The organism is Pedobacter frigidisoli (genome assembly GCF_004331675.1).
Lineage (GTDB): Bacteria > Bacteroidota > Bacteroidia > Sphingobacteriales > Sphingobacteriaceae > Pedobacter > Pedobacter frigidisoli.
Window position 1 is genome coordinate 1 of sequence record NZ_SJSN01000013.1, and the last position, 115,343, is coordinate 115,343.

Here is a 115,343-nt window from a genome sequence, read left to right on the forward strand (position 1 = left end):
TGTCTAATCTTATTCATGCTGAGCAGTTTGTTCGCCATATTTATAGGGGTAAGCTTGATGCTTACCAAACCTATATAATTGGCGGGTTAAACTATGCCCAATTGCGTGATATGGTAAATATAGTGGTGCAGTATGTGTCGGAATGGCAGAGTGAAATAATCCTGCAATAAACCAAAAGTGGTGCACTTTGCCTCGGAATATTTAATTACCTCAAACAAAAACTGGTGTACTTTGGCTCGGAATGACTGGTGTACTATGCCTCGGAATGGGTGGTGTAGTATAGGTCGGAATATCCAGTTGAGCTACACAGAAGATTTTTTACTATATAAGAAATGTAAGAGTTTTGATCTTTTATTAGCAATTTTAGAAAACCAAATAATTAGTTGATTATCAGATAAGATTTTTTACCATATAAGAAATGTAGGAACATTTAAGTTGGATGGAGGAAATGATGAGGTTCTGTTTTTACCACCTTAGAAACCTAAGAACATTCTAATAAGCTGAGCGGGAATGAAGAGTTTTTATCTAAGGATAAATCTCAGAACAGTAAAGTTGGATTTGTGGAAATAAGAATTTATGCACATTAAATTTTTGAGATACTGATCTTAATATCCCTAAATCCTAAAAATCCTGATCAAAAAAAGGCGCAGGGGAGAACCCTGCGCCTTAAACCTTTTAGCTTATGCCTTATCTTATTTCATGAATAATAACTCTCTGAATTTTGGTAATGGCCAAACGCTATCATCAACGATTTGTTCTAATTTATCTGCATGGTAACGGATAACCTCGAAATACGTTTTAACTTTCTCATCGTAAGCAATTGCTTTCTCACGTGTATCTTCGATCTTGTTAGTCACTTTACGTTCCTCTAACATCGCATCGATATTGGTTTTAACGATTTCTAAGTGCTCAGATAATTTTTTAACGATATCCAAAGAAACCTTACTATCTACACCGATTTCTTTTAAGCCTTTTACGTTTGCGATTAAAGAGTTTTGGTAAGCAATTGCAGCGGGTATAATTGCAGTGTTTGCAACCTCGCCCATTACACGAGCCTCGATTTGTAGTTTTTTGTAGAAGTTTTCTAACATGATTTCATGACGGGCATGAATTTCACGTTTGCTATAAATATTGGTGGCAGCGAATAATTCTGCTGATTTTTCTGTTAAATAAGCATCTAAAGCCTTAGGTGTAGTTTTAATGTTTGATAAACCACGTGCTGCAGCTTCATCTTCCCACTCTTGACTATAACCATTACCTTCGAAACGGATTGATTTCGATTCTTTGATGTATTTCTTGATTACCGTTAATAAAGCGATGTCTTTTTTATCACCTTTCTTAATTAATTTATCAACCTCAACCTTGAATTTAGTTAATTGCTCAGCCATGATCGCGTTTAAGATCGTCATTGGTGCTGATGAGTTAGCTGAAGAACCAACGGCTCTTAATTCAAATTTGTTACCAGTAAATGCGAAAGGAGAAGTACGGTTACGATCTGTATTATCCAACAAGATTTGTGGAATTTTAGGAATACCTAACCAAAGTGCATTATCCTCTTTAATTTTTTTGCTGATACGTGAATGCTCAATCTCATCCAACACATCGTTCAATTGAGAACCTAGGAAAATGGAGATAATTGCTGGTGGCGCCTCATTAGCACCTAAACGGTGATCATTACTTACCGATGCAATACTTGCACGTAATAAATCTGCATGCTCACTTACTGCTTTAACTGTATTCACAAAGAAAGCAAGGAACATTAAGTTATTTTTAGGCGTTTTACCTGGAGCCAATAAGTTTTTACCAGTATCTGTAATTAGCGACCAGTTGTTGTGCTTACCTGATCCATTAATACCTGCATAAGGTTTTTCGTGCAATAAAACACGGAAATGGTGGCGACGAGCAACTTTTTCCATCAAATCCATCAATAATTGATTGTGATCGATTGCTAAGTTGATTTCCTCATAAATTGGCGCACACTCAAATTGAGATGGAGCAACCTCATTGTGGCGGGTTTTTAAAGGAATGCCTAATTTTAAAGCTTCGTTTTCGAAATCTACCATGTAAGTGAATACACGCTCAGGAATCGATCCGAAATAATGGTCTTCTAATTGTTGGCCTTTAGCAGACATGTGTCCGAATAAGGTACGGCCAGTTAATAATAAATCAGGACGAGCATTGAATAAAGACTCATCAACCAAGAAATATTCTTGCTCGATACCTAGTGAAGCATTTACTTTAGTAATGCTTTTATCGAAATATTGGCAAACATCAACAGCAGCTTTATCAAGTGCAGCTAATGCTTTTAACAAAGGTGCTTTATAATCCAAGGCTTCTCCGGTATATGATACGAAAACTGTAGGGATACAAAGTGTTTTACCTGCTTTACTTTCCATAATGAAAGCTGGAGATGATGGATCCCAAGCGGTATAACCACGAGCTTCGAATGTGTTACGGATACCACCGTTAGGGAAGCTAGATGCATCTGGTTCTTGTTGAACTAAGGCACTACCAGCAAATTTCTCGATAGCTCCATCGCCACTCGGCTCAAAAAATGAATCGTGTTTTTCTGCTGTTGTACCAGTTAATGGCTGGAACCAGTGAGTGTAATGTGTTGCGCCAGCGCTCATTGCCCAAGCTTTCATAGCTGTTGCAATTTGGTTTGCGTCATCAGAATTAATTAATTCACCTTGGTTAATAGATGAGATTAATTTTTCATACACGTCCTTAGATAAGAAATCTCTCATTTTTCTCTTATCAAATACATTAGCGCCAAAAAAGTCAGAAATTTTTGATGATGGTGATTTAACTTCTGGTGAAATTCTGTTTTGAGCCTCTTTTAATGCGATGGTTCTTAAGCTTTTCATTAATTTGTTATGTTTTTTGTCAAAAATAGTATATTTTATTAATTTTTGTAAAACATTCGTAATAAATATATCAATTTTATTGAAAGTGAAATAAAAAAATGTTTTTCAGATGAATTTTTTCATTTTTCGTAAAGAAAATAGATTTTTTAAATGTTTTATGGAATTGATGATTTGACTGCATCATGGTATAAAACTTAAAAGCTATGTTCAACTCATCATTTAATGTGTACAAAACCGAGTGGCTCGATCTTGTATTTGCAGACCGCAACAAAAATTATGGCGCTTATGAATTAAGGTCTAAATCATCTTCAATCTTAACGAGATCACTTTTAATATCGGGTAGTTTAGTTATAGTACTCTGCTTTAGTCCGTTAGTTTATGCTAAGCTATTTCCAAAAGAAATTGTTGTAGATGCACCCGCAACATTAGTTGTGCTGGACGATGTAATTCACGATATGAAGAAGCCAGAGCCAGAGAAGAAAATCGAACCTGCAAAAGCTGATCCCGTAAAAGTTAAAACGGTTGCGTTATCGCAAAACATTGTTGTAGTTAATAAAGTAGATCTTCCTGATCCTCCAACAATTGATGAGATTAAGGATGCCGTAATTAGTGATAAAACACAAGCCGGTATTGTTACTCCAAATGCTGTTGTAACGGAAAATAAAGGTGATGGAAATGGCACTGGAACTGCAAAAGAAGGTGAGGGCGGTGGAGATCCAAATGCTGTTGTTGGGATAGAAGGTGTAGATGAGTACCCAGAATTTACTGGTGGCGCAAAAGCTTGGTCTAAATATATGGAACGTAATTTAAGGTACCCATCTCAAGCTCAAGAAGAAGGTAAAGCTGGAAAGGTTTTTGTGAGTTTTGTTGTAGAGAAAGACGGTTCCATTACCGATGTAAAGGTGTTAAGGGGAATTGGTTTTGGATGTGATGAGGAGGCGATTAAGGTTATTAAAAAATCTCCACTTTGGAAACCGGGTAAAAATAAAGGTACTCCAGTTAGGGTGAGGTATAATATGGCGATTAACTTTCAGATCACGCAATAGCGCTAATGATATGTAAAATAAATTGATTAAGTGAGGTTGGTTTAAAAAAGGCTTGAGTGGAAACTCAAGCCTTTTCTCATATTTTATTAAAATTATTTGGTCGTTTATTGATATGTTTCTATTTTTTTGGTATCAATGAGCTCAGCAAAGCTTCGGTTTAACACGCTATCCTCTGTATCCCCAAAGAAAAACTGGGGGATGCCGCTTCTATCGTTAACGCAAAGTACATGTGATTTAATTTGCTTAGAAAGGGAGCCTAAACCCTAAACCTTCTACCTTAAACCTTTTCCTCAATCCATTTCCTAGCATTCACAAAAGCTTCCATCCAAGGAGAAACTTCGTCTTTACGCCCTGCAGGATAATTTGCCCAATGCCACTGAAATAAAGAACGTTCAATATGCGGCATCATGACCAAGTGACGGCCAGTTTCATCACACATCATTGCTGTACTGTAATCAGATCCATTCGGATTGGCCGGATAAGTTGCATAAGCGTATTTAGCTACGATTTTGTATTTGTCTTCAGCATACGGTAAAGAGAATCTTCCTTCTCCATGCGATACCCAAACGCCTAATGTACTTCCTGCTAGTGTAGAAAGCATTACCGAATTGTTTTCTTGCAAGGTTAACGAAGTGAAAATACTTTCGTGCTTTCCACTTTTATTATGCAACATTTTAGGTTTTTCTTCGTGGTCTTTATTAATCAAGCCAAGCTCTACAAATAATTGGCAACCGTTACAAACGCCAACAGATAAAGTATCAGGGCGAGCAAAGAATTTTTCTAAAGCTACTTTTGCTTTTTCGTTGTACATAAATGCACCAGCCCAACCCTTTGCCGAGCCTAAAACATCAGAGTTAGAGAAACCACCAACAGCACCGATAAACTGAATATCTTCAAGCGTTTCTCTGCCGGTAATTAAATCCGTCATGTGTACATCTTTCACATCAAAACCAGCCAAATACATTGCGTTGGCCAATTCTCGTTCAGAGTTACTTCCTTTTTCACGAATAATCGCCGCTTTCGGACGAGGTTTAGATGAATCAATTATTGGTTTCTTTCCATCGAATTGCAATGGGAAAGTATAGTTTAAAATGTGATTTTTATAATTATCGTAACGTTCTTTTGCTAAACCATTACCCGTTTGTTTGCTATCTAATAAGTATGAAGTTTTGAACCAAACATCACGTAAATGATCAATATCGAAACTAAAATGATCTGCAGCATTTTTAATTTCCAGCGTAGCTGATGAACTTACTTTTCCAATTTTATGGAAAGTTACACCAGCATCTGCCAATGTTTTTTCTACTGAAATATCAGCCTGAAAAACCAAAGCGATATTCTCTGCAAACAATAATTTGATGATATCTTGTTCTGCCAATGTAGATAAATCGATCGATGCGCCCAAATCGCAATCGGCAAAACACATTTCCAGTAAAGTAGTAATTAATCCACCGCTACCGATATCGTGTCCAGCTTGAATTTTTTCTTCTTTTATTAATTGTTGAATGGTGTTAAATGCCTTTGAGAATTGATCAGCATTTTTAACATCGGGCGTTTCCGTTCCGATTTTATTTAGAATTTGTGCGAAAGAAGAACCACCTAATTTATAGGTGTCATTAGAAAGGTTGATGTAATAAATAGCGCCACCATCTTTTTGCAAAACAGGTTCCACTACTTTAGTAATGTCATCGCAGTTACCACCAGCAGAAATAATCACCGTTCCGGGTGCAATTACATCGCCATTCTTATATTTCTGTTTCATCGATAACGAATCTTTTCCCGTTGGGATGTTGATTCCTAAATCGATCGCAAAATCTGAACAAGCTTTAACGGCGGCGTATAAACGAGCATCTTCACCTTCGTTTTTACAAGCCCACATCCAGTTGGCCGAAAGTGAAACACTTTTCAAGCCATCTTTTAATGGCGCCCAAACAATGTTCGATAAAGATTCTGCTATCGCATTGCGACTACCGGCAGCAGGATCTATCAAAGCCGAAAGTGGAGCGTGACCAACTGAAGTCGCGATTCCTTCTTTTCCTTGAAAATCTAAAGCCATAACACCGCAGTTATTTAAAGGCAACTGCAATGGACCAGCGGTTTGTTGTTTTGCAACGCGACCACCCACGCAACGATCTACTTTATTGGTTAACCAATCTTTGGATGCAACTGCCTCCAATTGTAAAACCTGCTCTAAATAAGTATTTAGCTCTGCTTTATTATAAGTTATTGCCTCGTAATTGCGATCGATGGTTTTATCATCCATTACAATTTTCGGCGAGCTGCCGAACATATCTTTCAATTCGAAATCCATTGGTTTAACACCAGTAGTTTCAGATTTGAAAGTAAAACGATGATCGCCAGTTACCTTGCCCACCGTGTACATGGGTGAACGTTCGCGATCGGCAATTTTTTGTAAAGTATCGATATGTTCATTGCTGATCACCAATCCCATTCTTTCTTGAGATTCGTTTCCGATAATTTCTTTTGCCGATAGGGTAGGATCGCCAACAGGAAGTTTATCCAAGTTAATCAATCCACCGGTTTCTTCAACCAATTCTGATAAACAGTTTAAGTGGCCACCAGCGCCATGATCGTGAATGGAAACGATAAAGTTTTCTTCGCTTTCTACCATTCCACGTACCGCATTTGCCGCACGTTTTTGCATTTCAGGGTTGGAGCGTTGAATCGCATTTAACTCAATTCCCGATCCATGCTGGCCAGTATCAGCAGATGAAACTGCTGCACCACCCATTCCAATTCTATAATTTTCACCGCCAAGAATTACAATATTATCGCCTTCTTGTGGTTTTAACTTTTGTGCCTGACTTGCCTTGCCATAACCCACACCGCCAGCAAGCATAATTACTTTATCAAAACCTAACTTGCGGTTGTTCTCTTCGTGCTCAAACGTTAAAACAGATCCTGTAATTAGTGGTTGTCCGAATTTATTACCAAAATCTGTGGCACCGTTTGATGCTTTGATCAGGATGTCCATTGGCGTTTGGTATAGCCATTCTCTTTCTTCAACACCGTTTTCCCAAGGTCTGTTGTCTTCTAAACGAGAAAGTGCAGTCATGTAAACAGCAGTTCCTGCCAAAGGTAAAGAACCTTGTCCGCCAGCTAAACGATCTCTAATTTCGCCACCAGAACCAGTTGCAGCACCATTGAAAGGCTCCACTGTAGTTGGGAAATTATGTGTTTCTGCTTTTAAGGAAATTACCGATTCAAAATCGCTGGTTGCGTAATAATCAGGAACATCAGCACGTTTCGGTGCAAATTGTTGTACTCTTGGGCCTTTAATAAAAGCGACATTATCTTTATATGCCGAAACAATATCGTTCGGGTTTTCTTCTGATGTTTTGCGAATCAATTTGAAAAGTGAACTCGGTTGCTCTACACCATCGATTACAAATTTACCATTGAAAATTTTATGGCGACAGTGTTCAGAATTTACTTGCGAGAAACCAAAAACTTCAGAATCTGTTAATGGTCTTTCTAAACGAGTAGCTAAAAAGTTCAAATATTCAACTTCTTCATCACTTAAAGATAAGCCCTCTTGTTTATTGTAAGCAGCAATATCTGTGATTTCTAAAATTGGTTCTGGTTTAATATCTATTGTAAAAGTGTCTTGGTCAAGCTTACCGTATTTTTGAGAAAGCATTGGGTCATAATCTGAAAAATCTTCAGCAACTGCTTTAAATTCCTCAATTCTGATGATGCCCTGCATGTCCATATTCTGGGTAATCTCAACAGCGTTGGTACTCCAAGGTGTAATCATTGCCGCTCTTGGTCCAACAAAAAAGCCACTTAGTGCTTTTTCTTGCGAAATTTTGGCACCGCCAAATAACCATTCGAGTTTAGTAATATCATTTTGGGAAAGCGTTTCGTTCGATTGTAAAACAAAAATCGCCTGCGATTGACTAAGGAAGAAATGAATCATGCTTTTTTTTTGAAGTTGCAAAAATAGGTTTTTTAAATTTAATGAGGGAAGGAATGAATGATTGAATGAGAGAATTTTGAGTGAGTGAATGTAAAATTAAATGAGTTGGGAATGATTGAATTTTCTATGGCGATTTTAAATTCAATCATTTTATGCAACTTTGTCACATTCACTCATTCCATCATCCAAAACTCAATCATTAATTATGTTCAATCGCATTCATCATATCGCCATTATTTGTTCAGACTATGAGAAATCAAAAGATTTTTACGTAAATAAATTAGGCCTGACTGTTTTGTCTGAAGTTTATCGCGAAGCCAGAAAATCTTATAAATTGGATTTAGCTGTAAATGGATTGTATCAAATCGAATTGTTTTCTTTTGAAAACCCTCCTGCAAGGCCATCCCGACCAGAGGCACAAGGTTTACGACATTTAGCTTTTGAGGTTGATGATATTGCAGTTGAAATTGCAAGAATAAATGCTGTTGGAATAACAACTGAGCCAATTCGGGTTGATGAATTTACAGATAAGCGTTTTACTTTTTTCTCTGATCCTGATGGATTGCCATTAGAGTTGTATGAGAAAGAAGTTGGTTAAAAGTTTTGTCAACTTTAACCTGCAAGCGGTTATAAAAGTTGAAAAAGCTGAATAAGATAAATCAGTTTACATGAGTATTTTTAAATTCAAACAGTTCGAGGTAAACCAATCTGGCTGCGCCATGAAGATTAACACCGATGGGGTATTGATTGGGGCGGCTGCAAATCACCCCTCGCCAAAAAACATTCTAGATATTGGTACCGGAACTGGTGTAATTGCAATGATGATGGCTCAACGGTTTCCAAATGCTATAATTGATGCAGTTGAAATTGATGAGCAAGCGGCTGAAACTGCAAAGAGAAATTTTCAGTTATCAGTTTTCAGTGATCGATTAGCAATCAAAAATATAGCCATTCAACAATATCACAATACTCAAAAATTCGACCTTATTGTTTCTAATCCTCCGTTTTTCGTAAACGATTTAAAGAGCGAGGAGCTTAAAAAAGGAATTGCACGACATGCTGATGAAGATTTTTTTCAGTTGTTAGTGAAAAAATCAAGTGAATTTTTAAGTGATGGAGGGAAAATATGGTTAATTCTTCCGGTTAAGCAAGCAAACAAGGTTATCGAAATTGCAAGCCTTTATGGATTGTCCCTTTTTGAAAGAATTCATATTCATTCTGATGAAACAAAGCCGACTTTTAGGCAAATGATTTGTTTAGGTAGGGAAGAGGTAATTCCAGTTGAAAGGGATTTTTATATTTACGAATCCTTTAAAAAACACAGCGCAATTTATAAAGAACTTTTAAAGGATTTTTTTCTGGCTTTTTAAGGTTTAGGTTTTTTGCTATGGTAATATGCTACATAGCTTTTAATTTATCAAATAGATAAACTGGCCCATTATTTAAAAAATTTATCAAACTGTGTATTATTAGGATTAAGGCTTTAAAACCATTTCAAAGCTAAAAATTTCTGTAAATTTCGATCACAATTTACTTTACAAAATGAAAAAAATAGGTTTAATTTCCGATACACATGGTTACTTAGATGATGCTGTTTTCAAACACTTCGATTCAGTAGATGAGGTGTGGCATGCAGGTGATTTCGGTCCAAATGTGGCTGCACCTTTAGCGGCATTTAAGCCTTTGCGTGGCGTGTTTGGAAATATAGATGATGCAGAAATTAGATCAGAATTTCCAGAGAAAAATCGTTTTAGCTGCGAACAGGTGGATGTTTTGATGATTCATATAGGTGGTTACCCTGGGAAATACTCCTCGTATGTGAAGCCAGAAATATACACTAACCCTCCGAAATTATTTATCACAGGTCATTCGCATATTTTAAAGGTAATGTTTGATGAAAAACTAAAATGTTTACATATAAACCCTGGTGCAGCTGGTAAACATGGTTGGCACAAAGTGAGAACCCTAGTTAGGTTTTGCATAACTGACGAAAATATTCATACCTTAGAAGTTATAGAGTTATCGGGTAGGTAATGTAAAATGTACACTAAGTATGATTTGTGGCGTAAAAACACTAGGACAATTTATTATAGAAAAACAGGCAGATTTCCCTTATGCCAAAGGAGAGCTATCTAGATTACTTCGAGATATAGCAATTGCCGCTAAAATTGTAAATAGGGAAATAAATAAAGCGGGTTTGGTTGATATGCTTGGCCACGTTGGTACAACCAATATACAGGGCGAAAAACAAAAAAAGCTCGATGTATATGCTGATCAACAATTTATAGCTGCGCTAACTAGCGGTGGGGAATGTTGCATCATTGCAAGTGAGGAAGAGGAAGAAATTATTCATATCGAATCACCTGTTTCTCAAAATGCCAAATACATTGTTTGTATCGACCCTATGGATGGCTCATCAAATACAGATGTAAACGTTGCGGTTGGGACGGTTTTTTCAATTTATCGCCGTAAGTCTTTAGAAGGAAAAGCAGGTATTGCAGATGTTTTACAAAAAGGTTCCGAACAAGTTGCTGCTGGGTATATTATTTATGGTTCATCTACAATGTTGGTTTACACCACCGGGAAAGGTGTAAATGGATTTACCTTAGATCCATCAATAGGAGAATTTTGTTTGTCGCATCCCGAAATGAAAATTCCTGAAACTGGTATTACCTATTCCATAAATGAGGGCAATTACGTTCATTTTCCTGAAGGTGTAAAAAAATATATTAAGTATTGTCAAGTAGAGGATGAAGCTTCTGAGAGGCCATATACCTCTCGTTATATTGGCTCAATGGTAGGCGACATTCACAGAAGTTTAATTAACGGAGGGATTTATATTTACCCTACAACAGCTCGCTCTCCGGAGGGTAAATTGCGTTTGCTCTACGAATGTAATCCAATGGCTTATATTATCGAACAGGCAGGCGGTAAAGCCACTACAGGTTTTGAGCGAATTTTAGAAATTCAACCCACAGAAGTTCATCAAAGAGTTCCAATTTTTATTGGCTCAAAAAAAATGGTAGAAAAGGCTGAGGAAATGATGTTGCTGCATACGGCAAAGTCAATCTCTATCGAGGAAAAATTGGAATCTAAACTTGAGGGTTTAGGCGTTATCGGTGGTATTGATTAAAGTAAAGTCGCTTTATTTCTTTCAGCTTCGAAAAAAGAATCAATAGCTAGGTTTTGTTTGTCTTGCGAGGCAAAAACCGCTAACCTGTCACAGCGCTCATTCTCAGGATGATCGTTGTGGCCTTTTATCCAAATGAATTTTATTTTGTGAAGTTTGTTCAGTTCGAGAAATCGAAGCCAGAGATCCTTGTTCTTTTTATCCTTAAAATTTTTAGTTACCCAGCCAAATACCCATTTTTTTTCAACGGCATCAACAACATATTTCGAATCAGAATAAACTGTAACTTGTTGATTTAAGCTTTTCAATGCCTCTAAGCCCTTAATTACTGCCAGTAATTCCATTCGGTTATTTGTCGTCATTCTAAAGCCGCCACTCAATTCCTTGTAATGTTGGCCAGCCCTTAAAATTGTTCCATAACCACCAGGGCCTGGGTTTCCGCTAGCTGCTCCGTCTGTGTAAATCTCGATCATAAACGCCATAAAGTTATGTTTTTAGGTTTGAAATAACTTGCTAAATCCATTTTTGAGGTTTTATTTTCATTTCAAATAATTGAATAATAACCAATTAAAAATTAACCATTAAATCTTTGATAAAAATATTTGCAAAAAATATTAAAAGTTGTACTTTTGTAGCACGAAAAAATACGGTGGTTGTAGCTCAGTTGGTTAGAGCACTGGTTTGTGGTGCCGGGGGTCGTGGGTTCGAGCCCCATCATCCACCCCGAATTTTTAAAGCAGTTCTGAAAAGAGCTGCTTTTTTTGTTTAAAATATTTATTTTCAGTTAGTTATAATATATTTAATATCTTGAAAAGTGGTTCGATGTTTCAATGTTAAAAACGAATATTTTTTCAAAAATGCCTTTTGGGTCTATAGGTATTGATTTTTTGATTCGAGCCCCGTCATCGTGTAAGCCCATTACCAATTTTCTTGACGCAAATTTTACCGCTTTTAGAACGACAAGTTACTACATTACGAGATATCGTTAAGGAAGCCCTTTAAAGTATCTTAAAGGGGTTTTTTGTTTTTAGGCGGTTTTATCTTTGACATCTATTCTATAGGTTTTTTTTACTGATATAATTTTGCAGCAGGGAGCGATATCCATCACCAATTGGAATCTCTTTTCTCTGGATAACCAGTTGCGCTTTTTGTACGGAATCGATCTTATCGAGAGCGATCATAAAAGATTTATGTACCCGCATGAACTTGCTGCTATCAAGTCGCTCTTCTATTGCCTTTAGACCCAGCCTTGTTACGATGGTATTGCCATAAGTTAGGTTAATGCGGACATAATCCTTAAGGCCTTCAATATAGGTAACATCACGAAGCATAACCTTAACCAGCGAATAATTGGCATTGACAAAAACATATGCATCCTCTTGGATTGCCTCTATGGGTAGGTTTTTTGATACCTTTAACCTGTTCTTCGCTTTTTGAACAGCCTTTAGAAAACGGGCAAAAGGAACAGGCTTGATGAGATAATCAACAACATCTAGTTCAAAACCATCAAGGGCGTGCTGCTGGAAAGCGGTAACAAGGATCACCATCGGTGGATTAACCACATTCCTTAAAAATTCAAGGCCTGTTAGTCCGGGCATCTGGATATCAAGAAAGATGAGGTCAATCTGGTGCTGACTGAGCAGTTCTATCGCTTCGGTTGCACTCTTGGCCGATGCCACCAGGCTCAAGAAAGGAACTTGTGCAATATTGTCTGCCATTAATTCTCTGGCGGGAAGTTCATCGTCTATAATTATGCAATTCATATTTATAGATTTAAATCAAGTTTCGCTATAAAAACATCCCCTTGCTGATGCACTTTTAGCGAGTGCCTATCTGGATAAAGCAATTCCAACCGTCTGGTAACATTAACCAATCCAATTCCAGAGCCCTCGTTTTGGGGCACTTTTCTATCTGCCAAACTGTTAATTACCACAAGACTAAGCAGTTGGTTAGTGGTGTCCATCGAGAGGGAAACGTCGATTAGGGGCGGCTTTACTGTACCAATGCCATGCTTAAAGGCATTTTCCACAAAAGGCATCATCAGCATAGGTTCGATTTTATAACCTTCAAAATGCCCCGAAAGAAACAAGTTGAATTGTAACTCATCGCTGAACCTGATGAGTTGCAGATTGATATAATTCTTAAGGTATTCTACCTCTTTGTCTAGGCCGATGCGGCTGCCTTCACTGTTATACAGCGTATACCGCATTAGCTGTGAAAGACTGATAAGGGAAGGTTCCATCAGTTCAGATTTTTTTCTCGCCATAGATACTAGTGAATTCATAATATTGAACATAAAGCGTGGGTTAATCTGTGAACGGAGAAAATCGAGTTCGGTCTTTAACTGGATACTTTCTAGTTCACTGATCAGGGCTGCTTGTTTTACTTTATCAAGGTAAAACCGGTAGCAATAGCTACCCAAAATAGCCAGGCCAAAAGAAAAAATGGCCGCTGTGGATACTGGAGGCTTCGCTCTGCGGTAGTTTTCGGTTTCGACAGAAGAAACCCTAGTTCCAAAAGGTATCAGGTAGCGCATTACCAGACAAAAAACAATCAAACAACACCCAATAACGGCAAAATACTTCCACTTTCCGTATGGCTTGTCCCTCAACGGGTAGATCAAATAGGTGTGCAGATAAAATAGGCCGATGAGGAGAACGCTGGAGAAGAAAAGGTTCTGGATAATTTTATTGTGCAGTTCCCCCGGAAGCATGATAATCCGATATAGGAAAGGCAGCAGCAGGAAAAGGACCCAAATGAGCAGGGGTATCCAGCCAGTAGTGTTACTTAGAAATCTTTTTAGTTTGCTCATCGTATCAAAGGTATAGTGGAAAATCCACATTTTTTCATAATTAAGACCAACGCCTTAGTTGGAAAGACCAAAACTGGAATCTTGTAGAAGTTTTCATCAAAACTTCGCAGAAATTTCTACCGTGATGGAAAAAAAATGCCCGTATGTCGCTTTTAACATTCCTTAACATGAATCTTTTGAACCTTTGCTATTGTAAATAAAGCAAACACATTAATTACAACATGAAATATATAATTTTAATCCCTGTGCTGCTAATCGTTTTTTCCAGTGCCTTTGCGCAGAAGAAATTCACTATCAGCGGCACCATCTCCGACAAATCAACGGGCGAAACACTTATTGGTGCAACAGTACGAATCAAAGAGCTGCCCCAAAGCGGCGTCGCAACGAACAGTTATGGTTTCTATTCCATATCGGCGCCACAGGGGCTTTATACACTGTTGGTCACTTATGTGGGTTATGAAACAGTTGTGCGTCCCGATTCCCTCTCACAAAACCACACGGTAAACTTCGCCATCAGCCAACAAAACGCCCTTAATGAAGTGGTGATCAGTTCTAACCGGCCCAATAACAATCAGATTGTTTCCCCCCAGATGGGCTTGGAAAAGCTGAATATGTCGCAAATAAATAACGTCCCAGTACTGATGGGGGAGAAGGATATCCTGAAGACAATTTCCCTGCTCCCCGGCATCAAGTCAGCAACAGAAGGTAATACCGGGTTTTATGTTCGGGGCGGGGCCTCAGATCAGAATTTAATATTGCTGGATGAAGCGACTGTTTACAATGCTTCCCACCTACTGGGCTTTTTCTCTACCTTTAATTCGGATGCGATTAAGGACGTGAGCATTTATAAGGGCGGCATGCCTGCCGAATATGGTGGAAGGCTTTCTTCGGTACTGGATATAAAGATGAACAATGGTAACAGTAAAGATTTTACCGTTCAAGGCGGCTTGGGGCTGATCTCTTCGCGTATCAAATTTGAAGGCCCAATGGGCGACAAAGGATCGTTTATGGTTAGCGGGCGACGAACCTATCTCGATCTATTGTTAAAAGGTTCCAAAGATACTACGCTGTCTAATAGCACCCTAAATTTTTACGATCTGAATGCCAAGTTCAATTACCGCTTCAATGATAAGAACGCGATCTATATTTCTGGCTATTTTGGTAACGATAACCTTGGTATACAGGACAGGTTTGGAAGCAATTGGGGCAATACAACTACCACGTTGCGCTACAACCATATTTTTAGCAATAGGCTTTTTTCAAATACCTCGGTAATCTACAGTAATTATGGCTATACGATGGAGAACTTCTCTACCCAGAACAATTTTAAGTCAACCTCACAGATTACGGACCTGAACCTGAAACAGGATTTTCAATATTCGCTCAGCGATAGCCATTCCCTTAAGTTCGGGATTAATGTACTACACCACACTATAGCACCTGGCAACATCACTGCAAATGGGACATCGAACACTAACAACAAGGACGTTGAAAAGCGTTATGGCTTCGAAAATGCCACCTATTTTAGCGATACCTGGAAAGCCTCTCCCAAATTGACGGTTGAATATGGTCTTCGTTTGAGCAATATGATTCTACTAGGGCCGGGTACATTTAACACTTATGATACCAATGGGAATACCATAAGCTCCAATAGTTATGGTTCGGGATCGCTGGTGAAAAATTACCTGAATCTGGAGCCACGTTTTTCGGCAAGTTACCAGTTATCCGAGGCCAGTTCGGTAAAGGCTTCCTTCAACAGGAACACCCAGAATATTCACCTGCTCAATAACTCGACCACGAGTACACCAACCGCATTATACGTAATGAGCGATAATAATATTAAACCAGAAATTGCTGATCAGATGTCTGTAGGCTGGTTTAAAAACTTTAAAGACAATGCTTTCGAGTTCTCAGCAGAACTGTACTATAAGAACCTGCAGAACCAGATCGACTACAGGGATGGCGCACAGCTGAACGCAAATCAAGATGTCGCCTCTCAATTAACCTATGGATCGGGCCGTGCCTATGGACTGGAACTGTTCCTGAAGAAAAAGTATGGTCGTTTTAATGGCTGGATAGGTTACACCTTATCAAAGACTGAGCGGCAGTTTGACTCCATAAATAATGGCGACTATTTTCCTGCCAGCCAAGACAGAACTCATGATCTTTCGGTGGTGGGGATCTATAAGATCAATAAACGTTGGAGTTTTTCGAGCACCTTTATCTATGCCACCGGAAATGCGGTAAGCTATCCAACTGGCAAGTATGCAGTTAATGGCATTACCACGTTTTCTTATTCAGAGCGCAATGGCTATCGCTTACCTGCTAACAATAGGCTAGATATTGCTTTTACGCTCGAAGGAAAGGAACACAAAAAATATCATTCGAGTTGGAACTTTGGCCTCTACAACGTTTATGGTCACAAGAACCCCTATACTATTACCTTTCAAGAAAGCGAGACCAAGATGGGCACAACAGAGGCCTTGCAGACCAGCATCTTTCCGACCCCTATCCCATCAATTACCTGGAACTTCAAATTTTAATTAAACGACCATGAAAAACTATAACAACAGCATTCTATTTGTATTGACAATTGGGCTGCTCTGCCTTACGGCCTGCGAAGAGGTCATTGACCTGAAGCTCGATGATGCTTCCGGGCAACTCGTGATTGAAGGTAGCTTGACAAATGCCAGTGGGCCTCAGATGGTTAAGCTCACCAAAAACATCCCTTTTACTAGCACCAACATTTATCCGCCGGTTATCGGCGCTGTAGTAACCGTCCAGGCATCATCCGGTGTTAGTTTTCCTCTTATAGAGGGGCCGGCAGGTACCTATACCGTTAATGGCCTGGCTGGTGCTCCGGGGAGTACGTACACACTGATCGTCAAATCTGGCGGACATACCTATAGCGCAGCCTCAACCATGCCCAATGCCGTTGCACTTGATTCCCTGACGAGCAAGGATGGCAGGAGTGGAAATACTGGCGGTGGAAACATCAGTGTAAGAAAAGTGGTTACGGCCCACTATCAGGACCCACCTGGTGTAAAGAACCAATACCTTTTCTTGGTGTACGTAAACGGCGTACAGGTTAAGAATGTGTTCGCATACGATGATAACCTGACCGATGGCAGCCATGTTGGTGCTGACCTTAGGCAAAGTGATATCGATGTGTATGTTGGTGATACTGTCAAGGTAGAAATGCTATGCATTGATAAGCAGATCTACACTTATTGGTTCGCCCTGCAACAGCAAGATGCACATGGTCCTTCGGGTTCCACAGCTCCGGCTAATCCTCCGACTAATATCAGTCCGGCTGCCCTAGGCTATTTCAGTGCCCACACGATACAGACAAAGACCATAGTTGTTAAATAATTGATTAATGAAGATCCTAAAAACGATTAATTTCCAATTGTCTAATTTCTTGCTCAAGTATTTTTGAAAAACTGCCTATTTCAATCAATTCGCCCACAAAATGGTTCGAGTTAAGCCCCATCATCCACCCCGAATTTTTAAAGCAGTTCTGAAAAGAGCTGCTTTTTTTGTTTAAAATCCTCGTCATTTCGATCATATGGAGATCTAGGATCCAGCTGTTTAAGTTTAAAGTGGCTTAATTTTTTGATGTAATAAATGTAGATATATTCAAAAATGCCCTTTGGGGTCTATAGCGCTTAATTTTTTGATTTCAAAATCTTCAATTGCTTTCGCAGAATTAAATGAATTAGATTATATATGCTACCCAATCTTATTCCGAACCAGTCTGGTAAACGTCAATATCCTAACCATTTGGATTGATGGATATAAGAAAAAATAGAGAATGGAGTGTTAACTTTAGCGTTCATGAAAGCCAAAGACTGTTGGACGAATTTCAGAATAAAGCCGATCTTTAACAAAAAATGGAGCAATTTATAACATTCATAAAATCGATCATTTTGATCGATGATTTCGATTTGGAACTTGTACTTTCAAGATGTAAGAAAAAGAAAGTACCTAAAGGGAAAATAATTCTTAAGAAAGGGCAAATTGCCAATCAATATTTTTTTATTGTATCTGGTGGTGTACGTTTTTTTTATGAATTGAATGATCAGGAAAACACAACTTGGGTAACATTTAAAAATGAGTTTTTTACGGAGATTTCCAGTCTAAATCCACAGAAACCAACCAGGTTTACTATAGAAGCCATTGAAGACACTGAACTGGTAGTAATTGATAAAAAGGACATGGATTTTTTATATGGACATATTGCAAGTTGGGAAGAATTTGGGAGAAAAATATGGGAAGCAATGTCTGTAAGAATGATCGATCAGATTTTAAATTTTCAAACGCTATCTGCCGAAAAGCGATATCTAGAATTTATGAATACGCCTGAGATTTTGCAAAAAGTTCCTATTAAGCAATTAGCTGCAGTTCTTGGTATTACACCCAATGCCTTAAGCCGGATTAGGAAGAATATTAAGTGAAGTGATTTTCTACCAATTGGTAGTTTTGTGTAAGCAGTGACTTAATACCTTTGAGTCATTAAAAAAAAAGATAATGACGCAAACAACTGATCACAAAGCACTACCTCAAAATCAGTATACTGATGATGAACTAATTAAAAATTTCCCTGGCTTTACCAATCATTATGCAAGAATTAATGGGCTAAACTTGCACTATATAGAAGGTGGTAGTGGCGAACCGCTAATTTGTTTGCCCGGTTGGCCACAAACTTATTATTCATATCATCCTATCGCCGCCGAACTTGCAAAAGCATATCGTGTAATTATAGTTGATATAAGAGGGATGGGCAGTTCGGGGAAGCCATCTACAGGCTACGACAAGAAAACAATGGCTACCGATATCTTAGCGCTAATACAAGGACTTGGATTATCCAAAGTTCATCTCATGGGGCACGATATAGGTGGTATGGTAGCAATGAGTTTCGCCTTTAATTATCCACAATTCACAGATAAGCTAATTGTTGCAGATGGTGCACACCCAAGCGAGGGTATGATGCAAATGCCATTGATGCCTGTTGCAGGCACCTTTACAAAAAAAATGGACGCCAATATGCCTTATGCCTGGTGGATGGGCTTTAATCAAGTAAAAGAATTACCGGAAAAGATATTGGAGGGTCGCTTTCAATACCTGTTGGACTGGCTTTTTCAGTATGTAATGATCGATGAAAGTAAAATGACTTCATTCGATAGATCAGTGTATGCTTCCGTTTATAATGAACCAGAGAATATTAGAGCTTCAAATGCTTGGTATCAAAGTTTTGCAAAGGATATTGAAGATGCTAAAACGTATCAACCACTTGCCATGCCTGTATTAGGAATTGGCAGTTATGTGAGTTACAATTACATGAAAGCGGGATTGCCTTATGTTGCAAAAGACGTGAATGTAATCGGTATTTTAGATAGTGGCCATTATATGTTTGAAGAACAACCTAAACAAGTATTGGATGCTGTTTTAAACTTTTTAGCATCATCATAAAACAAAAATCAATAACTATATTTTAGCCATGAAAAAAACAATCTTAGTAGCTGGTGCTACTGGTAGCTTAGGAAATAAAATTTGTAGCGAATTAATAAAAAGAGGTGCAGATGTAAGGGCCATTGTTCGAATGGCTACCGATTTTGAAAAAATAGAAACCCTTAAAAATTTAGGCATAGAGGTAATTGAAATAGATTTAACCGACCATGATGAAATCGTAAATGTTTGTGCAAATATAGATTGTGTAGTTTCTGCACTGGCAGGCCTAGGTGATGTGATTATCGACTTGCAGAAAAGGTTATTAGACGGTGCGTTGCAAGCAGGAGTGCCCAGATTCATCCCTTCGGATTTTTGCACGGACTACAATGACCTTCTACCTGGCGAAAACAGGAATTTTGATTTAAGAAGGCAATTCAAAATGTATTTGGATAGTTCTTCTATCCAGGCATCCTCCATTTTTAATGGTGCTTTTGCAGACATACTGAAGTATAATACGCCCATCTTAAATTTAAAAGACAAGAGTATCGGTTATTGGGGTGAAAAAGCAGACTGGAAACTGGATTTCACCACTATGGATAATACTGCCGCTTTTACTGCCGAAGTAGCATTAGACGATAATGCACCTAGAAATTTACAGATTGCAAGTTTCCAGGTCAGTCCCAATATGATATGGGCAGACGTGAAAGTAGCTACAGATCAAGAATTCAGAATGCAAGAACTATCAAGTCTTGAAGATTTTGCACAGATTATAAAAAAGCAAAGAGCCGATAATCCTGCTGGAGAAGCTGAATTGTATGCAAAATGGCAACAAGCTCAATATATGTATTCCATGTTTTCAACTCATCACTATCAACTTTTTAATCAACGTTATAAAAACATTGATTGGACAACAGGTTTGGATTACATAAGTTCTTTTGTCAAATAAAAATGCAAATTAAAAAACAGTGAAAGAACGAGCTTCTCATTGCGGACTAAAGCGTATAAAATCGCCAATTTCAATCAATTCGTCCATAAAATGGTTCGAATTATGCACCACCAGAGACCCGTTAATAAAAAGCAGTCTTTTCAGACTGCTTTTTATTTTTAATTGATATTTCGATTACTTAACAAGGAGATAGAAGATTGTATTGATTGAGCCGTTAATGTCTCTAATTAAAATAAACTCATTTGTCCACCAATTTTGTAGATTTATATAAATTAATTGATCAGGCTCGGTATCCAAATTTGTGTGGGCTTTGAAACAATGCCTTGAGTGAAATTTCGCAACAATTATTTTCGCTTCGAAATGAAGTTGATAGCTTTAAAGTTTCGATAAGATACTAACCATAAACCTGATCAATAAACTGCTTCATAGTTGTTGGTTTATTTCCTAAAAAAGATTGTAAGGTGTTATCCTCCACATCCATTGTACCCTGTGCTTGTGCCAGTCCCCACATCGTAAACATACCAATATATAATTCCGGAACGCCAAAATTTTTCAATATTGAATTAAATTCATCAATACTTGGAGAATCGTATTTGATTTCCTTTTTCAATGCAAATGATATTGCATTTGCTATCTCATTAAATGAGACTGACTCCGTATTGGTCAATTGATAAATCTTATTCTCATGCCCCTCGGTTGCCAATACATGAGCTGCACCCTCAGCAAGTTCTTCGCGAAGCACAAAGCTGGCCTTACCCATCTCTGCAGGAAACAATATGTGGCCAGTTTCAGACACTTTCTCTCCTGCAAAAATTGGAATCATTTCTAAATAGATACCATTTTGAAGAATGGTATAATTGATACCACTGTTTTTTAAAGCTAATTCTGTTTGTACATGCGAGTTTTGGAATGCCGCTATCGCAGAATCTTCAAAATGGGTTTTCCTTACAAAAGAAGTGTAGATAATGTGCTCAACCTGAGCTTCCTTAGCAGCACTTATTACATTAATATGCTGAGCAGTCCTGTTTTCAACAGCTTGTTTATCATTGCTCGAAACTAACAACATCTTCTTTATGCCCCGAAAAGCATTTACCAGTGAAGCATGATCTGTATAATCTGCAACTCTGAGCTCAATTCCTTTTTCCCTGAGGTTTTCTGCCTTTGCCATATCTCTTACTAATGCTGAAATTTCAGCAGGCTTAAAACCTTTTTTTAATAAATGGTCAATGGCTTTAGAACCAAATTGACCAGTTGCTCCTGTAACTAAAATCATTTCTTTATTTTTTAATGAAGCACAAAAATAGTGTAGTTACTATATAAAATATACTTTGTTCTTAAAGAAAAGTACTATACTTTTGTATACTAAGAAACATATGAAATGGATACTTTTCAGGAATTAATAGATCGCGATAAAGTGCAGCAATGCCCTAGGCATTACGTATTGGCTTTAACTGATACGCTAAATGTTGTAAATGGTAAATGGAAACTACCCATTATAGCCTCGTTATTGCATGGTAAAATTCGGTTTAAGGATTTGCAGGAAAATATTGAAAAGATTACCCCTCGAATGTTATCAAAAGAGTTGAAAGAATTGGAGATTAATGGAATGGTGGAGCGTAAGGTATATCCGCAAACACCTATATTGATAGAATATGTTTTAACTGATTCGGGCAAAAACATTACTAAAGTTATAGATTCTATGATTGATTGGGGTATGATGCACAGAACTGAAGCAATAAAAAGTAGGTGGTGATTATACTGAACTAAAGGTTGTGAAATTGTACCAATATTGAAGGTTATTCCTAAATAACATCTCGAAAAATATACGGTTCGATTCCGGCACTGAGTACATTAGCTAATTTAAAAATATTTATCCTTTCGCTATTAATCCAATGGTCAAGTCAAAATCATCGATCATACTCGCCAATTTTTTTCCTTAAATTTACTGGGTACAATTGGATTGGATAAATATTTTTTTGTCAGTATGGATCATTTTCAATCGTTTCCAACACTTAACGAAAAGGATATCACTTAAATCACCAAAAAATAAATTTATGCTAAAGCTTAATATTTCATCAATAATATTAATTGCCGCTTTATTGATCAATCATTCGGCAGCTGTAGCGCAAGCTAAATCGGATACTAAGGCACAACAGCCTAACATCATTATTATCCTAACCGATGACATGGGTTTTAGCGATATTGGTGCATTTGGGGGCAAGTTTGTACCCACGCCCAATCTCGATCGTCTTGCCGAAGGTGGGTTAAAGTTAAGCCAGTATTATAGTGCGGCTCCAATATGCTCGCCTTCCAGGGTAAGCTTACTTACAGGAATGTATCCCGCTCGCTGGAATTTTAGTACCTACCTCGACAATAGAAAACACAATAGGGAAGCGGAACAAGCGGATTTTTTAGATACCAGTGCACCAACAATAGCCAAATTCTTTAAGGCAGCGGGTTATGCAACTGGGCATTTTGGTAAATGGCATATGGGCGGTGGAAGAGATGTTAAAAATGCACCGGGGTTTGAGGAATATGGATTTGATGCCCATTCAAGTACTTATGAGAGCCCAGATCCAGATAAGGCACTTACTTCCACAGACTGGATATGGTCAGAAAAGGATAGCGTTAAAAGATGGGATCGAACCAAGTATTTCGTGGATAAGACCTTAGAGTTTATGGCAAAGAGTCAAGGTAAACCTTGTTTTATAAATCTTTGGCCAGATGATGTACACACACCGTGGGTACCTCGAACCGAAAAGGAATACACTGGGAAATTCCCAATGAATCCTCAGGAAGAGGCAGCCTTTAAGGGCGTTCTTAAGGAGTATGATGTCCAAATTGGAAGGTTGTTAGATGGACTGAAAAAAATGGGGGCCGACAAGAATACGATCATTATCTTTACCAGTGATAATGGTCCACTGCCTAGTTTTAGAGGTACAAGAGCCTTAGGATTAAGGGGAACAAAACTATCACTGTATGAGGGTGGCACAAGAATCCCGTTCATCATCAGTTGGGCAGGTCATACCCCAGTGAATAAAATAGATGAAAAATCTGAAGTTAATTCAACTGATCTGCTTCCCTCTTTAGCAAAGATGGCTGGAATAACGTTGCCAAGTTCTTTTAAAGGAGATGGAATGGATAGAAGTGCGATATTCTACGGCAAACCTGGTCCCAGAGAAAAAGAAATGTTCTGGGAATATGGAAGAAATAATATTGCATTTAAATACCCTAAGGAACCAGATAAGAGCCCGAACCTTGCAGTTCGCGATGGAGATTGGAAACTTCTGATGAATAACGATGGTACTGACGTTCAGCTGTATAATATCTCGAAAGATAAAAAAGAATCTGTTAACGTGGCAAATGCCAATCCCAAACTAACAAACGAACTGAAAGATAAATTAATGGTTTGGTGGAATTCATTACCAAAACTTGGTTCAAAATAAATTCATAAACATAATCGTTAGCATGAAAACTACATCAACATTCATTCCGTTGCTACTGGGTATTTCGGTTTTAAGCTTTCCAAATTTTAAGAATTCTTCAAAAGCTGGAGAATCTAAAATTTTAACTGTTATTGCCGATACCAGACCAAACATTGTTATATTCATGGCAGACGACCTAGATAGCAGGCAACTGAGTTGTTACGGAGGACAAAATCTCCAAACAAAAAATATAGATGCACTTGCGGCAGAAGGGATGAAGTTTGACCAAATGATCTGCTCAGAAACCATGTGCGTACCTACGCGTGCATCATTATTTACAGGTTTATACCCCATGCATCACGGGTCTTTTCAAAACCATAAGCCAGTTTACAATACTGGCATAAAGAGTGTTTGCCAATATTTAAACCAACAGAATTACTCGGTAGCCCTTACGGGGAAAAACCACAGTACCAAGCCTCAATCGGTATTTCCCTTTGAAATTATAAAAGGTTTCGAACCGAATTGTGTATCTGTAACAGATGATTATGAGTTGGATGATATTAAGAAATTCGTTACCAGAAAAGCTGCAAATCCTTTTTGCTTATTTGTTATGAGCATCAATCCTCATGCACCGTGGACAGTTGGAGATGCATCAGAGTTTGATCCTGACAAAGTTGTCTTGCCGCCTCACATGGTAGATACTAAGGCCATTAGGGTAATTTATTGTAAATACCTCGCCGAAATTAGAAGACTTGATGATCAGGTTGGTGATGTTCGTAAAATGTTAAAGGAAACTGGTCAGGAACAGAACACCATATTTATCTTTCTAGGGGAGCAGGGTCCACAATTCCCCGGGGGTAAATGGACCTTATGGGATAATGGGCAAAAAAGCTCGATGATTGTTAAATGGCCAGGAAAGGTTCGAGCGAATTCGAAATCGAGTGCATTGGTACAATATGAAGATATTACACCAACTTTAATAAACATAGCAGGAGGGAAGCCTATTCAAGGTTTGGACGGAAAGAGCTTTTTACCTGTTTTAAACGGACAAACCCCAACCCATAGAGCTACTGCTTTTGGAATTCATAACAACATACCAGAAGGTACGCCTTACCCAATGCGATCAATTCGCGATAACCATTTCAAACTAATTATGAACCTAAGGCCAAATCTTCCATATTATATCAAATATATGATGAATCCTGCAAACAAAGCCAGTTATTGGAATGATTGGGTACTGAAAGCAAAAACATCTCCGGAGACTAAGCTATTAATTGATCGGATCACTACTCATCCCGCTTTGGAATTTTATGATCTCCAAAAAGATCCCTATGAAATGCATAACCTCTTGGAAGATAAAAACTATCAAAAACTGATAGGTGAATATCAGATAAAATTAAAAAATTGGATGAGAGATCAAGGAGATGAAGGTGCAACGGTAGATCGAGTTTACGGAAAGTAAACAGACTGAGAAAAGTAATAGGGAGCTAAAGAGCAAATTTTTGAAAACCATCTTGAAGTTATTTACGATAAAGTGGACATCTCTTTAATAAGTATTCTAATGGTCCACTGTATGAACCATCTGTATTGCTTAAAAATGCCTTATGGCTTTCGTTGTAAATACTTGCATTATTATCCATATAAATCTGGAGGCTAACGCCTACGTCAAAACGCTGTACAGCATTGCTATTGGCTATTGTATAGCCAGAAGCTGCCTTAATCTTATCTGAATCATCTCGTTTTATGGTGGTGTTGTCGCTCGAACTGCTAGAGCTGGTCATGTAACCTTTAGCCTGCGTTACCGTACCGTCTATTATATACTCTACCCCCAGGATATCACAAATGTTTTTCATGGTAAAGCCCATCATTTTATCGGGAGTTGCGCCAGCTTGAATTAAAGTAGCGTTTGTAGTTCGTGGATCTAAAATAGTATAACCTGCTGAATGTTGGGAAAGTAAACCAAATGCATCTTGCTGCGCTTTAAGTCCTATAGTTGCGGCACCAGGTTGATTATCCATTAAAAAGGTGAAAGGTAAAATGGCAATTTTATTGTGGTGATCAGCAGGTGTTGCAGTCATGGTAACCGGGTCTTTTTGACGCTCTTGGGCCGGTTGGGTTTGTTGGGAAATATTTTCGACCCTTCCGCTTGAATGGGTAATTTTTGTAATGTCAGATTTCTTGATCACGTATTCTGCAGTTTCTCCAGAATACACGAATGATACATCAGAATCTGTTATGCGAATGATTTTTCCCTTAAGTTCTTCTCCGTTTGTTTTTTGAAGAACATCAAGTTTTCCGGCCTGGGTTCCTTGGGCAAAGCTTCCGAGAGCAATAATTGTACTTAGGATAAGTAGGTAGATTTTTTTCATTTTGAGGGGGATGTTTATCAAAAATAATAATTTACTGCTTTTTATTAAAATCTTTTTTCAAAAAAATAAATAGTGGTATTTTATTAATATTCAGGATGATATAAAGATTAATCACCTCATTTCATTATAAAGTGTTGATTTCAAATTACCTTTTTCGTATTATTGAATCAAGTCCTCATACTATGAATTCTTCAGCCTTTACCAGGGTCGTTATGCTCCTCATCACTAGCATGATATCGATATGTGCCTTTGCACAAAAGCGTGATACAAGTAAAGTGACGGTACCAATAGATAGCGTTAGCAAAAGCTTTGTAGAAAAAATGCAGGATTTTGCAAAAGAGTCTGCATCAAAGAGCAAGGTAGATTTCGAATCCGATAAAGCGTTATCCGTTCAGGTAAGAATTTTTGAAGAACTTCGGCTTACGATTCAGAATGCAAAGAGTTATATGAAATCTGGCTTGGATACCTTAGCACTTAAGCAAACTTTAAACGAAATTAAAGGAAACTATAAAATAGCCTCTGATGGCGTTTTCGTAAATAAAGGAACTGCACAAACCTATCGAAACCTAACGGCAACAAAGAAAATAATTATTGAGTTAATTGCAGAGGCTAGTGAACGAAAAATTAGGTTAGATAACAGGCAAAAGTCGCTTAATGGATACCGCTTCCGCTTAGATTCCCTTTCTACCACCAAAGAATTGTTCAGTTTCCCAACAGATTCCCTCGAACTGATGGACTATCTGCATAGTTTGGTAACAGTTGCTAAAGAAATTGGCCCTGTAGATTCGGTACTAAAAATTGCAAGTCGTAATGTTCAAATCTTATTAAATGCTTACAACGCAGAGATCAATTCGCTTCGGCTGAGTGTAGATGAAATTGAACATATTGAGCAAAAGTTGGCATTGGCAACCCTCGGACGCGAGTTTTCAAACATTACGGATTCTCCAAGCTCATACCGGCCATTCCAAGAAATCCTGAACTTCTCGAAGATAAAGGGGCTTCTTACCCTCAAGTTTTATGCGATCAATAATGTGGGTAAACTATTGGCTCTAGTCGCATTAACACTATTATCATTTATCTATCTCCGCTCTTTAAAGATGATTTATTTGGCGAAAAAACTTTTGAATAATGATTACGAAGGGCAACTGGTGATCAGGTATCCGTTAATATCTGCACTCCTCCTCGTTATCTCTATATTCCAATTTATATTTATCTCACCACCATTTATTCTGAATGTAATTTTCTGGCTGATATCGTGTATTTGTCTTACGCTGATATTCAGGGACTATATTTCCAAGTATTGGATGTCAGTTTGGTTACTGATGGTTTGCTTTTTCATTATGGCAGCAGCAGGCAATATGATACTTCAAGCATCGAGAATAGAGCGTTGGTTTATGTTTATTGTAGCAATATTCGGGGTTTTCTCGGGTACCGTTATTCTTTTTCAGAAACATCATCATGAGTTAAAGGAAAAATGGATGGCCTATACCATCGCATTAATGGTATTCTTCGAATTATGCTCTGCTTTATTTAACATTTTTGGGCGCTACAATGTATCGAAAACGCTTTTTATTGGTGGGTTTCTTAACGTAGTTATTGCAATTTTATTCCTTTGGGTAGTTAGGTTTATCAATGAAGGGCTTGTACTGGCTTTTGATGTATATACCGTTCAGGATAGAAAGCTATTCTACCTTAACTTTGGTAGAGTTGGCGCTAAAGCTCCTTTTTTGCTTTACGTTCTTTTGGTTTGGGATGGATAATTTTGATGGGCCACAACTTCCCTTTGTTTGAATATTTGTCTCAACCACTAATAAGCTTTTTAAGTAGGGATAGAACCATTGGAAACTATACATTTAGTATCAACTCGCTCTTTCTTTTCTTCGCAATAATGTCCATTTCTGTTATTGTTTCAAAAGTGGTCTCTTTTTTCGCCTCCGATGATCATTTAATGTCGAATAAGGACAAGGAAGCAAAAAAACAGAGATTGGGTAGTTGGGTGCTTTTGGTGCGAATATTTATTCTTTCAACAGGCCTATTTTTAGCAATTGCTGCAGCTGGTATTCCGATGGATCGAATTACGATTATTATTGGTGCGCTTGGAGTGGGTATTGGTTTTGGGCTCCAAACTTTAGTGAATAACCTGGTCAGCGGTTTGATTATTGCATTTGAAAAACCTGTAAATGTGGGTGATATTGTTGATGTTGATGGTCAAGGAGGAAGAATGAAATCTATTGGATTTCGAAGTAGTGTAATTACCACTTGGGATGGAGCAGATCTTGTAATGCCTAACGGAGACTTGCTAAATTCTCACCTTATGAACTGGACATTAGCTGGTAACAAAAAACGGGCATCAATCGTGGTAGGGGTAGCCTATAATACAGATTTGGAGAAATGTAGACAGGTTTTAAAAGATATTCTTGATGCAGAAGAACGGATACTAAAATCACCACCTCCAATTGTACAGTTTGAGCAGTTTGGCACAAGCTCAATAGACCTTAAGATTTATTTTTGGACGAAACATATGTCTGAGAATAATGCTACAAAAAGTGATTTGGTAATATCCATTACAAATGCATTTAAAGAAAAAAATATCATAATTCCATTTCCTCAGCAAGACATTCATATTTTATCTCCCGAAGAAAATAAAAAGTGAGATTGAGATTAATGGAATTAACAAACAGCCTTCTGCCATAAAAGTCATTACTTGTAACAATAATTTTAATCGTCATTTATGTTTTTATTTAGACTAATTCTTGTTAATTTCGCAGAATCATTCTAAATTAGAATTTAAAGATGAAAAAAATATTATTAGTCGTTACGTTATTCTGGTCTATATCGCTACATGCGCAAAAGAATAGTTTGCTCGATCAAGCATTTTGGCAAGCCAAACCAGATGTGAGCGCTGTTAAAGCCGAAGTGGCAAAAGGTGCAAATCCAAGTCAACTGAATGGAATGAGCTTTGATCCTGTAGTAATGGCGATTAACGCAGATGCTTCTACCGAAACAATAAAATACCTATTAGCTCAACCTGGTAATGAAATTACAAAGTTAACTCACGATGGACGTATTTATTTACATTGGGCAGCAAGTAAAGGGAACGATGAAATTGTAAACTATTTAGTTTCAAAAGGATCTAACTTAAGCTTAAAAGATAGTCACGGTGTTACCGCCATGACCTTTGCGGCGGGAGCTGGTCAACAAAATACTAAAATTTACGATCTATTTATTGCTAAAGGTGCTAACCTGAAAACTGATGTAAATGGCAATGGTGCAAATGTGTTGCTTTTGGCCATTGGAAGTGATAAGGATTTTAAGCTAACAGATTATTTTATATCTAAAGGGCTTGATTTAAAGAGTGTTGATGCCGATGGAACAAATGCTTTTGGATATGCAGCAAGAGCTGGGAATTTAAATATATTAAAAGCACTGATTGTTAAAGGTATTCCTGTAGATCAAAATGCAATAATTCTTGCGAGTGAGGGAAGCCGTAGAGGCAGTGCTCCAATTGAAGTATTCGAATATTTGGAAAGTTTGAAGATAAAACCTACTGCTACCAATAAAGATGGCAGAAATGTACTTCATGCCTTGGTAAGAAGACCTAAGCAAAATGAACTAATTCAGCATTTTCTTACTGCAGGGGCTGATGTAAACCAAGCTGATATAGATGGAAACAACGTTTTAATGAATGCTGCAATGTCTAATCGCGATACAGCGGTATTTGCGCTATTACTTCCAAAGGTAAAAAATATTAATACTGCCAATAATAAAGGCTTAACTGCACTCGCTATGGCGGTTAATGGTAATTCTCCAGCAGTTGTTGCCTATCTCATTTCAAAAGGAGCAGATGTAAATTCAATTGATAAAGATGGAAACAACCTCGCTTATTATCTTCTTCAATCATACAGTCCAGCTCCAGAAGCTGGTCGTGCTTTTAACGGACCATCCAAAGCAGAAGAGTTTCAAGGCAAAATGGTCTTGCTTAAGGAAAAGGGATTTAATCTTGGCGCACCACAAAAAAATGGCAATACATTATATCATTTAGCCGTTATTAAGGGCGATCTTTCCTTGTTTAAAAGTTTACAACCATTAAATATCAATGTAAATGCTCAAAACAAAGAAGGTTTAACAGCATTACATAGAGCAGCAATGGTATCAAAAGACGATGCTATTCTTCAATATCTACTATCTATAGGCGCTAAAAAAGATATAAAAACAAATTTCGACGAAAGTGCATTTGACTTAGCGACTGAAAACGAGTCATTTACTAAAGGAAATGTATCACTTAGCTTTTTAAAATAATATGAATAACTTAATTAAAATCAGCTTACTTTTTTGTGCCTTAGTATTTTTAAAGCCTACAAATTCATCAGCTCAAAATGCCAAGTATAAATGTATGATCCAAATGACGAATTACATGGGCGAAGGAGCTTATATCGTTGTTTCGCTTATCGATGCGAAAAGCCAATATGTTAAAACGCTTTATGTTTTAGGATCAGACAAGAAATGGTATAATAGTTTAAAGGAATGGCATAAATATTATGCTAAAAAGCCATCAAACATCAGCGCCATTACTGGTGCCTCACTTACTGGTGGCGATAGAAGTGTTTCAAACATCGATATCGAAAAATCGAAAATTAATGCAGGCTTTAAGCTGAGGTTTGAAAGCGCCGTTGAAGACAAAGAATATTTCGTAAAGGATTTAGAAATTCCACTTACCACAGAAACACTTTCTGCTAAAAGCGAAGGAACTGGTTTTATTAGATACGTGCGTTTTAGCCCTAACTAAATTTAATTAGGATAATGACCAAAACCTTATGGAGGTACAGCCACCTTACCTTGGCTATATCTTCTTTTCTTTTTCTATTGCTTGCCGCTTTAACAGGAATTATCCTTTCTGTTGAACCAATTACTCAAAAAGCGAAAATTTACGGTGTACACAACCTCGATGAAGTAACCGTAGCTGATCTTTTGCCCAAGCTTAAGGCAAAGTATGATGAGGTGACTACGATTTCTGTAGAATCAAACCGATTTGTACAAATCCAGGCCATAGATAAATCTGGTGATGATGTTAAAGCTTATATTGATCCTCGCACAGGAAATGTTTTAGGTGTGGTAGGGAAGAAGAATGAATTTTTTCAGTGGATAACAACATTTCATCGGTCGCTATTTTTACATGAAACAGGAAGGTTCTTTATTGGGCTAACGGCCTTTTTGCTGATGCTGATTGCCATTTCAGGGATTATGCTCACCATACAACGTCAACGAGGTTTCAGACGTTTTTTCTCCAAAATCCATAAAGACGGCTTTTCACAATATTATCACGTTGTGTTGGGTAGGATTTTATTAATTCCCATATTTATAATTGCGATTAGTGGTACTTATCTGTCTTTAAATACCTTAGGAATATTAAAAACGGTAAAAGAAAGTGTAGATGTAAATCTCGATCTAATTAAATCCGCACCAGAGAAAAAGATTCAAGATTTTGCCGCATTTAAAAATATTAAACTGGTAGAGGTAGAGTCGATCGAATTTCCATTTTCAGAAGATGTTGAAGATTACTTCATTTTAAAACTTAAGGATAGGGAGCTTGCTGTAAACCAAATTACTGGCGATGTTTTAGCTGAAAGTAAATACCCATTCAATATTTTGCTTACCAATCTAAGTCTGGATCTTCATACAGGGAGAACCAACATCCTTTGGGCGATTGTTTTGGGGATTTCTTGTATTGGAATTTTGTTCTTTATTTACTCAGGCTTTGCCATTACCTTAAAACGTATTTCAATACGAACCAAAAACAAATATCGTTCTGCCGAATGTAAATATATTATTCTTGTAGGTTCTGAAAATGGTTCTACTTATGCCTACGCTAGCGCAATTCATAAATTATTGCTTAAATCGGGTGAAAAATCTTATTTAACTGCTTTAAATAACTATGGCATTTTTGAGCAAGCAGAACAGCTTATCATTCTAACTTCAACCTATGGTTTGGGAGAAGCTCCAGTAAATGCATCGCGATTTATAAAACTGGTTGCCGAGTATCCTCAAAAACAAAATATACTATACTCAGTTTTGGGATTTGGATCAAGAGCATATCCCGATTTTTGTAAGTTTGCTTTCGATATTCATAATTCTCTTTCAAAACAAAGTTGGATTAAACCCCTAATCGATATTCATACCGTAAACGATAAATCGCCACAAGATTTGCAATTATGGGCCGAATCTTGGGCGCAACAAAGTGAAATTAAACTTACTGGTTTCCCAGAGCTAAAAATAATTAAGCCAACATTATTAAAAAGGTTTATTGTTCAATCAAATAGTGGAACAAACACCGAGGGAACATTTCAATTAAAAATAAACTCGTCAGGAAAACTCAAGGCAAAATCTGGTGATCTTTTGGCAATTTACCCTGCAAATGACCACAGGGAAAGACTTTATTCCATTGGTATTGTAGATAATGCTATTCAGCTAAGTGTTCGCTTGCATCACGATGGATTAGGTTCAGGATACTTAAATAACCTTAAGGCCAAGGATTTGCTTCAAGCTAAAGTGCTTAAAAATCCACATTTCTATTTCCCAAATAAGGCCAGTAAGGTGATCATGATTTCTAATGGTACCGGTATAGCACCGTTTTTAGGGATGATTGACCAAAATGTTGAACACACTCCCTGTTTTCTGTTCTGCGGTTTTAGAAATAAATTATCTTATGATTTGTACAATGATTTTTTAAATGATCAGCTTTCAAAATCAAAGGTTAGCCAAGTTAATGTAGCATATTCTAGAGTGGTAAATAAACAATACGTAAGCGACTTAATTAGTTTGGAAGCAGAATTTATTTCGAAAAGCTTAATGGACGCTGCCGTAATTATGATCTGTGGCTCGTTATCCATGCAAAAGGATATTGTTAAAATACTCGAAGAGGTTTGTTTAACAAAAACTGGTCATCCGCTTTCATTTTATCAATCGAGAAATCAGGTATTAACAGACTGTTATTAAACTGATAATCAATTGGTTTATTTAAATTTTTTTCTTTAGGTGAATATCTTTAGATGATAAGATTTTGCCATCATCACTTATCATAATGAAACTATAATCTGGATATTTTTTGATGAATTCTTGTCCTGCGATTTTTCCAAGTACCATAATTGATGTGCTCAAACCATTCGCGAATTCAGTACTTGGACCAAGCACGGTTACGCTAATTAAACCAGTTGCTGGATAACCAGTTGTAGGGTTTATAATGTGAGAATACCTTTTACCATTAAGTTCTACGAATTTTCTATAACTACCAGATGTTACAACTGCACTTTTTGATAAGGGAATTACAGTAAGCAGTTTATCCTCTTTTAATGGATTAGTAATGCCAACGGTCCACAGTTTGCCATTTGGTTGCTTTCCCCAAGTACTCATATCGCCCGAGGCATTTACAATGCCGGACTTAATGCCCTTTTTTAACATCATTTCACGGCATTGATCTGCAGCGTATCCCTCGCCTAAAGCTCCAAAGCCAATTTTCATTCCTAGTAGTTTCAAGAAAATTGTAGATTGGGTTTTATCGAGAATAATATTTTTATAGCCCACTTTTTCTACAGATTTTTTAATGGCTGCTGCTGATGGCATTTCTGTCATTGATCCATCGAACTTCCAAATCCTATCCATAGCGGCGAAACTAACATCAAAAGCACCATTTGTGGCTTTGGATAATGAAACGGCTCTTTCCGTTAGTGCAAAAACCTCTTCAGATACTTTTACTGGTTTAACTCCTGCATTTCTGTTTATTTCAGAAACCTGAGAATTCGCTTTCCAATCGGAAATAAGTTCTTCAATTCTAGAAATTTCAGCAATTACAGTATCAATGTTGTTTTCTGAAGTAATGGAATCTGTTGCTACAATGCTGATGTCGAATCTACCACCCATTAACAAGGTAGTTCTTTTTCGTAAAATCTGGGCATTTAACAAGATAGGGAAAAGGATAAAACAAAGAAATAGGATTTTTTTCATTGTTTCAAAAATACCAATAATATCCTAAAATGAGGGCATTAAGCAAATTCTGTAGCGATTTTGCCTATATACTTTGGACAATCTATCAACGCAGAATAGAGTTAATTAAAGCGACTACGTAGCTTTTGGATAGACATTCTAACCTTAGTTTTAACAGTGCCAATTGGCATGTTTAATAACTTTGCCACTTCTTCGTGAGTAAATCCACGATAGTAAACTAGATCGATAATTTCTTGTTGGCTGCCACTTAGATCGCTCAGAAGCTGCTTAATCCCAATTCTATCAGGATTAAATGAACAAGTGTGCGATTTATCAAGCTCATATTCCGAATCTTCTAACGGTTGACTCAATCTAGAACCTTTGATGTTTTTAAGCCTAATGTGATCAATTGCAGTGTTTCGGGCTACTCTGCTAATCCAGGTAAATAACCTAGACTTTGAGGAATCATATCCTGAAATATGCTTCTTTATTTTCATAAAGGTATCTTGAAGCAAATCTTCAGCAGTTTCTTGTTGGCTAACAATTTTATTGATGATGCCATAAAGCGAGCCGGCGTACAATTTATAAAGTTTAGCAAAAGCCTGTAAATCTCCCGAGATTAATTCGGCAACCAATACAGATTCATCTGGTAATTTATCTGTAGTTTGGTTAGATATTAATACTGGAGATGTAAGTACAAATGCGATCATAAGCTTTAGAATTGATCTAGCAACAGCCTAACTTAGTGCAATGTTTTGATTATTCTTTAACGCTCTGTCTTTTTGTTAATCAGGTTATTATAAAAACTGAAACACCTAATAAATTGTGAATTGAGTAATCTTTTAAGCCATATTTGTGTGGTTTTCAATTGCCATTATCAAGTCCTTTACCACAAATGGTTTTTTAATAAAACCATTGGCTTGGCAGGCGCTAATAAGTTCTAAAATGTTTTCATCACCAGAAAGAATTAATACGGAAAAATGGTTGGTCTGCGGATTTTCTTTTATTGCCTTGCAAAGTTTTGTTCCATCTTCGCTACCAAGGTTTTGATCAATTAGAATGAGATCTGGATTAATTTCTTCGAGCTTAGATACAATTTCGCCATCAACGGATAATAAAGTAGTGTAACCAGCTTCTTCTATCAGAAATGAAACTGCTTCTAACAGATCTGCATCATCATCAATGATTAAAATTTTCTTCGGCATATTTTTATATTAGATAACGGAAAGATAGAAAATTTTAATTGAAAGGTATGTAGGAAAGTCGTTAAATGTATTTGTTTAAATCTGGTTTTGTAGGGTGTTCTTTACATGAACTACATTAATATATGGATATTATAGTTTTCTTAACATCATTTTTAATTCCCGATGGAGAAATCTTTTCTTATCCTGTTAACATTTGCGCTATAGTGCCGTAGCCCATCCAAATCATTGTAATTACAACGGTTGCTCCAGCAATTGTAAGCCACAATGGTTGGCGATAGTTAGCGATAATTTTGGTTTTATAAGCGGCAACGAGCATTATACCAAGGGCGATGGGCAAGATAAGGCCATTTAATGCGCCAACTGTAAGCAATACTTTTACTGGCCTACCAATAATCAAGAATATTAGGCATGAGGTTGATATAAATGTGATGATTATTGCCTTTTGAAATTTGAAAATCATAGGATGAAAGCTTTTGATAAAAGAGATAGAAGTATAAGCCGAACCAACAACCGATGATATACCAGCAGCCCAAATCACAACTCCGAAAACCTTATAACCAAACTGCCCGCTTGCCAATTGAAAAACAGAGGCGGCAGGATTTGCAGGATCTAACTTTGCACCAGTGCTTACTACGCCAAGTGCCGCAATAAATAAGAGTAGCCTCATGATCGATGCTAGGCCGATGGCACTTAATGCTCCTTTATTTACGGCTGAAAGATTTTCGATACCCGTTTGGCGAGCATCTAAAAGTCGGTGTGCACCCGAAAATGTGATATATCCGCCAACGGTACCGCCAACTACTGTTAACACTGCCGTAAAACTAAACTGTGTTGGATTAACAGCTCTTAATGCAGCTTCTGCCAAAGGCGGTTCGCTAATGTAAGCAATAAACAAGGCGAGTGCGATTTTGAGCAAGCCCATCGTTTTTGCAAATGTATCCATCGCTTTGCCTGCCTCTTTGTAGATAAATATTCCGATGGCTAAAATGGCGCTGATAACTGCACCTTGGCCTACACTTATTCCAAACAAAACATTTAAACCTAAACCGGCACCAGCAATATTACCAATGTTAAATGCCAAGCCACCCAGAAATACTAAAAAAGAAATAAAATAGCCCAGGCCAGGAAAAACCTTATTTGCAATTTCTTGAGCGGGTTGATCAGCCACTGCAATAATGCGCCAAACATTTAATTGAGCGATGGCATCCAGAATGATAGAGATTAAGATTACAAAAGCAAAACTCGCCCCAAGTTGTTCGGTAAAAACCGCAGTTTGGGTCAAGAATCCTGGTCCAATAGCGGATGAAGCCATTAAAAATGCAGCACCTAAGAGTACGCTCCAATTGTACTTTTTCTTCATATTTTCGGCGACTGAATAATAATTCCCTCAGAAGTTAATCTTTCCCTTATCTTTTTAGCAAATGGTAGGGCGTGTTCGCCATCTCCATGTAGGCAAAGTGTTTCTGCCACTATCGAAACTACGTGCTTACTTACTGAAATTACCTGCTGTTTGTTAGTCATCAATATTACCTGATTGATAGCTTCGTCTTCATTCGTAATTATCGCATTAGGTTGCAATCGTGGCGTTAATGAGCCATCATCCTGATAAGTTCTATCTGCGAAAACCTCGGAAGCAGATCTCAACCCAATTTCCTTTGCTGCTTTAATCATTTCACTTCCGGAGAGGGCATACAGAATAAGTTCTGAGTCGAAATCATGAATAGCCTGTACAATGGCTTTTGCTAAATTTCGATCTTTTGCCGCCATATTGTATAAAGCGCCGTGGGGTTTAACATGGTTAAGTTTAGCTCCAGCTACTCTCACGAAAGCGTGTAGCGCTCCGATTTGGTAAAGTGTGATGTGGTAAGCTTCATGCGTAGAAATTTTCAATTCTCGCCTACCAAAGCCTTGCAAATCGGGTAATCCAGGATGAGCGCCAACTGCTACTCCATGTTTAACTGCTAGATTTACGGTTTGTTGCATTACCTCACTATCGCCAGCATGGAAACCACAGGCAATATTTGCCGATGTAATGTATTTCATAAGCTCAATATCATTCGGCATAGAATAATTGCCAAATGCTTCGCCCATATCGCAATTAAGATCGATGCGTTGCATGGTAAAAATTGTTAAAATCTGCTTGAAATTGCAGTAGTGAGTTTGTTTAGTTCTTTTTCTCGTTCAAGATACAATATTTCAGCATCTTCCGTGCTGATGTCTTCGAATTGCAAACTATCTCCCGGCTTCAATTGTGCGCAAAGCGTTAAATCTACGGCGGCAACTTGTGCAATTCGAGGATAACCTCCCGTTGTTTGGCAGTCGGCCATGAGTAAGATTAAATTTCCGCTTCCAGTTACCTGTATTGTGCCTGGTGCTACGGCAGTGCTTAATAATTCTTCTTTTTTCCTCTGCAACATTAAGTTTCCCTCTAAATGAAACCCCATTCGATTGCTGTTTACCGCTATTTTAAAGGTAGAGGAGAAAAAATTCGTTATTGATAAACCATTAAATTTCGAAAATTCTCGCCCTGGGAAAACCCTAATCACTTTCCTGTTCGATGACAATAATAATGTTTTAGGGATGCTCCAGTTTAGGAATTTAGGTGTATCACTTTTAAGTTTTTTAATCATTGTTTTGGAAAGTTGGCTGGTAATTGGATCGTTACTTAAAACGTCACCTGCAATTAGCGATCGCCCATAATGCCCTCCAAAACCTGCAGTGAGATACGTACTTTTGCTGCCCATAACCGTTTTGGCAGCCCATCCGCCAACGATAGATAGATATGTTCTTGCGCCATCGGGATTGTTCTTAAGTTTAATCGTGTTTCCCTTTGGGATAAATAATGGTCGCTCGGATGGTAAATTGTTCCCGTTAATGCTAAGTATTGCGCCATCGCCAGCATAGGCAACTAAAACATCTGTTAAGGTTTCAAGTTCAGCTGCGGCATAGGTAAATTCTATCACAGCAAAATCATCAGGATTGCCAACAGCTTTGTTTGCAATTCTAGCAGATAGGGTATCCATGGCGCCTGAGGTAGGAACTGCCTGACTAAGAAAATCCATCCGACCTAAATCTTGAATGGTACTTAGTATGCCGGGTTTCAAAATCTTAATCTGCATCGCTATGTTTCGGATAAGAATTGAAGTCGTCAATTGTAATCGGCTTAAATATTACACTATCTCCGGCTTTTAAAAGCGAAGGCTGTATGCATTTTGAGTCGAATAACTTATTGGGTGTTCGACCGATAATTTGCCAACCGCCAGGTGTGTTTAGTGGGTAAATTCCAGTTTGCCGACCAGCTATTCCAACTGATCCGCTAACAATAGTTGAACGGGGTTGGGCTTTACGTGGACTAAATAGTTTTTCGTTTAATCCGCCGAGGTAAGCAAAACCAGGTACAAAACCAATCATGTAAACTTTATATTTAGCTGCACTATGAAGAGCGATAAATTCATTGGTGGTGAGCTGATTCAATGTGGCCATTTCCTCCAAATCGGGGCCGAAATCTCCTCCATAACAAACTGGTATTGTAATGGTAGTAGTAATTAGCTTAGTTGTTGATGTAATTTTGGTAGAAAGTAATTTTAAATAACCAACAATCTTTTCAACACAATTATTTCCATTTAATTTGGAGGTTAAAACCAATATCGGATCGTAAAAAACAGTTAAGGTACAATAGGCTTGCACAGTTGTTCTATATCCAATAAACGGCTGTGCTTGTATAGCTTGATTAAGATTGCTTATGGTTCGAGAAATCTCGACATCGATTTTATTGCCAAATTCTAAAGTTAGCGCAGATTCACTTAGTTGATATACCTCAAAGCCGATTTGATCAACAACAAGCTGCGTTATTTCATTCATAACTAAATCTTTCCTTCAAAATAAATCAATCGGTTTGCTAAAATGATAATTGTTATTCAGAAAAAGCAATTAATGCCAACAAATTATACCAAATGAAATAAAGAAATTAGTGATTTTTCTTTTTCTGTGAAAAAACATGAGCGATTAAAGTGTAATTATAACCAGAATACTCTCATTGAGGTGCGGTATGGAACACTTCAAGATTTACACATAGAAATCCCATTTTTCTAAATAAGGATTCGATAAAATCATTGTTATTGTCTTTCGATTCTACACGAAGAATGCGATCACAATCAGCAAGATCTACATTCCAATTAATATCTGGTAGATGTTTATTTAGGCGTTGCGCAATATTTACAAGCTCATTTTCATCACCAATGTTGGTTTTAAATATCGAAATCATAATTTTAGGGTTTGTGGTGAAGACGGACGAAAACCCCAATTACTTTAAATTTTTAAAAATAACTTCAATTAATTTTGATATTGACCATTTAGGTCTGGAATAGATTATGTGACCAGATTACCTTAACAAAAAATGGATGATTAAAGATTTTAAACAGTATGAAGCAGGACAGTTAGCTTAATGATGCTGCTATATTTGCTGTAGAAATAGGGCAGAAGCCAAAAATATTTTCTAACCAAATTCAGTGATGATAAAAACCAAATTTTTAAAAATAAGCGCTGCCGCAGTATTAATTTCTATTGTTATTTGTCATTCTTTTACATCTTTCGCTAAATCTAATTATAAATTTAATCTCCTTATTGCACCAGGCTCATTGTCAGAAAACTCGATTACCTTACTTTGGGATAAACAATATGATGCAGAGAAAGTGATTTATGAAGTTTATTTGAACGGCAAAATTTTTGGCACTACGACCAAAACAAACTTCACGGCGACGCAATTGCTGGCGAATACCGATTACATTGCCGAAGTAAAACTGAAAGGAAATAAGACTTCAAATAAATTAAATACTGTTCGTTTTAAAACCAATTCAACCGGAAAGATTTTTAACATTTTAGATTACGGAGCAAAGGCTGATGCTTCAATCAACACAAAGGAAATTCAAGCCACGATAAATGCATGCTCAAAGGGTGGAACCGTGTATATTCCAAAAGGGAAATTTATTTCTGGTGCATTGTTTTTAAAAAGTGATATGACACTTTACATTGAGGATGGAGGGATTTTGAAAGGTTCTGTTTCAACTGATGATTATCTTCCAATGATTCTAAATCGTTTCGAGGGTTGGGAAATGAAAACTTATGCCAGTTTATTAAACGCTGGAAAACTTAATCGCTATGGTTCTTATAATGTTAAAAATTTGCGGATTACAGGAAAAGGAACCATTATGGGTGGTGGAAAAAAGCTTGGGGACGCTATGACAAAGGCTAATGGTATCAGAAGCCGAGGGCGACTCATTTGTTTAATGAATTGTCAAAATGTAAATTTATCAAACTTAACCATAACAGAACCTCCCTGTTGGACAATACACTACATTTACAGCGACAAAATTACATGTGATGGTCTGAGTATTATTACCACCAACATTAGATATGGAGATGGGATTGACCCTGATTCTTCTACCGATTCTTATATTTTCAATTGTGTTTTTGATACTGGAGATGACTGTATTGCCATTAAATCTGGTAAAAACCCTGAGGGATATTTTATTGCCAAACCCACCAAGAATGTAAGAATTACCGATTGCGATTTTAAACGTGGGCATGGTATTTCAATAGGCAGCGAAATGTCTGGTGGAGTGAGCAATGTTTTAGTGCAAGATTGCAAAGCCGGAAAACTTCTTCACGGTATGCAAATTAAAGCTACAAAAGATCGGGGTGGATATGTGAGAAACGTTACCGTTAGCGATTGTCAGTTAATGCAGATAACGATTTTTTCTGCTGTGAATTACAATAACGACGGCGAGGCAGCACCAGAGATCCCAAAGTTCGAGAATTTTGAATTTAAGAATATCGACATGTCTATGGCTATTGCTAATAGCCCGGTGATCAATATTAATGGTTTTAAAGACCCTAAACACCGACTAAAAAACGTGATTTTCTCTAACATCTTACTACCAGAAAATGCGAAAGTTGTTGTAAACGATGCGGTAAAAATTAACTTTAATAATGTAAAATCGGTGGCAGGAATAAAGCCAGGATATAAAGTGACAAACGGTTTTGAAATGCGTTATTAATTGGGAATTGTTGGTCTATTTAAACGCTGCATATAACCTGTTGGGGTTACACCGAATTCTTTTTTAAAGGCTTTGGTGAAATAAGATTGCGTTTGTATGCCAATGCGATACATTACCTCGGTCATTAAAACATCTTCGGTTTTCATTATTTCAATGGCTTTTCTCAGCCTTGCCGATCTTACAAATTCTCCAATCGATTGCCCTGTTATCGACTTTATTTTTTGATAAAGTTTGGTTCTACTCATCCCAATTTCTCGGCATAAGAATTCGATATCCATTTCAGGATTAACCATTTGCTCGTCGATTATTAATAAAATTTTCTCCATAAAAATTTTATCCTTTTCCGAATGAACGAGTTCCCTAGGCGCTGTTTCCTTGTTTTTAAGGTAATGATCTTTGAGTTTTTGCCTTTGTTCGAATATATTTTTGATGGTAATTTGCAGCAAACTTATATTTATTGGCTTAGTAAAATACAAATCAGCTCCAGATGCTGTACCTTCAATTTCGGCTTCGATACTATTTTTTGCAGTGAGCATTAAAAATGGAATATGGCTGGTTTCAATATCATCCTTTATGATTTTACAAAACTCGGTTCCACTCATTCCAGGCATCATTACATCACTTATAATTAAGTCTGGTAAATCCTTTTTAGCCAGTTCTAAGCCCGATTGGCCGTCAGCTGCCACAGTAATTTGATAAAACGAACTCAAGGTTTCCCTTAAAAAAGTTCTCAATTCTTCGTTATCATCTACTATAAGAATATGTGTTTCTAAATTTTCTGATGGTGGCTCAATTCTGGCATTTTTATTTTCTGGTTCGGCGTTGTATGTAATGCTTTCTAATCTGGTTCCGCCTTGCTCGGTGTTTTGGCTAAATTGTTCATTAATATCGTAATCTTCCTTGTTACTTGGAATACCGATAATAATCTCTGTTCCTTCATTTCTTTCGCTCGATACCTTAATTATTCCTTTGTGCAACAAGGTTAAGCTTTTTACAAATGCCAAGCCAACACCAGAACCCAAATGTGTTTCGGTAATGCGGTAATAACGCTCAAACAAGTGTTTTATAGATTCTTTAGATATGCCAATTCCACTATCAATTACACGGAAATAGATATAATCCGTTGCCTGATAATCGCTTGCTACAGTAAGTTGATTTGCAAATTTCGGCTCAAAATCCGCTAGTGAATTAAGAATTTGAAGTTTTAGCGATCCGCCAGATTTGGTATATTTTAAGGAATTATTGATCAGGTTGAGTATAATTTTTTCGATCACCTGCCGATCAAACCATACAACTTCGGGGATATTAGTTTTTTCTGCAGTAAAACTAATGTTTTTTTCGGCAGCCATTTCTGAAAATTCCTCAGCTACCTCATCTATAAATATATTGAGATTTCCATTGATAACATTAAGTTTTAATGCCCCAGATGCTGTTTTTCTGAAATCCATCAGCTCATTAATTAACCTTAATAAACGGTTTGCGTTTCTATGGATGGTGTTGTAATAACTATGAAAGGATTCATGCGTATCTTCATTTAATAGGCGTTCTATCGGACCTAAAATTAAAGAGAGCGGGGTGCGAAATTCGTGAGATATATTAGTGAAAAACTGGAGTTGCGTTTGGTGAATTTCCTCTCGCTTTTCTTCCTCAATCTTTCTAATCTCTAATCTTCGTTTAAAACTAAGTGCAACGTAAGCAATGTACATTGCCAAGGCAATCGCCAAAATCCTAAACCACCAAGTAGCCCAAAAAGGAGGGGAAATGATTACTTTTATAGCCGTTCCTTTATTATTCCAAATATGATCATTGTTCGATGCTTTTACTCGAAATGTGTAGGTTCCAGGATCTAAGTTGGTATAAAAGGCTTGTTTTACATTTCCACCACTAATCCAGTCCTTATCTTCGCCATCTAATTTATAAGCGTAATTATTGTTCTCATTCGAAACGTAATTTAATCCCGCGAAGCGAAAAGAGATCGTTGCCTGATCGTAGTCGAGTTTAATTTCTTTGGTAAAACTGATGTCGTTTTCAAGAACAGCATGCTCAGTATTGGGAGTAATCTTTTGATTAAAAATTTGAAATTCGGTGATGTAAACTGGAGGAACAAAATTGTTCATCTCAATTTGATCAGGAAAAAAAGAGTTAAAACCATTAACACCGCCGAAAAACATTTCACCGTTTTTGGCTTTCATGTAGGCATTGGCTTCGAATTCTAAGCCTTGTAAGCCATCACCAGTATTATATTTTTTAAAACTTTGGTTTTGAGGGTTGAATTTTGTTAATCCTTTCGAGGTTGAGATCCAAAAATTGCCTTTCGCATCCTCAGTTATTCCCTTAATAAATTCCGTAGCTAAGCCGGCCCTTGTTGTGTAAATATCAAATTTGTTTTTTGATCGATTAAAGCGGTAAAGGCCAGCTTGGCCGATCCATAAATTACCCTTGCTATCTAAAAAAATCACCCTTAAATCGGGCAGTTTGCCCTCGCCAGTAAAGTAATGAGAGAAGATTTGGGTATTTAGATTATAGCAGTTTAACCCGCCATCATCAGTGCCGATCCAAAGATTCTTATATTGATCCTCATTAATGGAAACGATATTATTTCCGATTAATCTTGTTCTGTTTTTGCCCTCTATAATTCTTTTGAACTGTTTGGTCTGCGGATTAAAAAGGTTTAATCCACCATAATAAGTACCAATCCAAATGTTTTTATTACTGTCTTCAAACGTTTTCTGAACATAGTCAGATGAGATAGAATTTGCGTTCGTGTTGTGGTTAAAACGCGTAAAAGAACCATCTTCATGCATGATGTTTAAGCCACCTGCCCAAGTGCCAACAAATAGGGTACCATTTCGGGTTTGAGTAATATCCAAAATAGCATCTGCTCCAATACTTTTAGCATCGAATGGATTGTACCGATGATGCGTAAAAACTTGAGTTTTCTTATTGTAAACGTCTAATCCGCCACCATCGGTCCCGATATAAATATTGCCTCGAATATCTTCACAGAATGCTCTTACATCGTTATAACTTAAACTATTTTTATTGGGCTCTTGGCGAAACAACTTGAATTTTTCGGCCTCTGGACTGTAGAAATTTACGCCACCACGGTGGGTTCCAATCCACAAATTACCCTGCTTATCAACAAATAGGGCAGATACCGTTCTTTGAGATAAACTGGATGCATTGCCTGGCTCATTTTGATAATGACTGAATTTTTCCGAAACCGGATCAAAGTAATCCAATCCACCATTTATGCCACCTATCCACAAATTTTTCTGTTGATCAAAAGCAATTCCCCTAACCAAATCGCTGCCAATACTATTTTTGCTTTTTTCTTGGTGCTGATAAATTTTTATGGCGTTAGTTTTGGTTTCAATACGAATCATTCCACTTTCTTCAGTTGCCAACCAAAAATTTCCATCCAAAGATTTTTTAATTGCCCTGATGATATATTTTTCCAATCCGCTGATGGGTTTTGATTCACCAGTTTTAAGGTTTAAAACCTGAATTCCTGCATCTGTAGCCATCCAGATATTTCCAGAGACATCACAATAGATGTCGTTTATATAATCTTTCCGATTAGATTTAGACTCAGTTTTATGTGCATAGCGACTGAAGGTATTCGTGCTTTTATCAATTAAGTTAAGTCCACCACCGTAAGTGCCAATCCATATCCCTTTATTGCTTTCTTTAATTGAAGTGATGTTGTTAATGCTGTTTTTTTCTTTGGTTTTATAGGTTGTGAAGTTGTTTTTCTGGGCATTAAACTTATTTAATCCATCCGCAGTACCAACCCAAAGTATATGATTTTTATCTTCAAAAATGCATCTAATAAAGTTGTCGCTTAAACTGTTGGCCGTTTTATCGTGTTTAAAAACTGTAACCTGATTTCCATCATATTTATTTAAGCCATCTCTGGTTCCAAACCAAATAAAACCTCGGTAATCTTGAAAAACACATTCGATGGTACTATTTGATAAACCATCTTCTACACCAATGTGCTTAAATTTTAAGTTTTGGGCAAAACAATTTCCTACAGAAAAAATGAAAATAATAAGAAAACAGGTTTTGGCTAGGGTGTTCATTTAAAGATTTATCAAAATTTTTGATGTGGTAAAGATAATGGATTTTTATGAACGATATCTGATAGATTATTAACGTTATTTTGGTAATGAAGCCCTTTTGTACTGAAGTATTAGTTATAAATTTTTTGTCAAATTCGCAACAGATAAATTGGCTTTCAAGGTATAACTATAAAATCATATCAAAGATATTGTTTGCTCATGGCGCCAAGGGCCGCCCAAATAAGTCCAGAGATGTAAATTGATAGACTTAACGAAAAATGGAACAAAATTTTCTTGTAGTTTATGAAAGAGTAAATTGGCTTCCGGTGGACTAACCTTATTTTGTATGGTAATGTGCGGACGAAAAGTTTGGAGGTCCTGGGGAATTAAGATAGCTTTAAATTGGATTTTTAAATCGTTATGAAGTTGTTGTAATTCCTTACTGTTTACACTATATGCAACACCACCTCCAAGTTTTATCAGCTTACTTATCTCCATATCAAAACTTGGAAATCGAAAATTTGATATAAAGTTAATCGTATCAATACTATTGGGCAATTGATGGAAAAGCGTTAGGTGCGCAGCTAAAAAATTTCTTTCCACTGGGAAATAAAGATTTCGTTGTGCATTGAAGAAATCCTCGCTTTGAGCATCTAGCCCAAGTGTTAAGATTAACGGTTCATTTTGCATCTCTTTAAACATCATTTTAATGATTAAACATATTTAACCCTTTTCTATTTTCCACTGCTTTTTCATATTCGAATATTCTTCATTAGCTTCTGCTGTTTTCCAATGTTGATAGAAGACTTGTGCTGCTTCAGCTTTTTCAGGGTCGCCTGTTCCTCGTTCCAATAGGTTATAATTTTTGGCCGAATCATATTTTTTTCCACCCTTGTAATTTGCATACCTCCGAGAACGCGTATAACCCATCTGTAAGTATTTGCGAGCCATATCTGCGCCAACAAAATCACCCTGTTTTAAATAAATTAAAAACTGATCGTAAATCTTTTGCGCACTTACCTCGGCAATAGATTTGGTTTTAAACCGCCAATTAATCCCAATTTCAGCTTTGTAGGGTTGACAAATTAAAACGCCCTGCTCGCCCTTACCAACGCAGTATAACTCAGGATTTTTCCTGTAATCAATATCTGGCTTCCAAGCGTAAGCAGGTTTATCGAAGTTTAAATAGGAGGGTAATTCGCTCATCATTATTAATTTATATCACAACTTATCCAAATTTTCAAGATAATAGTTGGCACGTTGCAAAACGGAAGCCTTAAGCGCCGGCGCCATCTTATCCCAAGTTCTATAAACCATAGAAAGCCGATGATTGTGTTGAAGTTTTGCTCTTTGTTGATCATGAAAATTCCAGTATAGGCTATTAAATGGACATGAATTTTCACCAATCTTATCATTACGATCGTACTTACAACTATCACAATAATTACTCATTTTATGAATGTAGTTGGCTGAAGCAGTATATGGTTTCGAACCTGTAATTCCTCCATCAGCATATTGACTCATGCCTCTTGTATTGGTAATTTCGACCCATTGAATAGCATCAATATAAATACCTAGATACCAAAAATCTACATCATCGGGATTTATGCCAGCAAGCAGTGCAAAATTGCCGGTAATCATAAGTCTTTGGATGTGGTGAGCGTATGCAAAGCGTAACGATTGTGATATGGATTGCTTAAGGCAGTTCATATTTGTATTACCTGTCCAATACCAATCTGGAAGTTTTTTTACATGATTAAAATAGTTAAGTTGCTCAAAATTAGGCATATGCATCCAGTAGATGCCACGCATGTATTCTCGCCATCCTAGTATTTGCCTTACAAAACCTTCCAATTGATTAAGCGCTACTGATTTTTTATGTTCTTCCCAATATGCCAATACAGTATTTACTACCTCCATTGGCGAGAGCATTTTGGTATTCATACTAAATGAAAGCCGAGAGTGGTAAAGCGACCATTCATCTGTGTGCATTGCATCTTGGAAAGTGCCAAATAAGGGCAAGCAGTTTTCGCAAAAATAGTGCAAGAGCTTTAGTGATTGTTCCCTATTTATGGGCCATTGAAAATAGTGGGGAACAATACTCCCAATCGTTTTGGTTTCTGCGGCGACCAAGCGATCAAACTGCGCTTTCACATCATTATCAAATAAGAGTGGAGGATTTGGTTTATGGTTTTTTGGAAGTTTCTTACGATTCTCAATATCGAAATTCCATTTATCTCCCTCAGGGTCGGTACCATTATTGATTAAAATATGGTGTTTTAATCTCATTGCCCGATAAAAGCTTTCCATTACCAACTCCTTTTTGCCCGAAAAAAAATCGGCTAGTTCTTCTCTTTTGGTGTAAAAGTGTTCGCTATCAAAACAATGCCAATTAATGTTAAGTTGGCTGCACAAGTTATTCAGCTCTTGATCTAATCTGTATTCGTCGGGTAATTGATATTGGAATTCCTCTATGCCAAAAGCCTCAATCAAATCTTTTATGTTTTCCGAAATGTTTTGCTTATTACTTGGGTTATTAAGATGTAGATAAAGGGTTTCGAATCCTTGGCTAATGATTGTTTTTGCAAAACTTTCCATTGCTGCAAAGAAAGCACAGGCCTTTTGAATATGATGCCATACATAGTCAGTTTCCGTTTTCACTTCCATCATAATGTGGAGCGTCGATGGATCAGCAGCTAAAAACCAACTATGCTGCAGGTTAAGCTGGTCGCCAAGAACTAACCTTAGTGTTTTATATTTTTTTTTCATGGATTACTAACAATAAAATTAATTCTGCAAATCTTGAGTAACAAAATCCACGGCATGACTTAAAGAAAGATTCCTACTATCTTCTTTCCAAACCATAAAAAGCTCTGTTTGTTGTTTAATATGATCAAGTGCTACAAACTTTACTTTCAAATCGTAACCATATTGCAGAGAAGTAGGTAATATCGCAATGCCCATTCCTTCTTCTATCAATTTAAAAATAGTTAATGCGTTAATAGATCGATGGAAAACCGTTGGACGAAAACCATGATCTTCGCAAATACTCATAACTAAATCGAAATAATGTGGACTATCCTCGCTGGAAAAAAAGATAAAAGGCTGATCCTTTAGTTTGGCAATCTCCTTAAAATTTGCCTTGTTTAAAGGATGATTTATAGGAAGAACAATTGAAAAAGTATCTCGATGAATGAGGTGGTTCGCAATTCCGGCGGGGAACGTTTTAACGCGAACAAAGCCAAGATCAAGCTGGCGGGTTTGTAATAATGCCAACTGAAGTTTATTGGGCATCTCTTCCAGAATAGTTCGTATTCCAGGAAACTTTCTGTTCAATCCAGCAACAAAATCTGGGATCACTTTTTGTGCCGCCGAACCCAAAAAACCTACCCTAAGTTCGCTAAGTTTCCCTTGGTTAATATCAATAACCTGCCTTTTAATATTTTCCAGATTGCTAAATATCAATTCAACTTCTCCTAATAGAAATGCCCCAGCAGCCGTTAATTCGACTTTTTTTTTATTCCTGTCAAACAAACTGGCGCCGAATATTTCTTCCATTTGCTTAATCTGTCTGCTAAGTCCGGGCTGCGAAATAAAAAGCTTTTCTGATGCTTTGCGAAAGTTGAGCGTTTCGCCCAAAACCTGAAAATATTTGAGGTGCCTTAGTTCTATTTGATAACTCATGGTTATTAGTTGATGATGGAAATGGTATTTATAGGTATCAAAGGTAACAGTTAAATTTACTTAATTATTTAAGCAAATGAATAGAGCAAATATTTTTCGATACGGGATAGATTTTTTAACGATTAAGGATGCAATTGCCATTAGCCGTGGCGAAATTAAGGCGGTTTTTGATGATGAATCTCGAGAGCGAGTTAGAGAAAGCAGTGCGATTGTAGAAAAGATTGCGCAAGGAAGCAAGGCCGTTTATGGCATAAATACAGGTTTTGGTCCGCTTTGTACCTCGATGATTTCTCCAGCTGATACTCGTAAACTTCAATCGAATATTCTTAAAAGTCATGCTGTTGGTTTGGGAGAACCTATCAATTTAGAAATTTCCAAACTCATGTTAATCCTGAAAATCCATGCGCTGGCAAAAGGCTTTTCTGGTATTCAAGAAACAACGTTAGATAGAATGATTTGGCATTTGGAAAATGATGCCATTCCCATTATTCCTAAACAAGGCTCAGTTGGTGCTTCTGGCGATTTGGCACCACTTTCCCATCTGTTCTTACCGCTAATTGGTTTAGGAAAAGTAAGTTATAATGGTCAAGTGATAGAAAGTGCCAATCTATTGAAAGCTCACCAACTTGAAGCCATCAAATTAAATGCAAAAGAGGGTTTGGCACTCATCAACGGAACGCAGTTTATGGCGGCTCACGGAGTAAAAGCTGTGGAGAGAATGGGAGATTTATTGGATCATGCAGATTTGATTGCTGCGATGATGATCGAGGGTTTGAAAGGTTCTGAAAAGCCTTTTGATGAACGACTACACCAACTGAGGCCTTTTCCAGGCAATATCGAAGTCGCATCCAATATCCGATCATTTTTAAAAGATTCTGAAATTGTGCAGTCGCATTTGGATTGTGCTAAGGTACAAGATCCTTATTCATTACGCTGTGTTCCGCAAGTTCATGGTGCTTCGCGTAATGCATACAAACACCTCAAGGAAGCCATAGAAATAGAAATCAATTCCGTTACCGATAATCCTGTAATCTTCAATGATTCTACCGCGATAAGTGGCGGCAATTTCCATGGGCAACCCATCGCTTTACCTTTCGATTATGCCTGTTTGGCCATGTCGGAGATTGGAAACATCAGTGATCGTAGAGTTTACTTATCGCTTGAAGGAAATACCGATGGCGTACCGAAATTGTTGATGCGTGAGACGGGGATTAACTCTGGATTTATGATTGTACAATATACCTCTGCGGCACTTGCAAGCGAGAATAAAGGACTCTGCTTTCCATCAAGCGCTGATAGTATTCCCACCTCACTCGGACAAGAAGATCATGTGAGTATGGGCTCAATCGGTGTAAGAAAATTACATCAGGTAATGGACAATACCGAACGAATTTTAGCAATCGAACTCTTTTGTGCAGCGCAAGCTATGGATTATCACGCTCCACTGAAATCGGGCAAGATCATTTCTGCCGTTCATGAGCACATTCGTTCCAAAATACCACATTTAGAGGAAGACCAGCTCATGTATCAATTGATGGAAGAAGTTGTTGATATGTTGCAATCTCGAACGCTGCTAAACATTGCAAGAAAAGCTGGTTCAGCTATTGGTATTACTTTCCCATCTACTTCTTTTTAGTCATCGACACACATGAATTTTAAACAGCAAATTTTGCAAGGAATACCAGCTGTATTGCCTGCTAAATATATTGATAATAAGGAGATTCCGCATGCGCCAATCAGGACAAACGGGCTGAATGTGGAAGAAAAAAAGTTAAGTGTAATCAATGCTTTACGATATTTTCCAAGCGAGTGGCACCATGAACTATCCATCGAATTTTTAGAAGAATTGGAAATGTTTGGGAAGATTTATATGCTGAGATTCATTCCTGAGTACGAAATGTATGCTCGCCCATTCCAAGAATATCCATTCGAAAGTAAACATGCGGCCTGTATTATGCTGATGATTCAAAATAACTTGGATCATAAAATTGCCCAATTTCCGCATGAGTTAATTACTTATGGAGGAAATGGTAGCGTATTCCAAAATTGGGCACAATACCTCATTACCATGCAATATTTGGCAACAATGATAGATGCTCAAACCCTTAACATTTATAGCGGCCATCCACAGGGTTTATTTCCATCAAATTCTTGGGCGCCAAGGGTGGTGATTACCAATGGAATGATGGTGCCGAATTACTCCAGTAAAAAGGATTTGGAAAAATTTTCTGCACTTGGCGTAACGCAGTATGGCCAAATGACGGCAGGTTCGTACATGTACATCGGTCCGCAGGGAATTGTTCATGGTACCACAATTACGTTGATGAATGCGTTTAGAAATAAGCTTTCTGTTGGTGAAAATCCCAATGGGAAAATTTTTCTTACTGCAGGTTTGGGCGGAATGAGCGGTGCGCAACCGAAAGCCGGAAATATTGCTGGCTGCATCACCATTTGTGCAGAAGTTAATCCGCAGGCTGCCAGAAAAAGGTTTGAGCAGGGTTGGGTAGATGAACTTATCGAAACCATGCCCATTTTGATAGAAAGGATTAAAAAAGCCCAATCTAACAAAGAAATAGTTTCTTTGGCATTTATTGGCAACGTAGTTGATGTTTGGGAGAAATTCTATGAGGAAGAAATTTTTGTTACCATTGGATCAGACCAAACTTCGTTGCATAATCCATTTTCTGGCGGATATTACCCTGCTGCACTTAGCTTTGAAAATTCAAATAAAATGATGTCCGAAGATCCTGAAAAGTTTAAAAAATATGTAGAGGAATCGCTTGTTCGGCAAGTTGCTGCCATAAATAAGCACTGCGAGAAAGGCACTTACTTTTTCGATTATGGCAATGCTTTCTTGCTCGAATCGGGCAGGGCAGGAGCAGACGTATTTAATCATTCTGGCAATGGTTTTAAGTATGCTTCATACGTTGAGGATATTCTTGGTCCGATGTGTTTCGACTATGGCTTTGGACCTTTTAGATGGGTTTGTACTTCGGGAAAGGAAGAAGATCTTCAGCTCACCGACCAATTGGCTTTAGAAGTAATGAAAGAAATCATCATTGATGCACCTCAAGAAATCCAGCAGCAGTTGCAAGATAATATTAACTGGATTGAGCAAGCAAAATCGCACAATTTAGTGGTGGGTTCTCAAGCCAGAATTCTATACGCCGATGCCGAGGGAAGATCAAAAATTGCAGTTCGATTTAACGAAGCTATCCAAGCTAGCAAAATTTCTGCACCAATTGTTCTCGGTCGAGATCATCATGATGTGAGCGGTACCGATTCACCTTTTCGGGAAACCAGCAATATTTACGATGGTAGCCGTTACACCGCAGATATGGCCATTCAAAATGTGATTGGCGATAGTTTTAGGGGCGCTTCTTGGGTAAGCATTCACAACGGCGGCGGCGTTGGTTGGGGAGAAGTAATAAACGGAGGCTTCGGATTGGTATTGGATGGAACTGAAACTGCAACGCTAAAAGCGAGAGAAATGCTTTTCTTCGATGTAAATAATGGCATCGCCAGAAGAAGTTGGGCCAGGAATAAAGAAGCAGTCTTCGCCATAAAACAAGAAATGGAGCGAACAAAAACGCTTAAGATTACACTTCCTAATTTTGTGGAGGATGAAATTATGGATAACCTTTTTAATAAATAACGTGAGTTTTGGATCTTTTCAATATGCATTATGTATTTACACCCAGCAAAGCCAAAGCACAAAATCTTCGTTCTACTTAATCCCGGCCTAACAAATTTTTCGGATTGCACAGTCCGAGCCTTATTACTGGCTTCCAAAGAAAAATTTTCAGCCGGCATTTTTTGTTTCTTTTTGATGTCAAAAAGAAAAAAGCCCGTCCGGCCAGGACAAAAAAATACCTTTTTAAGAAAATAGACAATGATTTTCAAACTAATATCAATATGCTACGTCCAAAACTCACGTTAAAAAGCACTCGAGCGTTTGATTTAGGCTGAGTTGTTTGAATTACGTAATCAATTCTTTGAAATGTGTAATATTTCGTTAACAATTGGCGATTATCTTTGTTGAGCTATAGTAAATAAAAATTCATAAAAAATGATTGCAACAAAAGGATATGCAGCACAAAGTGCTGAAACAGATTTGGCACCTTGGAATTTTGAGCGCCGTGAAGTTGGACCTCACGATGTTCAATTTGAGATACTTTTCTGTGGTGTTTGTCACTCAGATCTTCACCAAATTAAAAACGATTGGTTTCCTGGTATTTTTCCAATGGTTCCAGGTCACGAAATTGTTGGTCGCGTAGTTAAAGTTGGCGACCATGTTAAAAATTTCAAGGTTGGAGATTTAGCTGGAACAGGCTGTATGGTAGATTCTTGCCAGGTTTGCGAAAACTGTAAACAAGATTTAGAACAGTATTGCTTGGAGGGAAATACACAAACTTACAATGGATTAGAGCGTGATGGAAAAACACCAACTTACGGTGGGTATTCTGATAGCATTGTGGTGAGAGAAGAATTTGTATTGAAAGTTTCTGATAAATTGGATCTTGCAGCGGTTGCACCATTGCTTTGTGCAGGCATTACCACTTACTCTCCTTTACGCCATTGGAAAGTAGGAAAAGGTCATAAATTAGCGGTTTTAGGTTTAGGTGGATTAGGTCACATGGCAGTTAAATTTGGTGTTGCTTTCGGTGCTGAAGTTACTGTGTTAAGTACTTCACCTAAAAAAGAAGAAGATGCAAAAAAACTAGGTGCTCACCATTTCGTGGTAACTACCGATCCAGCTCAAATAAAAGCAGCAAGAGGAACCTTCGATTTCATTTTAGATACGGTTTCTGCAGAGCATGATTTTAATATGTATCTTTCACTGTTGAGAACAAATGGAACGCACATCTGTGTGGGTGTTCCACCTAAACCAGCAGAAATTGCTGCTTTCAGTTTATTGGGAGGCAGAAAAAGCCTAGCTGGTTCGGGTATTGGTGGTATTAAGGAAACTCAAGAAATGCTTGATTTCTGTGCCGAAAATAACATCGTTTCAGATATCGAAATGATCGATATGAAAGACATCCATAACGCTTACAGCAGAATGGAAAAAGGCGATGTGCGCTATAGATTCGTAATCGACATGGCTACTTTATAAGCTAAATTATTTAAATATGCTAAATGCCTCAAGAAGTATTATCTTCTTGGGACATTGCTTTTTAAAAGCTTTTCACACTTCAGCAAAGTAAAAAATTTTGAAATCTTTTTCTATATTCGTAGATAATCGTTAATACAACGTTTAACTAACCAAATTTGATCACCTCACTAAATATTTTGATTATTTAGTTGGAAACAAAAACTATGAATAGCAAGAAAATATTAGGCGTTGGTGCTTTATTGCTTTTGATGGGCAACGCATTGTTTGCCCAAGAAAAAATCAGTTATAAATTCGATTTCGGAACAGGAAAAATAGCCAAAGATTACATTCAAATTCTTCCCAGTACAGTTTTTGCAACTAACAATAAGTATGGTTTTGATTTCGATTCAAAAGTTGAAGGTGCTGATTATGGTCGCAAAAATCCCTTAACGTCTGATTTAATAAAAAGCGACAAGCCTTTTTATTTCTCCATCGCTCTTCCCGAAGGGAATTATAAAATTACGGCAACTTTTGGCGATTTAAAAGCACCAGCACTTACAACAGTTAAGGCAGAATCTCGCCGACTGATGCTCGAAAATATTAAAACTAAGGCTGGTGAGTTTGTAGCTAAAACTTTCATTGTTAATGTTAAAAATAAAAATATTGCCGGTGGACAAGTAGTTGGCCTAAAACCTCGCGAACTTACCAAGTTGGATTGGGATGATAAGTTGACGCTTGAATTTGATCATCAAACCGCCTTATCTTCCTTGGAAATTACAAAGGTTGAAGATCAAATCACTGTCTTTTTAGCTGGAAATTCGACTGTTGTTAATCAAGACGATGAGCCTTGGGCTTCGTGGGGACAAATGATCCCTCGTTTTTTTAAGCCTGGCGTTGCCATTGCTAACCATGCAGAATCTGGCTTAACTTTAGGTTCATTCTTAGGTAGCAAGCGCTTGGCTAAGGTTTTAAGCATAATGAAGACTGGCGATTACCTTTTTATAGAATTTGGACACAACGATCAGAAAGATAAAGGCCCAAATGATGGTGCTTATAAATCCTACACAGAGCGTTTAAAAACATTTATTACTGAAGTAAAGAAAAAGGGTGGAATTCCAGTTGTGGTTACTTCAACCAGCAGAAGATCTTTTGGTGCGGATGGCAAAATACAAAACTCCTTAGGCGATTTTCCAGAGGCGGCCAGAAAAGTTGCAGCGGCAGAAAATGTGGCTTTAATCGATCTCAATGCAATGACAGCCCAACTATTTAATGCGATGGGTGAGGAGAATTCGAAGAAAGCATTTGTTCATTATCCTGCTAACAGTTATCCCGGTCAGGATAAACCCTTAGCTGATAACACGCATTTTAATCCTTACGGCGCTTACGAAATTGCGCAATGTATTATCCTCGGAATAAAAGAGCAAAAGTTGGGAATTGCTAAATATTTGGTTAGCGATTTACCAAAATTTGATCCCTCGAGACCCGATGATCCAAATAACTGGAAATGGCCCGAAAGTCCGAAAAGTAGTTTAATTAAACCCGATGGAAATTAATCTGCGATGAAGAAAATTTTCTCTTTCTTGTTCATCTATACATTTTCGTTAAATGCTATTGCACAGCATAAACTTCAAGCGTTTAAATTAGCGGATGTTCGCCTGTTAGAAAGTCCTTTTCTAAAAGCAGAGCAAACCGACAAAAGCTATATGCTTTCGCTAAATCCAGATCGGCTTTTGGCGCCATATTTAAAGGAATCTGGCCTTACACCCAAAGCATTGTCTTATGGAAATTGGGAAAATACAGGTTTAGATGGGCATATTGGTGGTCATTATGTTTCTGCACTTTCGTTAATGTATGCTTCCACCGGAGATTTAAAAGTTAAGGAGCGGTTGGATTACATGATCAATGAACTCGAAAAATGCCAAATCAAAAATCAGGATGGCTATTTATCGGGCGTGCCGGGAGGAAAGGAAATTTGGAAACAAATTAAGGCTGGGAACATCAAATCATCTAGCTTTTCGCTTAACGGAAAGTGGGTTCCACTTTATAATATTCATAAAATTTATGCTGGCCTTTACGATGCCTATGCTGTAGCAGGAAACGTAAAGGCTAAACAAATGCTGATTAAATTAACAGATTGGTGTATTGATTTAGTTTCAAGCTTGTCTGATCAACAAATTCAAGAGCTACTCAAAAGCGAGCATGGAGGCTTGAATGAGATTTTTGCGGATGTTTACTCCATCACAGGTGATCAAAAATACTTAAAACTAGCGAGACAGTTTTCAGATCAATCTATTCTTCGACCGCTACTTAATAAAAAAGATGCGCTCAATGGTTTACATGCCAATACGCAAATTCCGAAAGTTATTGGTTTTGAGCAAATTGCTTTAGCAGATAAAGATACTGCCTGGGCTGCGGCTGCAGATTTTTTTTGGAAAACAGTGGTGCAACATCGAACAGTTGCCATAGGAGGAAATAGTGTGCGAGAACATTTCCATCCCTCAAACGATTTTTCATCAATGCTCGAATCTCGCGAGGGACCAGAAACTTGCAATTCCTATAACATGCTCAAGCTCACGAAACAGTTGTTTCTTGCAGCTCCATCAACAACATATCTTGATTATTACGAACGAACACTTTACAATCATATTTTATCTTCTCAGCGTCCTCAAGGTGGATTTGTTTATTTTACCCCAATGCGACCTGGTCATTATCGTACTTATTCAACACCGCAAGAAAGTTTTTGGTGTTGTGTTGGCTCAGGTCTTGAAAATCATGGTAAATATGGTGAACTAATTTACGCCCATACTGATCGAGATTTGTATGTGAATCTATTTATCCCATCGCAATTAAATTGGAAAGAGAAAGGAATTGCTCTTACTCAAGAAACCTCCTTTCCAAATACAGATTACTCGACTTTAAAACTGAAATTGACTGGTAAAAAGAAGTTTGCATTAAATCTCCGTCATCCATCGTGGGTTGAAAAAGGTAAAATGGTTGTGCTAGTAAATGGTAAACAAAGTCCCGCAAAAGATTTAGGAAACGGCTATGTGAGCATTGATCGTGTTTGGTTAACAGGCGATGTAGTTAAAATTACCTTGCCTATGCATACCACAACAGAGTTTATGCCCGATGGTTCTGATTGGGTAGCTTTTTTGCACGGACCTATAGTTTTGGCTGCAGAATTGGATACACTTGGAGAACCAAATTTAACTGCTGATGGAAGTAGAATGGGGCACATTGCATCTGGTGCTTTGTTTCCAATGAGCGAAGCACCCTTGGTTTCAGGGAACAAAAAAGAATTGGCTGATAAACTTACAGCGAGTAAAACTTCTGCCTTAAGCTTTACAGCTGAAAATGCAATCTATCAACCGAAATACAGGAACTTAAAATTGGTTCCATTTTATAGCTTGGCAGAGAAACGGTACATTGTTTACTTTCCGTATTCCTCATTAGAAAATCTTCCAGAACGTGCTAAAGCGATCAAAATTGCTGAGGAGGTGAAAATGAAATTGGAAGAACAAACTGTTGATTTAGTGAACACTGGCGAACAACAACCCGAATCTGATCATAATTTTAAAGGCGAAAAAACGGAGAATGGGCTTTTCCAAGATCGTCATTTCAGGAATGGTACTGGCTGGTTTAGTTATACCTTGAAGAATAAAGATTTAAAAGGAACTAAAGTCAGCCTAACTTTTTACGGAAAAGAAAAGAATAGGAATTTTTCTCTGTTTGTGAACAACACCTTGGTTGAACAAGTGAAATTGGATGGGAGCAAGGGAAACACATTTTACACCCAAGATTTTGTGATTCCAGTTGCCTTGCGAAGCATTAACTTGGAACTAAAACTAGCTGCAGGTGAAGATTCTGCAATTGCGAATGTTTACGAAGTGCGGTTGGTGAAGTAGGGATTTGCAAGTTGGTGATTTTAGATGGTTGGTGAGCCACCAACCATGGAAATAGTTCAGTATGACGTTGAGGCTTGGCATATGCCCTGGCTGGTGACACACCCGCCAGCTGGAATTATGTGAAATGGTTGGTGAGTCTTTACCACTGGCTGGTGACACACCAGCCAGATGGAATTATGTGAAATGGTTACCATAACTATTTAACTTTCTTCACACCCTCGGTCGTCATTACAATCCTTTTAATCGTTCCATCGCTATTGTAGTTTAAATAATCAATGCAAACCGATCTATGGAAACTTCCGCCATGGGTATTAATTGCGCCATTGTGATAGATAAAATAAGATTTCCCTTTAAAGTCGATAATAGCCTGATGATTCGTATTAGAGTTGCCTGCAATTTCGTTCAAAATGCCTTTATATTCCCAAGGGCCATTCACATTTTTACTCATTGCATAAACGATCTTCTCTGGAAATCCTGATGCATAGGATAAATAATACCAGTTTTTACGCTTGTGAATCCAGGGTGCCTCGGTAAATTCAGGCAAATCAACTTTTTGAATCGGTCCATCTAATTCGATCATATTCTTTTTTAATTTAGCGTAATAACATTTCTGATTTCCCCAAAATAAATAAGCCTGTCCATCATCGTCAATAATCACCGTTGGATCGATATCATCCCAACTAATTTTTACCTCCGTAGTCATATCATTGGTGATCAAAGCTTTTCCAATTGCATCTTTAAAAGGTCCCCGAGGATTATCAGCTACAGCTACACCAATTGATTTTCCATGTATGGTACCATGAGAAATGGCCACGTACCAGTAAAATTTTCCATCACGCTCAATTACCTGCGATGCCCAAGCATCATCTTTTGCCCAAGTAAAGTTCTTTGTATTTAATGGTGATTTATGTTCTTTCCAATTCACCATATCGGCAGATGAATAACACAACCAATCATGCATTTCGTATCGATCGCCCTTTGGAGAAACATCATGACCAGTATATAAATAAACCGAATCGCCATACACATAAGCTGCGGGATCAGCCGTAAACTTATCGGTAATTATGGGGTTTCCTTTCGATATAATGATTTTTTCTTGTGCTTGTACTACTACAACGGCCACTGAAAAACCGAATAGCACTGATAATATTTTCTTCATTATTGAGCTAATAATTTTTTTAATTCCTTTTGAGTGATGTTTAAAATTGTTCCGTGTCTTAATCCTTTTGGTAAGGAAATTTTATCAGATATATCAGTCCAGTTTTTTAAATCTGATGATAAAATGGCACCGTATTTATGGTCGCGGTATTTATCAAAATAAACCATCCAATTGCTACCCATTTTTAAGGTTGTTGGTCCCTCAGCCCAATAATTTCCTGTAATCGGTTCGCTAGCTTTTGAATAAGGACCAACCATTTGATCCGCATAAGCAATCTTAATGTTTTTGTGCACAGGCTCACGGGTTTCATCTTTTAAAAACATGATGAATTTTCCATTATCTTTTACAATCGTGGCATCAATTACATTAAAGCCTGGTTCGTAAAGCAGTTTGGTTTCAGAATAAGTTTTAAAATCTTTAGTGGTAACATAGTAAATCCGATGGTTGTAGCCATCTTCCATTGCAGATGCGGTTTCTGTAAACTTCCCTGTAATCGTACTTGCCCAATAAATCATATAGATTTTTGTTTTGCTATCATAGGTAATTTCTGGTGCCCAGGTATTTCTTGTACCGTCTTCTTTCGCCATTACGGGTAAAAATTGTTGCTCACTCCAAGTAATTAAATCTTTAGAACTGGCATAGCCGATGCCTTTATCTTTCCAGCTCACGGTCCAAACCATGTGAAATAATCCATCAGCGCCACGAATAATGCAAGGATCTCTCATCAATTTATCCTTACTTACTGTTGGTTTTAAAAATGAGGAATCGTTCTTAAGCGCTGTCCATCGGTAAGCATCTTTGCTGTAAGCCAAATGCAAGCCATCTTGTCCGTTATTTTTGAAATAAGCAAAGAGATAGACGTCCTTTTTTGATTGGCCCATCACACTAAAAGTGGCGAAAAGCAATACGATTGTGAAATAGATCAGTTTCTTCATTATTCTATAACTAAAACAAATCCACCATGTGGTTAGCGCCTTATCTGGACTGCTAATTTCATATTTTTTTTGAGCATGAACGGTTTGCAAAACAGCGTTCAATAAAAATGAACAGGTGGTGATTTTATATTTCATGCCTATTTATTTTAATTCGAGAACGACAACCGATTGAGCTGGAAGTTCAACCTTTAAATTATTTCCTGATTTTTTAGCGCCAGAGAAGTTAGCATTATGAACCTTATTCGCATCCGTAAAAGTATTTACATCAGTCAGTTTTGCTGAGGTTAAAATTTGACCCGTAACCGTTTTCCACTTCAACTCACCCAAATCGGTATTTAAGGAAATTTTATTTTTAGGATCAAGATTGACCAATGAAATGTGTACAGCTCCTGTAGCATCTTGCGATGCAGAAACATTCAGGGCTGCAATTTTCTTGTCGCCCAAGGTATAATCTGGACTCGTAAAATTGATTGGCAAATATTTCGCATCCATGTGAACTTTGTACAAATCGAAAACATGATAGGTAGGCGTGAGGATCATTTTATCTTTTTCAGTTAAAATCAATGCCTGTAAAACGTTAATAGTTTGTGCCAAATTTGCCATTCTAACACGGTCAGAGTGGTTATTGAAAATATTTAATGTTGTTCCGGCAATTAGTGCATCGCGTAAACTATTTTGTTGATACAAAAATCCAGGATTGGTTCCGGGTTCTACATCCGTCCAAATTCCCCATTCATCAACAATTAAAGCCACTTTCTTTTTAGGATCGTACTTATCCATAATGGCCGAATGTTTGGTTACAATTTCCTCCATGCGCAAACAATTTTTCATGGTAGTAAAATACTGTTCCTCATCAAATTTGGTAGCAGAACCTTTGGCATTCCATTTCCCAGTTGGGATAGTATAGTAATGCAAGGTTAATCCCCACATTCTGCCTGCACCAATGTTTTTCATGCAGGTTTCAGTCCAATTATAATCATCAGAATTTGCGCCACTGGCAATTCTTTTTAATGGTGCCCCCGGATAATCTCTGGCATAAGTAGCGTATCTTCTATATAAATCGCTGTAATAACTTGCTGTCATGTTGCCGCCGCAACCCCAACTTTCGTTCCCAACGCCCCAAAAAGAAACTTTCCAAGGTTTTTCCATACCGTTTTGCTTGCGTATTGCCGTCATCGGACTTACGCCGTCGAAGTTTAAATATTCTACCCATTTGGCCATTTCTTCAACCGTTCCGCTACCCACATTTCCTGCTATATATGGTTCGCAATCGAGCATTTTGCAAAGATCCAAAAATTCGTGTGTACCAAAACTATTGTCTTCGGTTACACCACCCCAATTGGTATTTACCATTTTCGGACGTTGATTTCTTGGTCCGATACCATCTCTCCAATGGTATTCATCAGCAAAACAACCACCTGGCCAGCGCAAATTTGGGACTTTAATTTTTTTTAGTGCCTCAACCACATCTAATCTAATTCTGCCTTTGTTGGGGATAGTAGAGTTTTCATCAACCCAAAAACCGTCATAAATACAACGACCTAAATGCTCAGAGAAATGACCATAAATATGCTTGCTAACGATTTGGTCTCCTGCAGGTTTGATACTCAACAAAGTTTCCGTTTGTGCATTTGCAAAAATGATACTGCAAAGCAAGGAGATGGAAAGAATTAATTTTTTCATTGTATAGTTTGGTTCGTTTTTGCTTAATTAAAAGGGATTTTGATTACATTAAATGAGTATGGTTTTAAGCTAGTATTCAGTTTTTTACCTTTTAAGCTTATCGATGAAACTTTCGGACTCACCGCCCCAGGATTATCGAAAGAGTTTAATTGATTAAGGTTTGAATTTGCCAATTCTTCCACAGTTCCTTTAGTTTTTAACTTGGTTTTTCCATCCAATTCAAAATCGATATTTTGGCTTTTATCAGTGTTATTAGCGATTTTTATAATCAATTCTTTTTTAGTTTTATCTAGTACCGAAGAGGCGTAAAGTCCATCCTGTCCGATAATATTTTTATCATCTAGGGTGATGGATACCACATCCGTTCCCTTGTTGGTAGAAAAGAGTTTCTGAACGTAATAATCTGGAGTGCCATAAGATTGTAGGTTATCAACCCATATCATGTCTGGTGCCCATTGCCAAGCATCAATATGCGCAAAAAGCGGCGCATAAGATGCCATTTGAACTACATCTGCATTGCGTTCTAAGCCTGTCATTAAAGAAGCCGAAGCCAGTGCACTTTGCCAATTGTTACGATTGCTTCCAAGAACCTTGCTATCTGCATGTACGGCATATTCGCCAACAAAAACCTTGGTGTCATTTCTTGGATAATTATCGTAGCGACCAGCATTTTTCAAGAACCAATCTGCTGGGCGATAATAATGTTCATCAATAAAATCGGCCTTATTTTCACGTAGTGATGTATTTAATAAGTTAAAACGATCTCCCTCTGGATCTGTTCCAGAACTATTGATCAATTTAAAATCTGGATACTTTGCCTTAATGGCTTTAGTGAAAATGGCCAAACGCTCCAAATATTGCGGTCCCCAATTTTCATTTCCAACACCCATCATCTTTAAATTAAATGGTTTTGGATGACCAAGCTCTGCTCTTTTTTTGCCCCATTTTGTGTTGACATCGCCATTAGCAAATTCAATCAGATCGAGCGCATCTTGTACATAAGGATCAAGCTCATCAAGCGCAACAACTTCTCCAGTGTTAAACTGACAAGCCATACCGCAATTTAAGATTGGTAAGGCATCAGAACCAATATCCTCTGCCAATTGAAAGTATTCAAAAAATCCTAAACCAAAACTTTGGTAATAATCTGGAGCAGGACGATGGGCAAATTCCGTATTCCAGCGATTAATGAGCATTTTTCTATCCTCGATAGGTCCAATGGTGTTTTTCCATTGATAACGATTGGCCAAATCAGTCCCCTCCACAATACATCCGCCCGGGAAACGAATAAAACCAGGTTTCATATCAGCCAAAAGCTGAACCATATCTGCTCTTAATCCTTGCTTACGGCCTTTCCAGGTATTGCCAGGAAATAAGGAAATCATATCTAAATCTATCTTTCCTTTTCCCTCGAAAGTAATGGAGAATTTTGCCTTTGGATCAGTTTCAGTAGCCACAAAACTAGCCGTTTGTTTATTCCAATCGCTACCATTATTTTCTGGATTAAGACTTCCCTCGCCAATTACTTTGTTAGTAGCGCTTAAAAGTTGTAAGTGTAATTTTATTCCAGGGTTCAGCTGACGATACATGAGAGAAAAATCATAACGAAGACCTTTCTTTACACCGATACCTTTAAATCCCTCATTGGTAATACCGAAAATGCCATTTTCATTATTGATTTGTAGGTAACGAGGATTTGCGGTATTAATTTCCTTGCGGTTAACCACCAATATTTCACCCTCATTGGCTTTCTTGCGTTGGATGCTCCAGCCCATTAAAGGCTTAGCGAATTCGAAAGATCGGTTTTTAATCAACTCTGCATAAATTCCACCATCAGCCCCAAAATTTATATCCTCGAAAAAGACGCCCCACATATTAGGTTGAACCTTTGCAATCGGATTATCCAATTTAATTTTAATGATTTTAGCCGATTGCGCTTTTAAGGATATTGGAACTGCAACAACACTTAGCGAAGAAGCAATGCATGCGTATAACACGCTTTTTAATGGTGCGTTTAATTTCATTAAGTTAATATTTGGTCGATTCTAATTGTAAAAGTAAAATATTTAAGATAATAAACGTTAATTGTACGATTATTTTTTTCGAAATAGAAAAATCTACAATATTATCATGTATCAGAAATCCATTCATACGGTTAAAAGCTTGCAGGTTTGGTTTATCAATGAATATTTGATGATTATCAATACAGTAATCCTAATCGTTTTTATACTTTACTATAGCATATTAACATTAAAAAAACAGGATACTACAGGATGCCGATTGATGATTTAGTTGCTAAGTTAGCATGCTGGCAGATATTAAAATAAAACTATTATGGCCACTAATAACCAAATATTATCCGCAAAAATGAAAGTTTTTAAAATCAGTTTTTTCTTCGCCACTTTATTTTTTAATTTTATTGCATTTGCGCAGCCTAAAACACCAGATTGGGTGAGTAAGGTGGGCAATAGAAATACGAAATACAAAAACACAGCGTTTTCGGTTAAAAAATACGGTGCCATTGGCGATGCCAAAACTTTAAACACAAAATCCATTCAAAAAGCAATTGATGATTGTGCCGCAAAGGGTGGTGGCATTGTTTCATTCGAGCCTGGGAAATACTTAACAGGGTCGCTATTTATAAAAAAAGGTGTTAACCTAAATATTGGTGCTGGTGTAGAAATATTGGGCAGTCAGCATATTAAGGATTATCCAGAAATTGATACCAGAGTTGCGGGTATCGAAATGAAATGGCCAGCGGCTTTAATCAACATTATCAAACAAAGTGGTACAACGATCTCGGGTGGCGGATTAATCAACGCTCAAGGCAAAGTGTTTTGGGATTACTATTGGAATCTTCGTAAAGAATATGAGCCTAAAGGTTTACGGTGGATTGTAGATTACGATGCCAAAAGACCGCGTACGATCTTAATTGCCGAATCTTCTGACATCATTTTAAAAGAGGTGAATATTCAACAGGCTGGTTTTTGGACGGTGCAAGTGCTTTATTCTTCGTATGTAACCGTTGATAAAATTACCATTAGAAATAATGTGGATGGACACGGACCAAGTACGGATGGTATCGATATCGATTCATCAACTTGGGTATTGGTTCAAAACTGTGATATCGATTGTAACGACGATAACTTTTGCTTAAAGGCTGGTCGTGATTGGGATGGTTTACGCGTAAATAAACCAACTGAATATGTGGTAATCAGAAATAGCATCGCCAGAAAAGGTGCGGGGCTTTTAACATTGGGCAGCGAAACTTCGGGAGGAATTCGCCACGTTTGGGCGACTGATTTAACAGGTTACGATACTGGAAATGCACTAAATATTAAATCGGCAACCATAAGAGGTGGAACTGTTGAAGATGTTTATTTTAACAACATCACCATGCATGGAGTTGGAAATGTGCTGCAGGTAAATCCAAATTGGAATCCATCTTACAGCTATTCGACTTTGCCTGCTGGTTATAGTTTAGATTCGATTCCAGTGCATTGGAAAAAAATGTTAACCCATGTTGAGCCTAAGGAAAAAGGAATTCCAAAAATTCAGAATATCAATCTTTATAACGTTAAGGCAACTGGTGCTAAAAAAGCGATCAACGCAATTGGTTTACCAGAATCCACGCTGAAAAATTTCACATTATCAAAAATTACAATAGAGGGAACAACTGCTGGAACAATAGACTTTTGTGCCGATTGGAAATTCTACAATGTTAGCATAAAAACTACAGATGGGAGCGAGGTAAAAGTGACAAACTCAACAGCGATTAAGCTTTAGCTTTGGTAACTTTTGTGTTGATGTTTTGAAATAACGTTATTCTAACGCTTGTAATGCTTTACTGTAGCATGTTAACATGGGAAAAGCAGGATACCACAGGACGGAGGTTAAAAATTTACGCTATAAATTGAGCCGTTGATCAATCTTTTTCCCAAAAGTGAAGTCATACTAACCAATTAAATTATATGAGATTCCTTGTCATTCGATCAATTTTTGGTGATGATCCGCATATTTACTACGACATAATTGTCGAGAAAAATTGGACTTTTAAGAGCAAGTCAATTAAAACAAAAAATTGAAAGCCATGAAGATTTATAAACTATATTTTTTTGTTCTTTTAGCGGGTGTATCATCATACTGTTTCGCTCAACAAAAATCTGCAGCTCAAACTGCCGATCCTAAAACCATTAAGTTGTTTTTCGAAAAGGCTTACTTACAAACGGATAGAACTTATTACAGTGCTGGTGAGGATATTTGGTTTAGTGCTTATCTTGTAAATGCGAAAAGTACGAGCTTAACGTCTTCGAGCAGCAATTTATATGTAGAATTGATTTCTCCCAAATCAGATATTCTCGATAAAAAGATAATTCGTTTGGATAATGGCTTGGGTAAGGGCGATTTTAAAGTACCTGATTCCATCCCATCGGGCTGGTACAACATTCGGGCATACACCAATTGGATGCGCAATTTCGGGAACGACTTTGTATTTCAAAAAAGCATTTACCTTACTAATCATTTAAAGGAAAATGCCAGTTATGCTACCCGAAACGCAGATAAAAAACCTTTAGGAACAGCACAATCAAGCAACAAGAAATCAATTGTATTTTTCCCCGAGGGCGGATCTTTGGTTGAGGGATTAAATAGCCTTGTCGCTTTTAAAGTGAGTGATGATTTGGGCAATGGATTAAAAGCCTTGGGAAGTGTAATTTCATCAAAAGGCGATACAATTACGACATTTCAAAGTACAGATGCCGGAATGGGAATTTTTGCCTTTGCGCCAAAAGCAAACGAATTTTGTAAAGTTGTGGGTTTATTTGGCAAGGAAAAGTTTTCTACTGAGCTGCCTCAAATCTTAAAAAAAGGTTTATCCTTACACATCAGCAACGATTCATTGAATATTAAAGCCGCAATAAGTGCAAACGAATCATTGTTTAATGAAATCAAAGGAAAGTCCTTATCCATCATCATCAAACATGCTGGAGACAATATTTATACTGGAACCGTTCAACTAACGAAACCTATAATTTCGGTTTCTATCCCTACAAAAGATTTCCCTCAAGGCATTTCGATAGTTACTTTAATTGATGATGCCGGCAGGCCGAACTGCGAAAGACTGGTTTTCATCAACGGAGAAAGCAAGAATAAATTTACCATAACTCCCAATAAATCTGCATACAAGCCCCGCGAAAAGGTAGTTTTAAATGTTAAGGCTACTGATGTTTTAGGACAGCCAGCTAAAACATCATTGTCATTGGCTGCGGTAGATGGTTTGATTCCAGATGATGGGGCAAATATTGTTTCTTATCTGCTGCTCCAATCAGAAATTAAAGGTGAAATTAAAAATCCAGATCAGTATTTCGATGTCAACAATCCATCACGATTGAAGCAGCTTGACTTACTTTTATTAACCCAAGGCTGGCGAAATTATTTATGGAAAAAAGTTGCAGATAGCGCTATCACTGTAAGTTATTTGCCAGAACCAGGCTTAACCATTAAAGGCTCGGTCCGCGAAAAACTGGGGAATAAGCCTTTGCCAAACATGCACATTACGCTTTTTGGTTCAGGATTTAGTGGCGATAAATTATTTGCGACCAAAACCGATCAAAACGGGCAATACTTTCTTGATGGCCTGAAATGGTATGGAAATCAACCAATTAAAATTTCATCACAAGATGATAAAGGAAAAAAAGGGGGTTGGCTGCAAATAGACTCAGTACCCAAACCAATTTCCATTCAATTTAAAAACGGACTGCAAAATTTTGCAAAGACTATTGATGCTGAAATCAGCAAAAGAATGGACTATAACCGTACTTACAAATTTGGCGATTCAATTAGTCTCAACGATGTAGAAATTAATGCAGCCAAAAACAAAAAGATAACACTTTTCGACGAAACCATGATGACTTTTGGCTATCCGGAACAGGTTTTCAATATTACTTCAGCCGATTATTCTTTTAAGGGATTGGAGCATTTTTTACTCACAAAAGTAAACGGCGCCTATCTCGTTGAAGATACAGATACGGTTGGAGCAGAAGGAATTACATTTCTATCAAACGGTGCTAAAATCCGTCCTCGTTTTAAAATTAACAATAGAGAAGAACTCGTTGGAGAGCGATTAGATTATTACAGCTTGATGATGGATCAGATCAATCAGGTTAAAGTTCAGCATTTGGTAAATAATAGTGGTAGCGATGTTTACTTAATTAGCCTAAATTTAAAGGATAGCGCCTTACAAGGATCAAATCTTCATTTGCTAAATGTAAACCTAAATGGATATTACACCGCTAGGGATTTCTATTCGCCAAACTATAGCAATCCCGCAAATGCCAATAAAGATTTACGTACCACAATTTTTTGGTCGCCATCGATTAAAACCAACGACAAAGGTGAGGCCACAGTAGTTTTTTACAATGGTGATAATAAAGGAAACGTATTGATTAAGAGCGATGGAATTACTGTAAAAGGAAATGCAATATCAACAAAAACGAGCTATAAAGTTCAATAAATAGGAATAATGATTAAACCGATACAATACTTTTTGTTGCTTTTAATAAGTTTTAGCTCGATATCTAGTTTTGCTCAACGCCAAATGGAAAAGTTGGGACGAGGGGTTGTCGCCGTTAGGCAAAATGCGGATTCTGTTTTTGTAAGCTGGCGGATTCTGGGTACCGAACCCGATGATATTGGTTTCAATCTCTATCGTAAAACGGGTAACGAAACTGCAAAAAAATTGAATGCGACACCGTTAATTAAAGGAACCAATTTCATTGATGTTGGCTTTAACGCAAATTTTGATAATAGTTATTTTGTAAAACCGATTTTAAAAGCCACTGAGCAGGAGGCGAGCAAAAGCTTTGTTTTAGCAGCCAAATCGCCCATTCAGCAATACCTTACGATTCCATTGCGAACGCCAGCTGGTTACACACCAAATGATGCATCGGTTGGTGATCTTGATGGTGATGGAGAATATGAAATTATCTTGCATCAAACTGGTCGCGGTCGCGATAATTCCTCAAACGGTATAACCGATCCTCCAATATTTCAGGCTTATAAAGTTGATGGAACCTTTTTATGGGAGATTAATTTGGGCAAGAACATTAGAGAGGGTGCACACTACACCCAATTTATGGTTTACGATTTGGATGGCGATGGCATTGCCGAATTTGCCTGTAAAACTGCCGATGGAACCATCGATGGGAAAGGAAAAGTGATTAGCGATTCTCCCAAAGACTACCGCAATAAAAACGGAAAAATATTAGATGGGCCTGAGTTCTTTACCATTTTTAGTGGCAAAACGGGCGAGGCGTTGGCCACTACCGATTACATTCCTGCCCGTGGAGATATTGGTGCCTGGGGCGGCAAAGGCGGGAATGGCAAAAACGATGATTCGGGTAATCGTGTAGATCGGTTTAATGCTTGCATTGCCTATTTAGATGGCATTCATCCAAGCGTGGTGATGTGCCGTGGTTATTACGGCCGTACGGTTTTGGCAGCATGGGATTGGCGTAATGGAAAACTAATTTCTCGTTGGGTTTTCGATTCAAAAGATGGTAGAAATCCCTTTTCGGGAATGGGTAACCACAATTTAACGGTTGCCGATGTGGATGGAGATGGCAAAGATGAGATTATTTACGGGTCCATGTGCGTTGATGATAATGGCATCGGTTTATACACTACCGGTTTAAGGCACGGTGATGCCTTGCATGTTTCCGATCTCGATCCGGAGCGACCAGGTTTAGAAGTTTTTGGCGTACATGAGATCGAAGAGGGAACAAAAGGACCTGGTGCAGCACTTTTTGATGCCAAAACAGGTGAGATTTTGTGGCATGGATCAGAGGATGAGGATGTAGGTAGAGGCGTTGCCGATAATATTGATAATACTCGAATTGGTGCGCAAATGTGGTGGTCGGGCTCCAACGGTTTGTTTGATATGAAGGGAAATAGAATAGGCGAGCAGCCCCGTTCTACCAATTTTTTAATTTATTGGGATGGCGATCTTTCGCGTGAGCTTTTGGATGGAAACCACATCGATAAATACAATGGAGGAAGATTGTTAACGGCAAATGGTGCTATATCCAACAATTGGACAAAATCTACGCCTGCATTAAGTGCCGATATTTTTGGCGATTGGCGTGAGGAATTGATTTTAAGGGCTTACGATAACCAAAGTTTAAGAATTTATACCACTACCATTCCAACAGAACATCGCAATTACACCTTGATGCACGATCCACAATATCGTTTAAGTATTGCCTGGCAAAACGATGGCTATAACCAACCGCCACATTCTGGTTTTTATTTCGGCTACGGCATGAAAAAGGCGCCAAAACCAAACATTTTACTTGTTGAACCTCAGAAATAATAGCTCATGATATTTAAAAAACTTAAAATTAATTTCCTGCTTGCAATGCTATTGATGCAGCTTTTTGCAAATGCTCAACAAGTTAGGGTAATTAATAATTTTGATAAGGATTGGTCATTCATTCAGGAAGATATTACTGGTGCAGAAAAGGCAGAACTCGATGTGTCGAAATGGAGAAAGCTAAATGTTCCACACGATTGGAGTATAGAGGGCGCTTACGATAAGGCAAATCTTAACGCTCGTGGTGGTGGCTATTTGCCATCAGGCATCGGTTGGTATCGCAAAAATTTCAGTCTTGATGAAAGTTTTTCTGGCAAGAAAATCACCATAGAATTTGATGGCGTAATGGCCAATAGCGATGTTTGGATCAATGGTTTTCATTTAGGGAAACGTCCTTATGGTTACATTAGTTTCAATTACGATTTAAGCAAACACCTCAACTTCGGAAAAGGAAAAACAAATGTAATTGCGGTAAAAGCCGATAACACGGTTCAGCCAGCATCTCGCTATTATACAGGTGCTGGTATCTACAGGCACGTTCGCTTGGTTGCTACAGATTTGGTCCACATTGGCGATTGGGGTGTTTACATTACAACACCCGATGCTAATGCTCAAAAAGCAGTAGTAAAAGTACAAACCGAAATTTCGAATGAATCGAATAAAACCGCTCAAATTACTGTCGAAACCGCTGTTTTAGATGCAAATGGCAAAGTGATTAAAACCACTCAATCCAAACAGAGTGTTGCGGCAAATCAATCTGTAAAGGTTGATCAGAATATTGAAGTGGCCAATCCAAAACTTTGGAATGTAGAAACGCCGATTTTATATAATACGCTTACCAAAGTTATCATTGGCAACAAGGTAATCGATGATCAGGTGAATAGTTTTGGTATAAGAAGTTTCAAATTCGATGCAGCAACTGGTTTCTGGCTAAATGGTAAAAATTTTAAGTTAAAAGGCGCTTGTCTTCATCATGATGGTGGTTCTGTAGGTGCTGCTGTACCTTTAAGCGTTTGGGAATTCCGCTTGAAAATGCTTAAGCAAGCTGGAGTAAATGCCATTCGAACTGCTCATAATCCTGTAGCGCCAGAGTTTTTAGATCTTTGCGATCAGATGGGGTTTTTAGTAATGGATGAAACTTTTGACACCTGGACCTCAGCCAAAAATAACGGCGAAAAAGGTTACAATCGCTTTTGGAAAGAGTGGTGGGAGCGTGATACCCGTGACATGGTTTTGAGAGATCGCAATCATCCATCCATCGTAATTTACAGCGTTGGTAATGAAATTCATGATAATTTGGATAGTCCTGAGGGATTTAAAAAATATACGGATCAGCAAGATTTAGTTCATCAGCTAGATCCAAGTCGCCCAGTAACGATGGCGCTTTTCCGTCCGGCCAATTCAAAAGTGTATACCAATGGCTTTGCCGAAACAATGGACGTTGTCGGTCAGAATTACCGAGAAAATGAGTTGGTTGCACTGCATAATCAAAAACCTACTTTAAAGGTAATCGGTACAGAAAATACGCATGTAATCCAACAATATTTAGCACTTCGCGATAACCCGTTTATGGCGGGTCAGTTTTTATGGACAGGTTTTGATTATTTGGGAGAAGAAGATTGGCCAAAAATTACCAACGGACAAGGTTTATTTGATCGCATCGGAAATTGGAAACAGCAAAGCTTGCAACGCCAAAGTTGGTGGTCAGATCAGCCTACCGTTCACATCGTTAGGAAAGAAGATAACGCCGGTGCTGGAGAATGGATTAATAATTGGACGCCAACCGACTTCGACACTTATGATGATGCAAAGGTTGCGGTTTATAGCAATTGCGATGAAGTGGAGCTATATCTAAACGGAAAATCATTAGGTAGTAAACCAAAACCTGCAGATGATTCTCCACGTTTGTGGGATGTTACTTTCGACAAAGGTTCGATAAAAGCAGTGGGCAAAAATAAAGGTAAAGAGGTTTCATCAGAAGAATTAAAAACTGCCAGACCGCCAGCAAAAATTGTGCTTTCTGTTGATAAAAGCAAAATTGGAAACAGTTGGGATGATGTGGCTTTTGTTACTGCAAAAATTTACGATGAAAAAGGAAATATTTGCCCAAATGCAGATAACCTGATTAAATTTACCATTTCTGGAGCCGGTATAATCGATGCCGTTGATAATGGAAATATCGCTAGCCATGAGATGTATAAAGCACAGCAAAGGCATGCGTACCACGGTGTGGTAATGGCAAACGTTAAAGGCAATGCAATAGGGAATATCGAAATTAAAGCAACAGCAGATGGATTGGAAAACGCATCGATAAAAATTGAAGTGATTAAATAGGTAAATTGATCATTAAGACCCTGTCTGGGATCATATTGACGTTGCGGAAAGTAAATAAGGCTATGGCAAAAGTAAATAAGGCCTTGCGGAAATTAAATTAGACACTGCGGAAAGTAATTAAGGCTATGGCAATAGTAAATAAGGCCTTGCGGAAAGTAAATAAGACACTGCGGAAATTAAATATAACATCAGTAAAGAACCTTGTTAAACACCTGAATCAGTGTAATCTAAATCATCTGTGTAATCAACCCCGAAGGGTAATCTAAATCATCTGTGTAATCAACCCCGAAGGGTACTATGAAAACAAAAATCAAACTTCTAGCTGCAGCAGCGATAATCATCACTGCCTCAGCATTCATCAAACCTACTAAACCTGCGCTCCATACCATTGGCGATTCAACTGTTCGAAATTCGAACAAAGAAACCTGGGGCTGGGGAACACCTATTGCATCGCTATTCGATACCACAAAAATCCATGTTGAAAATAATGCGATGGCGGGTAGAAGTACAAGAACATATTTATCTGAGGGAAGATGGGATAAAGTTTTAGAGACATTAAAGCCCGGCGATTTTGTAACCATGCAATTTGGTCATAATGATGGGAGCATTCCAGATACTACGAAAGCAGGTAGGAGAGGTGTTTTAAAAGGAACAGGAGAAGAAACAAAAGTACTTACCTGGCCAGATGGAAAAGTAGAAACCGTACATACCTATGGCTGGTACATCCGTAAATTTGTTCGAGAAACTAAGGCAAAAGGTGCCACGCCTATTGTGGTTTCGATGATTCCTAGAAACGAATTTAAGGATGGTAAAGTTCTTCGTGCCGATAAGGATTTTGGGAAATGGGCAGCAGAAGTAGCGCAACAAGAAAAAGCTTATTTCGTTGATTTAAATAAAATAACTGGCGATAAATACGATGCAATGGGACCAGAAAAAGTAAAGGCATTTTTTCCCGGCGATCATACGCATACCAACTTAGCCGGTGCAAAATTAAATGCAGAATCTGTGGTAGATGGAATTAAAGGATTAAAAGATTGTAAGCTGAAAAATTATCTGTTATAAGAAATCACAACCAAAAATCTGTGTAATCCCTCCATCTGTATAATCATCCCCGAAGGGTAAAAACGATCTGCTTAAAGGATCACTCTTCCTTTTTAAAACTATGAGGGGTTTCCCCCTTTGGAGGGCGCAGGGGGAGGATTTAAACTAATATTCAGCTTAAAAACATCGTTATCAATTAAAATCGATAAATCCAATGAAATCAAATAAAACATACCTAAGCCTAATCTTACTGGGCACATTCATCGTCTTTTCTTCGTGCATCATCTTAAAACAAAAGGAAAAACCAACATTATTTCTCATCGGCGATTCTACAGTAAAAAACGGCAAGGGTAAAGGCGACGGTTCTTTATGGGGATGGGGCAGTTTCATCGCAAATTTCTTCGACACTGAAAAAATCAATGTAGAAAATGATGCCTTAGGTGGAACCAGCAGCCGGACATTTCAAACCAATGGTTTATGGGATGCTGTTTTGGCAAAAGTAAAGAAAGGTGATTTTGTAATGATGCAATTTGGGCATAACGATAGTAGTCCGTTGGATGATACGGCACGTGCCCGTGGAACGATAAAAGGTATTGGCCTGGAAAGCAAGGATACCTATAATCCAATAAAGAAAAAGCAAGAAGTAGTTTACACTTACGGTTGGTATATGCGTAAGTTTATCAACGATATCAAGGCAAAGGGTGCAACACCAATTGTTTGTTCGTCTATTCCGCGTAACCCAGTTAAAGATGATAAGGTCGTCTTGGTCAATGATAGTTATGCAAGTTGGGCACAAGAAGTTGCGAAGGCAGAAAATATCGATTTTATTCCTTTAAACCAATTAATCAAAGATAAATACGCAACCTTATCGGCTGAGCAAGTAAAAACATATTTCACTGAAAAAGACCATACCCATACCAATGAGGCTGGCGCAAAAGTAAATGCAGCATTAGTTGTAGATGGATTAAAATCGTTAAAATCAAGCAAGCTGAAAGGTTATTTGAAATAGAGGGATTTAGAGAAAAGAAATTTTGATCTGCAATCTTCGCGGTAATCTGCTGGAAACATTAAGGATTTGGAAAGCAGTAGCAGTAGTGCTTAGGTTGGTTTCGGCCCCGCTGTTCCATCGGGTTTAGCTTGCAAGGTATCTCGCTTTTTTGAACGTTTTAAAGAGTAAGAAAAGAAATCTTGATCTGCGACCTTTGCGTTAATCTGCGGGAGGAAATAAGGATTTGGAAAGCAAGTTCTAGGCGTATGCAACTGCGAAGAAACACATAAAAGAGCAGTCGTCCTCCTGAACTTAATTCAGGATCTTAATAGCATGGACGCTAAGCATGAAAGATGCTGAACCGAGTTCAGCATGACGTGGTGGTTAGGCATAAAGAATAGAAAATCGACAAAGAACGGCCGTCATTCCCAATTTAATTGGGAATCTTAATGCGGTTGGTTTTGCAAATTCATTACGATTCCCGTATACGCGAGAATGACGATAGGCTAGGCAGAGCGGTTAAGCTAATTGTTAAAAAAACCAAACATGAACGGTCGTCATCCTGAACTTGATTTACAAGTGGGTAGTTATTGTAAGCGGCGTTGTAGCTACTTCGTGGTCAGGATCTTGATAGCACCAAAGCTTAGCAGGAGAGATAATATACCAGCAGTCGCAAACATTTTACAATTTGTTTAAGCGTCGTTTAAACGGTTTTAAGCACTAGAACGAATTTAAGCAGGACACTACAGGTTGCCTATATCTGTTTTAAACCTTATAATAGTGGCTTTAACCAGATATTACGAATGCTTAGCATTCATTGCTTTCAAAAAATATGCACACAAAAGCATCATTATTTACCAAATGCATAGTTACGGCTATATGCTTGGTTATTATATTTTCAATAAATCTACAGGCCCAAAACATTTCCTTAAAAGGGAAGTGGAGGTTTAAAATAGATGCCAAGGATGAAGGAATCAAAGGCAAATGGTATTCTACTGTTCTCCCTGAAACCATCAATCTGCCTGGCTCCATGGCTGAAAACATCAAGGGCGACGACATTACCCTAAAAACAAAATGGACCGGTAGTATCTACGATAGCTCCTATTTTTATCATCCCAGGTTAGAGAAATACCGTAAGCCTGGAAACCTGAAAATTCCTTTTTGGTTAACACCTGCCAAACATTACACTGGTGCTGCTTGGTATCAAAAGGATGTGGAAATTCCTGCAAAATGGAAAGGTCAACGTGTAGTTTTATCTTTAGAGTATCCACATTCTGAAACCCGAGTATGGATTGATGATATAGAGATTGGCACCCAATTTACTTTTGTTGTTGCCCAAACTTTTGAGCTCCCAGCAAATTTAAAAGCAGGAAAACATACCATCACTTTATTAATCGATAATCGAATCAAGGCCATTAACGTTGGTCAGGATTCGCATAGTTTAACCGATCATACTCAGGGCAATTGGAACGGCGTAGTTGGAAAAATGTTTTTGCAAGCCGGTTCTCCAGTTTATTTTGAGGATATTCAAATCTTTCCAGATTTAAAGAAAAAATCAGCAAAAGTGAAAATTCAGCTTAAGGCTGGCGCCAATGTTTCTTCAAATGGTACGATTACTTTATCCGCTAAGAGTTTCAATACAAAAGATATACTCAGCGTAAAGCCTATAAGTGCGCCTTATCAAATTAAAAATGGCGTAGGTTCATTGGAAATTGATTTGCCAATGGGGAATAAAATAGCCACATGGGATGAATTTGATCCCGCTTTATATCGTTTAACGGCATCACTATCGGCTAAAGATGGCAAGAAAGATGAAAAGCAAGTCCAGTTTGGAATGCGGGAATTTAAGGCCGTTGGTAGGAGTTTTGAAATTAACGGTCGCCCGGTTTTCTTACGTGGAACCGTTAACAATTGCGAGTTTCCGCTAACAGGCTATCCCGCTATGGATGTTGCCGCCTGGGAAAGAATATTTAAAATTTCGAAAGCTCATGGCTTAAATCACATGCGTTTCCATTCGTGGTGCCCACCAGAGGCCGCCTTTATTGCGGCAGATTTAACTGGATTTTACTTGCAACCAGAAGGTCCAAGTTGGGCAAATCACGGTTCATCTATTGGCGATGGAAAACCAATCGACCAGTTTATCTACGATGAAACCAACCGCATGACTAAAAACTACGGCAATTATGCATCCTTTTGTATGATGGCTTATGGAAACGAACCTCGTGGTAGACAAGTAGAATATTTAACCAAATTCAATGATTATTGGAAAGCTAAAGATTCAAGAAGATTATATACTGGTGCGTCGGTAGGCGGTAGCTGGCCAGTTATTCCAAACAATGAATTTATGGTTCGTGCTGGTGCAAGAGGTTTAGATTGGAATAAAAAACCCGAGAGCATTTCTACTTATGCCAAGCAGATCGAACAATTTACTGTTCCTTTTGTAGCACATGAAATGGGCCAATATTGCGTATTTCCGAATTTCGAGGAAATGAAAAAATATACCGGCGTTTATCGGGCGAAGAACTTTGAGATGTTTCAGGAGGATTTGGCCGATCACGATATGGCCGATCAAGCAAAAGATTTTTTAATGGCATCTGGTAAGCTGCAAGCCCTTTGCTATAAAAATGAAATCGAAAAAGCATTAAGAACACCGAATTACAATGGTTATCAGTTACTTTCTTTAAACGATTATCCCGGACAAGGAACTGCATTGGTTGGTGTTTTAGATGCCTTTTGGGATGAAAAAGGTTACATCACGGCTAAAGAATTCAAAAGATTTTCTAACAGCACGGTTCCGTTACTTAAGGTTTCGAAATTCGTTTATACCAATAATGAAAGTTTGGATGCCGCAGTAGAGGTCGCTCATTTTGGAAAAGCTCCATTAACAAATGCTAAACTTTCGTGGACCATAAAAGATGTTTCGGGTACCGTTTTGGAAAAGGGAACTTTTGATCAAAAAACTTTGCCTGTTACCAATTGCATCCAAATTGGCGATATTCATTTTGCCTTAAGTACCATAAAAACAGCTACTCAATTCAACTTAGAAGTTAAGATAGATGGGACTGAATTCGCAAACGATTGGAATTTTTGGGTTTATCCGGCAGAATTGCCAAAGATTAAATCGATTTTCTATTACACCGATAAACTAGATGATCAAGCTAAGAAAATATTAGATGAGGGAGGAAATGTGTTTCTTAATGCAGCTGGCAAAGTAGTAAAAGGCAAGGAAGTGGTACAAACATTTTTGCCTGTATTTTGGAATACATCATGGTTTAAAATGCGTCCACCACACACTTTGGGTATTTTGTGCGACCCGAAAAATCCAGCTTTAGCTAATTTTCCAACAGAATACCACAGCGATATGCAATGGTGGGAAATCGTAAACAAAGCTCAGGTAATGAATCTGGAAGATTTTCCGTCAGGTTTTAGACCGATCATTCAGCCGATTGATACTTGGTTTTTAAATCGCAGGTTAGCATTGGTATTGGAGGCGAAAGTGGGTAAAGGAAAATTAATTGTCTCGAGTGCGAACCTTTCACCAGATCTAAAAAATTCACCTGCATCAGAACAACTTTATTTTAGTTTGCAGCAGTATATGATGTCTGAGAAGTTTAATCCAAAATACGAAGTGGCGTTTAACACCGTGAAAGATATCGTCGAAAGTCCATCGAAAATTCAATTCGATACCTTTACAAAAGATAGTCCTGATGAGTTAAAACCCAAACCAAAATCGAATTGACGCAAAGTTTTTCCCACAGATTAAAGGGGATTTTAAAAGGCAGATTTTCGCAGAGGCACATAAAATCGAATTAAAATAAGTTTTGATTACATCATAAAGTATATGATCAAAGCTCAAAATAAAAATACCACAATGAAGAAATTTATATTCAGTTCCGCATTTTTATTGATTATAGCTGGGCAGCTTTTCGCTCAAAAATTACCAAATAAAAAGGCTGTTTTAAGGGTTTTAAAATCTACCAATACTTATTTTATGGATAAGTGGCCTGATCCAGGAAAATCCATCATCACAAATAAAGAAAGACCGAGTAACTTATGGACGAGAGCCGTTTATTATGAGGGATTAATGGCTTTATATCAGATTAATCCTGATCGAAAATATTATGATTATGCAGTTGAATGGGGCGAGAAACATAAATGGGGCTTAAGAGATGGTGTAAAAACCCGTGATGCCGATAACCAAGCCTGCGGACAAACTTATATCGATTTATATAACATTGATAAAAAACCAGAACGCGTTAAGGATATCAAAACATCTATGGATTTAATGGTGAAATCAGGTAAAGTTGATGATTGGACATGGATTGATGCCTTACAAATGGGCATGCCAGTTTTTGCCAAATTGGGAAAATTATACAATGATAATTCATACTATGATTATATGTACAAAATGTATTTGCATAGCAAAAATGTGCAAGGTGGTGGTTTATACAATGCTAAAGACGGACTTTGGTGGCGAGATAAAGATTTTGTTCCACCTTACAAAGAGCCAAATGGAGAAGATTGTTATTGGTCGCGTGGTAATGGTTGGGTGGTTGCCGCTTTTGTTCGTGTGTTGGAAACCATGCCAAAGGATGCCATTGGATATGATGAATACTTAAAAACCTACCACGAAATGATTAAGGCGCTGGTTCCATTGCAACGTGCGGATGGTTTTTGGAATGTGAGTTTACACGATCCCAATCATTTCGGAGGTAAAGAAACCTCAGGAACAGCGCTATTTGTATATGGAATGGCTTGGGGCGTAAACCAGGGGATTTTAGATAAAGCAACATATTTACCAATTATTACAAAAGCCTGGAACGGTATGACTAAAGATGCGGTTCAAAAAAATGGTTTTTTGGGTTTCACTCAAGGAACAGGTAAAGAGCCAAAAGATGGTCAGCCGGTAACTTATACCAGCAAGCCTGATTTCGAGGATTATGGTTTAGGTTGTTTCTTGTTAGCAGGAGCCGAGGTTTATAAATTGAAGAAATAAGAAATGAAAATTAGAAATCCCTATTGTTTATCCATAATAACTTTGTTGTTTTTTGTGCCGAATTTACTTTTGGCGCAAAAAACACAGAGCCAAAAGATTGGTGTTTCTGAAATTAATATTCCCTTATCATTTCCGCTTGCCGAAAAAGGAAAAACTGCTACCATTTATATCGATGGAAGGGATGCAGATGTAGTTTCAATTGCCGCAGATGCTTTTAAAAACGACATTAATCTGTTAACAAATCTCAGCCCGATTGTAAAACAAGATGATCAAAATTTAAGTGCTTGCCCAGTAATTATTGGTACGCTCGGTCAATCTAAATTTATTGATCAATTAGCGAAGACTGGAAAAATAAATCGATCTAGTCTGCAAGGGAAATGGGAAACCTTTTCCATCTCGGTGATCGAAAATCCAATTAAAGGCGTAAAGAGAGCATTGGTTATTGCTGGTAGTGATAGAAGAGGGACAGCCTATGGTGTTTTCGAATTATCTAGAATGCTTGGTGTTTCTCCGTTGAGTTGGTGGGCCGATGTTAAGCCGGCAACTAAGAAAGCGCTTTTTGTTACCGCTGGAGAAAGTTTAGTTGGGCCACCATCTGTGAAGTACCGTGGTATTTTTATCAATGATGAAGATTGGGGAATTCAACCTTGGGCGACTAAAAATATGGATACTGATGTAAAAGACCTTGGACCAAAAACCTATACCAAGATATTCGAATTGTTATTAAGATTAAAAGCCAACTACATTTGGCCGGCTATGCATCCCTCTACCAAAGCGTTTTTCTACTATAAAGAAAATCCTAAAATTGCCGATAAATATGCCATTGTTTTAGGTGGCAGCCACTGCGAACCCATGTTGAGGAATAATGTGTTTGAATGGGCAGAGAATTTTGAACACGAATACGGCAAAAAACCAGGCGAATGGCGTTACGATCTGAATAAAAACGAAATGGATAAATATTGGACAGATAGAGTGATCGAAGCCAAAAATTACGAGGCCGTTTACACCGTAGGCATGAGAGGCATACATGATGGAAGTATGCCCGGGCCAAAGGACAAAAATGAAAAAGTGAAATTGCTTGGGCAGGTTATAACTGATCAGCGAGAAATTTTAAGTAAAAACATTAGTAGCTCATTAAGTTCCATTCCCCAAATATTTTGTCCTTACAAAGAAGTTTTGTCGCTTTACCAAGCCGGATTAAAACTTCCTGATGATGTAACCATTGTTTGGGCGGATGATAATCATGGTTATGTTCGTCAACTTTCTAACCCTGAAGAACAGAAACGCTCGGGCGGAAGCGGAGTTTATTACCACATATCTTATTGGGGTTCACCACATGATTATTTGTGGCTTTCGTCTATTTCTCCATCTTTAATTTCTTATGAACTAACCAAGGCTTATCAATACAAAGCCGATCGGTTGTGGGTAATCAATGTTGGCGATATCAAACCTGCCGAAATGGAAACGCAGTTCGCCATGGATTTAGCTTGGGATATCAATAAATGGAAACCCGAAAATGCTCACAATTATGCAGAAAGCTGGGCAGCAGAAACTTTTGGAAAGGAATTTGCCAAACCAATAGCCGATATCAAAGCTGTGTATTATCGCTTAGGTCACGAGGCCAAACCAGAACACATGAGCAGTGTAAATTTTACCGAGGAGCAAGCGAATGAACGATTGGTTGCCTATGAGAAAATCTATAACCAAGCTAAAAACCTCTCCAATAAAATGCCCGAACGATTAAAGGATGCTTACTTTGAATTAATTCTTTATCCAGTTCAAGGTGCCTATTTAATGAATCAGAAAATACTTTATGCGAAAAAAAGTTTGGCATTGGCAGAAAAAGGAGATCAAACAGCATTGGATTATTCTAAAAAATCGAGAGCGGCCTTTGAACAAATTAAGCTGATCACCAAAAAATACAACGAAGAAATTGCTGGTGGTAAATGGAATGGGATGATGGATTACCGGCCACGCAAATTGCCGGTTTTCGATATGCCAAAGGTTGCAGATACGATTGTTAAGAAAGCAATTGGTCAAGCAGAAAGCATTAAGAAACCAATTATAATAAAAGCATCCAATTTTGATGATAAAGTTGCACAGAAAGGAAGTGACTTACAAAATATTAAAGGTTTAGGGATAAGCGATTCTGGTATTTCAGTTTATCCATTTACAACGCAACCAATTCAAGAGAATGAAATTGCGACTGCATCATACGCAGTTTATAATATCGATTTTGAAACTGAAGGCGAGCATTCTATTGAAGTGAAATGTTTGCCAACCCAAGGCGTAAATAACGGTATCAAAGTACGTTACGCCATTTCGGTAAATGGAGATCAACCTCAAATTATTAACGTTTCACCTGCTTCAGAAAATAATATCTGGAAACTAAATGTATTGCAGGGCTATGCCTCAGGAATTACAAAACATCAAATTACCAAAACAGGTAAATCGGTAATAAAAGTTTATTTGCTAGATCCTGGAGTGGTTATCAATCAATTGGAAATAAAATAATATGTTGAAAAAATATTTAGTCCTTGCATTAATTTTAATATCATTTTCAGCTTATTCGCAAACCATAGGCGATTACAAAACAGGCTTTAAAAGGCAAGGAAATGCAATTTCATTTTCAACATCCAAAGGAGAGGTGAAGTTCGATTTCTGTACCCCAGAAATGTTTAGGGTAAGAACAAGTTGGAGCGGTCAATTTGAAAAGGATGAAAACTTGATGGTGATCAATTACAATTGGACAAATGTTACCGCAAAAGTTGAGGATAAGAAAGATCAGTTCATTATTACCACTTCAAAACTCATCATTAAAATAAATAAGGCACCTTTTAAAATCGATGTTTTCGACGCAAAAGGAAAGCTGTTAAATGCTGAAGTCAATGGATCAATTGCCAAGGAAAACACAAAGGTTGGCGTAACCAAGAAATTGCAAGCGGACGAACATTTCTTCGGTTTCGGGGAGCGTATGGATTTTATGGATCGACGTTTTAAAAAAGTAACCCTAAATGTGGGCCGTGGAAAAGGATTACCGCATGCAATTGGCGCATACAATATTTTAGAGGCAAATTATTGCCCTGTTCCTTTTTTTATGAGTACTAAGGGTTATGGCATTTTTCTGCATAATTCTTTTGCCACGGAGTGGGATATGGGTTCATCAAATAAAGATCAATACAGTTTTAAGGCTGCTGATGGTGAATTGGATTACTACTTCATTTATGGCCCAACTTTTCCAGCCATCTTAAATTCTTATACCTCTATAACAGGCAAATCGCCTATGTTGCCTCAATTTGCTTTGGGTTTGCATGCAGGTACTTATAGCGGCGGAACTTGGGGACATGAAGAAAAAACTTCAGACCATTATGTGGTTGAATTGGCTAAAAAATATAGGGAATTAGGAATTCCAGTCGATTTACTTTGGCTGGATTCTACTTGGAGACTTTTCGGAGAAATTGGTGGCAAGGGCGCTACCTCTTTCGAGTGGAGAGAGACTTTTAAGGATCCTAAAAGTATGTTCGATAGCATTTACGCATTGAACTACAAAATGGTAGGTTTGCACCTTCGGCCACGGTTTGATAATGCGAAAAAGTTAAATCTCTTAGATCAAGCACAAGCAAAGGGATTTACTTACCCAGAGAATGGTAAACCTGGCGAATTTGTAAACTTTTTCGATGATAAAGCTACGCAATGGTGGTGGGAAAACGGCGTAATGCGTGTAGCAAAATTGGGCGCAAAATTTTTAAAAACCGATGAGGGAAGTGCATTTGGAGCCTTGGCCAATGAAAGTGAAAAAATTGGTCCGACGGGCAAAGACGCACAGCGTTTGCATAATGTTTTTCCAATTGCTTATGCCAAAGCACCATTTTTAGAATTTGAGAAATTTAACGGTTTTAGAGGATTAAATCAAACTCGTGAGGGTTACTCCGGCATACAACGCTACCCCTATATTTTTGCTGGCGATTGGCCGAGCGAATGGCAATATTTTGCGCCAGTAATTAAAGCGGGATTAAATGTTGGCCTCTCTGGAGTGGGTTCTTGGGCACATTGTATGGGTGGTTTCGAGCACCAGGCCGATCCAGAATTGTATATCCGATGGGTACAGTTTGGCATGTTTAGTCCGATTGCGCTGGTTTTTGGAATGGATCATCCAGGTTATAAAGAACCTTGGAAATATGGTGAAGATGCGTTGAGAAACTTCAAAAAATATGATCTTTTGCGGTACAGATTATTCCCGTATATGTACACCAGCATGCATCAACAATACGAAACAGGTTTGCCGATGATGCGGGCCTTGGTTTTGAGTCATCAAGATGATGAAAATGTATATGAAATTGGCGATCAGTATATGTTTGGAGATAATTTAATGGTTGCTCCCGTAACTACAAATGGCGCCATTACCCGATCGGTTTACTTGCCAAAAGGTACTTGGTTTAACTATTGGAGCGGAGAGAAATACGAGGGCAAAAGTTATCATCATGTAGTTGCACCGTTGGATACGATTCCATTATTTGTAAAAGCCGGAAGTATTATACCAATGCAGCCTGAAATGATTTACAGTGGCGAAAAGCCTGTTGATGTAATTACTTTAGATATTTTTCCTTTCGGAGAATCTAGCTATGATCTTTATGAAGACGATAATTTGAGCTCGAATTATAAAACTGGAAATTTCGCGGTGACCAATATTACATCTTCTTTAAAGGCTGATGGACTTACGATTAAAATTGCAAAACCTGTTGGGCAATTTAAACCTACAGTTCATAAATATGAGCTAAGAATACATTGGTCAGGTAATAATCAACCAGAGGTGATGACAGAAAATGGCGTAAGTTTAATTGCTAATCAATATTCCGGATTTGTTAGTCCGCTTGTGATAAATAAAATACTTACCATCAAATCCAAGTCTGATAATAAAACTGATATTACTTTTAAAATTAAATAAGAGCTAGATATTTGGTTAGGCAGTTTGTTAGGCGGTCGTCATCCTGAACTTGATTCAGTACCTTAATAGCGTAACGTGATGGTTAGGCGTTTTGCTAAAAGCGGTCGTCATCCTGAACTTGATTCAGGTAATGCCAAAGCTTTAAGATTCCCACCTACGCGGGAATGACTCCAAGTGGAAATGCAAGGCGGCTTCGCAGGAGAGATGCTGAAGTGAATTCAGCATGACGACCGACAAACGCATAGTTTTGTCATTCTGAACGCAGTGAAGAATCCCATGCCATGGAAAACTGCCGCAAATATACCACCGAACCAAAAATTAGCGGGTTAGGTTTGAGCATTGCTCATCGGCTGCAGATTCTTAACTATGTTCAGAATGACAGCAAAATTAAAGGTTGCCATTGCCCGATTTGTACATTTAAAATAGACGAACTTCGCAGAATGATAATAATTTTAGAATAACATAAAACAACAATAAAATGAAAATTGCATTTAAAATGAAACTTAAACCCGGATTTGAGGCTGAATATAAATCTCGTCACGAACAAATTTGGCCAGAATTATCAGCTTTGCTAAAGGAAAATGGAATCAGCGATTATTCGATTTTTTTGGATGAAGAAACCAATACTTTGTTTGCGGTTCAACAACAAAGCGGCAACTCATCTCAAGATTTGGGTAGCACCAAAATTGTGCAGAAATGGTGGGCATACATGGCCGATATTATGGAAACCAATCCTGATCATTCCCCAAAAAGTTCTCCTTTGAAAATGGTATTTCACCTAGATTAATAGCTATGCAAACGAAACGATTTCTGTACATTTTATCAATTGGTGTTTTACTTTCTAATATCGCCATTGCTCAACTGCCTGCTAAAAATATGCTGGCTTGGCCAACTGTAGAAAAGCAAATGAAACCTTGGACAAGGTGGTGGTGGATGGGAAATGCCGTTGATGACAACAACTTAAAAATCGTTTTACAAAAATATGCAGCAGCAGGTTTGGGTGGTGTAGAAATTACCCCAATTTATGGTGCTGTTGGTTTCGAAAAGCAGTATTTGCAATTTCTTTCCCCAGCGTGGATGAATGCACTTCATTACACCATTAAAGAATCAAACACCTTAGGATTGGGTGTAGATATGAATACCGGAACAGGTTGGCCATTTGGCGGTCCGCAAGTAAAACCAGAGAATGCGGCAACAAAATTGATCATCCAAGATTACAAATTGAGTGCAGGAGAAAAGCTCAGTGAAAACCTAAAAGTAAAAGAGGCCAAGCAAGATTTCGCAAAATTGCAGGCGGTTACGGCTTATGGTCCGAATGGAGAAACTGAAGATTTACTTTCTTCAGTTCAGCAAGATGGCGCATTAAATTGGTCGCCAAAATCTGGCGTTTGGAATATTTATGCAGCCTTTGCAGGCAAAACCAGACAAATGGTTAAACGTGCTGCTCCAGGTGGCGAGGGATTTACCTTAGATCATTTGGACAAAAAATCGGTCGATGTTTATCTAAAGCGTTTTACAGATTCTTTCGCTAATAAACCTCAAGGTGTGAGATCATTTTTTAACGACAGCTATGAAGTTTACGGCGCCACATGGACGCCAACTTTCTTCGCAGAATTTAAAAAGAAAAGGGGATACGATCTTTCCAAGCACATTAAAGAGTTGGTGAGCAAAGATTCTACAAGTGAGCAAATCGCTCGATTGAAATCTGATTATCGTGAAACAATGGATGAATTGCTTTTGGATAATTTCACCAAAAATTGGACTAATTGGGCACATGGACTTAAATCTTTAACTAAAAACCAATCGCATGGATCGCCAGGCAATTTACTCGATCTTTATGGTGCCGTAGATATTCCAGAGACAGAAACCTTTGGTTCAAGCGCATTTGATATTCCGGGTTTACGCAGAGATTCTGCAGACATTCGCAATGTAGATCCCGACCCGATGATGTGCAAGTTCGCTTCTTCTGCTGCACATACGGGAGGCAAGAAATTGGTTTCATCAGAAACATTTACGTGGCTCACCGAACACTTTAAAACCTCTTATTCGCAATGTAAACCAGAAGCAGAACAACTTTTTTTAGCCGGTATAAATCATATTTTTTATCATGGAACTACAAATTCGCCTACAAATGTGTCTTGGCCAGGTTGGCTGTTTTATGCATCGGTAGAAATGAATCCGAACAATAGTTTGTGGCCGCATGCGAAAGGCTTAAATAATTATATTGCCCGTTGTCAATCTATTTTGCAAGCGGGAGAAGCAGATAATGAGCTATTAATTTATTGGCCAATTTACGATGTTTGGAATCGTGCAAAAGGTTTGGATATGGCCTTAAAAGTTCACGACGTAGATGAATGGTTGCACCCAACACCTTTTTATAAATTGACTAAGGAACTTTCAAAATCTGGTTATTCTTTTGATTTTGCTTCCGATAGATTATTGAACAAAAGTACCGTGAGCAATAATCAGCTTAAAACAGCCGAAAATGCATCACCGTATAAAGTGTTGATCATTCCAGCAAGTAACATGATGAGCCCGGAAACTATAGATAAGATCGTACAATTGGCAACTAACGGAGCAACAGTTGTTTTTCAGGAATTACCCAAAGATGTTCCCGGACTTAACGATCTGGAAAAGAGAAGAGAAAAGTTAAAATCATCGTTATCTAAATTGGCTTTTGTAGATGAAAAAGGAATTTCAACATTCAAAACCGGAAAGGGAAAAATCATTCTTTCCAACAATATTCAGTTGGCGTTAAAAGCAAATACAATCAACAGGGAAGAATTAACAGATTCGGGTTTACAATTCATCAGAAGAAAAACAGCATCTGGTCACTATTATTTCTTGGTCAATCATACGGCAAAGGCAATCGATACATATTTGCCATTAAATGAAACGGGAAAAGTGGTGATTCTTGATCCACAAAGTGGATTATTGGGCAAAGCTGAGATGCAAGGAAACAAGGTTCGAGTACAAATTAAATCAGGGGAAACGCTTTTTCTTAATGTATCGAAAGAACAGTTTGAGAATAAAACTTGGACATACCTGAATAAAGCTGCTCAGAAAATCAACTTAACTAAGCCTTGGTCGCTACATTTTACTGCAGGTGGACCGGAAATTCCAGCAGATCAAAAGCTGAATAAACTAACCTCATGGACGCATTTAAATGATCCAAAATTGGCAGCCTTTTCTGGTACTGGCGTTTATATTTCGAACTTTAATTTGCCAAGCAAAAATGCAAAAGAGTACATTTTAAATCTCAATCAGGTAGATGAAAGTGCTCGTGTTTGGATTAATGGACAAGAAGTCGGCATTCTTTGGAGTATTCCTTTTGAGGCTCGCATAGGGAAATACCTTAAAGCTGGTGAAAATACGATCAAGGTAGAAGTGGTAAACTTAATGGCAAACCGAATTCGCGATATGGATCTGAAGAAAATTCAATGGCGAAATTACCATGAGATCAACTTTGTGAACATCAATTACAAGGAATTTGATGCTTCAAATTGGTCAATCATGCCATCTGGACTAATCGGTCCTGTTACGATAACCCCGTATTTCTAACATTAATCAAAAGTTTTTTACGAAATCGTAGCACTTTTAAATCTTTTTTTCGAATGTTAATAACGTAGTAAATCGTTTTATATCGCTATTGAATCCATATTTCTATTCTATGCTAATATTTTACAATAAATCGGCAGGATAGTACAGGATGGCGGAAATCGCTAATGTTAATATATTTAGTCACTTATTTTACTAACCAAATAACCATTAACCAAATATTAAAATTAACGTTCGCTAGTAGTATTCTATGCAATAAAAATCTACTCCTTTCATAAGTCCGCATTTATTATCCCTCCGTAGCTGATTTAGATTTTAGTTTGCAGTTTGCTTTGTGCCCGTTTTATCTAATAAAATTGCTATGAGTAAAATTTTACCAAAATTTTTAATCGTCTTTTTGACAGTTATCTTTTTTCTCACCAGTTGCAGAAAAAAAGAATTCGATGAGTTTTATGGCCGTCCAGAAAATTTGGGTGATCCCATTTATCAACAGCTTCAAGCCAAAGGAAACTTTACTCGATTTTTAGATTGTATCGATAAGGCAGGTTACAAGGAAACCTTAAGCACCGCAGGTTCTTGGACAATTTTTGCCCCGAATGATCAAGCATTTAATACTTACATGCAGGAGAATTCCATCACCGAGCTAAATGCAGATTTGGCCTCAAAAATCGTTCGTTACTCGATGATTTATGATGGTGAAAAAGTAGAACGCCTGAGTGATTTTTTCTCTGTAAAAGGATTTGTGAAGAACACCGCTTTCAGAAGAAGATCTGTTTATTACGATTTCGTTTACGATGGTTTGGATAAGGATGGTAAGGCCATTAAGGTTATCGATGTCAATCGCAACAATGGATATGTTGCTGGTGATTTTAACAATAAAAATATCACTTATTTCCTATCGCCGTTTATGGCTTTTTCTGGCCTATCAGCTGCTGATTATAATTTCTTTTACCCAAATAGCACCTACAACGGAAATAACGTTGGTCCTGGTAAATTGGTAGATGGACAAACCAATATCATTGCCGAAAACGGTGTAATACACGTAGTGGATAAGGTATTAACGCCGCCACAAAGTATCGATCAATATATCAACCAAAAAACTGATTACAGTGTTTTTAAAAACCTGTTAGATAAGTTTGTTACTTATACCCTTAATGCAGATATCTCTCATCGTTATGAAGTACTTTCTGGTAAGCCAGCCAATGTTTATGTGAAAAACTACAGTACGCTATTGGCTTATGCGCCCAATAATGAAAATTATTTAAAAGCCGATGCAAACGATGCTCAATCAGGATCGTACAGCATTTTTGCCCCAACAAACAGTGCGGTAAATACTTATGCTAATACTGTTTTATTAAAGTATTGGAAAAAGAGGGGCGTTAATACGCTAAACGAATTGTACGTGGTTGCACCAGATGTAGTTAGGGATTTCGTAAACTCACACCTTTATGCAACAACAGTTTGGCCAACTAAATTTACAGCCACTACCAATGCATTGGGCGATGTTACCAAGCGCACCACAGCTGATGTGATTGATAGGCAAGCATTGAGTAATGGTTTTTTATATGGAATAAATAAGGCGCAAGATGCAAGTGTGTTTTCTACGGTATATGGCAACGTAAACTTAGATCCAGACTACAGCATTATGAAACAGGCGTTGAGTTTCTTTGGATTAACCATACCCTTGAAAACGCCATCTTTAAAATATGTGGTGGTGATGATTTCGGATGTTACCTTAAGAAAAATGGGTTTTTCTTACGATCCATTTTTTGTAACGGCACCAATTCGTGGCGATGCGGTAGCTTTAAAGCGCATTCTTCAAACACATATTATCCCACTGGGCGATAGAGCTGTTCCAAACTTTACTTCAGGTTCTGGAATTTTAGAAGCATCTAATGGCGAATACATCAAATACGATAGAGGGAGATTAATTTCTTCTGGAACACAGGATAGCACCTTGGTTGCCAAGCAAACTATTCCAATCGATTCAATGAACACTACGCCAATTAATGGTGCGGCAGTTTACGGTAAGGAGGCCTTAACCTATACAGTATTAAATATTGGCAAGCACATAGAAAAATATGGTACGTTACCTACCGATCCATACTATAACTTTTTTCAATATTTAAACAATAGCGTAATGTACACAAAAGCTACAGGGGCCATTACTGGCTTAACAGATGGCGTTAACTATACTATTTTTATCCCAACAAATGCAGCAATAGTATTGGCTGTTAGAGCAGGTTTATTGCCGGGTAATGTAACTACGGGCGTTCCAAATTTTACTTCTACCGATGGTGTAGATATTACCAAGGTGAACAAGTTTCTTCAATACCACATTCTAAATAAAACAACCGTAGTGAGCGACGGGCAGAAAACTGGTGAATTCGAATCATTATTAAAAAACGATGGTGGCGATGCAGCAAAGATTACCGTAACCTTAAATACAACATCATCATTAATGCTTAGGGATGTAACCGGCGCAACAGTAAATGTATTATTAGGGGCTACAGATAGAAGTAACGTGCTATCAAACAGAACGGTAATACACCAAATTAATGCTTACTTAAAATATCAATTCTAACCAATATGACTAAAAAATATACTATTCATTTTTGTATTTTATGCTGTTTCCTGTTGGTGAGCGCTATCTCAAATGCCCAGCAAATCAATTACGTAAAAGGAAAAATTATCGATAAAAAAGATAAACAACCAATTATTGGTGCTTCGGTTGTAATTGTTGATAAGGATCGCCGGGTAATAAAAGGTGTTTCATCAGATATTGATGGAAATTACTCCTTACCAGTTGCTGATAAAACTTATAGAATTTCAGTTTCTTACATCGGATATAAATCCACTGCTCCAATCGCCATTGATAAGGCAGTTATTAATTTTCAGTTAGAATCGTCTGATAATCAAATGGATGAAGTTCAAATTGTGTCGAGAGCTAAAACGGATAATGGTAGCGGTATGAGTATCGATAAACGAGATCAAACCTCTGCTATTGGAACAATTAACGCAAAAGAATTAGAAGATATGCAGGCCGCATCTATCGATCAGGCTTTGCAGGGACGATTGGCAGGTTTGGATATTGCAGCCAGCAGTGGCGATCCAGGTGCGCCAATGCAGATCAGGATTCGTGGTACCTCTTCTATTAATGGTGCCGTAGATCCGCTTATCGTTGTTGATGGTATGCCTTACGATATTACCATTCCATCTGATTTTAACTTCGCAACTTCTGATGAAAATAATTATGGTCAACTATTAAACATTGCACCATCTGATATTAAGGATATTAGTGTGTTAAAAGATGCCGCCGCAACTGCAATTTGGGGCTCGAGGGCTGCAAATGGGGTTTTGGTAATTAACACCAAAAGAGGCGCAATGGGGCCGCCAAATATTTCGTATAATTTCAAAGGTTCTTATTCAAAACAGCCGAGTGCCATACCAATGTTAAATGGTAATCAATACTCTTCTTTGATTTTGGAAGAATTCTATAACGCCAATCGTCAGTTTTCTACCTCAGATTTTGCAAAGGAATTTCAGTACGATAAAAACGATCCTTATAACTATTACAATTACAGTAATAATACAGATTGGTTACAATCCATTACAAGAATTGGTTATTTGCAAGATCATAATTTATCAATCTCTGGTGGAGGTGAAAAGGCCAGGTATCGTGCCTCACTAAACTATTTTAATCAAGAGGGAACTACAAAGGGAACCAGTTTAGGTCGTTTAAGTGCAAGGGTGAACTTAGATTATATTCTATCTACAAAAATCCGTTTCAGTGCAGATATTGCTTATACGCATATCGATAATCAAAATTTATATTCCACACGTGTAAGAGATGTGGCCTATAACAAGATGCCCAATCAAGCAGTTTACGAATATGATGAATATGGCAATTTAACTTCAAACTATTTTAGTCCTGCAGTTACTGCACAAGGTTTATACGCAGGTACTTATAATCCATTAGCTATGGTTATGGCTGCAAGCAACAGTCAACTCGGCGAAAGGGTTATACCAAAATTTGGATTGCAATATCAAATCATTCCTGATCTCTTAAGATTAAATGCCAACTTTCAGGCAGACATTAACAATACCAAGGTAAAAACGTTTCTACCACAAATTGCAACGGGCAGACCATTTACAGAAGCGGTTGTAAACTCGGCAGGAGATTCTGATGGCGATTCCTTTACGATGGCTACAAACATCACTTTAGCCTACACACCAAAACTGGGTAAAAAACACGATTTAATTGCTTTTGCAAGATTTGATAGTAACGATAGTAGAAGAACCGGACAAGGGATGTTTACAACAAATACAGCATCTTCTTACTTGGCAGATCCATCAATTGATAGCAGAACGAACGGAAACGGATCGGCATACTCATCGTATGCACAGAGTCGCTCAGTTGGTTTGTTGTTAAATGCACAATACAAATTTTTAGATCGCTACATCTTCAACGCAGGTATTAGAGGAGATGGAAACTCTAAATTCGGACCGAATAACCGTTATGGTTTGTTCCCATCAGCTTCGTTTCGTTGGCGTGTTTCTGGCGAACCTTTTATGGCAAAAGCCAATAAGTATATCGATGATTTAAGTTTTAGAGCAAGTTATGGTATTGTTGGTAATGCACCGCGTAACGATTATTCATACCTAAATACTTATCAAAATTACGGTTTCAGTTATTTGGGAACGGCTGGTGTTTATCCTACAAATATCGAATTATCCGATTTACGTTGGGAAAAAGTAGCACAATCTAACGTAGGCTTAACCATCGTTTTACTAAATAATAGATTAAATGTTGATGTTGATGTTTACCGTAAGCGTACAACCGATTTGTTCTATCCTGGTATTCAAATTCCTACATATAATGGCTATAATGGTATTGATATGAACGTTGGTACAATGGATAACCAAGGTTGGGAATTTGCATTTAACTACACACCAGTGAGAAGTAAGAAACTTAGAATAGATTTCAGTTTCAATATTTCGCATAACGAAAATATTATTCGTGAGATTGATCCACTTTATCCTAGGGAAAATGGCGGAAAAATCACCAATAACAACACTTTTAAGGTATATCTTCAAGAAAATAATCCATTCGGTTCTTTTTATGGATTTAAATATAAGGGCGTTTATAAGGATGCGAACTCAACTATTGCATTAGATGAAAGTGGTAACCAAATAATCGGCCCTAACGGACAGAAAATATTTATGCGTTTCGCTTATCCATCAATAGATTATGTTTTCCAACCGGGTGATGCCATGTACGAGGACATTAACCATGATGGGAATATTGATTACAAGGACATTATTTACTTGGGAAATAGTAATCCAAATTTAACAGGTGGTTTTGGTACAGGTATAACACTAAATGGAAACATTAGGTTTGGTGCCAATTTTAGTTATAGAACAGGTTATCAAATCATTAACGGAACTAAAATTACCACCACCAATATGTATGGGTTTAACAATCAAAGTACCGCTGTGTTGCGTCGTTGGAAATCTGAGGGAGATATAACTGATATTCCAAGGGCAACTTATGGTACGGGATACAATTTTCTAGGCTCTGATAGGTATGTTGAGGATGGATCTTATTTACGCTTACGAAGCATTACCATGAAATATGATTTTAACAAAAGCTTCCTAAAGCGCATAGGTATGAAAGGGTTAAGTGCAAACTTGATGATGGAAAATGTATTAACATTTACTAAATATACAGGACAAGATCCTGAGGTTCCGGTTAAGCTTTCTGCATTTTCAACAGTTATCGATAATTCTACAACACCTCCAATAAAAACAGTTACACTCGGTTTAACCGCTAATTTCTAATCAGCCGTAAAATGAAGAAAATTATATATAGTACTGGTATAATCATGATGCTGATCATGTCTACATCTTGTAAGAAATGGTTGGATTTACAGCCTCGAGATGGAATTACGCGTCAGGGGTTTTGGAAAACGAAGGAAGATATCCAAGCTGCGGTTGCTGGCTGTTATGCTTCCTTACTTTCGGCACCACCAACAGCTGGCGATAGGGCCTTAACTGAGAATATTTTTATGTTCGGAGAAATGCGGGCTGATATGATCGATGCTGGTCCGGGCGGTTCGAATGAAGAAAAAGATATTTTTGATGTTAACATTGTAGAAAGCAATACCATTAGCAGATGGTCGTCTTTTTATCGCACCATAAACTACTGCAACATTGTTTTAGATTATGCACCAGCAGTTAAGGACAATGATCCAACATTAACAGATGCGCAATTGAATGCTTCTCTAAGTGAGGTTTTAGCGCTTAGAAGTATGATGTATTTCTACTTAGTTAAGAGTTTTAGGGATGTTCCCTTAAAACTTACGTCAACCTCAAAAGATACCGATTTACAGGATTTGCCAAAAACAGCGGGTGCTGATATCTTAACTCAAATCGTATCTGACCTTAAAAAGGCCGAAGCTGGCGCAGTAACCACTTATGGTAATACAGTAGCCGATAAAGGTAGAGTAACTAAGTTTACGGTAAATGCACTTTTGGCCGATGTTTATTTATGGATGGATAATTACACGGCCTGTTTAGCGGAATGTGAAAAAATTATCAATTCTCAGCGATATGCATTGCAATCTGCCGGCTCATCTTGGTTCTTTAATGTTTTTTATACAGGAAGTTCTACTGAAACTATTTTTGAGTTCAACAATCAGCAATCTACCGGTGCAATAAACAATGTTTTTTACAGTCTTTTGGTTCAATCGAGAAAACGCTTTATCGCTTCTAGTTATGTACAAAGTGAAATCTTTTCTCCTGATGATGTAGATCCCGATAGGATTTATGATATCCGAGGTGATAATTTTTACCGTACTTCTGATTTCAGCATTACAAAATGGGGAACTGAAAATCCATCATATGTAAACTGGCAGGCTTATCGATTATCTGATATTTTATTGTTAAAAGCAGAGGCATTGGCACAAACAAATGGAGGTACCGAGGCATTGCAGATTATTAGCGAAATCAGATTAAAGAGAAATGCTGTAGCTACAACTGCTCAATCTCCAGATCCAAATGATAAGGATGGCATTTGCGATTATATTTTGGCCGAGCGTTCTCGTGAGTTTGCCTTTGAAGGTAAACGTTGGTTCGATATTTTAAGGATGGCCAAACGCGATAATTATAGAAGATTAGATATTATTTTAAATATGGTGGCGCAAACTGTTTCACCTGCCTTACAGCAATCTGCAATTACAAAATACAGAGATTACAATAGCCATTACTTTCCAATTTTTGAGCAGGAGCTATTTGCTGATCCAAAACTTGTTCAAAATCCATTTTACAACAAATAAAATATAGCATGATGAAAAATAATTTAAATGTCCGCAACATAACCATCATGATGGTTGTATTAGCTTTTACATTTGTGTTTATAAATGCTTGTAAGAGAGAATCGTACACGTTGGCTACTACCGATGATGTTAATATAACTGGCTACCTCGATCGCTATCCTGATCAGTTTTCGTTAATGAAACAAATTATCGATCGCTCGGGTACCACAGGTTTTTTAGGGGCTTATGGCAAATACACTTTATTTACACCAAACAATACTGCAGTTACCGAATGGTTAAAAAGTAAAGGCAAGGCAGCAGTTGCCGATTTATCAGTAGAAGAGGCAAAGGACATGGTGAAATTTCACATCCTTCCAGATACGGTAGCCACCAACAGATTTACCGATGGAAAACTTGCACAGGTTACCTTATACGGCCAATATCTTCAAACTGGAGCAGTTAATCAAGGTGGAACCACAAGTTTCATTGTAAATAAACTTGCCAAAATTACCAAATCGAATATTAGGGTTGGTAATGGAATTATTCATGTAATGGATCATGTACTTTTACCGGCAACGTTAAGTTTGGCAAAAAGCGTAGAGGCAAATGCCAGATATACTTATTTTGCCCAGGCATTAAAGGAAACGGGTTTTTACGATTCGCTAAATGTATCGCAGGCTGCAGTGGTAGATACAACCCGTAGGTTTCAAACTTTAATTCTAGAATCTGATTCGGCACTTAAAGCAGCTGGTTTTTCAAGCTATGCAAGCTTTAAAAGTCGCTATTCAAAAACAGGAAATCCTAAAAGTCATACCGATAGTTTGTGGCTTTACATGGCTTACCACATTTCTACCGGACCAACTTACACCCCAGATATTATTACTTCGCCAGCAATTTATACGCTTGCACCAAAAGAGATTATCACTACGAAATTTTCAGGACAAAGTATTTTGTTGAATGAAGATGAATTTAATGGCATTGTAGAACCTGGTGTTGAAATTAACAGAACTTATAGTGATGTTACTGCTGCAAATGGTGTACAACATGAGGTTAAGAAACCATTTAGTATAAAAGTACGTGTTCAGGCAGCGGTATTTTTTGATGTGGGCGATCAGCCAGAGTTGAGGGCAAATCCAAAATGGAGAGGAGCTTCTGCTGCAAGTATTTTTATTATTGCAAACGGTAGTAGTACTTTGCAGGGTATGCTCTTCAATAATCCGGCGAAATTAACTACGCCAACTCAATATGATTATGTTACGGTTCCTGCAACACCACGAAGATATAACGGTAACGATTTTTTAAACCTTTCTGTTGGGCCGAATACCGCTCGTGCACAATGGTTAGAAATTAAAACGCCAATGTTGGTAAAAGGCAAATACAAAATTTGGGTTTGCTATGCACAAAACGGAAACGGAGCGATAACCCAAGTTGGTGTTGATGTTGGTAGAACTGGAGAGCAAATACTTCCTAATTTGGTCGATTTCAGACAAAGTCTTTCAGCATCTGGAGTGGTTACGGCAAATTCTGCATTGGCTTCTGCAGATCCACTGATGTTAACCAACGGATTTAAAAGGTACATTGCCACTACGGCAGAATATGCTGGAACCTTGAGAGGTGAGCAGGGTGTAACTGGTACCGGTTGGGATACCATGACTGGCCGTTTGGTTGGTACTGCAGATATTCAAACCACAGATAGACATTGGGTTAGGTTCACCATGATTCCGGGAGGAAGAGAATCTAATAACAATACTTGGATAGATATGATTCACTTTATTCCGGTAGATGCTGATCAAAACTATCCTCGATTTTCAACTTCAGCTACACAATTTAAAAGACCTTAATATTTTATCGGGTAGCAATGCCCGGTAAAAATATCCTAACCAAATAAGATGTTGCAAATGAAAAAATATATACAAAATTCCTTATTAATGCTAATGGTAATTTTTGGGCTAAGTGGCTGCAAAAATGTCATGGATGAGCATGTTGAGGTAGTCAATGCAGATAACACAATTGATCTTGTACAGAAAATAGCTGCTCAACCGAACTTAAGCAAGTTTAGCGAATATGTAAAAAGTACAGGATATGATCAGTTACTTTCATCTTCTCAAAACTATACCGTTTGGGCACCCACAAACGAAGCGCTGGCAACATTAAACGCTTCCATTACTGGCGATGCTGCAAAATTGAAAGACTTTGTTGCCAACCATATTGCCCTTACTACAATTGCGGCATCAAAAAGCCCGATGGATACGGCAAGAGTGAGTTTAATCAATAAAAAATATGCCACCATTATAGGCGATAAATTCGAAGAAGCGACCATTGTTGGAGCAGGAAAATTTGTTAAAAATGGTGCCTTATATATTTTGGATAAACCAGTTCCAACGAAATTAAATGTATGGGATTATATGCTGACCAGCACCGATGCGCCATTGCAAACCAATTACATCAGCAATATTTCTACCATGGTTATCGATTCTGCAAATGCAACCATTATCGGTTATAGCAGTTTAGGTAGGCCAATATTTGCGCCAAATCCGCCAATGGTTTCGAGAAATGCTTATTGGAGTACAGTTGCAGATTTAAGAACCGAAAGTCAGCAATTTACTTTCTTTATGCTTCAAGATCCCGCATTTACAAGTGAAGCAAATAGACTAACACCGTATTTTTCAATCAATGATAAATTTTCCTTAGTTCGTGATTTTACCGTTAGGGGATTATATACTCAAGATAAATTACCTGATACATTGTTATCTACAAGAGGCGTTAAAATCCCAATTTCTAAGGCATCGATAGTAAAATCTTACCGGGCCAGTAATGGCATCGTTTATGTCATGAGCGCCTTGCCGTTCAGAATAAAAGATAAAGTACCAGTTTTTAAGATTGAGGGAGAAAGTCCGAATAGTTTCAGAACTGATAAGACAGGAAATACACTTTACCGGTTAAAATTGGATAACAATGGTCTAGCTTATAAAGATATTGAGGTCTATAATCATGCTTTCGCAGAATATTATGTAGAGTATTTTAAAACGGCAGTTCCGCTGGTTAAATATAAGGTTTATGCAAGGGCAATTTCTGGAGGCATAGGCGATTCTCAGGTAGCTAATTTTACGCAACGTTATTTCATCCAAAACCCAACAACACTTGCTTACGATCTTTTTGCCACGCAAATAGTAACGCCATTAAATTACAATGAGGTTTATTTAGGTGATTTTACACCCCAACAATTTGGATCGCTCAGCTTAAGATTAACCGCTGCTAATAGTACAGCAGTAAATGTAAATACGCTCATCTTGGATTATTTGAGGTTCGAACCTATTCTTCCTTAATCAAATAAATCTGACTCAAAAAACTGACTATGCATAATTTTACCATTATAAAAAAAGGAATTACACTAGCACTATTTTGCTTTATGTTTTCTGCTGCAACCTTTGCACAGCAAACCGATACCAGCCAATATAGTACCGATACCACAACCGTTAAGGTGAAGCAGAAAAAATTGGTAGGCCAAAAAATAACTGGATTAGTTGTAGATGGATACACCAATAAACCAATAACCGGTGCCAAACTTACCGTTGTCGATTTCTCTGGCGCATTAACCGACGATAAAGGCCGGTTTAATATCGTGGTACCCGATTTTAATGCCACTATTTTAATCAGCAATACTGGTTATCACACAAAATTATTGCCTGTACATAAAGGCAAGTTAACGACCATTAAAATCTATCCAACAAATTATAATTCCCTATTTACCGAAGTGGTATTGCCATCAGGCACGCAGAATGTTGCTCGTTCAACCTCTGCTATAAGTTCTGTAAATCCACAAGGTGGATGGAATGTGAATTCTGAATCTCCAGATGGGTTTTTGCAGGGAAAATTGGCTGGGGTTAATTCCATCAGAAGATCGGGTACGCCAGGTATTGGTGCAGGTCTTTTTGTTCGCGGTTTTACCTCTCTATATGCCACTAATCAACCCTTATATGTTGTTGATGGAATGGTTTATGATGCAAATGCTTATGGAACATCGTTAACAACGGGACATAGAAATAATCCACTTCAATTTATTGATGTAAGGGATATTGAAAGCATCAGTTTGATAAAAGATGCAGCTGCAGCGGCAGTTTATGGAACGAAGGCTGCCAATGGTGTAATGGTAATTACCACGAACCATGCAAAGGATTTGGCCACGGCTATCGATTTTTCTGCCTATAGCGGCTTTAATCTTGTTCCTCGCCAACTTCCGGTAATGAATGTGGGTGATTTTAGAACTTATTTATCTGATGTGTTAAAAAGTCAGGGTTTGAGTAGTGGCGCAATTGCCGCCTTGCCTTATATGAATGATAATCCAGATCCAATTGCAAATCCTACTTACCAAATGTATCATCAAAATACAGATTGGCAAAAACAGGTTTTTAAAAGCAGCTTCGATCAAACTTATTTTTTAAAGGTTAGCGGTGGAGATAACATTGCAAAATATGCACTTTCAGCAGGCTATTCAAAAGATAAAAGTGTTCTCGATTCTACCAATAACACGAAATACACGATGCGTTTTAATAGTGATTTAAACCTAACTAAAAAGCTAACCGCAAACACTAATCTTTCCTTTAGTTATACAGAGCAAAGATTAAAAGATCAAGGCTTATCAACCCGTACCAACCCAATATTTTTAGCGTTGGTTAAAGCGCCTTTTATGGGTGTAAACGAAATTAGTGCTTTGGGTGCAGTTTCGCCAAACTTGGCCGAGGCCGATACCTTAGGCGTGAGTAACCCGAGGGCATTAATCGAAAAGGGATTGAATCAGAAGAAAGCATATCGTTTTTTCGGCAATATTATTTTCGATTATCAGTTTACCAAAAGCTTTAAGGTATCCAATTTAACAGGCGTAACTTACGATAAAACGCAAGAGACGTTGTTTATCCCTAGAAAAGGTGTTACCAACGAAATTTTGCCAACAACCATTGGCGATAGTAAATTGGGTTCGCAGGTAATCAGGTATTTCAGTGTTTTTGATGATTTCCATTTTACCTACAACAAAACCATTGCTAAAAACCACAACTTACATGTGGCCTTAGGTACACGTTTTTCTCAAAACCAAAGCGAGCAGGATTTTGCAATAGGCTACAATTCTGCAACAGATGTTTTAATCAGCATAGGAAATAGTAATGCTGCCTTAAGATATTTTGGTGGAGATATTGGCAGATGGAGTACATTAAATACTTATTTAACTGGAGATTATAGCTACAAAGATAAATACTACCTAAGCTTTGCCTTAGCAGCCGATGCTTCATCACGTTTCGGGAAAAGAGATATTTCATCAACAGCACGTTACGTGGGTGGTTATGGATTGGATATCGCTGGCGGAAAAACAGCATTGTTACCAGCTTTAAGTGCCGCTTGGTTAATTTCTTCAGAAGATTTTATGAAGAATTACAAAGGCATCGATCTATTAAAGTTTAGAATGAGCTACGGTTTGGTAGGTAATGATGATATTGGTAACTACAATAACAGGCAGTACTATGTTTCTCAAAATCTTTTAGGCCTGCAGGGAACAGTTAGGGGTAATATTGCCAATCCAAATATCCAATGGGAGCAAATTGCAAAATTCAATACCGGTTTAGATGCGGCTTTTTTTAACGAACGCTTAAGCTTCAGTTTAGATTATTACGTACACAAAACCAGCAAAATGCTTACCTATGTTCCGGTGGCGTCAGTTGGTGGTATAAATTCTTACATCGATAATCAAGGTGGAATGACGACCTCGGGCTTAGATTTTAGCTTGAACGGAAGAATTACTAACAAAACATTTAAGTGGGATTTGGGCTTAACCCTTGGAACCTACAAAAATGATATTGATAAGTTGCCAAATGGAAAAGATATCTTAACGAGTTACGCCAATGGCACTTACCTCACGAGAGTAGGCCAAACAGCAAACCTATTTTATGGCCAACGTACCAATGGCGTTTATGCTACAGATGCCGAAGCTACTGCATCAGGATTATCAATTGTAAATCCTGCAGGCCTAACTGTTCCATTTAAAGGTGGCGATATGAGGTTTGTTGATACCAATGGCGATAAAATTATCAATGCTGCCGATCGCGTGGTGATTGGAGATCCAAATCCAGATATCTATGGAAGCATCAACAATACATTTGGTTACAAAAACTGGACTTTAGATGTCTTGGTATCTTTCGTAGCCGGAAACGACATTTACAATTATACCCGTTCGATGTTGGAATCTGGAAGTACTTATTACAACCAAACAGATATTTTAAGGAACCGTTGGAGAGGTGAGGGGCAAGTTACCAATGTACCGAAAGCTGCTTACGGCGATCCGATGGGGAATGCACAGTTTTCTGATCGTTGGATTGAAGATGGTTCGTACTTACGCTTGCGCACCGTAAACTTAACTTACAATGTGCCTATAAAAGCCAAGGCCATTAAATATGCTAAAGTTTACGCTACGGGAAATAATTTATTTACGCTAACCAATTATTTAGGATACGATCCTGAGTTTAGTGCCTCGGGTAGTATTTTCACTCAAGGTGTTGATACCACTTTAGAGCCACAGTTCAGATCGGTACAGTTGGGTGTTAGAATTGGTTTATAATTAATGATTTATAAAAAGATGAAGATGGATTTTAATAAAAAAGTTATTGCAGTTTTAGCGGTAGCCCTGCTTGCAACAGGTTCATGGTCTTGCAAGAAAATAATCGACGAAGCACCAGAAACTACACTCGATATTACGAATGCCTATCGCAATTCTACAGATGCTGATGCGGCGGTAATTGGTATTTATGGTCAGTTTTTGGCCTTACAAAAGACTTACATTTTACAAAATGAGCTTCGAGCAGATTTGGTAGATGTAACTCCAAATGCTGATCCGTACTTAAAACAATTATCTAACCATACCACAACTAAAGATAATCCTTATGTAGATCCAAGGCCATATTATCAGGTGATTTTAAATTGTAATGATGCCCTAAAAAACTTTAAATTAATGCGTGATGATTTTCGGATGAGTGTAGATGATTACAACAAACATTATTCTGATATTGGCGCTTTAAGGAGTTGGATCTACCTGCAATTGGGTATTCAATACGGTAACGTTCCTTATATTACCGAACCTGTAGAAAATGTAGAGGATATTAAAAATTTAAGTGCTTTTCCAAGAATTCCACTTGATCAACTTTTAACGAAATTGATAGATTTTACCGAAAAGCTGCCTTATAAAGAAGTATATGCCTATCCAGCGGGAAATCCATTGGTGGTTACTATCGATGGAAACAATACGCAGAAGCTATTTATTTGCAAGCCTTTCGTGCTAGCAGATCTTTATTTATGGAATAATAACTATACCAAAGCCGCAGAAAATTATCAGAAAGTAATGGATAGCGAAAATAATAATACCAACATCAACGTATCTTTTAATGCTTATAAAGTTGGCTTTTATGCTGGTGGTGCCACCTATGATCCGTATTCTGACAACGCAGTAAGGTATGGAAGAGCGCAAGATGAATCTTCATTACTTACGGAAAGTGGTTGGAGAAATATTTTCACTTTACCAAATAGCTCCACAACCTACAACACAGAATGGCTGTGGGGAATTCCTTACAGTGCAAATTTCAAACCTGGAAATCCAATGATTGAATTGTGTTCTCAAGCTTTTGGGAAGTACTTGATTAAGCCATCACAATCATCAATTGATAATTGGAATGCGCAAAGACAATATAACGGAATTCCTTACGATGCAAGGGGACGATTATCATACTCTACCTCAATTGCTGGTCCTGTTATTACCAAATTAACTGATAATATTATTCCAGCTACAAATTTTAATAAGATTGGCAAATGGGGTCTTTACCGTGCAGCCTTACTTCATTTACGCTACTCGGAAGCTGCAAACAGAGATGGGAAAGGTAAATTAAGTTGGGCCTTATTAAATATTGGAATTGCAAATACCTTTTATGTGGGTACCTATTTAAATGGCGCTAAATCTCCGGTTTCTTTTGATGAAATTAACACCATGCAAACGCCTTATGCTGCTCCATATTATTTTGATGCAAGAAGTAATGGTGATTATAAAAGCCCTTGGTATCGCAATACAGGAATACGAGGCAGGGCAGGTGTAACCGCTTTGGATGTGAGTTTGCAAAATGATGTAACTGGTTTGGAAGGTAAATTAATTGATGAAGGTGCGTTAGAATTAGCTTTCGAGGGTAACCGTTGGCCAGATCTTTTACGTATTGCAAGGAGACAAAATAATCCTGCTTTTCTTGCAGAGCGAGTTTACCAAAAGCTACTGAAAGCTGGCGATCCAAATGCAGGTGCAGCCAGAGCAAAGTTAATGACTCCATCAAATTGGTATTTGCCATTTGATTGGAATTAGTGATTTTTTTTACGTCAATTAAGCCTCCATTTATAAATTAAGTGGAGGCTTTTTATGTTTAGCGATTATGTGATGAATTTACTGATTCAATAGGAGCTATCGGATTAATTTGGGAAGACGGCTATTCATAGTCGGTTTTCTATACTACATGTCAAACCACCACGTCATGCTGAACTTGATTCAGCATCTTTCATGCTAGGCGTTCATATTATCTAGATTCTGAATCAAGTTCAGGAAGACGACCGTTCATGTTTAGTTTTTTAATCTATCAGTTTGTCATTTCTTTTAACAAGTGGTTAACCATCCTGCCTAGCCACATCGTCATTCTCGTGTATGCGGGAATCTTATAACTTTAGTTGTTTCTAACCGCATTAAGATTCCCAATTAAGTTGGGAATGACAACTGTTCTTTTTCGGGTTTCTATTCTTTATGCCTAACCACCACGTCATGCTGAACTTGATTCAGCATCTTTCATGCTAGGCGTTCATATTATTTAGATCCTGAATCAAGTTCAGGAAGACGACCGTTCATGCTAGGTTCTTTAACTGATCGGTTCTAGCGTTTCACTTAGCCACATCGTTATTCTGATGTATGCGGAACAACCACTAACATCAGCTCCCTACCAATCCAATTTCAATAGAATTACACCTTGTCGATTTAATTCAAATTGAAGATTTTCTGCTGTTTTGAATTTACTGGGCTTGCCTACCATTTTCAATTGCCCCGCCTTTTCTAACTGAGCAATTTGTTTAGCATCTGGGTTTTGTGGCGATCCCATTTTTTTCCAAGCCTCGTAAGAATTGCTATTCTCGTTATCTATTTGATATTTGGTGAGGGTTACCGTTTTAGTATTCAACCCATTTAGTTTCACAGAAATTAAATCCTTTGAAATGTTTTTATCTTCATCGTGATAATTCCAAATCATTATCGCAGCATACTTTTCGTCTTTCGTGGCCAGCACACCTACATCGGTATCGGTTTTTCTGATGCTAGAATCCAGAATAGACTTTAGATTGTACATCCGATCGCTTTTCGCTTCAACACGATTACCTTTCATCAACCCAAACATTCTGAACACATTTAAAACTGGTTTATCTACGCCGTTAGTTGCCAAATCCCTAAATCCAGCAAACCAAGGCTGGTTCTCAAATTCAAACGACCAAGTAACAGCACCTATAAGATTAATGGAGTATTTATCGGTTAGTTCATACAATCTTGCAAATGATGCTGCGGTATAACTCGAATACATGGTTCCATTACGGTAAGCGTTTTCAGGATTCGTTGACATGCCGCAAGCCGCACAACCCTCAGGATCTGACTCGCCAATAATTACTGGAATATTCTTTAGCTGTGGATATTTATTGATGATGCGATAATTCGATTCGAAGTTTTTAAGCTGCGTTTTAATACTCATTACCACCGTTCCATTCACTACCCTTGGCGAACCTTTGGCATGAAAAAGAACGGCATCCAAAGGTGAACCAATCTTACCAGTAGCATAATTTGTATCCACCAAACAGTGCGAAATAAAAGCATCTAGGTATTTAGATCCACCTCCAGTTACATTTGCACCACCGATTTTAGCACTTGGTAAAGCTCGTTTTACACCATCAGCGGCATAATCATATAACTTGAAAAAATCTTGCTGTGTTCCTTTCCAATAAGCACCATCGGGCTCGTTCCAAACTTCCCAATACCAGCTTTCAACCTCGGCTTTTCCATATCTTTCCACGCTATGTTTTACCCATTCGTAAACCAGATTGCCCCACTTTTTATAGTCTTTTGGAGGATAAGCCCAGCCTGTTAAAATCTCATCGTAACGCACACCAGGTTTCCATTTGTGTTGGTAAGGAATTGGATGAGTTGATAATGCTTCAGGCATAAAACCAATTTGAGCCAATGGTTTCATGCCTCTTTTTATATAAGTGTCGAAAATCTGATCGATTATCTTCCAGTTGTAAATGGGATTTCCATTCGCATCTTCGGTGTAGGCATTTGTCGATCCCCATTTCAATGCAGGTGTTCCATCGCCAGATGTTAATAGGTTATGCGCTCGAACATACACGGGAACTGGACTTAATTTAGAAATTTCGGTTAATAGTTTCTGCCCATCTTTCATGTAAGTATAATTAGGTTCATCATAACCAAACCAAGCCCAAATTGGCTTCATTGGGGCTATATTTTTATCGAAATTTACTTCAATTGTAGCTTTTTTTTGTGCAAAACCAGTTTGAAATAAAACTTGAACCAGCACTAAGAGGAACACATATTTAGATTTCTTCATTTTATGTAATGTTTAAAAATTTCTTTTTAAAATGCTGATTATTCTTTGGTGATGAAGTGATCATTTGAAACTAAATAAATTTGTAAAATCTCATTTTTACTTCATTTTAATCAAAGAAACATCATCTACAAAACAAGAAGCATTTGCTTTTCCGTCTGCCAAAAAACCAATTTCAATCTTTCCTTTGAAAACCTTTATACCCTCGATATTAATCGTTTTCCACTCGTTATTTTCTTCCTTAAAATCATAGCTCTGCCTCGTTCCATTGCTGAAAGCATACATTTCCAGCTTATTAAATGCCTTATTGTTTTTTACCTTTGCCGTTAATTTGTAGTTTCCGTCACTCAATATCACATTTTTGGAAGAAGAAATGATCTGCGAAATCTTTCTTTTAAAATTTACTTTATCGCTGATGTTTAAGCTCTTTTCTCCAATGACTACGCTTCTTTCGTTTTGCGTATTGAAGTGATTTAAGCTAGGCGAAGTCAAGCTATCCAATCCAATTTTATTTCCCTCAATAATTTCGGTTTTCCATCCTGTTAATTGGGTTTGCAAAGGTTTAACAACGCTGGGAATACGTTTTCTGTCTGCTTCAAAACTTCCGTTTTTAACGAAGTCATTATCCATTGCCACATTCCATTGCCCTGTGTTCACATTTAAGTTCCACGAATTTAAAGAATTGAAATAGGGCTTTTTCCCCTCGAAAGTAATGGGACACCATTGGTTGTATCCAAGTCCATTTCCTGCAAAATCCGACCAGCGGTCGCCGCAGTAGATAACGGTTTCCTTTTCCGTGCCTTTAACATTTACAAAGAAACCAGTTTGTGAGATATGCGCATAATCATCCAAACTTCCCTCGGTTACCAGCATTTTGTTCGTCGGTAAGTACGGACCTTTAACATCATCTGAAACCAAATAATAAGCCAGTGATCCATCCCAGCCATAAATATTGGAGGCGTACATATAATATTTGCCGCCGTATTTAAACATACAATTTCCCTCGCGGCTTTCGCCTTTAAAAATCTCTGTACAATCCAAAAGATTTACTTTTCCATTTTTCACGCCAATTTCAGAGATGTATATTTTATTTCGACCACGGCCATAGGAATAAACCAAATAGGATTTGCCAGTATCCTCATCTGTAAAAACAGTTTGATCTCCAGTATTGGAAGTGCCAATCATAGGCTCCATGTTTATTCTTTGATGCCATTTAAATTGCCCATTTGGAGCATCGGAAGTGGTAATTAATACCTGATTGCCATGCTGCACAAACATGGCATATTTCTTCAACTCTTTAAGATAAGCTACACCTAAACGACCGACCCAAGTTTTTCCATTTTTATTGGTTTCGCCTTTAGTAAGCACATCGCCCTCGCTTGTCCAATTAGTTAAGTCTGTAGAACTATAGCAAGTTACCGATTCAAAAGTGGCCTTTGGCTGGGTAATGGATGGGTCATTCTTGTAGAGATCTGCCTCAGCATAATGAACGCCATACCAATAATATTTTTTTATTCCTGATTTTGGATCATCGAATTGGAAAATTCCACCGCCTTGACTATATATCGTTTGGCCATCCCTTGTTTTCCAAAAGGAATCATTTTTTATATTATTCGTTTGGGCTTTTACTTTTCCATTGCTCGTTAATGCCATTACTAAAATCGCTGTAACAACAATGATCAACGGGTTTTTATCTTTTTTTCTAATCATTGTTATTTACAAAGTGGGAAGACTATTTCTTGTTATAATTGATTCATCAAAATATAAAAAACTATTTAACGCTGTAAATTTCGGCTTCGATAATACTTAAACCGCCTTTAAGCTTGGTTTCAGCTCGCTCTACGCCATCATCCAGTTTTTTACCATTTACCTCAACACCAATATTGTTGTTTTCATCTTTGCCTGAACCTACGAGTTGAACCGTAACCGTTTTGCCTTTTGTAGCTTTAAAGTTGATTGTAAAGTAACCTAAGCTTGGTTTACTGTTTCCTTTAAAAACCTCTTTGCCATCAATTAAAATCTTAATAGGATAAACTTTTGTCCTGAAACCATTTAATTTAAGAGAAATAGCAGAAACCATACTCTCTTTTTCCAAGCGATATTTTATCCAAGCGGTAGCAATTTTTCCGTCGTTAACCCAATCGCTCAACTCATTATCATCGTAACTTAAATTTGCCTTTTCATCGTTCGCACCTGCTTCAGCGGAAATAATTTTGATAGATTTTCGCCAATCAGTATAGGATTGGCTCAATGGCGTTGGACCTTTAACCAAACTTGATTTTAACCCATCGCTAGGAAGTTGTTTCGAAAGCCCATTTTCAACTTTAATAGGAATGGTTTCGAGAGAAATAGACGAAGACTTTAAGCCATCAGCATTTGCGGTCAGGTTTATTTTTCCTGCTGTCAATGTAGATCTGATGAGCACTCTATTTACGCCACCTTCAACAGGTAATTCTTTTGACAAAATGAAATTATCTGGCCCTTGTGCTATACCACCACGCCATTCTGCAGGTCCTTGCATTTCAAATTTTATCAGATTTAATGCCGTTGGACAGCGGTTGCCTGCCGCATCAACTGCCTCAACCTGAACCAGGGCTACATCTGCACCATCTGCTTTAAAACCACTCGAATTTTTAATGGCTGTTAATTTGAGGGCAACAGGATTATCAGCAGTTTTTAATTGGGTTTCGGCTAGTTTTTTTCCAGCTTTGGTATAGGATATTGCTTTCAAAATCCCAGCTTTGAAAGTAATATTTTTGAATGTGAACAAAAAGCCCTCAGTTTTTTCGCCAAAACCAAGCGACTTATTATTGAGGATTAATTCTACTTTATCGCCTGCGGCGATTACATAAATATCTTTTTTGGTACCAGCTTTGTAGTTCCAGTGACCAACTAAATGGATGCCTGTTTTCTTAGCATCAACCCAACCATCCCACATTACTTGGTGTGCAAAAAAAGCATCTTTAGGGATTCGCATGGCATCTACTTCACCACTTCTACGGTAATTTTCTTCCCCACGATAATGCGTATTGGAATCAGAAAAAATAATATTAACGCCACCAGAACTCACACGAGTTCCCGATCCAGGTCGCTCTTCGTAATATTCGTTCCATCGGGTTACGTCTTCAATCGCTTGAGAATCTTGATTTCGGTTATAGTCGCTCGCATCGGCACCTTTGTAAAGTGGACCAGCGCCATTTTTATGATACGGTGGTGAAAATTCATCCCAATATTTACGAAGTGCTTCATCTCTAGAATATTCCATTGACCAAACTGGCTTGGTTGCACTTTTGTTGATATAAAGCATTTCACCGCCATATTCTGCAGATGGAATATCCAACATTTCTCGAGATCCGATTGCCCTGCCGCCATGAGGATCATAAAGATCTCTGATCGCTTTCATTTCATCCATGTGTGCTACACTGATGGATTCGTTACCGCATTCGTAAAATAAAATACTTGGGTTATTGCGATTATAAATGATCGCATCTGTCATTACTGCCTTTCGCTGATCCCATCGGATTCCAGTAACATCTTTCTCCGAATCGCCAGCTGGCATGGCCTGAATCAAACCCATTCTGTCGCAAGATTCGATATCTTGTTTCCAAGGGGTAATATGCATCCAACGGACTAAATTCGCATTGCTCTCCACCATTAACCCATTGCTATAATCGCTTAACCAAGGCGGAACGGATAATCCAATTGCTGGCCATTCGTTGCTACTGCGTTGCGCATAACCTTTCATCATTAAAACGCGATCGTTTAGGTAAACCATTCCGTTTTTAAATTCAGCTTTTCTAAACCCTGTTTTGGTGGTTAGGGCATCGATAACATTACCATTTACCTTTAGTTTTGAAGTCACGGAATACAAATAACCATAACCCCAGCTCCAAAAATTTAATCCAGAAACAGGAGATTCAGCGCTCAAAATTGATGTTTCACCAGCCTTTAAACTTGTTGCTGCCGATTTAAATGTCTTGATTAATTTGCCATCAGCATCTTTTAGCTCAACCTCATATTCGATTAACTTTGATTCATCACTTTCGTTTTTAACCTGAGATTCGGAAACAATTACAGCAGATTTATTTTTAATATCAAAGTTTTTGGCATAAATATAATTACCTGTTGTTCCAAGAATTGCATTAATAGGCAATGTTTGATAAATGTTTCCGGTAACATGCAAACGAACATTTTTTGAGATCCCGCCATAATTTGCGTTAAAATTTTTATCATTCCATTGATAACCAGAATTGGTTGCTTTTTCCTTATAATTCCATGCGTTATCGATTTTTACGGCGATTACATTTTCTTTGTCAGTATTAATCAGGTTAGAAATATCAAATCCAAATGCCATTACTCCATTTTCATGTCTGCCGATAAACTTCCCATTTAAGTAAAACTCTCCAGCCTGCCTGATTCCCTCAAATTCTAAAAATACCTTTTGGCTTTTATTTCCTGCTGGAATGGTGAAATGTTTTCGGTACCAAACTATCCCCGTTGATAAGGCTTCGATAGATTTTTTAAAAGCCTCATCCTCATTCCAAGCATGAGGAAGTGTTATTGCTTTCCAGTCTTGATCATTAAAATCCACAGCTTCTGCACCAGAAATATCGCTAATGCTGAGTTTCCAACCAGGATTAAAATTATAGGTTTGCCTTAAGTTAGAATTGGTTTGCGAGAAACAAAATATTGGAATTAAACAAAGAATTAAAATCTTGAATTTCATAAAGTTTCTATGCTTTTAGTGCTTTAATTTTAAATATAGAGACTTGTCGCGATCGCAAGTAATTTCCCCATTTTTATATTCCAGTTCTGCCATTTGGATGGAACTTCTTCTGGTTGAGTAATTATCAACGCCTTTATTTTCTGGCGTTCTTCCAGGATGGGTGAAATAATAAACGTAAGCTTTGCCATCATTAACAAGCACATCGCAATGACCGCCCATCACGCCATCATCAACACCTTTTCCAGGTTCTTGGAGAATATTTTTTTCTTGTCGCTTCCAATTCAAAAGATCAGTTGAGGAATAAACGCCCAAACCTTTCCAGTTATCAACGATCATCCAATAAGTATCTTTCCAAAAAAATACTTTTGGTCCCTCGCAGCCTCGATCGCCAATAATACGTTTGCCGCTATCGTTCCAAGTATATAAATCCTTGCTGTCGGCATAATAAATAGATTTGCCATTCATTTCATTATTATAGTACATTCGCCAACCTTTGTTATTTGGGAGTTTATAAACGCAGGCATCAATACAGCGATCTGAAGCGAGGTTTAACTTCGATTCGAATTTCCAATTGATGAGGTTTTTGCTAGTAAGATGAACAATATATCGTGGATGTTTCCAATCGCTAAACACCCCGGGAACATAGGTGAGGTACATGTGGTAAAGTCCGTTGTTTTCAATAACTTCTGGTGCCCAATGTGTGTAATTTGTTAGGCGATATTGAATATCACAGGTATCTCTATATTTCCACTTAACGCCATCTTTTGATTCTGCAATGCCAATTCTAGTGCCATGAACCCAACTCACGCCATCCAAATTTTTGCCATTTGCCCTGCGGTTGGTATAAAACATAAACCATTTCTTTTCTCCCTTGTTCCAGATTACCACTGGATCTGCGGCACCATCATAAACAGAATCTCGGAAAAGTGGCTTTGGTACCAGTGAAGATTTGCTTTTTTGTGCAACGGCAGCTACAGAAATGAATAGGAGTAAGGCAAGAAGAATTTTCTTCATTTCTTTGGGATAAGGGAATTACTTTCAATTAATCAAACCTAATTATGGTGTATAATTAATGTTTACTTAAGAAGTATTTGGTTAAAAAAGGTTACACGAGATTAGCATTTTTAATCAAAGAACCCATCCTGCTCTATCCTGCAAAAACCTTATACAATTAACATCAACATAGATTACACTTATTTCCATCGATTGAAAAAAAAATAATTTTCAGATTAATAATGATGTGATAAAACAAAAAAAGGGCGACTAACATATCAGTTAATCGCCCTGTAGATTTAGGTTTTTAATTTACCAGCCCGGATTTTGCATGGCCTGTTTTTGTGCTGGGGTTAAGGCAACACCATCGTTTTTAATTACATCCAGAAATGTTTGTGGAATTGGGCGTAAATAATGTTTGCTATCTATTGGCTTAGCCTCAAGGTTAAATGCTGTAGTTCTTGCTACCAAAGTTTTGGTTCGGGCAAGATCTTCCCATCTCATTAATTCGCCCATTAATTCTCTCGAGCGTTCATTTAAAATAAATTCCGTGAATTTATCAGCCTGAGAAACTGCACCAATTTTATCGTAAAATTCTTTATTGGAATTGAAGATATCAGCTTCGCTGTTTAAATGCATTGATGTTAAGGTGTTGACGGTACTAACGGGAATATTGTTCGATTCGAAATAGGTGTTTTTATCTGAGTAGGAAACGAAGCCTGTGGTATTAACCGCTGCATTGGTTTTGTAAGCTACACCGCCATCTACATACGATGAGCGATCTTCACCATCTTTATAAGCCGCACGATCGCGAACTCGGTTTAAATAGGTGATAGCTTGTCCAAATTGACCTAATCTACCGTAAGCTTCAGCTGCGATTAAATAGGTTTCGGCTAAACGAGCCAAAATACCATCTCTTTGTCCGAATTGTGAGGCTACTAAGTTTCTAGATCCATCCATAAATTTAGATAGTGCCACATATTGACTCACGCCATAATTTCCATGTGCATTTAGATAACTCTGTGGCTGACCAGCAAAATACCTCACATACATGCTTGGTGCTCTAAGCGCAATGTTTGTACTGGTGTACCTCGTGTCGTTTGCATCATTAACGATGTACAATATTGATTCTTGTCCGCCCGTAAATCTTACTTGACCAACTTGGCCAGGAGTAGGCGCATTTGCAGCGGTCCATTTTGGTGCACCAGCTGGGTTATTACACAAATAACGCGTTTTGAAACTTTTCCAAAATCTCGAATCGTTAACACGGTCAAAAACATCAATTGCATAATCGGTAGATTTCATGCGCTGAAATTCACGGCCTCCAGGGATATCTCGTTGCATGCCTGGTAAATTTTGGTAAACCGATGGGTAGTATAAGTGAATCTGATTTCCGTAGCGACCTTGTGTAGCTGTATTTCCAGAGAATTGGGCAGCTAAAATAACTTCTTTATTTGTTTCATTTGGTCCATCGATTGTTGTAAAGTTCCAAAGATCGCTGAAATTGGTTGCCAAAGTATGCTGACCGCTGTTGATTACCAAATCTGCATACTTTACTGCATTTTGTAAATCGGCCTGCTTGGTATCGCTGTTCCAATCGTTATTAAGTTCACTCGCTCGGTATAAATAGGCTTTTGCTAAGAAATGTGCTGCAGCCCATTTGGTAATTCTCCCTGTTTCTGCTGGCGTATTCGGAAGAAGATTATAGGCTTGTGTAAAATCTTGAATTACTTGTTCATAAACCTCTTTTGCAGAGTTACGAACAAAATCTTCCTTAATAACTTCTAAAGATTCTAATTGCAGAGGCACTCCACCGTATTGTTTTACCAATTTAAAATAGTCGAAAGCACGCATAAAATAACCTTCGCCTAAACGCGTATTTTTATTGGCTCCTTGATAATATATTGGAACATTCTTAATCACAATATTAGCAGAATTAATGTTGGTGTACATATTATCCCAAATTGCTGCAACATCTACCGTTTGAGAATTTAAGCTACCATCATACGAGTTCCACTGTTGTTCAGTTCTATCTCCGCCTACGTTAAACTCATCAACCCCGTAATTGGTTGTGGTGTAAGCCCAAGTGTAGTTGAAGTGAAACTTTAAACTTTGGTACATTCCTATTACTAAGCCATCCAAGCCGTCGGTTCTCTGAAAATCTGAAGTGTTGTGTGAGTTAATCACTTCTTCATCCAAAAAACTTTTTTTACAGGAAGTAGGTAAAATCATTAAGCCACTCAGCAATGCTATTCCTGTTAGTAAATTTATAATCTTTTTCATCTTATTGTCTTTTAAAAACTTGCATTAATACCAAATACTACACCTCTGTTAAAAGTAGAACCACCCAAATCTGGATCAATCCATTTAACATTCGAATAAATTAAACCTGGATTTATTGCTTGTGCATAAACTCTTAATCTAGATAAGGTTAGTTTTTTGGCGATATTCTCTGCGAAATTATAACCAAGTGAAATGTTTCTTATTTTGATAAATGAAGCATCTTGATAATTCATCGAACTTTTAAATGTATCTCCAGCAGCGCTTGCATAACTTGGTGCAGGATAATCGTTTGTTGGGTTTGTTGGTGTCCAATAATCAACAACACGTTGCGCAAAGCGACCTTGTAAAGATTCTGCCCCAGTTGCAATTAAGAAATTATAACGAGCAACAATAAAAATAGACAAATCGAATTTTTTATAATTGAACGTATTCGTTAAACCACCTGTCCAGCTTGGATTGTAATGCCCTAAAATCTGCAAATCGTTATTAGCATCAATTTTATAATCGCCATTTAAATCTTTAATCTTAATGGAGCCTGGTCTAAATTTACTGGCTACCGCTAAAATGTTTGCATTAAATTTATCCATTTCAGCTAAATCTTCAGGTGTGTTTTGCCAAATGCCTTCCTTAACATAATCGTAAGCTACGCCATTCCTTGCGCCAATAAAAAAGCGATCATTAATCATATTACCACCGTTAAGTTGGATAATTTCATCTTTACTCACAGAGAAATTTAGCGTAGATTCCCAAGTAAAATCTTGTGTTTTAACGTTAATTGTATTTAGGGTTAAATCAAGTCCCTTGTTTTTGGTAGAACCAATGTTATCAAATGCACTCGGGTAACCATTAATAATCGGGATGTTTTTCTTTAAAATTAAGTCGTTTGTTTTAGATTTATAAACATCTAATGAACCACTAATTCTTCCTTTAATTACGCTAAAATCTAAGCCCAAATTATATTGGGTGGTTTTTTCCCAACTTAATAATTTGTTAGGGAATGTAATTGGGTTTGCAAGAGATGCATCCGATGCAACATAACCGGTTTGTACCGAGCTGCCATAAGTATAGGTAAGTGGTTGTGTTAAACCAAGTGTTGTACCAATATCTACAGATGAATTACCCGTTGTACCCACACCAAGTCTTAATTTTAATTCGTTAATCCACTTAATGTTTTTAATAAAATCTTCCTGATCTAAACGCCAAGCCAATGCGGTTGATGGGAAGAAATCCCATTTGTTTCCTGATGCTAATTGAGATGCACCATCCCAACGGCCAGATGCTGTTAGTAAATATTTATTGTTGAAAGCATAATTAAATCTAGCCATATAAGATACTAAGGCAGATTTTCTTAAATCAGTTCCAAAACCATCTAAAGCAGTAATGTT

The 115,343-nt window shown here is 37.7% G+C and carries 73 protein-coding genes and 1 tRNA gene (1 of these 74 running past the window's edge); 44 read left to right on the forward strand and 30 right to left on the reverse strand.

What is annotated here, in order from left to right; genetic code table 11:
• Positions 1-692: 692 nt before the first annotated feature.
• Positions 693-2,867 (reverse strand): glutamine synthetase III family protein, encoded by a 2,175-nt coding sequence (locus tag EZ449_RS15895; RefSeq protein ID WP_131560618.1) that lies wholly within the window; start codon positions 2,865-2,867, stop codon positions 693-695.
• A gap of 203 nt (positions 2,868-3,070) precedes the next feature.
• On the opposite strand from EZ449_RS15895, the gene EZ449_RS15900 reads away from it, so the two are divergent.
• Complete coding sequence (locus EZ449_RS15900) at positions 3,071-3,913, forward strand: energy transducer TonB (RefSeq protein WP_131560620.1); 843 nt, start codon at positions 3,071-3,073, stop codon at positions 3,911-3,913.
• A 277-nt stretch (positions 3,914-4,190) separates the two neighbouring features.
• On the opposite strand, the gene purL is transcribed toward EZ449_RS15900, so the two are convergent.
• Entirely contained in the window at positions 4,191-7,943 is a 3,753-nt protein-coding gene (gene purL / locus EZ449_RS15905) for a phosphoribosylformylglycinamidine synthase (protein WP_317130438.1), read from the reverse strand.
• A 115-nt stretch (positions 7,944-8,058) separates the two neighbouring features.
• Here purL and gloA2 point away from each other — a divergent pair, with 115 nt between their 5' ends.
• The 4 genes from gloA2 to fbp all read left to right on the forward strand — a co-directional run bounded on the left by gloA2 (position 8,059) and on the right by fbp (position 10,986).
• A complete protein-coding gene (gloA2, locus tag EZ449_RS15910) occupies positions 8,059-8,451 on the forward strand; it encodes an SMU1112c/YaeR family gloxylase I-like metalloprotein (protein ID WP_131560624.1) in 393 nt (130 codons plus the stop codon).
• 70 nt (positions 8,452-8,521) lie between these two features.
• Entirely contained in the window at positions 8,522-9,223 is a 702-nt protein-coding gene (locus EZ449_RS15915) for a tRNA1(Val) (adenine(37)-N6)-methyltransferase (RefSeq protein WP_131560626.1), read from the forward strand.
• A gap of 172 nt (positions 9,224-9,395) precedes the next feature.
• Positions 9,396-9,887, forward strand: coding sequence for a metallophosphoesterase family protein (locus EZ449_RS15920; RefSeq protein WP_131560628.1), 492 nt, complete (start codon positions 9,396-9,398; stop codon positions 9,885-9,887).
• A gap of 19 nt (positions 9,888-9,906) precedes the next feature.
• Positions 9,907-10,986, forward strand: coding sequence for a class 1 fructose-bisphosphatase (gene fbp, locus EZ449_RS15925; RefSeq protein ID WP_394347145.1), 1,080 nt, complete (start codon positions 9,907-9,909; stop codon positions 10,984-10,986).
• On the opposite strand, the gene rnhA is transcribed toward fbp, so the two are convergent.
• Positions 10,983-11,456 carry a ribonuclease HI gene (rnhA, locus tag EZ449_RS15930; RefSeq protein ID WP_131560630.1) on the reverse strand — a complete coding sequence of 158 codons (474 nt, stop codon included), beginning with the start codon at positions 11,454-11,456 and terminating at the stop codon, positions 10,983-10,985. The genes fbp and rnhA overlap by 4 nt on opposite strands.
• 176 nt (positions 11,457-11,632) lie before the next feature.
• On the opposite strand from rnhA, the gene EZ449_RS15935 reads away from it, so the two are divergent.
• A tRNA-His gene (locus EZ449_RS15935) sits at positions 11,633-11,706 on the forward strand.
• 332 nt (positions 11,707-12,038) lie between these two features.
• On the opposite strand, the gene EZ449_RS15940 is transcribed toward EZ449_RS15935, so the two are convergent.
• Entirely contained in the window at positions 12,039-12,746 is a 708-nt protein-coding gene (locus EZ449_RS15940; RefSeq protein ID WP_131560632.1) for a LytR/AlgR family response regulator transcription factor, read from the reverse strand.
• A gap of 2 nt (positions 12,747-12,748) precedes the next feature.
• On the reverse strand, positions 12,749-13,795 hold the full coding sequence (locus EZ449_RS15945; protein WP_165499790.1) for a sensor histidine kinase: 1,047 nt from the start codon (positions 13,793-13,795) through the stop codon (positions 12,749-12,751).
• 221 nt (positions 13,796-14,016) lie between these two features.
• Here EZ449_RS15945 and EZ449_RS15950 point away from each other — a divergent pair, with 221 nt between their 5' ends.
• From EZ449_RS15950 to EZ449_RS15970, 5 genes are all read left to right on the forward strand, one after another.
• Entirely contained in the window at positions 14,017-16,338 is a 2,322-nt protein-coding gene (locus EZ449_RS15950) for a TonB-dependent receptor (protein ID WP_131560636.1), read from the forward strand.
• Positions 16,339-16,348: 10 nt separating this feature from the next.
• On the forward strand, positions 16,349-17,167 hold the full coding sequence (locus tag EZ449_RS15955) for a DUF4249 domain-containing protein (RefSeq protein WP_131560638.1): 819 nt from the start codon (positions 16,349-16,351) through the stop codon (positions 17,165-17,167).
• 521 nt (positions 17,168-17,688) lie between these two features.
• Positions 17,689-18,252 (forward strand): Crp/Fnr family transcriptional regulator, encoded by a 564-nt coding sequence (locus EZ449_RS15960; RefSeq protein WP_131560640.1) that lies wholly within the window; start codon positions 17,689-17,691, stop codon positions 18,250-18,252.
• 73 nt (positions 18,253-18,325) lie between these two features.
• Positions 18,326-19,267 (forward strand): alpha/beta fold hydrolase, encoded by a 942-nt coding sequence (locus EZ449_RS15965; protein WP_131560642.1) that lies wholly within the window; start codon positions 18,326-18,328, stop codon positions 19,265-19,267.
• A gap of 28 nt (positions 19,268-19,295) precedes the next feature.
• On the forward strand, positions 19,296-20,192 hold the full coding sequence (locus EZ449_RS15970) for an SDR family NAD(P)-dependent oxidoreductase (protein WP_131560645.1): 897 nt from the start codon (positions 19,296-19,298) through the stop codon (positions 20,190-20,192).
• 394 nt (positions 20,193-20,586) lie between these two features.
• Here EZ449_RS15970 and EZ449_RS15975 read toward each other — a convergent pair whose 3' ends face one another.
• Positions 20,587-21,465, reverse strand: coding sequence for an SDR family oxidoreductase (locus EZ449_RS15975; RefSeq protein WP_131560647.1), 879 nt, complete (start codon positions 21,463-21,465; stop codon positions 20,587-20,589).
• A gap of 105 nt (positions 21,466-21,570) precedes the next feature.
• On the opposite strand from EZ449_RS15975, the gene EZ449_RS15980 reads away from it, so the two are divergent.
• The 3 genes from EZ449_RS15980 to EZ449_RS15990 all read left to right on the forward strand — a co-directional run bounded on the left by EZ449_RS15980 (position 21,571) and on the right by EZ449_RS15990 (position 25,079).
• Complete coding sequence (locus EZ449_RS15980; RefSeq protein ID WP_131560649.1) at positions 21,571-21,945, forward strand: winged helix-turn-helix transcriptional regulator; 375 nt, start codon at positions 21,571-21,573, stop codon at positions 21,943-21,945.
• A 301-nt stretch (positions 21,946-22,246) separates the two neighbouring features.
• The gene (locus EZ449_RS15985; RefSeq protein ID WP_131560651.1) at positions 22,247-23,638 is read left to right on the forward strand and encodes a sulfatase-like hydrolase/transferase; all 1,392 of its coding nucleotides are present in this window, start codon (positions 22,247-22,249) and stop codon (positions 23,636-23,638) included.
• Positions 23,639-23,660: 22 nt separating this feature from the next.
• A complete protein-coding gene (locus tag EZ449_RS15990; RefSeq protein WP_131560653.1) occupies positions 23,661-25,079 on the forward strand; it encodes a sulfatase family protein in 1,419 nt (472 codons plus the stop codon).
• 58 nt (positions 25,080-25,137) lie between these two features.
• On the opposite strand, the gene EZ449_RS15995 is transcribed toward EZ449_RS15990, so the two are convergent.
• Complete coding sequence (locus EZ449_RS15995; protein ID WP_131560655.1) at positions 25,138-25,986, reverse strand: hypothetical protein; 849 nt, start codon at positions 25,984-25,986, stop codon at positions 25,138-25,140.
• 230 nt (positions 25,987-26,216) lie between these two features.
• On the opposite strand from EZ449_RS15995, the gene EZ449_RS16000 reads away from it, so the two are divergent.
• From EZ449_RS16000 to EZ449_RS16020, 5 genes are all read left to right on the forward strand, one after another.
• The gene (locus EZ449_RS16000) at positions 26,217-27,746 is read left to right on the forward strand and encodes a hypothetical protein (protein WP_131560657.1); all 1,530 of its coding nucleotides are present in this window, start codon (positions 26,217-26,219) and stop codon (positions 27,744-27,746) included.
• A gap of 128 nt (positions 27,747-27,874) precedes the next feature.
• Positions 27,875-28,639, forward strand: a complete 765-nt coding sequence (locus EZ449_RS16005) for a mechanosensitive ion channel family protein (protein WP_165499791.1) — start codon at positions 27,875-27,877, stop codon at positions 28,637-28,639.
• A 140-nt stretch (positions 28,640-28,779) separates the two neighbouring features.
• Positions 28,780-30,285, forward strand: a complete 1,506-nt coding sequence (locus tag EZ449_RS16010) for an ankyrin repeat domain-containing protein (protein WP_131560661.1) — start codon at positions 28,780-28,782, stop codon at positions 30,283-30,285.
• Position 30,286: 1 nt separating this feature from the next.
• Positions 30,287-30,772: a DUF2271 domain-containing protein gene (locus tag EZ449_RS16015; protein ID WP_131560663.1), complete on the forward strand. Its 486-nt coding sequence runs from the start codon at positions 30,287-30,289 to the stop codon at positions 30,770-30,772.
• A 14-nt stretch (positions 30,773-30,786) separates the two neighbouring features.
• On the forward strand, positions 30,787-32,979 hold the full coding sequence (locus EZ449_RS16020) for a PepSY domain-containing protein (RefSeq protein WP_131560665.1): 2,193 nt from the start codon (positions 30,787-30,789) through the stop codon (positions 32,977-32,979).
• Between the two features lie 21 nt (positions 32,980-33,000).
• On the opposite strand, the gene EZ449_RS16025 is transcribed toward EZ449_RS16020, so the two are convergent.
• From EZ449_RS16025 to EZ449_RS16060, 8 genes are all read right to left on the reverse strand, one after another.
• Positions 33,001-33,984 (reverse strand): FAD:protein FMN transferase, encoded by a 984-nt coding sequence (locus EZ449_RS16025; protein WP_205943023.1) that lies wholly within the window; start codon positions 33,982-33,984, stop codon positions 33,001-33,003.
• A gap of 101 nt (positions 33,985-34,085) precedes the next feature.
• Entirely contained in the window at positions 34,086-34,673 is a 588-nt protein-coding gene (locus EZ449_RS16030) for an RNA polymerase sigma factor (protein ID WP_131560667.1), read from the reverse strand.
• 132 nt (positions 34,674-34,805) lie between these two features.
• Positions 34,806-35,168, reverse strand: coding sequence for a response regulator (locus EZ449_RS16035; RefSeq protein ID WP_131560669.1), 363 nt, complete (start codon positions 35,166-35,168; stop codon positions 34,806-34,808).
• 178 nt (positions 35,169-35,346) lie between these two features.
• A complete protein-coding gene (locus EZ449_RS16040; protein ID WP_131560671.1) occupies positions 35,347-36,528 on the reverse strand; it encodes an NRAMP family divalent metal transporter in 1,182 nt (393 codons plus the stop codon).
• A complete protein-coding gene (locus tag EZ449_RS16045) occupies positions 36,525-37,286 on the reverse strand; it encodes a LamB/YcsF family protein (protein WP_131560673.1) in 762 nt (253 codons plus the stop codon). The genes EZ449_RS16040 and EZ449_RS16045 overlap by 4 nt, the downstream gene beginning before the upstream one ends.
• An 11-nt stretch (positions 37,287-37,297) precedes the next feature.
• Entirely contained in the window at positions 37,298-38,287 is a 990-nt protein-coding gene (locus tag EZ449_RS16050; protein WP_131560675.1) for a 5-oxoprolinase subunit C family protein, read from the reverse strand.
• Positions 38,277-39,029 (reverse strand): 5-oxoprolinase subunit PxpB, encoded by a 753-nt coding sequence (pxpB, locus tag EZ449_RS16055; RefSeq protein ID WP_131560677.1) that lies wholly within the window; start codon positions 39,027-39,029, stop codon positions 38,277-38,279. Before pxpB ends, EZ449_RS16050 begins: the two co-directional genes overlap by 11 nt.
• A 172-nt stretch (positions 39,030-39,201) precedes the next feature.
• Positions 39,202-39,432, reverse strand: coding sequence for a hypothetical protein (locus EZ449_RS16060; RefSeq protein WP_131560680.1), 231 nt, complete (start codon positions 39,430-39,432; stop codon positions 39,202-39,204).
• 247 nt (positions 39,433-39,679) lie between these two features.
• On the opposite strand from EZ449_RS16060, the gene EZ449_RS16065 reads away from it, so the two are divergent.
• On the forward strand, positions 39,680-41,224 hold the full coding sequence (locus EZ449_RS16065; RefSeq protein ID WP_131560682.1) for a glycoside hydrolase family 28 protein: 1,545 nt from the start codon (positions 39,680-39,682) through the stop codon (positions 41,222-41,224).
• Here EZ449_RS16065 and EZ449_RS16070 read toward each other — a convergent pair.
• From EZ449_RS16070 to EZ449_RS16090, 5 genes are all read right to left on the reverse strand, one after another.
• Positions 41,221-45,309 carry a hybrid sensor histidine kinase/response regulator transcription factor gene (locus EZ449_RS16070; RefSeq protein ID WP_131560684.1) on the reverse strand — a complete coding sequence of 1,363 codons (4,089 nt, stop codon included), beginning with the start codon at positions 45,307-45,309 and terminating at the stop codon, positions 41,221-41,223. The two genes, EZ449_RS16065 and EZ449_RS16070, sit on opposite strands and share 4 nt — an antisense overlap.
• Positions 45,310-45,483: 174 nt before the next feature.
• On the reverse strand, positions 45,484-45,978 hold the full coding sequence (locus tag EZ449_RS16075; protein WP_165499792.1) for a 2'-5' RNA ligase family protein: 495 nt from the start codon (positions 45,976-45,978) through the stop codon (positions 45,484-45,486).
• Positions 45,979-46,011: 33 nt separating this feature from the next.
• Positions 46,012-46,497 (reverse strand): DUF4385 domain-containing protein, encoded by a 486-nt coding sequence (locus EZ449_RS16080; RefSeq protein WP_205943024.1) that lies wholly within the window; start codon positions 46,495-46,497, stop codon positions 46,012-46,014.
• A gap of 12 nt (positions 46,498-46,509) precedes the next feature.
• Complete coding sequence (locus EZ449_RS16085) at positions 46,510-48,057, reverse strand: cryptochrome/photolyase family protein (protein ID WP_131560688.1); 1,548 nt, start codon at positions 48,055-48,057, stop codon at positions 46,510-46,512.
• 18 nt (positions 48,058-48,075) lie between these two features.
• Entirely contained in the window at positions 48,076-48,972 is an 897-nt protein-coding gene (locus EZ449_RS16090) for a LysR family transcriptional regulator (protein ID WP_131560690.1), read from the reverse strand.
• Positions 48,973-49,048: 76 nt separating this feature from the next.
• On the opposite strand from EZ449_RS16090, the gene hutH reads away from it, so the two are divergent.
• From hutH to EZ449_RS16115, 5 genes are all read left to right on the forward strand, one after another.
• Positions 49,049-50,608: a histidine ammonia-lyase gene (gene hutH / locus EZ449_RS16095; RefSeq protein ID WP_131560692.1), complete on the forward strand. Its 1,560-nt coding sequence runs from the start codon at positions 49,049-49,051 to the stop codon at positions 50,606-50,608.
• A 12-nt stretch (positions 50,609-50,620) separates the two neighbouring features.
• Positions 50,621-52,627, forward strand: coding sequence for a urocanate hydratase (locus tag EZ449_RS16100; RefSeq protein ID WP_131560694.1), 2,007 nt, complete (start codon positions 50,621-50,623; stop codon positions 52,625-52,627).
• Positions 52,628-53,041: 414 nt separating this feature from the next.
• Positions 53,042-54,085, forward strand: coding sequence for an NAD(P)-dependent alcohol dehydrogenase (locus EZ449_RS16105; protein ID WP_131560696.1), 1,044 nt, complete (start codon positions 53,042-53,044; stop codon positions 54,083-54,085).
• 203 nt (positions 54,086-54,288) lie between these two features.
• Positions 54,289-55,617 carry a rhamnogalacturonan acetylesterase gene (locus tag EZ449_RS16110; protein WP_131560698.1) on the forward strand — a complete coding sequence of 443 codons (1,329 nt, stop codon included), beginning with the start codon at positions 54,289-54,291 and terminating at the stop codon, positions 55,615-55,617.
• 6 nt (positions 55,618-55,623) lie between these two features.
• Positions 55,624-57,969, forward strand: coding sequence for a glycoside hydrolase family 127 protein (locus tag EZ449_RS16115; RefSeq protein ID WP_131560700.1), 2,346 nt, complete (start codon positions 55,624-55,626; stop codon positions 57,967-57,969).
• 196 nt (positions 57,970-58,165) lie between these two features.
• Here the strand turns inward: EZ449_RS16115 and EZ449_RS16120 are convergent, their stop codons facing one another.
• From EZ449_RS16120 to EZ449_RS16135, 4 genes are read right to left on the reverse strand one after another with little or no spacing between them, the layout of a single operon-like run.
• Positions 58,166-59,128, reverse strand: a complete 963-nt coding sequence (locus tag EZ449_RS16120; protein WP_131560702.1) for a glycoside hydrolase family 43 protein — start codon at positions 59,126-59,128, stop codon at positions 58,166-58,168.
• Entirely contained in the window at positions 59,128-60,198 is a 1,071-nt protein-coding gene (locus tag EZ449_RS16125; RefSeq protein ID WP_225872343.1) for a glycoside hydrolase family 43 protein, read from the reverse strand. The genes EZ449_RS16120 and EZ449_RS16125 overlap by 1 nt, the downstream gene beginning before the upstream one ends.
• 6 nt (positions 60,199-60,204) lie before the next feature.
• Positions 60,205-61,746 carry an alpha-N-arabinofuranosidase gene (locus EZ449_RS16130; protein ID WP_131560704.1) on the reverse strand — a complete coding sequence of 514 codons (1,542 nt, stop codon included), beginning with the start codon at positions 61,744-61,746 and terminating at the stop codon, positions 60,205-60,207.
• Positions 61,747-61,769: 23 nt separating this feature from the next.
• Positions 61,770-63,770, reverse strand: a complete 2,001-nt coding sequence (locus EZ449_RS16135) for an alpha-L-arabinofuranosidase C-terminal domain-containing protein (protein ID WP_131560706.1) — start codon at positions 63,768-63,770, stop codon at positions 61,770-61,772.
• Between the two features lie 310 nt (positions 63,771-64,080).
• Here EZ449_RS16135 and EZ449_RS16140 point away from each other — a divergent pair, with 310 nt between their 5' ends.
• From EZ449_RS16140 to EZ449_RS16230, 19 genes are all read left to right on the forward strand, one after another.
• The gene (locus EZ449_RS16140; RefSeq protein ID WP_225872344.1) at positions 64,081-65,532 is read left to right on the forward strand and encodes a glycoside hydrolase family 28 protein; all 1,452 of its coding nucleotides are present in this window, start codon (positions 64,081-64,083) and stop codon (positions 65,530-65,532) included.
• Between the two features lie 304 nt (positions 65,533-65,836).
• The gene (locus EZ449_RS16145) at positions 65,837-68,257 is read left to right on the forward strand and encodes an MG2 domain-containing protein (RefSeq protein WP_131560710.1); all 2,421 of its coding nucleotides are present in this window, start codon (positions 65,837-65,839) and stop codon (positions 68,255-68,257) included.
• A 9-nt stretch (positions 68,258-68,266) separates the two neighbouring features.
• Entirely contained in the window at positions 68,267-70,114 is a 1,848-nt protein-coding gene (locus EZ449_RS16150) for a rhamnogalacturonan lyase (protein ID WP_131560713.1), read from the forward strand.
• A gap of 6 nt (positions 70,115-70,120) precedes the next feature.
• Complete coding sequence (locus EZ449_RS16155) at positions 70,121-72,448, forward strand: glycoside hydrolase family 2 TIM barrel-domain containing protein (RefSeq protein ID WP_131560715.1); 2,328 nt, start codon at positions 70,121-70,123, stop codon at positions 72,446-72,448.
• Positions 72,449-72,745: 297 nt separating this feature from the next.
• Positions 72,746-73,510: a rhamnogalacturonan acetylesterase gene (locus tag EZ449_RS16160; RefSeq protein WP_131560717.1), complete on the forward strand. Its 765-nt coding sequence runs from the start codon at positions 72,746-72,748 to the stop codon at positions 73,508-73,510.
• Positions 73,511-73,703: 193 nt separating this feature from the next.
• On the forward strand, positions 73,704-74,498 hold the full coding sequence (locus EZ449_RS16165; RefSeq protein WP_131560719.1) for a rhamnogalacturonan acetylesterase: 795 nt from the start codon (positions 73,704-73,706) through the stop codon (positions 74,496-74,498).
• Between the two features lie 811 nt (positions 74,499-75,309).
• Positions 75,310-78,216, forward strand: a complete 2,907-nt coding sequence (locus EZ449_RS16170) for an exo-beta-1,4-galactosidase (protein ID WP_131560721.1) — start codon at positions 75,310-75,312, stop codon at positions 78,214-78,216.
• Between the two features lie 132 nt (positions 78,217-78,348).
• A complete protein-coding gene (locus EZ449_RS16175; RefSeq protein WP_131560723.1) occupies positions 78,349-79,473 on the forward strand; it encodes a glycoside hydrolase family 88/105 protein in 1,125 nt (374 codons plus the stop codon).
• Positions 79,474-79,476: 3 nt separating this feature from the next.
• Positions 79,477-81,987 (forward strand): glycosyl hydrolase 115 family protein, encoded by a 2,511-nt coding sequence (locus EZ449_RS16180; RefSeq protein ID WP_131560725.1) that lies wholly within the window; start codon positions 79,477-79,479, stop codon positions 81,985-81,987.
• Position 81,988: 1 nt separating this feature from the next.
• A complete protein-coding gene (locus EZ449_RS16185) occupies positions 81,989-84,418 on the forward strand; it encodes a glycoside hydrolase family 31 protein (RefSeq protein ID WP_131560727.1) in 2,430 nt (809 codons plus the stop codon).
• 478 nt (positions 84,419-84,896) lie between these two features.
• Entirely contained in the window at positions 84,897-85,205 is a 309-nt protein-coding gene (gene rhaM / locus EZ449_RS16190; RefSeq protein WP_131560729.1) for an L-rhamnose mutarotase, read from the forward strand.
• Positions 85,206-85,210: 5 nt separating this feature from the next.
• Complete coding sequence (locus EZ449_RS16195) at positions 85,211-87,979, forward strand: glycosyl hydrolase (RefSeq protein WP_131560731.1); 2,769 nt, start codon at positions 85,211-85,213, stop codon at positions 87,977-87,979.
• A 358-nt stretch (positions 87,980-88,337) separates the two neighbouring features.
• Positions 88,338-90,560 (forward strand): fasciclin domain-containing protein, encoded by a 2,223-nt coding sequence (locus tag EZ449_RS16200; RefSeq protein ID WP_131560733.1) that lies wholly within the window; start codon positions 88,338-88,340, stop codon positions 90,558-90,560.
• Positions 90,561-90,565: 5 nt separating this feature from the next.
• Positions 90,566-93,817, forward strand: a complete 3,252-nt coding sequence (locus tag EZ449_RS16205; protein ID WP_131560735.1) for a SusC/RagA family TonB-linked outer membrane protein — start codon at positions 90,566-90,568, stop codon at positions 93,815-93,817.
• Between the two features lie 11 nt (positions 93,818-93,828).
• The gene (locus EZ449_RS16210; RefSeq protein WP_131560737.1) at positions 93,829-95,313 is read left to right on the forward strand and encodes a RagB/SusD family nutrient uptake outer membrane protein; all 1,485 of its coding nucleotides are present in this window, start codon (positions 93,829-93,831) and stop codon (positions 95,311-95,313) included.
• An 8-nt stretch (positions 95,314-95,321) separates the two neighbouring features.
• Positions 95,322-97,133, forward strand: a complete 1,812-nt coding sequence (locus EZ449_RS16215; protein ID WP_131560739.1) for a fasciclin domain-containing protein — start codon at positions 95,322-95,324, stop codon at positions 97,131-97,133.
• A 57-nt stretch (positions 97,134-97,190) separates the two neighbouring features.
• Positions 97,191-98,618, forward strand: a complete 1,428-nt coding sequence (locus EZ449_RS16220; RefSeq protein ID WP_165499793.1) for a fasciclin domain-containing protein — start codon at positions 97,191-97,193, stop codon at positions 98,616-98,618.
• Between the two features lie 29 nt (positions 98,619-98,647).
• Positions 98,648-101,896: a SusC/RagA family TonB-linked outer membrane protein gene (locus tag EZ449_RS16225; RefSeq protein ID WP_131560744.1), complete on the forward strand. Its 3,249-nt coding sequence runs from the start codon at positions 98,648-98,650 to the stop codon at positions 101,894-101,896.
• A 24-nt stretch (positions 101,897-101,920) separates the two neighbouring features.
• Positions 101,921-103,675 carry a RagB/SusD family nutrient uptake outer membrane protein gene (locus EZ449_RS16230; protein WP_131560746.1) on the forward strand — a complete coding sequence of 585 codons (1,755 nt, stop codon included), beginning with the start codon at positions 101,921-101,923 and terminating at the stop codon, positions 103,673-103,675.
• A gap of 619 nt (positions 103,676-104,294) precedes the next feature.
• On the opposite strand, the gene EZ449_RS16235 is transcribed toward EZ449_RS16230, so the two are convergent.
• The 6 genes from EZ449_RS16235 to EZ449_RS16260 all read right to left on the reverse strand — a co-directional run.
• On the reverse strand, positions 104,295-105,959 hold the full coding sequence (locus tag EZ449_RS16235) for a GH39 family glycosyl hydrolase (RefSeq protein WP_131560748.1): 1,665 nt from the start codon (positions 105,957-105,959) through the stop codon (positions 104,295-104,297).
• A gap of 96 nt (positions 105,960-106,055) precedes the next feature.
• Positions 106,056-107,666 carry a family 43 glycosylhydrolase gene (locus EZ449_RS16240; protein WP_131560751.1) on the reverse strand — a complete coding sequence of 537 codons (1,611 nt, stop codon included), beginning with the start codon at positions 107,664-107,666 and terminating at the stop codon, positions 106,056-106,058.
• 61 nt (positions 107,667-107,727) lie between these two features.
• Positions 107,728-110,682, reverse strand: a complete 2,955-nt coding sequence (locus tag EZ449_RS16245; RefSeq protein ID WP_131560753.1) for a glycoside hydrolase family 2 protein — start codon at positions 110,680-110,682, stop codon at positions 107,728-107,730.
• A gap of 15 nt (positions 110,683-110,697) precedes the next feature.
• A complete protein-coding gene (locus tag EZ449_RS16250) occupies positions 110,698-111,696 on the reverse strand; it encodes a family 43 glycosylhydrolase (RefSeq protein WP_131560755.1) in 999 nt (332 codons plus the stop codon).
• A 291-nt stretch (positions 111,697-111,987) separates the two neighbouring features.
• Positions 111,988-113,958, reverse strand: coding sequence for a RagB/SusD family nutrient uptake outer membrane protein (locus EZ449_RS16255; protein WP_131560757.1), 1,971 nt, complete (start codon positions 113,956-113,958; stop codon positions 111,988-111,990).
• An 11-nt stretch (positions 113,959-113,969) separates the two neighbouring features.
• Positions 113,970-115,343 carry the 3' end of a SusC/RagA family TonB-linked outer membrane protein gene (locus EZ449_RS16260; RefSeq protein ID WP_131560759.1) on the reverse strand. 1,851 nt of this gene lie beyond the right edge of the window, so 1,374 of the gene's 3,225 nt are visible here — the last part of the coding sequence; the start codon falls outside the window, past its right edge — the gene reads right to left on this strand; the stop codon is at positions 113,970-113,972.

What these genes read in the sequence shown, in the direction of transcription:
- EZ449_RS15895 (WP_131560618.1), bottom strand. Translation starts at nt 2,867, where the DNA reads ATGAAAAGCTTAAGAACCATCGCATTAAAAGAGGCTCAAAACAGAATT.
- EZ449_RS15900 (WP_131560620.1), top strand. Translation starts at nt 3,071, where the DNA reads ATGTTCAACTCATCATTTAATGTGTACAAAACCGAGTGGCTCGATCTT.
- gloA2 (WP_131560624.1), top strand. Translation starts at nt 8,059, where the DNA reads ATGTTCAATCGCATTCATCATATCGCCATTATTTGTTCAGACTATGAG.
- EZ449_RS15915 (WP_131560626.1), top strand. Translation starts at nt 8,522, where the DNA reads ATGAGTATTTTTAAATTCAAACAGTTCGAGGTAAACCAATCTGGCTGC.
- EZ449_RS15920 (WP_131560628.1), top strand. Translation starts at nt 9,396, where the DNA reads ATGAAAAAAATAGGTTTAATTTCCGATACACATGGTTACTTAGATGAT.
- fbp (WP_394347145.1), top strand. Translation starts at nt 9,907, where the DNA reads ATGATTTGTGGCGTAAAAACACTAGGACAATTTATTATAGAAAAACAG.
- rnhA (WP_131560630.1), bottom strand. Translation starts at nt 11,456, where the DNA reads ATGATCGAGATTTACACAGACGGAGCAGCTAGCGGAAACCCAGGCCCT.
- EZ449_RS15940 (WP_131560632.1), bottom strand. Translation starts at nt 12,746, where the DNA reads ATGAATTGCATAATTATAGACGATGAACTTCCCGCCAGAGAATTAATG.
- EZ449_RS15945 (WP_165499790.1), bottom strand. Translation starts at nt 13,795, where the DNA reads ATGAGCAAACTAAAAAGATTTCTAAGTAACACTACTGGCTGGATACCC.
- EZ449_RS15950 (WP_131560636.1), top strand. Translation starts at nt 14,017, where the DNA reads ATGAAATATATAATTTTAATCCCTGTGCTGCTAATCGTTTTTTCCAGT.
- EZ449_RS15955 (WP_131560638.1), top strand. Translation starts at nt 16,349, where the DNA reads ATGAAAAACTATAACAACAGCATTCTATTTGTATTGACAATTGGGCTG.
- EZ449_RS15960 (WP_131560640.1), top strand. Translation starts at nt 17,689, where the DNA reads ATGGAGCAATTTATAACATTCATAAAATCGATCATTTTGATCGATGAT.
- EZ449_RS15965 (WP_131560642.1), top strand. Translation starts at nt 18,326, where the DNA reads ATGACGCAAACAACTGATCACAAAGCACTACCTCAAAATCAGTATACT.
- EZ449_RS15970 (WP_131560645.1), top strand. Translation starts at nt 19,296, where the DNA reads ATGAAAAAAACAATCTTAGTAGCTGGTGCTACTGGTAGCTTAGGAAAT.
- EZ449_RS15975 (WP_131560647.1), bottom strand. Translation starts at nt 21,465, where the DNA reads ATGATTTTAGTTACAGGAGCAACTGGTCAATTTGGTTCTAAAGCCATT.
- EZ449_RS15980 (WP_131560649.1), top strand. Translation starts at nt 21,571, where the DNA reads ATGGATACTTTTCAGGAATTAATAGATCGCGATAAAGTGCAGCAATGC.
- EZ449_RS15985 (WP_131560651.1), top strand. Translation starts at nt 22,247, where the DNA reads ATGCTAAAGCTTAATATTTCATCAATAATATTAATTGCCGCTTTATTG.
- EZ449_RS15990 (WP_131560653.1), top strand. Translation starts at nt 23,661, where the DNA reads ATGAAAACTACATCAACATTCATTCCGTTGCTACTGGGTATTTCGGTT.
- EZ449_RS15995 (WP_131560655.1), bottom strand. Translation starts at nt 25,986, where the DNA reads ATGAAAAAAATCTACCTACTTATCCTAAGTACAATTATTGCTCTCGGA.
- EZ449_RS16000 (WP_131560657.1), top strand. Translation starts at nt 26,217, where the DNA reads ATGATATCGATATGTGCCTTTGCACAAAAGCGTGATACAAGTAAAGTG.
- EZ449_RS16005 (WP_165499791.1), top strand. Translation starts at nt 27,875, where the DNA reads ATGTCCATTTCTGTTATTGTTTCAAAAGTGGTCTCTTTTTTCGCCTCC.
- EZ449_RS16010 (WP_131560661.1), top strand. Translation starts at nt 28,780, where the DNA reads ATGAAAAAAATATTATTAGTCGTTACGTTATTCTGGTCTATATCGCTA.
- EZ449_RS16015 (WP_131560663.1), top strand. Translation starts at nt 30,287, where the DNA reads ATGAATAACTTAATTAAAATCAGCTTACTTTTTTGTGCCTTAGTATTT.
- EZ449_RS16020 (WP_131560665.1), top strand. Translation starts at nt 30,787, where the DNA reads ATGACCAAAACCTTATGGAGGTACAGCCACCTTACCTTGGCTATATCT.
- EZ449_RS16025 (WP_205943023.1), bottom strand. Translation starts at nt 33,984, where the DNA reads ATGAAAAAAATCCTATTTCTTTGTTTTATCCTTTTCCCTATCTTGTTA.
- EZ449_RS16030 (WP_131560667.1), bottom strand. Translation starts at nt 34,673, where the DNA reads ATGATCGCATTTGTACTTACATCTCCAGTATTAATATCTAACCAAACT.
- EZ449_RS16035 (WP_131560669.1), bottom strand. Translation starts at nt 35,168, where the DNA reads ATGCCGAAGAAAATTTTAATCATTGATGATGATGCAGATCTGTTAGAA.
- EZ449_RS16040 (WP_131560671.1), bottom strand. Translation starts at nt 36,528, where the DNA reads ATGAAGAAAAAGTACAATTGGAGCGTACTCTTAGGTGCTGCATTTTTA.
- EZ449_RS16045 (WP_131560673.1), bottom strand. Translation starts at nt 37,286, where the DNA reads ATGCAACGCATCGATCTTAATTGCGATATGGGCGAAGCATTTGGCAAT.
- EZ449_RS16050 (WP_131560675.1), bottom strand. Translation starts at nt 38,287, where the DNA reads ATGCAGATTAAGATTTTGAAACCCGGCATACTAAGTACCATTCAAGAT.
- pxpB (WP_131560677.1), bottom strand. Translation starts at nt 39,029, where the DNA reads ATGAATGAAATAACGCAGCTTGTTGTTGATCAAATCGGCTTTGAGGTA.
- EZ449_RS16060 (WP_131560680.1), bottom strand. Translation starts at nt 39,432, where the DNA reads ATGATTTCGATATTTAAAACCAACATTGGTGATGAAAATGAGCTTGTA.
- EZ449_RS16065 (WP_131560682.1), top strand. Translation starts at nt 39,680, where the DNA reads ATGATAAAAACCAAATTTTTAAAAATAAGCGCTGCCGCAGTATTAATT.
- EZ449_RS16070 (WP_131560684.1), bottom strand. Translation starts at nt 45,309, where the DNA reads ATGAACACCCTAGCCAAAACCTGTTTTCTTATTATTTTCATTTTTTCT.
- EZ449_RS16075 (WP_165499792.1), bottom strand. Translation starts at nt 45,978, where the DNA reads ATGCAAAATGAACCGTTAATCTTAACACTTGGGCTAGATGCTCAAAGC.
- EZ449_RS16080 (WP_205943024.1), bottom strand. Translation starts at nt 46,497, where the DNA reads ATGATGAGCGAATTACCCTCCTATTTAAACTTCGATAAACCTGCTTAC.
- EZ449_RS16085 (WP_131560688.1), bottom strand. Translation starts at nt 48,057, where the DNA reads ATGAAAAAAAAATATAAAACACTAAGGTTAGTTCTTGGCGACCAGCTT.
- EZ449_RS16090 (WP_131560690.1), bottom strand. Translation starts at nt 48,972, where the DNA reads ATGAGTTATCAAATAGAACTAAGGCACCTCAAATATTTTCAGGTTTTG.
- hutH (WP_131560692.1), top strand. Translation starts at nt 49,049, where the DNA reads ATGAATAGAGCAAATATTTTTCGATACGGGATAGATTTTTTAACGATT.
- EZ449_RS16100 (WP_131560694.1), top strand. Translation starts at nt 50,621, where the DNA reads ATGAATTTTAAACAGCAAATTTTGCAAGGAATACCAGCTGTATTGCCT.
- EZ449_RS16105 (WP_131560696.1), top strand. Translation starts at nt 53,042, where the DNA reads ATGATTGCAACAAAAGGATATGCAGCACAAAGTGCTGAAACAGATTTG.
- EZ449_RS16110 (WP_131560698.1), top strand. Translation starts at nt 54,289, where the DNA reads ATGAATAGCAAGAAAATATTAGGCGTTGGTGCTTTATTGCTTTTGATG.
- EZ449_RS16115 (WP_131560700.1), top strand. Translation starts at nt 55,624, where the DNA reads ATGAAGAAAATTTTCTCTTTCTTGTTCATCTATACATTTTCGTTAAAT.
- EZ449_RS16120 (WP_131560702.1), bottom strand. Translation starts at nt 59,128, where the DNA reads ATGAAGAAAATATTATCAGTGCTATTCGGTTTTTCAGTGGCCGTTGTA.
- EZ449_RS16125 (WP_225872343.1), bottom strand. Translation starts at nt 60,198, where the DNA reads ATGAAATATAAAATCACCACCTGTTCATTTTTATTGAACGCTGTTTTG.
- EZ449_RS16130 (WP_131560704.1), bottom strand. Translation starts at nt 61,746, where the DNA reads ATGAAAAAATTAATTCTTTCCATCTCCTTGCTTTGCAGTATCATTTTT.
- EZ449_RS16135 (WP_131560706.1), bottom strand. Translation starts at nt 63,770, where the DNA reads ATGAAATTAAACGCACCATTAAAAAGCGTGTTATACGCATGCATTGCT.
- EZ449_RS16140 (WP_225872344.1), top strand. Translation starts at nt 64,081, where the DNA reads ATGGCCACTAATAACCAAATATTATCCGCAAAAATGAAAGTTTTTAAA.
- EZ449_RS16145 (WP_131560710.1), top strand. Translation starts at nt 65,837, where the DNA reads ATGAAGATTTATAAACTATATTTTTTTGTTCTTTTAGCGGGTGTATCA.
- EZ449_RS16150 (WP_131560713.1), top strand. Translation starts at nt 68,267, where the DNA reads ATGATTAAACCGATACAATACTTTTTGTTGCTTTTAATAAGTTTTAGC.
- EZ449_RS16155 (WP_131560715.1), top strand. Translation starts at nt 70,121, where the DNA reads ATGATATTTAAAAAACTTAAAATTAATTTCCTGCTTGCAATGCTATTG.
- EZ449_RS16160 (WP_131560717.1), top strand. Translation starts at nt 72,746, where the DNA reads ATGAAAACAAAAATCAAACTTCTAGCTGCAGCAGCGATAATCATCACT.
- EZ449_RS16165 (WP_131560719.1), top strand. Translation starts at nt 73,704, where the DNA reads ATGAAATCAAATAAAACATACCTAAGCCTAATCTTACTGGGCACATTC.
- EZ449_RS16170 (WP_131560721.1), top strand. Translation starts at nt 75,310, where the DNA reads ATGCACACAAAAGCATCATTATTTACCAAATGCATAGTTACGGCTATA.
- EZ449_RS16175 (WP_131560723.1), top strand. Translation starts at nt 78,349, where the DNA reads ATGAAGAAATTTATATTCAGTTCCGCATTTTTATTGATTATAGCTGGG.
- EZ449_RS16180 (WP_131560725.1), top strand. Translation starts at nt 79,477, where the DNA reads ATGAAAATTAGAAATCCCTATTGTTTATCCATAATAACTTTGTTGTTT.
- EZ449_RS16185 (WP_131560727.1), top strand. Translation starts at nt 81,989, where the DNA reads ATGTTGAAAAAATATTTAGTCCTTGCATTAATTTTAATATCATTTTCA.
- rhaM (WP_131560729.1), top strand. Translation starts at nt 84,897, where the DNA reads ATGAAAATTGCATTTAAAATGAAACTTAAACCCGGATTTGAGGCTGAA.
- EZ449_RS16195 (WP_131560731.1), top strand. Translation starts at nt 85,211, where the DNA reads ATGCAAACGAAACGATTTCTGTACATTTTATCAATTGGTGTTTTACTT.
- EZ449_RS16200 (WP_131560733.1), top strand. Translation starts at nt 88,338, where the DNA reads ATGAGTAAAATTTTACCAAAATTTTTAATCGTCTTTTTGACAGTTATC.
- EZ449_RS16205 (WP_131560735.1), top strand. Translation starts at nt 90,566, where the DNA reads ATGACTAAAAAATATACTATTCATTTTTGTATTTTATGCTGTTTCCTG.
- EZ449_RS16210 (WP_131560737.1), top strand. Translation starts at nt 93,829, where the DNA reads ATGAAGAAAATTATATATAGTACTGGTATAATCATGATGCTGATCATG.
- EZ449_RS16215 (WP_131560739.1), top strand. Translation starts at nt 95,322, where the DNA reads ATGATGAAAAATAATTTAAATGTCCGCAACATAACCATCATGATGGTT.
- EZ449_RS16220 (WP_165499793.1), top strand. Translation starts at nt 97,191, where the DNA reads ATGAAAAAATATATACAAAATTCCTTATTAATGCTAATGGTAATTTTT.
- EZ449_RS16225 (WP_131560744.1), top strand. Translation starts at nt 98,648, where the DNA reads ATGCATAATTTTACCATTATAAAAAAAGGAATTACACTAGCACTATTT.
- EZ449_RS16230 (WP_131560746.1), top strand. Translation starts at nt 101,921, where the DNA reads ATGGATTTTAATAAAAAAGTTATTGCAGTTTTAGCGGTAGCCCTGCTT.
- EZ449_RS16235 (WP_131560748.1), bottom strand. Translation starts at nt 105,959, where the DNA reads ATGAAGAAATCTAAATATGTGTTCCTCTTAGTGCTGGTTCAAGTTTTA.
- EZ449_RS16240 (WP_131560751.1), bottom strand. Translation starts at nt 107,666, where the DNA reads ATGATTAGAAAAAAAGATAAAAACCCGTTGATCATTGTTGTTACAGCG.
- EZ449_RS16245 (WP_131560753.1), bottom strand. Translation starts at nt 110,682, where the DNA reads ATGAAATTCAAGATTTTAATTCTTTGTTTAATTCCAATATTTTGTTTC.
- EZ449_RS16250 (WP_131560755.1), bottom strand. Translation starts at nt 111,696, where the DNA reads ATGAAGAAAATTCTTCTTGCCTTACTCCTATTCATTTCTGTAGCTGCC.
- EZ449_RS16255 (WP_131560757.1), bottom strand. Translation starts at nt 113,958, where the DNA reads ATGAAAAAGATTATAAATTTACTAACAGGAATAGCATTGCTGAGTGGC.